Source organism: Xanthobacter dioxanivorans (genome assembly GCF_016807805.1).
GTDB lineage: Bacteria > Pseudomonadota > Alphaproteobacteria > Rhizobiales > Xanthobacteraceae > Xanthobacter > Xanthobacter dioxanivorans.
This window is the reverse complement of the sequence record NZ_CP063362.1, coordinates 786,197-895,431: the sequence shown is the minus strand read 5'-3', so window position 1 is coordinate 895,431 and position 109,235 is coordinate 786,197. Positions and strand designations below refer to the sequence as shown.

Sequence of the window (109,235 nt, the reverse complement as noted above, 5' to 3'; positions counted from 1 at the left end):
CGCACGCGCGCCGGCAACTGGCAGGCCACCATGCTGAACACGCTGAACTGCCAGCCGGGATCGGACATCTCCAACCAGGACGGCAACCTGTTCTGCCCGCGCCGGCAGGCGATGCAGCCGCCGCCCGGTTCCTACCTGCGCTCGTGCCAGAACGTGACCCTGGGCGGCGCCGGCATGCTGCGGGCCCAGTGCCAACGGCAGAACGGCTCGTGGAACGCGACGGCGATCAACGTCAATGCCTGCCGTGGCGCCCGCGACATCTCCAACCAGAACGGCAACCTGTCCTGCTTCTGAAATCCTGGGCAACCGGCGGAATGGGGCGCTTCGGCGCCCCTTTTCTTTTTCGTCACCCCGGGGAGGTGGTGTCATTGTAATGATGCCGCGATCCGGTATCTTGGTGCCGGAACTGTGGCGCGGGGCGATGATGACGGGCATTTCCTTCCGGATTTTTGGGGCGTTTGCGCTGTTCTGCTGCCTCGCCGCCCCGCCGGCCCTCGCCCAGCAGGTGCCGCAGGGCAGCTACCTGAAGAGCTGCCGCGAGGTGCAGGTCCGGTTCGGGCGCGACCTCGCCGCCTTCTGCGCCACGCGCCAGGGCACCTGGGTGGTGACGCGCCTCGACAATTTCGCCGCCTGTGCCGGCGACATCTCCAATGAGGACGGCCAGCTCTCGTGTGAGGGGGCGATCGCGCCGGGCTCGATCTATGGATCCCCGGCGCCGGCTCCGCCGCCTGCATACGGTGAGCGGCCGCCCTTCGGCTCCTACATGAACTCCTGCCGGGACATCCGCCTGGAGGCGGGCTGGCTCAAGGCCACCTGCCGGGACCAATGGGGCAACTGGCGGCCGGCCTCGACGGCGCTCAGCTGGTGCGACAGGGGCGCCGACATCGCCAACGACAACGGCAGCCTCACCTGCCGCAGGTCCGGCGGCGGGGGCTTCGCCAGCGAACGCCCGCCCTATGGCTCCTACATGGCGAGCTGCAAGGATGTCCGCGTGGTGGCCGGCTGGCTGAAGGCGAGCTGCCGGGATCGCAACGGCCGCTGGGTCGACGCCACCACCGCCACCGGCTGGTGCTCGGCCGGGCGCGACATCGCCAACGACGATGGCCGGCTCACCTGCCGCTGACGCCTGAAAACGCAAGGGCCGGCGCAGGCCGCCGGCCCCATATGGTGGCTGAGGCGAAACCTCAGCGCCTGAGGCGGCTCACGTCGCGCACCGCGCCGCGGGCGGCGGAGGTGGTGAGGGCGGCGTAGGCCTGGAGGGCCTGGGAGACCACGCGCTTGCGGCTCGAAGGCTTCCAGGCGGCGTCGCCCTTGGCGTCCATGGCGGCGCGGCGCTCGGCCAGCACCTCGTCGGACACCGCCACCCGGATCACCCGGTTGGGGATGTCGATCTCGATGGTGTCGCCTTCTTCCACGAGGCCGATGGCGCCGCCTTCCGCCGCTTCCGGCGAGCAATGGCCGATGGACAGGCCCGAGGAGCCGCCGGAGAAGCGGCCGTCGGTGACCAGCGCGCAGGCCTTCCCGAGGCCCTTCGACTTCAGGTAGGAGGTCGGATAGAGCATCTCCTGCATGCCCGGCCCGCCGCGCGGCCCCTCGTAGCGGATCAGCACCACGTCGCCGGGGGTGATGCGCCCGGTGGAGAGGATGGCCTCCACCGCCGCGTCCTGGCTCTCGAAGATGCGGGCCTTGCCGGTGAAGGTGAGGATGGAGGCGTCCACGCCCGCCGTCTTCACGATGCAGCCGTCCAGCGCGATGTTGCCGTAGAGCACGGCAAGGCCGCCATCCTTGGAATAAGCATGCGCCACGTCGCGGATGACGCCGGCCTCGCGGTCGAGGTCGAGGTCGTCCCAGCGGCGCGCCTGGCTGAACGCCACCTGGGTGGGCACGCCGCCGGGCGCGGCGCGGAAGAAGGTGGTGACGCTCTCGCTCTTGGTGCGGGCCACGTCCCAGCGCTCCAGCGCGTCGGCCATGGTGGCGGAATGCACGGTCGGCAGGTCGGTGTGGATGAGGCCGCCGCGATCCAGCTCGCCGAGGATGGCCATGATGCCGCCGGCGCGGTGCACGTCCTCCATGTGGATGTTGGCCACGGCGGGGGCGACCTTGCACAGCACCGGCACCGCGCGCGATAGGCGGTCGATGTCGGCCATGGTGAAGGGCACCTCGCCCTCGTTGGCGGCGGCGAGCAGGTGCAGCACCGTGTTGGTGGAGCCGCCCATGGAAATGTCCAGGGTCATGGCGTTCTCGAACGCCTTGAACGTGGCGATGGAGCGCGGCAGCACGCTGGCGTCGTCCTGCTCGTAATAGCGGCGGGCGAGGTCGACGATGAGGTGCCCGGCCTCGACGAATAGGCGCTCGCGGTCGGCATGGGTGGCGAGCACCGAGCCGTTGCCGGGCAGCGCCAGCCCGAGCGCCTCGGTGAGGCAGTTCATGGAATTGGCGGTGAACATGCCGGAGCACGAGCCGCAGGTGGGGCAGGCGGAGCGCTCCATCACCTGCACGTCGGCGTCGGAGACCTTCTCGTCGGCCGCCGCGATCATGGCGTCGATGAGGTCCACCTTCTTCTCGCCGGTGGAGAGCAGCACCTTGCCCGCCTCCATGGGCCCGCCGGAGACGAACACGGCCGGGATGTTGAGGCGCATGGCGGCCATCAGCATGCCGGGGGTGATCTTGTCGCAATTGGAGATGCAGACCATGGCATCGGCGCAGTGCGCGTTGACCATGTATTCCACGCTGTCGGCGATGATCTCGCGGGACGGCAGGGAATAGAGCATGCCGTCATGGCCCATGGCGATGCCGTCATCCACCGCGATGGTGTTGAATTCCTTGGCGACGCCGCCGGCCTTCTCGATCTCGCGCGCCACCAGCTGGCCGAGGTCCTTCAGGTGCACGTGCCCCGGCACGAACTGGGTGAAGGAATTGACCACCGCGATGATGGGCTTGCCGAAATCCCCGTCCTTCATGCCTGTGGCGCGCCACAGGCCGCGGGCGCCGGCCATGTTGCGGCCATGGGTGGAGGTGCGGGAGCGGTACTGGGGCATGTCCTCTCTTGCCTCTTATTCGGGGCGCCATGGCTTCGATCCGGCGCCCAAAGCTGTCGGTCGTCTTAGATCGCCGCACGCCTGGGGGAAAGGCCTTTCCCGCGCCGGAGCATCACGCCTGCCGGAGCGGCAAGGGGCGGGATACCGCCGGATGGGGCGCGGCCCCGCGATTTTCCTGCGCCGCTGAAGTCGGCTATGTCCCCCGCAGCGGCGGTCGCAGGCAAGGGGTCGAGGCATGGACGGGGAGGATTTCCGCCACTGGGCGCATGAAGCGGCGGACTTCGCCGCGCGCTATCGGGCGGGGCTGCGCGAAAAGCCGGTGCGCGCCGGCACGGCGCCGGGCGAGATCGCGGCGGCGCTGCCGGCCACGCCCCCGGAAGCGGCCGAGCCCATGGCCGACATCTTCGCCGACTTCGAGCGCATCGTCGTGCCCGGCATGACCCACTGGCAGCACCCGCGTTTCTTCGCCTATTTCCCGGCCAATGCGAGCCCGGCCAGCGTCATCGCCGAGTTCCTCACCTCGGCCATGGGCGCCCAGTGCCTGCTCTGGCAGACCTCCCCCGCCGCCACCGAGCTGGAGCAGGTGGCCCTGGACTGGCTGCGCCAGGCGGTGGGGCTGCCGGCGGACTTCACCGGGGTGATCCAGGATTCGGCGTCCTCCGCCACCTTGTGCGCCTTCCTGACCATGCGCGAGCGGGCGCTGGGCTTCACCGGCAACCAGGCCGGGCTGTCCGGCGCGCCGCGCCTGCGGGTCTACGCCTCGGGGGAGGTGCATTCCTCCATCGACCGGGCGGCGTGGTTCTCCGGCATCGGCGCCGACAATCTCATCCGCATCCCCACCGCCGGCCGCCTGCGCGGCATGGTGCCGGCGGCGCTGGAGGCGGCCATCCGCGCGGATCTCGCCGCCGGCTTCCGGCCGGCCGGCGTGGTGGCCTGCGTCGGTGGCACCAGCATCGGCGCCATGGACGACGTGGCCGCCGTGGTGGAGGTGGCGCACCGGCACGGTTTGTTCGTCCACGTGGATGCCGCTTGGGCGGGCACGGCCATGATCTGCCCCGAGTTCCGCACCCTCTGGGCGGGGGCGGAGGGGGCCGACAGCATCGTGCTCAACCCGCACAAGTGGCTCGGGGTGCAGTTCGACTGCTCGGCGCATTTCGTCCGCAGCATCGACGACCACCTGCGCACCATGGCCATCCAGCCGGAATACCTGCGCACGCACGGCCAGGACGACATCGTCAATTTCAGCGAGTGGACCATCCAGCTCGGCCGGCGCTTCCGGGCGCTGAAGCTGTGGTTCGTGCTGCGCGCGCACGGGCTCGAGGGCTTGCGCGGGATGATCCGCGACCACGTGCGCTGGTCGCAGGATCTGGCGGCGAGGCTTGCGGCGGAGCCGGGCTTCGCGCTCGCCTCCGAGCCGGTGCTCTCGCTCTTTTCCTTCCGGCATGATCCCGGCGACGGGCGCGACCTCGAGGTCCACAACCTGGCCCTGCTGCGGGTCATCAACGACGGCGGCGCCATCTACCTCACGCCGACGCGGGTGGACGGCCGCTTCGCCATCCGCTTCCAGGCCGGTTCCATGGAGACGACCGAGGCCGATGTGGCCGCGGCCTTCGACGTCATCCGCGCCGCGGCGCACGCCCTCGGTTGACCTGACGACATCAGGACGTGGCGGACGCGGTGTCGCCGCCGTCCGGCTCCGGCGCGGCGTGCCAGCTGCGCAGGGGCGCGCGGGGGCGGCCATGGGCGGCGCGGGCCAGCCCGTAATGGGTCGCCAGCCGGTCGAGGGCGAGGCCGAGCACCACCTTGGCGGTGCGTGCCGGCCACCCGTGCTCGCGCTCCACCAGCTCCAGGCCCTTCAGGAAGCAGCAGACGTCGAGGAGCACCCCGGACAGCTCCGGTCCCACCGCCGTGACCGCTCGGGAGACCCGGAGCTTGGCCGTCAGCACCATGTCGCTGAAGGTTTCAGGGGTGCCCGATCCGGCCACCTCGGTCCAGCGGCTGGTCACGCGCGGGGTGAGCTGGGCGCGGGTGAAGTCCGCCCGCAGGCGTTCGCCGGCGGTGAGCTGGGTGGCATCCACCAGGGATCGCCGCGCCAGCCAGGCGAGGGGGCTTTCCGCGAGATTGCGCGCGGGCGAGGTCTCCGCGCCGGGGCGGGAGGGGGAGGTGCGCCGGGCCATTCCTCAGCGCTCCATGACCCAGCGCAGGCATTCCTCCATCCGGGCCACCTTGCGGTCGAAGGCGGCCTGGTCGCGGAGATCCTCGATGCGGCGGCAGGCATGGGCGACGGTGGTCCGGTCGCGGCCGAAGGCGAGGGCCACTTCCGTCTGGGTGAGCCCCAGCGCCACATGGGCAAGATACATGGCGAGCTGTCGGGCGGCGGCCACCGGGGCGGTGCACCGATGCCGCGCCAGCAGCACCTCGACGCTGACGCCGGTGGCGGCGGCGACGAGGGCCGTGATCACCCGGTAGGACGTCCGCGAGCCGGTCGCGAGGTCCGCGCCGCAAGGGCCGTCGGCATCAGCGGACGCGCCGACGGAGGGAGAGGATACGAGATGATGCATGAAACCCCTCGTTGTAGGGAAATATTCCTACACGCATCATGCGAGTGTTCAAGGGGAGGGGGATAGATCCTGGCGGGCCATGCCCGGAGCCTTCAGGAAAGATATAATAATCACAACAAATTACTGGTATTCAGCCGAGCTCAGGGGTGGCGCGAAAGTAGGATTTTTATCCCCTGCACCGTGCGGCGGGCGAGCATGCCGGCCTCACGGGAGGCTCGATCATGCAACCTTTGGACATGCGCCATCCGCGCCTCCTCGCATTTCGCTGCGAGGAGGCGAAGGAGCAGGTGCTGCGGCAGCTGCCGGGGCTGGTGCTCTTCTGCGGCTGCCCGGCCGGCATCGCCCGGGCGCTGCGCCAGGCGCGCAAGGCGGCGCGGGCGGGGGATGCCGCCTACGACCCGGTGCGCCACGCGGCGCTGCTGCGCCTGGCCCGGCTGGGGACGCGGGCCGGCGTGGCCGGGCCAGGGAAGGCAAAGCCGCCGCCCGCGTGAGCCGGCGGCGGCCCGGCCTCAGAGACCCTCGAACAGGGCGGTGGAGAGGTAGCGTTCGGCGAAGGAGGGAACGATGGCCACCACGGTCTTGCCGGCCATGTCGTCGCGCACCGCGATCTCCAGCGCCGCGGCCACCGCCGCGCCGGAGGAGATGCCGCCGGGAATGCCCTCGTAGCGGGCCAGCGCCCGCGCCGTGTCGAAGGCGGTCTGGTTGCCCACCGTCACCACCTCGTCGATGATGGAACGGTCGAGCACTTCCGGAATGAAGCCGGCGCCGATGCCCTGGATCTTGTGCGGGCCGGGAGGGCCGCCGGACAGCACCGGGGAATCCTCGGGCTCCACCGCGATCATGCGCAGCGACGGCTTGCGCGGCTTCAGCACCTCGCCGATGCCGGTGATGGTGCCGCCGGTGCCGACGCCGGCCACCACCGCATCCACCTTGCCGTCGGTGTCGTTCCAGATCTCCTCCGCCGTGGTGCGGCGGTGGACCTCGGGGTTCGCCTTGTTCTTGAACTGCTGCGGCATCGCCGCCTTGGGCAAGTCGGCGATGAGCTGCTCGGCGCGCGCGACGGCGCCCTTCATGCCCAGGTTGGCCGGGGTCAGCACCAGCTCGGCGCCGAGCAGGGCCAGCATCTTGCGCCGCTCCACCGACATGCTCTCGGGCATCACCAGGATCAGCCGGTAGCCGCGCGCGGCGGCGACGAAGGCGAGGGCGATGCCGGTGTTGCCGGAGGTGGGCTCCACCAGGACGGTGTCTTGATCGATCGCCCCGGCCTTCTCCATGGCATCGATCATGGCGACGCCGATGCGGTCCTTCACGCTGGCGATGGGATTGAAGAATTCGAGCTTGGCCAGGATTTCGGCCTTGGCGCCGCGCAATTGCGGCAGGCGCTTGAGGCGGACCAGGGGCGTGTTGCCGATGGTCTCTGTGATGGAATCGTAGACGCGGCCGCGTCCCGGGCGCGGGAACGCGGCAGGCACGATCTTTGCGGCAGCTTCGGCCATGGGCGATCTCCTCTTGTGTGGCCGCCGGGTCGCGCGACGCGCGATCCGCTTGTAAATGGCGATATCGATTAAAGGCGAAAGCGATCAGATGGCGAAATCGATGCGATCGTGCTCGGAGCCATGGCCCTTTTCATCCGCCGTGCGGCAGAGATCCTCGAGGGTCACGCCGTCGAGGGCGGTGTCGAACGTGTCCTCGGCGAACGCGACCGCCGGTTGCACCACCTCGGTGACGAGGGGGGGCAGGACGATCTCCTTCTCCTCCTCGGCGCCTTCGACCACGCGGACGATCTCGGCCACCGAGACCCGCCGGCGCTCGCGCGCCAGTTCGTAGCCGCCGCGCGGCCCGCGCACGCCCTTGAGGACGCCAGCATGGACGAGCGCCTGGAGCACCGGTTCGAGCCGGCGGGGCGGCAGGCCGTGGCGGGCCGCGAGCGCCTTGGCGGCCACCGGCGCCCCTCGCGCGTGCACGGCCACGTCGACCACGGCAGCGATGGCGAGGAGGCTCTTGTCGGATAAACGCGGCATCTGAATGTAGCTATTTCTTTAATAACGGCATCCCGAGGCCTGTGGAGCCAAAACCACCGGAACCGCGTGCAGTTTCGCTCAAATTTCCGGATTCTTCCAGCATTATTTGGCAGACCGGCGCCACCACGAGCTGGGCGATGCGCATCCCGCGCGCCGCCTCGAACGCCTTCGGGCCGAAATTCACCAGCAGCACCAGCACCTCGCCGCGATAATCGCTGTCCACCGTTCCCGGCGCGTTGAGCACCGTGACGCCGTGGTTGCGGGCAAGGCCCGAGCGCGGCCGCACCTGGCCTTCGTAGCCCTCCGGCAAGGCGAGGGCGAAGCCGGTGGGAATGGCGGCGTAGCCCATGGGCGCGATGACGACCGGCGCATCCGCCGGCGCGGCGCATACGAGGTCGAGCCCCGCCGCGCCGGGCGTCGCATAGGCGGGAAGGGGAAGGTCGCCGGCGTGTGGCAGGCGCTGGATGCGGACCAGGGGCGGGTGGAGGAGGGGGTGTTCATGCGGCGCCTCCCGACAGCTCGGCGGCGATTCGCGCCACCAGGTGGCGGGCCACCTCTCCCTTCGTCGCCGAGGGCCAATCCTCCACGCCCGCCGCGGTCACCAGATGGACGGTGTTGCTGTCGCCGCCCATGATTCCCGTGGCCGGCGAGACGTCGTTGGCGACGATCCAGTCGCACCCCTTGCGCGCCCGCTTGGCCTGGGCGTGGGCCACCACCGTCTCGGTCTCGGCGGCGAAGCCCACCACCAGGCGCGGGCGCAGGGTATGGTGCCGCGACACTGTGGCGAGGATGTCTGGATTCTCCACCAGATGGAGCGCCGGCGCCCCGCCGGCGTCCTTCTTGATCTTCTGTTCCGCGGCATCGGCGACGCGCCAGTCGGCGACCGCGGCGGCGAAAACCGCGGCATCGACGGGCAGGTTCTCCTCCACCGCCGCCATCATCGCCCGCGCGCTCTCCACGCGGACCACCCTGACGCCGCGCGGATCGGCCACCTCCACCGGGCCGCTGACCAGCACCACCTCCGCCCCGGCCGCGCGGGCCGCGGCGGCGATGGCGTGCCCCTGCTTGCCGGACGAGCGGTTGGCGATGTAACGCACCGGATCGATGGGCTCATGGGTCGGCCCGGAGGTGACGAGGATGCGCCGGCCCTTGAGCAGGGGCGCGGCGGCGACGGCGAAATGGGCCTCGATGGCGGCGAGGATTTCCATCGGCTCGGCCATGCGGCCTTCGCCGAACTCGTCCCGCTCGGCCATGGCGCCGGCATTGGGTCCCACCATGACAATGCCGTCGGCGCGCAACTGCGCCACGTTGCGCCGGGTGGCGGGATGCACCCACATGCGCGGGTTCATGGCCGGAGCCATCAGCACCGGCTTGTCGGTGGCGAGAAGGGCGGTGGAGGCGAGATCGTCGGCGAAGCCGTGCGCCATCTTCGCCATGAGGTCGGCGGTGGCCGGCGCGACCACCACGAGATCCGCCTCGCGGGAGAGGCGGATGTGGCCGATGTCGTGCTCGGCGGTCAGATCGAACAGGTCGGTGAAGACCCGCTCGCCGGTGATGGCGCCCACCGACAGGGGCGTGACGAAATGCTGCGCGGCCCCGGTGAGGATGGGGCGGACGGCCGCCCCCCGCTCCTTCAGCCGGCGGATCAGCTCCAGGCACTTGTAGGCGGCGATCCCGCCGCCCATGCACAGGAGGATGCGTTTACCATCCAGCATGTGTCACCCTCCCCAGGCCACGGCGAGGCACGCCGCTCGTCCGACCGCATATAGCCTGCGCCGCGGGCCGGCGCGAGGCGACAGGTGGATGGCCGGCCGCCGGTGCGGAAGGGGGCTGCGGCAACAGTCTACCCGCGAGCGATAGATTCCTGAAATGCAACCACTTAATTCGGATCGCGGATCGCTCAGAAGGCTGGCGCGATGATCTGGCTCCTTGCTAGAATTTCCTGATGAGGGGCACATCGCATCCGGGTGCGCGTCCGGGGCAATCACCGGGCGCGGACGATCTGCGGCTTACGGCAGTCGGCGGCGAATTCGTCGACCGTGTGCGCGAAGCCCTGTTCCGCCTGGATCGGCTGGACGAAAGCCGCCGCAACGCGCGCATCCTGTTCGCCACCTCGGTCATTTTGAATTCGCTGTTTCTGCTGAGCGACTGGCGCTTCGCGGGGACCGCCCACTTCTACGTCGCGGTGCTGTCGCGATTCGCCGTGGTGGCGCTGTCGCTCGTCTGCCTGATCGCGGTGCAGTTCGCGGCGTCGGTGCGCACGACGGACGCCATCTACATCCTGTGGCAGTGGGGTACGGCCCTGGGCGTGGCGGTGCTGGTCAGCTCCCAGAGCGATCTGGCCCTGTTCGTCGTCATGCTGCTGCCCACCGTCTTCTATCTGGCGGTGCCGGTGCCGTTCGTGTGGCAGGTGGGCGGCGGCATCGGCTGTAGCCTGCTGCTGCTCTACGGCTATCTCGATTCGATGGTGGGGTGGCAGTTCGCGACCGGGCTCGGCCTCGCGGTGGCGGTGCTGAACGCGACGCTGATCCTGCTCGTGTCCCGCACGAACCGCATGGAGCGCCAGTACTGGGACGCGGTGCGGGCGGAGCGCGACGCCAACCAGCGCCTGCAGGCGAGCGAGAACGTCCTCGAGAACACCTTCCAGGCGGTGCCGGTTCCCCTCGTGGTGGCGAGGATGAAGGACGGACGCACCATCAAGGCGAACGAGGCGGCCCGCCGCTTCTTCCGCCCCGGCGGAACGCTCGATCGTCCCGCGGGGCTGTGCGAAACCTGCCTGGCCCCCGCCGTGGCCGAGGAGTTCCGGCACCGGATCGACGCCGAGGGATCGGTCACCGACTTCGAAACCTCGATCCGGCTCGCCGACGGCAGCGAGCGGCGGGTGGTGATCGCCGCGGCGCTTGCGTCCGGCGAGCCGTCACCCAGCGTCATTGCGGCGATCGTCGACGTGACCGATCGCCTGGTGGCGGAGCAGCAGGCGCGCCACGACGCCACCCACGATGCCCTCACCGGGCTGCCGAACCGGGCGGCCTTCCACGACAGCCTCAGCGCCGCGATGGCCCGCCGCAGGTCCGACGAGGGGATCTGCATCCTGCTCATCGACCTCGACGGCCTCAAGGATGTGAACGACACCCTCGGCCACGACGCGGGGGATGCCGTGCTCATGGAGACGGCGAATCGCCTGGACACGCTGCTCGACCAGCGCGGCATCCTCGCCCGCCTCGGCGGCGACGAGTTCGTGGCGGTGGTGGAGGGACCCGATCCGGTCGAGGCCGGGCGCCGGCTCGCCCACTCCATCCTGGCCGAGCTGCGCCGGCCGTTCGCCCATTCCGGCCGGCATTTCTCCACCCGCGCCAGCATCGGCCTCGCGGTCTGTCCGGACCACGACAACCAATATGGCGAGCTGATGAAGGACGCGGACCTCGCCCTTTATGCCGCCAAGCAGCAGGGGCGCAACCGCGCCGTGGTCTACACCCCCGCCATGCGGCAGGTGGTGGCGGAGCGGGTGGCGCTGAACCGCGCCATGATCGCGGCCCTCGCCGACGACGAGATCATTCCGTTCTACCAGCCCAAGGTTTCGCTCACCACCGGGCGCATCGCCGGGCTCGAGGCCCTGGTGCGCTGGCGGCGCTCGCCGCACAACGTGCTGTCGCCCTCGGCCTTCGAGGCCGCGCTTACCGACCCCGAGCTGGCGGTGATGATCGGCGAACGCATGGTTCGCCGGGTGAGCAGCGACGTGCGGGGCTGGATCGAGGCCGGCTACGATTGCGGCCGGGTGGCCATCAACCTGTCGCCGGCCCAGTTCACCCACCGCGACCTCGCCTCGACCCTGCTGCGCCAGTTCCATGCGGCGGGGGTGGAGCCGTCCCATTTCGACGTGGAGATCACCGAGACGGTCTTCCTCGGCCGCAGCTCGGACCACGTGGCGCCCATCCTCGACGACCTCTACCGGGCCGGCGTGCGCATCGCCCTCGACGATTTCGGCACCGGCTATGCCGGCCTCATCCACCTGAAGCAGCTGCCCATCGACACCATCAAGATCGACCAGAGCTTCGTGAAGGACATCGAGAGCGACGCCTTCGACACCGCCATCGTCTGCGCCGTGATCGAGCTTGGGCGCAACCTCGGCATGAAGGTGGTGGCGGAGGGACTGGAGACGGTGGGCCAGGCGCGCTTCCTGTGGGAGAAAGGCTGCGAGCTGGCGCAGGGCTTCCTCTTCTTCCGTCCGCTCGGCGACGTGGACATGACCGAGGTGCTGCGGTCGGAAGACGACGCCGCCGCGGCGGCGCGGCTCGCCATGTTCCTTCCGGACAATCGCGATCCGTCCTGAAATCCCCGAGCCGGTTTGATTCCAGACGGGGATCTCAAGAGTGTTCCGCCAGGGCCGGCACGCCCCCGGCCCCAGCTGTTCCGGCCCCGGCGGTTTCGGCCTCGGCGGTTTCGGCCTCGGCCTTGGGCCTGAGCCGCGCCGTCCCCACCGGCTCCCGGTGCGCCTTTATTTCCGCCGCATTGAGGAAAGTTACGGCAAGGCCTGCCGTGGATGATTTCGCAAAGCGAAATCTTTTTTCGACACCTGAGACATTTCGTCCCTTTCCCGACAATCCCGGCGGCGTTTCTGGCCGGATCTTGGCGGATTTCGGCGCACCGATAGACGTTTGCAACAAACTGCCTAAAGCTGCGCCAACTTTTGCCTTTACCTTGGGCACGACATCAGAATGAAACTAAATCAAAGTGTCGCTAATCATACAAAAACGGTGGGATGGAGAGCCTGGGGTGATGGAGACAGCACCATGGTCCAGCACGAAGCGTTGCAAATCGAGCGTGAGCAGCCTCGCGCGCACGTTCCCCTCGTCTCCCTGAGCGATGTCGCGCTCACGGGCATCTACGAAATCTCGAAGATCCTGACGGCGCCGAACCGCCTCGAAACCACCCTGTCGAGCGTCGTCAATCTTCTGTCGTCCTTCATGCAGATGCGCCATGGCGTGATCTCGCTGCTCGAGGACGACGGCATTCCCGACATCACCGTCGGCGCCGGCTGGAACGAGGGCACGGATGCGCGGTACCGCGCGCGCCTGCCGGAGAAGGCCATCGGCCAGGTGATCGCCACCGCGGTCCCGCTGATCGCCGAGAATGTCGCGTCCCATCCCGCCTTCAATGCGGCGGATGCCGCGGCCATGGGCGCGAGCGAGGATACGCGGGTGTCCTTCATCGGGGTGCCGATCCGGGTCGCCTCGCGTGTCATCGGCACGCTCACCATTGACCGGGTGTGGGACGGACGCTCCGTCTTCCGGCTCGATTCCGATGTGCGCTTCCTCACCATGGTGGCCAATCTCATCGGCCAGACGGTGCAGCTGCATCGGGTGGTCTCGCGCGACCGCGAGCGGCTGATGGCCGAGAGCGGACGGCTGCAGAAGGAGCTTTCCGAGCTCAAGCCGGCGGTCGGCCGCGAGCGCAAGCGCGTCTATGTGGACGGCATCATCGGCGAAAGCCGCGAGATCCGTTCCCTGCTCGACAAGATCATGATCGTCGCCAAGTCCCATTCGCCCGTCTTGCTGCGCGGCGAGAGCGGCACCGGCAAGGAGCTCATCGCCAAGGCGATCCACGAGCTCTCCCCGCGCGCCAAGGGACCGTTCATCAAGCTGAACTGCGCGGCGCTGCCGGAATCGGTACTCGAATCCGAGCTGTTCGGCCACGAGAAGGGGCCTTCACCGGCGCGGTGGGCGCGCGCAAGGGCCGCTTCGAGCTGGCCGACAAGGGCACGCTCTTCCTCGACGAGATCGGCGAGATCTCGCCGTCCTTCCAGGCCAAGCTGCTGCGCGTGCTGCAGGAGCAGGAGTTCGAGCGGGTCGGCGGCAGCCACACGCTGAAGGTGAATGTGCGCGTGGTCGCCGCCACCAACCGCAATCTTGAAGAGGCGGTGGCCAAGAACGAGTTCCGCGCCGATCTCTACTACCGCATCAGCGTCATCCCCGTGCTCGTTCCCTCGCTGCGCGACCGCCGGGGCGACATCCCGCTGCTCGCCAATGAGTTCCTCGACCGCTTCAACCGCGAGAACGGCCGCGACCTGGCCTTCAATCCGGATGCCATGGAAGTCCTCATGGGCTGCGGCTTCCCCGGCAACGTGCGCGAGCTCGAGAACTGCGTGCAGCGCACGGCGACCCTCGCCGAGGGCGGCTCCATCGTCGGCGACGACTTCGCCTGTCGCCACAACGAATGCCTCTCGGCCCTGCTGTGGCGGAGCCCGGCGGAGGCGCCGACGCGCCGTCCGGTGGATATCCCGCTGCCGGTGATCCCGTCCCATCCGCCGGTGGGCGCCGAGCCGGCCAATTCCAACGCCATCACCCGCCTGCCGGTGGCGCCCCTCGTGCCGGCGCCGCAGCCGGTGCGGGCCGCCGTGAACGACGAGGACCTGTCGGAGCGCGAGCGGCTGGTGGACGCCATGGAGCGCGCCGGATGGGTGCAGGCCAAGGCGGCGCGCCTGCTGGGCCTCACGCCGCGCCAGATCGGCTACGCCCTGAAGAAGCACGACGTTGAGATCAAGCGCTTCTGATCGCGACACGCGCGCTGTCGCACTTGCGACACGTTGTCGGGGGAGCGACAGCGCGCTGAAGGGCTGGGGCGAAAAATAATAATTCTAATTCAATGGGTTGGCGGCTGGCACAGTGCTTGAAAGGGATGGGGGCCTGCCATCATCTGCACAGCGCGGAGCTAGCCCATGGCCTACAAGATCATTACGTCCCAGTGCACCGTCTGTGGCGCCTGCGAGTTCGAATGCCCGAACGCCGCCATCAGCCTGAAGAACGACACCTACATCATCAATCCGAAGAAGTGCACGGAGTGCGAGGGTAGCTTCGAGACCCCGCAGTGCGCGGTCGTGTGCCCGGTCGAGAACACCTGCGTTCCGGCCTGACGGCCTGATGGCGGGCGGCCCCGGCCGCGCCTTTTCGCGCGGTCCCGGGCCCGCCGCCGGGCAGCGTTCGACGAACGCATCCGGTGGCCTGAAGGCGAGAGGTGGCGGATGGACCGTCTCCCCTCCCCGATCGTGTCGCGGCCGGATGCGCCCCGTTGCGGGGCGCGGGACCATCGGCTTCAGGGGGCGAGCAGCCCTCATCTGCGGAGTGCGCCGCCCGGTTCGCGGGCGCGCCGCCGCTGGCAAGTTGAACGGAGGGACATATGGCGGCCGTACAGGACACAGTCGAACAGGTTCGCTCCATCGACGTCGACCAGTACAAATACGGGTTCGAGACGCTGATCGAATCCGAGAAGGCGCCCAAGGGCCTGTCCGAGGAGGTGATCCGCTTCATCTCCGCCAAGAAGGAAGAGCCCGAATGGATGCTCCAGTGGCGGCTTGACGCCTATGCCCGCTGGCTCACCATGCAGGAGCCCGAATGGGCGCGGGTGAGCTTCCCGCAGATCGACTATCAGGACCTCTATTACTTCTCCCAGCCGAAGCAGTTCAAGGCGCCGAAGTCCCTCGACGAGGTCGACCCGGAGATCCTGAAGACCTACGAGAAGCTGGGAATTCCGCTGCGCGAGCAGGAAATCCTCGCCGGCGTGGAGATCCCCGAGGGCGAGCGGCCGAAGATCGCGGTGGACGCGGTGTTCGACAGCGTCTCGGTGGCCACCACCTTCAAGGAGGAGCTGAAGGCGGCGGGCGTGATCTTCATGCCCATCTCGGAAGCCCTGCGCGAGCATCCGGAACTGGTGAAGCAGTATCTCGGCTCCGTGGTGCCGACCACCGACAATTACTATGCGACGCTGAACTCTGCGGTCTTCTCCGACGGGTCCTTCGTCTACATCCCGCCGGGCGTGCGCTGCCCGATGGAGCTGTCGACCTATTTCCGCATCAACGAGAAGAATACCGGGCAGTTCGAGCGCACGCTGATCATCGCCGACAAGGGCTCCTACGTCTCCTATCTCGAAGGCTGCACCGCGCCCATGCGCGACGAGAACCAGCTGCACGCCGCGGTGGTGGAACTGGTGGTCCTCGACGACGCGGAGATCAAGTATTCGACGGTGCAGAACTGGTACCCCGGCGATGCCGAGGGCAAGGGCGGCATCTACAATTTCGTGACCAAGCGCGGCGACTGCCGGGGGAAGAACTCCAAGATCTCCTGGACCCAGGTGGAGACCGGATCGGCCATCACCTGGAAGTATCCGAGCTGCGTGCTGCGCGGAGACGGCTCTTCCGGCGAGTTCTACTCCATCGCCATCTCCAATGGCCGCCAGCAGGTGGACAGCGGCACCAAGATGATCCATCTCGGCAAGAACACTTCGAGCCGGATCATCTCCAAGGGCATCTCGGCGGGACGCTCCAACAACACCTATCGCGGCCTCGTGTCGGCGCATCGGAAGGCGGCAGGAGCCCGCAACTTCACAAACTGCGATTCGCTGCTCATCGGCGACCAGTGCGGCGCGCACACCGTGCCCTACATCGAGGCGAAGAACCCGACCGCCCAGTTCGAGCACGAGGCGACCACCTCGAAGATCTCCGAGGACATGCTGTTCTACTGCATGCAGCGCGGCCTCACTCAGGAAGACGCCGTCGCCCTCGTGGTCAACGGCTTCGTGCGCGACGTGCTCCAGCAGCTCCCCATGGAGTTTGCCGTGGAGGCGCAGAAGCTCATCTCCATCAGCCTGGAAGGCAGTGTCGGCTGACGCTGCCTTCTTCCTTTAATCGCCGGGCAACAAGAACCAGAGGATCTTCATCATGGCTCCCCTTCTCGAAATCAAGGACCTCCATGCCGAGATCGCTGGGGGCGCAAGATTATCAACGGGATGAACCTCACCATCAATCCGGGCGAGGTTCACGCCATCATGGGGCCGAACGGGGCGGGCAAGTCCACGCTCTCCTACGTGCTCTCCGGCAAGCCCGGCTACGAGATCACCGGCGGCGAGGTGCTCTTCCGCGGTGTCGACCTGCTGGCGCTGTCGCCCGACGAGCGGGCGGCTCAGGGCCTGTTCCTCTGCTTCCAATATCCGCTCGAAATCCCCGGCGTTTCCAACATGGCGTTCCTGCACACGGCGGTGAACAGCCAGCGCCGCAAGCGCGGCGAGGTGGAGTTCACCTCGCCGGAACTGGTGCGCAAGGTGCGCGAGCTGGGCAAGACCCTCGGCATCGACGCCGACATGCTGAAGCGCCCGGTGAACGTGGGCTTCTCCGGCGGCGAGAAGAAGCGCAACGAAACCCTGCAGATGATGCTGCTGGAGCCCTATCTGTGCGTGCTCGACGAGGCGGATTCCGGCCTCGACATCGACGCCCTGAAGGTGGTGTCCAACGGCGTGAACGCCATGCGCTCGCCCGAGCGCTCCATGCTGGTGATCACCCACTACCAGCGCCTGCTCGACTACATCGTGCCGGACGTGGTGCACGTCTTCTCCGCCGGCCGCATCGTGCATTCCGGCGGCAAGGAGCTCGCCCTCGAGCTGGAGGCCACCGGCTACGCGCAATACCAGAACGAGGCGGCGTGATCCCATGGCAGCCCAGACCTCTGCCCCGATCCGTCCCTTGAAGACCAGCGCCGAGCTGGCCCTGGCCGAAACCTTCGCGGCCGCGCGCACCGCCCTTCCGGGCGGGCGGGAGGTGGCGGCCCAGCGCGCCGCCGCCTTCGACACGTTCGCCGATGCCGGCCTGCCGCACCGCCGGGTGGAGGCCTGGCGCTATACCGACCTGCGCGCCCTCATGCGGGACGCCAAGCCGCTGGCGACGCCTCCGGATGCGCAGGCCAAGGCCCAGGCGGCGACGGCCGGCGCCATGCTCGCGGGCCTCGGGGCGCGCCGGCTGGTTCTGGTCAACGGCGCCTTCGTGCCCGAATTGTCGGATCTCGCCGCCCTGGAGCCCGGCCTGTCCATCCGCGCCATGGCGCAGGCCCTGTCGGACGGGGACGCGCTGGTCAGCGCCCATCTCGGCAAGACGGTGTCGTCCGCCGACGCGGTGCTCGCCCTCAACACCGCGCTCATGGGCGACGGCGTGGTGGTGCACGTGGCCAGGGGTGCGGTCATCGCGCGGCCCATCGAGCTGGTCTGCGTGACCACGGAGGCAACCCCTGTCGCCACCTTCACCCGGTCCCTCGTCGTGGTGGAGGACGAGGCCAGCCTCACCCTCATCGAGAGCCATGAGGGGCCAGCCGGCGTCGCCTACCAAGTGAACACGGCGCTGGAGCTGGTGGTGGGCGCCGGCGCGAGCGTCGAGCGGGTGAAGATCACCACCGAGGGGTCGGACGCGGTGCATCTCGCCACGCTGCTCGCCCGGGTCGACGCGCACGCCAGGTTTTCCAACACCTTCTTCACCACCGGCGGCGCGGTGGTGCGCAACCAGCTGCTGCTGCATCTGGCGGGGGAGGCGATCTCCGCCCACATGGGCGGCGTCAGCCTGCTGGCCGGCAAGCAGCACGCGGACACCTTGCTCTCGGTGGACCATGCGGCGCCCGCCGGCGAAAGCCGGGAATCCTTCCGTGCCGTCCTCGATGGCTCGTCCCAGGACATCTTCCAGGGCAAGATCGCGGTGCGCCAGGCGGCGCAGAAGACCGACGCCCGCATGCTGAGCCGCGCCTTGCTGCTCACCGAGACCGCCGAGGCCTGCAACAAGCCGGAGCTGGAGATCTTCGCCGACGACGTGCAGTGCGGCCATGGCTGCACCACCGGCACCCTCGACCAGCAGCTGCGCTTCTACCTCATGTCCCGCGGCATTCCCGCCAAGGAAGCGGAGGCCCTGCTGATCCAGGCCTTTGTCGGCGAGGTGGTGGACGCCATCGGCAACGAAGGCGTGCGCACGGCCCTCACGGACGCGACGCAAGCCTGGCTGCTCGGGCGGGAGTGAGTGATGCTGCCCACGCCCCCCTGCATCCCGCCGTCTCGAACGGCGGCTACGACGTGATGCGCGTGCGCGAGGATTTTCCCATCCTCGACCTCAAGGTGAACGGCAAGCCGCTGGTCTATCTGGACAACGGCGCCTCGGCTCAGAAGCCGAGGCAGATGCTCGACCGCATCCAGCAGGTCTACACCTGCGAATACGCCAACGTGCATCGCGGCCTGCACTATCTCGCCAATGCCGCGACCGAGGCCTATGAGGGCGGGCGCGCCCGGGTGCAGCGCTTCCTCAACGCGGCGCGGCCGGAGGAGATCGTCTTCACCCGCAGCGCCACCGAGGCCATCAACCTCGTCGCCGCCACCTTCGGCAAGGCCCGCATCAAGCCGGGCGACGAGATCGTCCTGTCCATCATGGAGCACCACGCCAACATCGTGCCGTGGCACTTCCTGCGCGAGAACCAGGGCGCGGTGCTGAAGTGGGCGCCGGTGGACGACGAGGGCAACTTCCTCATGGAGGCGTTCGAGGCCCTGCTCACCGAGCGCACCAAGATGGTGGCCATCACCCAGATGTCCAACGTGCTCGGCACCACCGTCCCGGTGAAGGAGGTGGTGCAGATCGCCCATGCCCGCGGCATCCCGGTTCTGGTGGACGGCTCCCAGGGCGCCGTGCACCTCGACGTGGACGTGCAGGACCTCGACTGCGACTTCTACATCATCACCGGCCACAAGCTCTACGGGCCCACCGGCATCGGCGCGCTCTACGGCAAGTACGAGCACCTGGAGGCCATGCCGCCCTTCAACGGCGGCGGCGAGATGATCCGCGAAGTCCGGCAGGACACCATCACCTACGGCGATCCGCCGCACCGCTTCGAGGCCGGCACCCCGGCCATCGTCCAGGCCGCCGGCCTCGGGGCGGCGCTGGACTATATCGAGTCCATCGGCAAGGCCCGCATCCGCGCGCACGAGGCGGAATTGACCCGCTACGCCCAGGAGCGGCTGGGCGAGCTCAATTCGGTGCGCATCATCGGCACGGCCAAGGACAAGGGCGCCATCATCTCCTTCGAGATCAAGGGCGGGCACGCGCACGACTTCGCGACGCTGATCGACAATGACGGCATCGCCGTGCGCGCGGGCACCCATTGCGCCATGCCGCTGCTGGAGCGGTTCGGTGTCTCCGCCACCTGCCGGGCCTCGTTCGGTCTCTATAATACGCGCGAGGAAGTGGACCGCTTCGTCGCGGCCCTGAGCAAGGCCCAGGAATTGATCGGCTAGAGCAGGCGTCGATGAGCCTGCCTGGCAGGCTCATCGGGTCCCGCGCCCGCCGGCGTCGGGCGAGCTGGCCATGGATCCGGGCAGCGCATCCGGCCGCCCTCGCGGGTGTCGGGCAATGCGCCGACGAGCGGCTCCCGCGAGGCTCCTGACATGCACGCCGGCCTGTTCCCTGTGTGGACCGGCCCCGGGTCTCGGCCGGATTTGCGCCCGCGCCCTGCGCCGGCACCGCCGACCCTTCTCTCTTCTCTCCCCTCTCCCCTCTCCCCTCGCGACGCCGAAGGCACGCATGGTCGGCATGTCGAACCTTCCTTCAATTGCCGGTCCCGATGCGACGGCAATTCCGTCGGCCCCAGCGGGGCGCCCCCGGCGCCGCGGGAGGGCAGGGCAGGGCGGCCCGGACCGTCGCCGGCCCGATGGAAATCCAAAGCCATTGTCATCTTCCTGCCAGCCGCGGATGCCGCCGCCGGAGTGTCCTGTTTCAAACAGCCCTAAACTGCCGTGTCGGCCACGAAAGGCCAGTGTCGGGTTTTCAACACGCCGGAATTGGCTCCGACACATCAAATAAGCCTTTGATTTATAAAGGAAAAAATGACAGCCGGTGGATGGCACAGTCGTTGCTAACTCCTATTGCAGGCGCCAGGTTGCTGGCTTGTGGGCCCTCCAGCGGCCCACGTCCGCATCCGCGCCGGAGTGCAACGTCCGCGAATGTGTCGCTACCGCGCGCCACATCCGTCCCGGACAGAACCGAAGCTCGGCTCCAGGTTCGAAGGAGAGCAAGATGTCGCTGCGACAGATCGCGTTTTACGGCAAGGGTGGCATTGGCAAGTCCACCACGTCCCAGAACACCCTGGCTGCGCTTGCGCAGATGGGCCACAAGATCCTCATCGTGGGCTGCGACCCGAAGGCGGATTCGACGCGCCTGATCCTGCACGCGAAGGCGCAGGACACCATCCTTTCGCTGGCCGCGAACGCGGGTTCGGTGGAAGACCTCGAGCTCGAGGACGTGATGAAGGTGGGCTTCCAGGACATCCGCTGCGTGGAGTCTGGTGGTCCGGAGCCGGGCGTCGGCTGCGCCGGCCGCGGCGTGATCACCTCGATCAACTTCCTTGAGGAGAACGGCGCGTACGAGGACATCGACTACGTGTCCTACGACGTTCTTGGCGACGTGGTGTGCGGCGGGTTCGCCATGCCGATCCGCGAGAACAAGGCGCAGGAAATCTACATCGTCATGTCGGGCGAGATGATGGCCATGTATGCGGCCAACAACATCTCGAAGGGGATCCTGAAGTATGCGAACTCCGGCGGCGTGCGCCTGGGCGGGCTGGTGTGCAACGAGCGCCAGACCGACAAGGAGCTGGAGCTTGCGGAAGCGCTTGCGGCCAAGCTTGGCACGCAGCTGATCTACTTCGTGCCGCGCGACAACATCGTGCAGCACGCGGAGCTGCGCCGCATGACGGTGATCGAGTATGCGCCGGACAGCGGCCAGGCGCAGCATTACCGGAACCTTGCGACCAAGGTTCACGGCAATGCCGGCAACGGCATCATCCCGACCCCCATCACCATGGACGAGCTCGAGGACATGCTGATGGAGCACGGCATCATGAAGGCCGTCGACGAGAGCCAGGTCGGAAAGACCGCATCCGAGCTCGCCGTCGGCTGACGCTGTCACACGGGCCGGCCTCCATTTCGAGGCCGGCCTACACGGCATTCCAAACGAGAGCGAGATTGCGAAATGAGCTTGGCCCAACCGCAAAGCGTTGCTGAAATCAAGGCGCGTAACAAGGAACTCATCGCGGAAGTTCTCAAGGTTTATCCCGAGAAGACCGCGAAGCGCCGCGCGAAGCACCTCAACGTCCACGAGGCCGGCAAGTCCGACTGCGGCGTGAAGTCGAACATCAAGTCCATCCCGGGCGTGATGACGATCCGCGGCTGCGCGTATGCCGGTTCCAAGGGCGTGGTGTGGGGTCCGATCAAGGACATGATCCACATCTCCCATGGCCCAGTGGGCTGCGGCCAGTACAGCTGGGCCGCCCGCCGCAACTACTACATCGGCACGACCGGTATCGACACCTTCGTGACGATGCAGTTCACCTCCGATTTCCAGGAAAAGGACATCGTCTTCGGCGGCGACAAGAAGCTCGCCAAGATCATGGACGAAATCCAGGAGCTGTTCCCGCTCAACAACGGCATCACGGTGCAGTCCGAGTGCCCGATCGGCCTCATCGGCGACGACATCGAGGCCGTGTCCAAGGCCAAGTCGAAGGAATACGACAACAAGACCATCGTGCCCGTGCGCTGCGAAGGTTTCCGTGGCGTGTCCCAGTCGCTCGGCCACCACATCGCCAACGACGCGATCCGGGACTGGGTGTTCGACAAGATGGACCCGAACGCGGCTCCCCGCTTCGACCCGTCCCCGTATGACGTGGCCATCATCGGCGACTACAACATCGGCGGTGACGCCTGGTCTTCGCGCATCCTCCTCGAGGAGATGGGCCTGCGCGTGATCGCCCAGTGGTCCGGCGACGGCTCGCTCGCCGAGCTCGAGGCGACCCCGAAGGCGAAGCTGAACGTCCTGCACTGCTACCGTTCCATGAACTACATCTCCCGCCACATGGAAGAGAAGTTCGGGATTCCGTGGTGCGAGTACAACTTCTTCGGCCCGTCCAAGATCGCCGAGTCGCTGCGCAAGATCGCCGGCTACTTCGACGACAAGATCAAGGAGGGTGCGGAGCGCGTGATCGCGAAGTACCAGCCCCTGATGGACGCGGTCATCGCCAAGTACCGCCCGCGCCTCGAGGGCAAGACCGTCATGCTGTACGTGGGCGGCCTGCGTCCCCGTCACGTGATCGGCGCCTACGAGGACCTCGGCATGGAAGTGGTCGGCACCGGCTACGAATTCGGCCACAACGACGACTATCAGCGCACCGCCCAGCACTACGTCAAGGATGGCACCATCATCTATGACGACGTGACCGGCTACGAGTTCGAGAAGTTCGTCGAGAAGATCCAGCCCGATCTCGTCGGCTCGGGCATCAAGGAAAAGTACGTGTTCCAGAAGATGGGTGTGCCGTTCCGGCAGATGCATTCCTGGGACTATTCCGGCCCGTATCACGGCTATGACGGCTTTGCCATCTTCGCCCGCGACATGGACATGGCCATCAACTCCCCCGTCTGGAAGATGACCAAGGCTCCGTGGAAGCGGGCTCCGGCACAGCCGGGCCTGCTCGCGGCCGAGTGAGCGCCTGAGCCCGACGCCCCTCCCCATGCGGGGAGGGGCACCCGGCGGGCTTGATCCGTTTGACCCACCCATAGGGGTTCGAGATGCCACAGAATGCAGATAACGTGCTCGATCACTTCGAGCTGTTCCGCGGTCCCGAGTACCAGCAGATGCTGGCCAACAAGAAGAAGCTGTTCGAGAACCCCCGCGATCCCGCCGAAGTCGAGCGCGTCCGCGAGTGGGCCAAGACGCCCGAATACAAGGAAAAAAACTTCGCCCGCGAAGCCCTCACGGTGAACCCGGCGAAGGCCTGTCAGCCGCTCGGCGCGGTGTTCGCCGCCGTGGGCTTCGAGGAGACCATTCCCTTCGTGCACGGCTCGCAGGGTTGCGTCGCCTACTACCGTTCGCACTTCTCGCGTCACTTCAAGGAGCCCAGCTCCTGCGTGTCCTCTTCCATGACGGAAGACGCGGCGGTGTTCGGCGGCCTCAACAACATGATCGACGGCCTCGCCAACACCTACAACATGTACAAGCCGAAGATGATCTCGGTCTCCACCACCTGCATGGCGGAAGTCATCGGTGACGACCTGAACGCCTTCATCAAGACCGCCAAGGAAAAGGGCTCGGTCCCGGCCGAGTACGACGTCCCGTTCGCCCATACCCCGGCGTTCGTCGGCAGCCACATCACCGGCTACGACAACGTCATGAAGGGCATCTTCGAGCACTTCTGGGACGGCAAGGCCGGCACGGCGCCCAAGCTCGATCGCGTCCCCAACGAGAAGATCAACTTCATCGGCGGCTTCGACGGCTACACCGTCGGCAACCTGCGCGAAGTCAAGCGCCTGTTCGGCCTGATGGGCGTGGAATACACCATCCTCGCCGACAATTCCGAAGTGTGGGACACCCCCACCGACGGCGAGTTCCGCATGTATGACGGCGGCACCACGCTGGAGGAGGCGGCCAACGCGCTCCATGCCAAGGCCACCATCTCCATGCAGGAATACTGCACCGAGAAGACGCTGCCGTTCATCGCCAATCATGGCCAGGAAGTCGTCGCCTTCAACCACCCCGTGGGCGTGAAGGGCACCGACGAATTCCTCATGGCGATCTCGCGCATCTCCGGCAAGGAAATCCCCGAGGAGCTCGCCCGGGAGCGCGGCCGCCTGGTGGATGCCATCGCCGATTCCAACGCGCACATCCACGGCAAGAAGTTCGCCATCTATGGCGATCCGGACCTGTGCATGGGTCTCGCGAGCTTCCTGCTCGAGCTCGGCGCCGAGCCGACCCACGTGCTTGCCACCAATGGCAACAAGAAGTGGGCCGACAAGATGCAGGAGCTGTTCGACAGCTCGCCGTTCGGCCAGAATTGCCAAGTCTATCCCGGCCGGGATCTGTGGCACATGCGTTCGCTGCTCTTCACCGAGCCGGTGGACTTCCTGATCGGCAACACCTACGGCAAGTATCTCGAGCGCGACACCGGCACTCCGTTGATCCGCATCGGCTTCCCGGTGTTCGACCGTCACCACCACCACCGTCGTCCGGTGTGGGGCTATCAGGGCGGCATGAACGTTCTGATCACCATCCTCGACAAGATCTTCGACACGATCGACCAGAACACCATCGTGCCGGCCAAGACGGACTACTCGTTCGACATCATCCGTTGATCGCAGAAGCCTGAAGATATCGATCCGGCCCGGGGCCCCACCCGGGCCGGATCGAACGGGAGCCGCCGTTTTCGAAATCCAGATCTTTACACAGCCCGCTTGTCGAAGGAGAGATCCATGAGCTCGCTTTCCGCCACGATTCAGGAAGTCTTCAACGAGCCCAGCTGTGCGAAGAACCAGAACAAATCGGAGGCGGAAAAGAAGAAGGGGTGCACCAAGCAGCTCCAGCCCGGCGGCGCCGCCGGCGGCTGCGCCTTCGACGGGGCGAAGATCGCCCTCCAGCCCCTGACCGACGTGGCCCACCTGGTGCACGGCCCCATCGCCTGCGAAGGCAATTCCTGGGACAATCGCGGCGCCAAGTCCTCCGGCTCGAATCTCTGGCGCACCGGCTTCACCACCGACATCAACGAGACCGATGTCGTGTTCGGCGGTGAAAAGCGCCTGTTCAAGTCCATCAAGGAAATCATCGAGAAGTATAACCCGCCGGCCGTCTTCGTCTACCAGACCTGCGTGCCCGCCATGATCGGCGACGACATCGACGCGGTCTGCAAGGCGGCGAAGGAGAAGTTCGGCACGCCGGTCATCCCGATCAATTCGCCGGGCTTTGCCGGCCCGAAGAATCTCGGCAACAAGCTCGCCGGAGAAGCCATCCTCCAGCATGTCATCGGCACCGAGGAGCCGGAATACACCACGCCCTACGACATCAACATCATCGGCGAATACAACCTTTCCGGCGAGCTCTGGCAGGTGAAGCCGCTGCTTGACGAGCTCGGCATCCGCATCCTCGCCTGCATCTCCGGCGACGGGCGCTACAAGGATGTCGCCTCCTCGCACCGCGCCAAGGCGGCGATGATGGTGTGCTCCAAGGCGATGATCAACGTCGCCCGCAAGATGGAGGAGCGCTACGACATTCCCTTCTTCGAGGGCTCCTTCTACGGCATCCAGGATTCGTCGGATTCGCTCCGCGAGATCGCCCGCATGCTCATCGAGCGCGGCGCCGATCCCGAGCTGATGGACCGCACCGAGGCGCTGATCGAACGCGAGGAGGCGAAGGCCTGGGCGGCCATCGCCAAGTACAAGCCCCGCTTCAAGGACAAGAAGGTGCTGCTGATCACCGGCGGCGTGAAGTCCTGGTCGGTGGTGGCGGCGCTGCAGGAGGCCGGCCTCGAGCTGGTGGGCACTTCGGTCAAGAAGTCCACCAAGGAGGACAAGGAGCGCATCAAGGAGCTCATGGGGCAGGACGCCCACATGATCGACGACATGACGCCGCGCGAAATGTACAAGATGCTCAAGGACGCGAAGGCCGACATCATGCTTTCGGGCGGCCGCTCGCAGTTCATCGCCCTCAAGGCGGCGATGCCCTGGCTCGACATCAACCAGGAGCGCCACCACGCCTACATGGGTTACGTGGGCATGGTGAAGCTGGTCGAGGAGATCGACAAGGCGCTCTACAACCCCATCTGGGAGCAGGTGCGCAAGCCCGCCCCGTGGGACAATCCGGCCAACAACTGGCAGAATCGTGCCATCGCGCAGATGGAGGCGGAAGCCGCGGCGCTGGCCGCGGATCCGGTCGCGGCCGAGAAGGCGCGGCGCGCCAAGAAGATCTGCAACTGCAAGAGCGTGGACCTCGGCACCATCGAGGATGCCATCAAGGCCCACGGTCTCACCACCGTGGAGGGCGTGAAGGCCCACACCAACGCCTCCGGCGGCTGCGGGGCGTGCTCGGGCCGCATCGAGGAGATCTTCGAGGCGCTGGGCGTCGCCGGCGCGCCGGTGCCGGCGGATCCGGTCCTGGCCGAGGCCGCGCGCCGCGCGAAGAAGGTCTGCAATTGCAAGAGCGTGGATGTGGGCGCCATCGAGGATGCGGTTCGCGCCGGCGCGTCCAACCTCGCCGAGGTCACGGCCCGCACCGCCGCCGCCTCCGGCTGCGGCAAGTGCGGCGAGCGGATCGAGGAGATGCTGGACGTGCTGGTCGCCCCGCCCGGCGCGCCGGTCACCCTCGTGGCCGCGGAATAGGAGGCGGCCATGGCCAAGTTCGTCCAGGGAAAGAAATCCTGTGCCGTCAACCCATTGAAGATGAGCCAGCCGATCGGCGGCGCGCTCGCCTTCATGGGCCTCAGGGGCGCCATGCCGCTGCTGCACGGCTCGCAGGGCTGCACCTCGTTCGGCCTGGTGCTGTTCGTGCGGCACTTCAAGGAGGCGATCCCGCTGCAGACGACGGCCATGAGCGAGGTCGCCACCGTGCTCGGCGGCTATGAGAATGTCGAGCAGGCGATCCTCAACATCTACAACCGCACCAAGCCGGAGATCATCGGCATTTGCTCCACCGGCGTCACCGAGACCAAGGGTGACGACGTGGACGGCTACATCAAGATGGTGCGCGACAAGTATCCCCAGCTGGCCGACTTTCCGATGGTCTATGTCTCCACCCCCGACTTCAAGGATGCCTTCCAGGACGGGTGGGGCAAGACCGTCGCGAAGATGATCGACGTGCTGGTGGAGAAGCCGGCGCCGGACGTGGTGCGCGACGCGAAGCGCGTCAACGTGCTGCCGGGCTCGCATCTTTCCCCCGGCGATCTCGACGAGCTGCGCACCATCTTCGAGGATTTCGGGCTAGAGGCCTCGTTCCTTCCGGACCTCGCGGGCTCCCTGGACGGGCATATTCCCGACGATTTCACCCCGACCACCATCGGGGGCATCGGCGTGGAAGAGGTGGCGACCATGGGCGAGGCAGCGTGGACCATCGCCATCGGCGCGCAGATGCGCGCGGCGGCGGAGGCCATGCAAAAGAAGGCCGGCGTACCCTATCGCCTGTTCGAGCGGCTGTGCGGCCTCGGGCCCAACGACGAATTCTTCATGTTCCTCAGCGAGATCTCGGGCCGCGAGGTGCCGCGCAAGTATCGGCGCCAGCGCGGTCAGCTGGTGGATGCCATGCTCGACGCGCACTTCCATCTTGGCGGTCGCAAGCTCGCCATCGGCGCCGAGCCGGACCTGCTCGTCGACGTGGCCACCATGCTGCACGAGATGGGGGCGCACATCACGGCGGCGGTGACCACCACCCAGTCGCCCGCGTTCGAGCACCTGCCGGCGGACGAGGTGCTCCTCGGCGACCTCGAGGATCTCGAGACGCTGGCGAAGGAGCGCGGCTGCGACCTGCTCCTGACCCATTCGCACGGACGGCAGGCGGCGGAGCGGCTCAAGATCCCGTTCCACCGCATCGGCATTCCCATGTTCGATCGCATCGGCGCGGGCCATCGCCAGATGGTGGGCTACCGGGGCACGCGGGAGCTGATCTTCAGCCTCGCGAATCTGTGCATCGCCGATCACGAGGAAAATCACGAGGTCACGCCGCAGACCTGGCAGGACCCCTGGAACAGCGACGGCCACGGGCATGCCCCTGCCGCCGCGCCCGCCGCCACTCACGCTCCCGCCGCGAGCACGGCCCACCACTAAGAAGGCGAACCTCCCATGAAAGTCGCATTCGCAACTCAGGACTTGAAACGGGTCGATGCCCATTTCGGCTGGGCCAAGAACATCGCCATCTACGAGGTCGGACCGGAGAATTCCCACTTCGTCGAGGCCATCGAATTCGACGGTGACCTCAAGGAAGACGGCAACGAGGACAAGCTCGCGCCGAAGATCGAGGCGATCAAGGATTGCGCCATCCTCTATGTCGCCGCCATCGGCGGTTCGGGCGCCGCCCGGGTGGTGGCCAACAATATCCACCCGATGAAGGTGAACCAGCCCGAGGAGATCTCCGATCTCATCGAGAAGCTGGCCACCGTGCTGCGCGGCACGCCTCCGCCCTGGCTGCGCAAGGTGATGTCGAAGGGCCAGGAACGTACTTTCGATTTTGACGAATGAGGATGGACATGTCCGAAGAAGCGCAAGTCATCGAACCGGTGTCGGCAGAAGAAATCCCGTTCATCAAGGAGCTCATCAAGGTCTGGCGCGCCCAGGACACCCACGGCGCGTGGGAAGGCAAGGCGGATCTCGACCTGATCGCGCCCTACATCGTCGACAAGGAGGCGCGTCGCGCGCTGCCCATCATCGGTGACCCCGACCCCGAGACCATCTGGCGGATGGAGCTGTTCTTCAACGCCGTGTGCCTCATGATCGAGCGTGAGACCAAGGTGATGATCACTCCCATGCTCAAGATGAGCCACGAGGGCTTCGGCCGGATGGTGCTCATCGGCGGCCGGCTGATCGTCGTCAACAAGCAGCTGCGGGACGTTCACCGCTACGGCTTCGACAATCTCGGCAAGCTCGGGGAAGAGGGAACGAAGTTCGTCGCTTCCGGCGTCGAGATGATCCGCAAGTTCCCCGAAGTGGCCAACTTCTGACAGGGTGAAACCATGAGCGACGTGGAAGAACTGAAGGCCGAGATCAAGAAGCTCAGCGCCAAGGCGACCCAGGCGAAAATGGATCTCCACGATCTGTCCGAGGAACTCCCGATCAGCTGGGAGACCATCATGGATGTCGCCAAGAGGGCGCACAGCGCCTTCGCCGAGCTGGAAAAGAAGCGCGCGGACTTGAAGGCCCTTGAGGCCGCCTGATCAAGGCCGCCTGAACCTGAGAAGGCACTTTCGACATGTCGCACGAAACCCGGGACGGTCGAGCCTGGCAGCCAGACTATTTGCTCGATATCGATGCCAATAAATGCATCGGTTGCGGGCGCTGCTTCAAAGTCTGCGGTCGGGACGTGATGACGCTGAAGGGCATCAACGAGGACGGCGAAGTCGTCTCCCTCGACGATGACGAGGACGATGAGGTCGAGAAGAAGGTGATGGTCATGGCCGACACGGGCGCCTGCATCGGCTGCGGTGCATGCGCGCGTGTCTGCCCGGCCAGCTGCCAGATTCACGGCCACGAGAAGGCCGCCGCCTGATCGCGGCGCATCGGCGAACGGAGCGCGCCCATGACTGCCGAAGAGGTCTATGACTGGCTGATCGCATCATCGACCTCTTCGGCCGGCGACGCCTTCGACGTGCATGTGGCGGCATCCATCTTCGCCGTCGCCTTCGCCGAGGCGGAGCAAGACGGCCGCGACCAGTTGGACTCGGTCGGGCTCGAGCGGCGCGCGTTCCTCGACCTGTCGGGCATCCTGTTTCCCGCCGCCGCGCCGGTTCTGGCGCAACAGGTGGACGAGCACCCCGTGGCGGTGGAGCCGGAGGAGCAGTCCGTCCGGGATATTCTCGGTATCTATTCTTCCGATGCCGGCCGGCTTCAGGCCTATTTCATCGCGATGATCGCCCGGCGCTGCCAGGCGCCGCATCATCTGTGGCAGGACCTGGGGCTGAGGAGCCGGGAGGAGCTGCGCGAACTGATGACGCGCCGCTTCGCGCCGTTGGCCATGAAGAACCGCCAGGACATGAAGTGGAAGAAGTTCCTCTACCGCATGGTGTGCGGATCCGAGGGCTTCACGCTCTGCGCCGCCCCGGTCTGCTCGGATTGCGACGAATTCCACATCTGCTTCGGCGCGGAGGATGGGGAATCGCGCCTCGCCCGCAGCCGCAACTTCGGCGCGGCCAACGCCAACGCGCCGATGGACACCGCGCTTCTGGACACCGCCCCCTTGAACAACGCCCTTCCGGAAGCCGCCGAGTAAAGCGGGGGAGGGCGACGGCCTGGCCTTTCGCCGCACCGTTCAATCCCGCGGAGAAGCTGTGCGGTCCCGATCGCCCGCTGTCGCGTCGCGCATGAAGCGCCGGCGCCGCCCCCCGCCGGCCGCATCGTCCATAATCCGCATTTTCCATCCGGCCGGCGGCAGCCCTTCGGCGCCCGCCGATCACATCCCATTGAACGAACACGGCCCGGCGCCGGCATGCGCCGGGCCGGGCCTTCATCCCGCAGGCGCTGCGCCGGCAGGCTTACTCGATGCCTTCGCTGCGCGCCCGCCACATCATGGCGATGCGGAAGCGCTCGTTGATGGCGGCGGGGCTGGCCAGGATCTCCGCCTCCGTCTCCCTGAAGGCCTTCTCCACCAGGTCCGCCTCTTCCTGGGTCAGGGTCACCCGGCCGGCGAGGTGGGTCGCCTCCGGATGCACCGACCAGATCTTGCGCTTGTTGGGATGGAGCTTGACCTCGGTGAGGTCGAAGGCCTCGAGCTGCCCGTCGAGCAGGAGGGCGAGGCCCGACACCTCGAGCTTGCGGCCGTCCGAAGTCGTCTTGATGAGCGTTGTTGTTGCCATTGTCTTCACCCGTCCTGAGCCGCGAGCCAACTGTAGCCGCCCTGGTCCCAGAGCTGCGCCAGCACCTGATCCGAACTCCAGTCCGGAAACTGGGATTTCACGGTTTCATAATCGCCGCGGAAACGCTCCGCGTCTTCTCCGGAAAGATCCGCGGCAAGGCCATCCGGCTTGAAGCGGAGCAGGAAGTGCGACTGGTCCGGCTTGGCGAGGAGAAGGAATTCCTCCCCGTCGCTGACCAGGCTGAGTTCATCGTGATCGGACATGGCGCGCTCCCCGCTGCTCCTCAGGCCGCAGCCGCTGCCGGCGTGTCGTCGGCGAGGCCCCATTCGGCCCAGGAGCCGTCATAGAGGGCGGCGCTCTTGTTGCCGAGGATGAACAGCGCCAGCAGCAGCACGCAGGAGATGGTCCCCGATGCGCAGGTGACGGTGATGGGCTTCGCGATGTCGACACCGGCGGCGGCAAAGCGCGCCGCCATTGCCTCGGGCGGGATCAGGGCTCCCGTCTCCTCGACGATGAAGTCGCCCCACGGCAGGTTGATGGAGCCGGGAATGTGGCCCTTCTTCTTCACCGGGAACACGTCATCCTGGCTGCCGGAGAACTTGGCCGGGCCGCGCGCGTCGATCACCTGCTCGGCCTTGCCGGAGAGATTGGCGATCATCTGCGGCAGGTCGCGCACCAGGGCCGGATCGAACACCGCGGTGAACGTCTTGGGATCGGGCCGCACCGGAGCCATTTCCGCCGGCCGCTTCTCCTTGGTCCACTTGCCGAACCCGCCGTCCAGCATGGCCACGTTGTCGTAGCCGAAGATGCGGAACATCCACCACACCCGCGCCGCCGCGGCGCCGCCGCACATGCGGTCATAGACGATCACCGTGTCGCCGTTGGCCACGCCCAGAAGGCCGACCTTCTTGGCGAACTCGGCCACGGGCGGCAGCATGTGCGGGAGCGGATTGCTCTTATCGGCCACGTGGTCGATGTCGAAATGCACCGACCCCGGCAGATGGCGGCCGCGATACTGGGTGCGCCCGTCCATGTTGGTGCTCTCGTGGAGCCAGGTGCAGTCGAGGATCTTGAGGCTCGGGTCAGCCAGATGCTCGGCCAGCCAATCGGTGCTCACCAGCGGTCCGGGAAGGGCAATGGACATGACGCGGGGATCTCCTTGTCGAGTTTCGACAGCCGGCAATTCTCAGGGTCCTCGGCGGCGGGCGGGCCGTGGCCGCCTGCCGCGTGAGCGTTCCGGGCTCATCCGCCGCCGCAGCGTCGCGGCGGCGGATGAGCCCCGGGCCTCAGCGCACTTTCGGCAGGGCGTAGCCGGGACGCGGATGGGCGTCGTAATAATCCGCCCGCTCCGGCCAGCCGCCTTCCGGGTTGAACTTGAAGCTGGTGACGCGAACCGGCGCGCCGTGGCTGCAGGACACTTCGGCGAGCTTGATCTCGCGGTCGCCCGGGCCGACCGAGAAATCGGCCACCACCTTGCCGTCGGCCGTGACGGCGCGCGCGAAGCCGGGGGTTCCCACGTCGGAGGCGGTCACCGGGGCGGCGAAGTTCGGCACCTCGGAGCCGTCCTCGGACGGGGTGTTGAAGGACGGCGCGCCGAAGGTGAAGGTCGCGAGCTTGCCGCTGCGGTCGACGGCGTGGTCGGCGCTCACCGGGCGGGCCACGGAATAGATGGTCAAGGTGCCGCCGGCCAGCAGCTCCTTGATCTCCTCGAGGGAGCGGTTGGCAAATTCCGACGCGACGATCATTTCAATCTCCACAAGGCAAATGTGTCCGATCAACTGTCCTTCCGACCGATCAAGTTTCGTGCCACTTCGCCCGCCCTCCCGCGCCGAGGCGCGACGCACCCGGAAAAGCCCGTGCCTGCCGGGGATTTGGCGGCCGCGTCGGGTGGAGCGTGGATACGGCTCCGGGCGTTCGTGTCGGAAATGTTTCGCGGGACGCGGGAAATCCGACGCGGCGCGGTGGGTGATGCCACAAACCAGGGCCCAATCGCGCGTGGAAAGGGGCCTGCGGGCGCTGTGCGCGAATCTTGCAAGGGCTCCAAGGAACGCGCCAGAGCCGGATCCTCCCCGCTGACTCAGCCCGGATGAGAATCCGCCTTTCAACGCGAGTATGGAGAGCGCCTTTTCCGATCGGCGCGCGGTGCAGGCCGGTCGGCGCGGGCTCTAGCGAGGGACTGATCCATGCTGGAAACGGCAATCATCGGCGGCGGGCTCTGTGGTCTCGCGCTGGCGCGGCATCTGGAGAAGCAGGGCCGCAGCTTCACTGTGTTCGAGGCGCGCGCCCGCCTCGGCGGCCGGATCCTCTCGGCCGTCTCCGCTACCACCGGCGGGGCGCTGGACCTCGGCCCGACCTGGTTCTGGCCCGACACGCAGCCGCTGATCACCGCCTTCGTGTCGGACCTCGGGCTCGTCTCCTTTCCGCAGCACGACGAAGGCGCGGTGCTGCACCTCACCGAGGCGGACAAGACGCCCCGGGGCCTCGACCAGCAGGTTCACGGCGGCGCGCAGCGCGTCGCCGGCGGCATGTCGCGGATCATCGCCGCTCTGGCCGAAGGGCTGCCGGAAGAGCGGGTCCGTCTCGGCCACGTGCTGTCCGGCGTGGAGGACAAGGGCGACCACGTGGCGCTCACCTTCCGGGTGGACGACGCCTTCCTGACCGTCGAGGCCCGGCATGTGGTGATTGCGCTGCCGCCGCGCCTCGTGGCCGAGACCGTTCGCTTCACGCCCGATTTGGACGCGGCCACCCGCGACGCCATGGGCGCCGCGCCCACCTGGATGGCGGCGCAGGCCAAGGTGATGATTGCGTTCGCCTCCGCGTTCTGGCGGGAGGCGGGCCAGTCCGGCAACGCCTTCGTGACCCACGAGCAGGCGGTGGTGGGCGAGATCTTCGACGCCTGCGACGCCAGCGGCACCAAGGCGGCGCTGGGCGGCTTCCTCAGCTTTCCGCCGGACCTGCGCGAGGCGTTCAGCGTCGGCCTGCCCCTGCTCATGGACAGCCAGATGGTGCAGGTCTTCGGCAGCGCCGCCGAAGCGGGCGAGCAGCATTGCCAGGACTGGGCGCAGGAGCCCTTCACCTGTTCCACGCGCGACCGTGCCGAGCCTCCGGGCGAGCACGTGGCCTTCTCCAATCCGCTGCTGCGCCGGCCCTTGTGGGACGGCCGCCTCCATCTCGGCGGCTCGGAGACCGCGACCCAGGGGGCCGGCTACCTGGAGGGCGCGCTGGAAGCGGCGCGGCGCATCGACCGGGCGCTGGCGCGGGAGCGCGCCGAGGACGGGGCCGAACCGGGCGTGCCGGACGGGCTGTCGGTCAATGCCGCGAGCCTCGCCCGCTTCGCCGCCTGGGTCGGCGCCCAGAACGACACGGCATTCGAGGCCTACCGGGTGCGGCTGAACCGGGCGCTCGCCACCCAGGATCGCGAGCAGCTCACCCAGCGCGCCATGCTGGGCGCCATCGAGGACCTCTACGATCGCGCCGCCGACATGCTGGATACGCTGCCGTTCGACATGCGCGGCGTGGGGGTGGAGAAGGGCCGATCGGCCCTCATGCCGGACGTGCAGCTGCCGTTCCGCGACTTCATCCAGACGCTGCTGGACGATGTGATCGCCTTCAACCGCACGTCGTGCGCCCTGTCCAATTTTCCCGGCGAGCACCACCTCTCCAAGGATTACGTGCAGACGATCCTGCGCGACGTCGCCGCCGCCTGGCGCGACTTCTGCCTGGCGGCGAACCGGCGCCTCCTGGCCAAGGCCGAGGCCGGCACCCCCTTGCCCCCGGCGTCGGTGCCGGGGGTGGCCCGATCCTGACGAGTGCATCGTGAACGAGGACAAGATGGAACCGAGCATCGCGGAAGACGAAACTGTGCCCCAGGGCGGTGTCGCCTACGTCATCTGCTCCATGAGCGACATTCCGAGCCAGCGGGCGCGGGGCTTCGAGCTCATGCAGGTGGCCGAGGACGGGACCGAGCAGCCGTTCAACCTCGTGATCGTCCGCTGGGGACGGCAGGTGTTCGGCTATGTCAACCGCTGCCCGCACGACGGGGTGAAGCTCGACTGGGAGCGCAACCAGTTCCTGGACCCCAACGGCATCCGCCTGATGTGCGGCAAGCACGGCGCCCTGTTCGAGCTCGGCACCGGCGCGTGCCTCGAAGGGCCGTGCAAGGGCAAGAACCTCGTGCCGGTGACCCTCAGCGTCATCGACAACGACATCTGCGCGCTGGGCGTGACCCTCGCCGAGGATGTGGACGACGACGATGAGGACGAGGTGACGTCCTGCTCCGACGAAGGCGGCGGCGTGTGAGCCGACAGCGTCCGGCGCATCGCCGCCGGACGTCCGGGGCCTTCTCGGTCACAGGGACCCGAGGTGACAGGGACCCGCGGTGATATGGGCCCTCGTTGACATGCGGTGAAGGCATGCGCCGAGGGCCCGCTTCGGCGGCCGGGCCCGGGATCAGACCGGGCGGTTCTCGTTGCGGTTCTTGACCGGCTCCATGATGGAGACGCCCTTCTCGTAGGTGATGACCTCGTAGTCCTCGTGCCAGTCGCGCGCCGCATCGAGCACCACGTCGGTCTTCCCGCCGGTGTCGAGCTTCTTGATGTCGTTCTTGTCGATGCTGAGAAGCTCGGTCATTTCCTTCCACACGGTGGATTCGTCGCAGGGTAGGACATAGAACGTCTTGCCGCCATGCGTGACGCGATACTTCGACAGGAGGTCGATGTTGTTGCAGAATAAGAAATACTTGCCGTCGGGCGCCAGCGCGTCGCCGAGCACGTCCACCACGTCGGCGAGGAAGGCGAAGTTCTGCAGGTAGCCGGCCAGCACCGGAATGGTGGTCTTGCCCTCCTCGGCGCAGACCAGCACCTGCTCCATGGTGTATTCCGGCGGGCGCTTCTCGTCGGCGACGGCGACCTGGAATTTCAGGGCGATGTCGCCGCGAAAATCGAAGCGGCCCGGCTTGGTCGGCTGCTTGAGCACGGCATTCAGGAGTCGCCCCTCTTTATCCAGCCGGCCCAGGGGGGTGTTCTCGATCGCAGTCATCAATGGTCTCCGGTTCAGCACACAACTTTTGGACAGGCGCGAGCAGGGCGCGCCTTCGTGGGCTCGAAGGCGCCGCTCTCCGCCGAAGGCGGTTCGGCGGCCCACCCGCGCAGGGGGCAGGCGTGCATCTCATGCAAACAGTCTGCCGGTTCGGCCGCGGGCGGCCTCCGGCGCGCGGGGGAGCGACAATCAGCCCTCCCCGCCACCCCGGCCGCGCCCTCCCGGCGCATCCACCGGCGCCGCAACGACCAGTGATCGCGGGGGCGCGGCGCCCCGGGCGGGAGGCGCGGGGCCGGCGGCTGGGCGGGGCGGCGGAGCCGGCCGGGCCGCGTGCGGTTCGGTGCCTGAACCGCGCCGCGCCGCGTGTCCGAAACCGGACACGCGTCGCAAAGGCAACAGGTCCGTTGCGGAAAAGCGAGGTAAATCAGTCCGTTGTTGTCTGGCATGCGGCTTGCTCCCGTCCTTCCCAACGAAGTCTCTCAAGCGAAGGTCGAGCGATGATCAATTTGACCGACAGCGCCTTGAATGCCGTCCGCGACGCGATCCTGGGCGCCGATCAGCCCGTCAGCGGCCTGCGCATCATGGTCGAGACCGGCGGCTGTGCCGGCTACCAGTACAAGATGGGCCTCGTCAGCGATTCCGAGCCGGACGACACGGTGGTGGAGCGCGAGGGCGTGCGGGTGTTCGTGGACAACAAGAGCCACGAGCTCCTCGCCGGCACCGTCATCGACTTCGTCGTGGCCCTTGAGGGCGCCGGCTTCACCTTCGAGAATCCCAACGCCACCTCGAGCTGCTCCTGCGGCAAGTCCTTCGGCTGAGGTCGGGATGCGCACCGGGTCGAGTGAATTCTAGAGAGGACACTGCGATGTTCGCCGAGACCGAAGAGCGTCAGCCGCTTACCCGCGAAGCCAAGCGTGAGGCGATCATCCGGGAGGTGATCGAGGAGATCCGTCCGAATCTCAAGCGGGACGGCGGCGACTGCGAGCTCGTCGAGATCGACGGCAACAAGGTCATGGTGAAGATGACCGGCGCCTGCGTGTTCTGCAAGCTGGCCAGCGAGACCATCGAGGGCATCCAGACCAAGATCGTCGAGCGCCTCGGCGAGCTCATCCGCCTCATCCCGGTGGCCGGCGCGCAGAACAAGCCGCTGGTGAGCCTGAAGGCGCTTTCGCCGGCGCCCTCCGCCGCGCCGCTGGCTCCGGCGCCCGCCGCCTCGCCGGTCCGCTGAGGCCCGGCGGGCCTCCAGGCTCAGACGATCTGAAGGGGTGCTTCCGTGCGGCCGGTCTATCTCGACAACAACGCGACGACACGGACCGATCCCCTCGTGGTCGAGGCCATGCTGCCGTTCTTCAGCGAGCATTTCGGCAATGCCTCCTCCACCCACGCCTTCGGGGCGCATGTGGGCGAGGCGGTGAAGGCCGCGCGCAAGCAGCTTCAGGCTCTGCTTGGCGCGGCGTTCGACCACGAGATCATCTTCACCTCCGGCGGGACGGAGGCCGACAGCGCGGCAATCCTTTCGGCGCTGGAGACGCAGGAGGGGCGGGACGAGATCGTCACCACCACGGTGGAGCACCCGGCGATCCTCACCCTCGTCGCCCATCTGGAAAAGACCCGCGGCACCAGGGTGCATCTCATCGGGGTGGACCGCCACGGGCGGCTCGATCTCGACGCCTATGGCAAGGCGCTGTCGCCGAGGACCGCCATCGCCTCGGTGATGTGGGCGAACAACGAAACCGGCACCCTGTTCCCCGTGGCCGAGCTGGCGGAGATGGCCCGCCAGGCCGGCGCCCTGTTCCACACCGACGCGGTGCAGGCCGTCGGCAAGGTGCCCATCGACCTGAAGTCCACCGCCATCGACATGCTGTCCTTGTCTGGCCACAAGCTGCACGGCCCGAAGGGCATCGGCGCCCTTTACGTGAAGAAGGGCGTGAAGTTCCGCCCCCTTATCCGCGGCGGCCACCAGGAGCGCGGCCGGCGCGGCGGCACCGAGAACGTGCCGGGCGTCATCGGCCTCGGCGCGGCGGCGGATCTCGCGCTGAAGCACATGGAGGCGGAGCGCACCCATGTGAAGGCGCTGCGCGACCGGCTGGAGCAGGGCATCCTGCAGCAGGTCAGCCACGCGCTCCTCAACGGCGATGGTGACAACCGCCTGCCCAACACGGCCAATATCGCCTTCGAGTATCTCGACGGCGAGGCGGTGCTGCACAATCTCAACAAGGCGGGCATCGCCGCCTCCACGGGCTCCGCCTGCACCTCCGGCTCCACCGAGCCCTCGCACGTGCTCCGGGCGATGAACCTGCCGGCCAGCGCGCTCCACGGCGCCATCCGCCTGTCGCTCTCCCGTGAGAATACGGGGGAGGACGTGGACCGCGTGCTGGATGTGCTGCCCGAGATCATCACCCGTCTGCGCGCCATGTCGCCGGCCTGGCTCGCCCATGAAGGGGCGGGGCAGCAGGGGGAAGGCGTCGCCGGTCATGTCTGAACCAGGGGACGCCCGGCGCGCCGCCGCCGCGGGCCGCGTGGACGGGCGCGCGCCGATCGCAGCCTTCGCCGCCGCGCGGCACCCGAGGAGCATCCCGAAGCCCGTCCGTGTCGGGCCGGGTGCGGGTCACAGCGGCGTGTTCGGCCCGCTCAAGGAGTCCATCGTATGAAAATCATGATTCGTCGTTCCCCGGAGATGGGCCTGTCCATCTACGTCCCCAAGAAGGACCTGGAGGAGCCGATCGTCGAGACCGAGCACGAGACCCTGTGGGGTGGTTGGATCAAGATCGCCAACGGCTGGGTCCTGGAACTGCCGGAGATGGCCGAGGGCACCACCCTCCCCATCACCGTGAACGCGCGCAAGCGCGGCGAGGAGGAGTGAGCTGACATGAATATCGCCGTCGCCAATATCGAGACGCTGAAGCTCGCCGACGCCGAGGCCGTCCTGAAGGACGTGGCGGCGGAGCTCGTCGCCGGCAAGGTCGTGCCCTATCTTGGGCCCGGCCTTCTGCCCCTGGGAACGCCGGCCATTCCGGTCACGCCGGAGGACCTCTCGGTCTTCTTCGGCACCAAGGTGGCCCTGCCGAAGCGCGCCAAGGGCAACGCCTGGGCCGCCGCCCAGCACATCGAGAGCATGAAGCACCGCAACACCGTGTCGGCCCTGATGGCCGATGCGTTCGCTCCGCCCGTGGCGCCGCTGCCGGTCCAGTCCTTCCTCGCCGGCCTGAAGCTGCCGTTGATCGTGGACACCTGGTATGACGGCGCCATGCGCACCGCGCTCGCCGGTCGCAGCGACTGGGGCGAGGTCCAGGGCATCACCCGCGCCGGCATCGGCGAGGATCGCTGGTACCGCTTCTACGACGCCGCCGGCCAGGAAACCGACCGCGCCGCCGCCGAGGGCTGGCCGACCGTGCTCTACAAGCCCCACGGCAGCGTCGCGCCGGCCAAGAACTGGCTGATTTCCGACGCCGACTATGTGGAAGTCCTGACCGAGATCGACATCCAGACCCCGATCCCGGACGTGGTGAAGAACCGTCGCACCGAGCGCAGCTTCCTGTTCCTCGGCTGCCGGTTCCACGACCAGCTCCTGCGCACCTATGCGCGGCAGGTGGCGAAGCGCTCGCGCACCCCGCACTTCGCCATCGTGGACGAGGCGCAGCTGACCCGCAACGAGCTGCGCTTCCTGCTGACCCACGCCATCACGCCCATCGCCATGCCGTTGCCCAAGGCCCTGGACATCATCATGTCGGCGCGTACCTGAGCCGGCCGCAACATCTTCGGACCGAGACATGAGAGCATGCCCGGCGACGGGCATGCTCTCATCGTTTTTGCCGGGCGCGCGGCTTTTGCCGGCCTGCATTGATTGAAATCAAATCCGCGGCGGACAACGGCCGAAATCGACGAATGAGCATGTAACTTTTCCAACATGTCAGACCTGTCGGGGTGCGTGTTGGCAAGCCTACAGCCGGATAAATGCGAATAACGATTTGAAAGGTAATGAAAATTTGCGGCGTCTGGCAGTGGCACGCCAGTTGCTCTTCTGGTCGCAGGATTTTTTTGAGGATCCTGCTGGAAGCGAGGAGCAGATAGATGCACGCGTCGACACAGCAAGAGACGAGCGAAGTCGCAGTGGCCGACAAGCTGGCCGAGGTCATGCAGGCCAAGGCGGAACACCAGGGTTGCGGAACCTCCGGCGGTTCGGGCAAGGCGAGCTGCGGCTCGTCCGCCGGCCAGGGCGACCTGCCCACCGAGATCTGGGAGAAGGTGAAGAACCATCCCTGCTACAGTGAAGAAGCCCACCACCACTATGCGCGCATGCATGTTGCCGTCGCCCCGGCGTGCAACATCCAGTGCAACTACTGCAATCGCAAGTATGACTGCGCGAACGAATCCCGCCCGGGCGTGGTCTCCGAGAAGCTGACACCCGAGCAGGCGGCGAAGAAGGTGCTCGCGGTCGCCTCCACCATCCCGCAGATGACCGTGCTCGGCATCGCCGGCCCCGGCGATCCGCTGGCCAATCCGGAGAAGACCTTCAAGACCTTCGAGCTGATCAACCGCACCGCGCCGGACATCAAGCTCTGCCTGTCCACCAACGGCCTGGCCCTGCCCGACCACGTGGACACCATCGCCGGCTTCAACGTCGACCACGTGACCATCACCATCAACATGGTGGATCCGGAAGTGGGCGCGAAGATCTATCCGTGGGTCTTCTGGAAGCACAAGCGCTACACTGGCTATGAGGCCGCCAAGCTCCTCACCGACCGGCAGATGCTGGGCCTGGAGATGCTCACCGAGCGTGGCATCCTGTGCAAGGTCAACTCGGTGATGATCCCCGGCATCAACGACAAGCACCTGGTCGAGGTGAACCGGGCGGTGAAGTCGCGCGGCGCGTTCCTCCACAACATCATGCCGCTCATCTCGGCGCCGGAGCACGGCACCGTGTTCGGCCTCAACGGCCAGCGCGGCCCCACCGCCCAGGAGCTCAAGGCGCTCCAGGATTCGTGTGAGGGCGAGATGAACATGATGCGTCACTGCCGCCAGTGCCGCGCCGACGCGGTGGGCCTGCTCGGTGAGGACCGCTCCGCCGAGTTCACCACCGACAAGATCATGGCCATGGAGGTCAATTACGACCTCGACAGCCGCAAGGCCTACCAGGCCCTGGTCGAGGAAGAGCGCGTGGCGAAGGTCGCCGCGAAGCAGGAAGAGCTCGAGAGCCTCGCCGGCGAGCAGAGCGACATCAAGCTGCTCGTCGCCGTCGCCACCAAGGGCTCGGGCCTGATCAACGAGCACTTCGGCCACGCCAAGGAGTTCCAGGTGTGGGAGCTCTCCACCGGCGGCGCCAAGTTCGTCGGCCATCGCCGCGTCGACCTGTACTGCCAGGGCGGCTACGGCGAGGAGGACAGCCTCGAGACCATCATCCGCGCCATCAACGACTGTCATGCGGTGTTCGTGGCGAAGATCGGCGGTTGCCCGAAGGCGGACCTCATCAAGGCCGGCATCGAGCCGGTGGACGGCTTCGCGCACGAGTTCATCGAGAAGTCGGCCATCACCTGGTTCAAGGAATACCTCAACAAGGTGAAGATCGGCGAGATCGAGCACACCGTGCGCGGTGACGCCGAGATCCGCCAGGGCGCACTGACCAACGCGGCCTGACCGGCCCGCACTGACTGGCAGAGCGTCCGTTTGCCGGTCGGGTTGCGACGCGACCCGACCGGCACGGCCTCTGGGCCTCAAAGGAATATCCCATGACTTTGAAAATCGTGGCGTCGCAGTGCACCAGCTGCTCGGCCTGTGAACCGGAATGCCCGAACGTGGCCATTTTCGAGAAGAACGGCACGTTCGTGATCGACCCGAAGAAGTGCACCGAGTGCATCGGCCATTTCGATGTGCCGCAGTGCGCCGCGGTGTGCCCGGTGGACGATACCTGCGTGATCGACACCTCGTATCCGCGTTACCAGCCCACCGCGTGAGGAGAGAGACGATGAACTTCACGATGACCCGTTCGGCCACGCGCTTCATCCGCATGATGATCATGGCCGACGGTGGCCCGACGGCCGGCTTCCGGATGCACGTGACGCCGGGCGGATGCTCCGGGCTCAACGCGGAGATCGCCGTTCTTAAGGAGCCCCAGCCGGGCGATGCGGTGGTGGAGAAGGATGGCGTGAAGCTGTTCCTTCCCGCCGAGAGCCGCCTCCTGCTCGACGGGGTGACCATCGACTTCACCGACACGGCCGCCAAGACCGGCCTGGTGTTCCAGGATCCCAAGGCGACCAGCTGCGGCTCGCACGCGCACTGAGCGGCGAAGGCCCCGAGGCGGTGCAGCCGCCCGGGACCGTCGCGCGCGGTCGGCTCGTGTATGGAACGGTGCGGGCGCAAAGGGAAACGAGGGGACGGGAATGCAAGGCTCGCAAGTGAATGGCGAACCGGATTTCCTCACCCCGGACGCGCTCCTTGCGAGCGCCGTGATGGGGGGAGGGCTGCCGGAGGACGCGGAGTACCATCTCTGGGAGGCCGGCCTCTCCTACCAGCAGGACGAAGTCGCGGAAGCCCATCTGCGGCAGGCGGAAGCACTGGCGCCGGGTCATGCGGCGGTGCTGATCGGTCTTTACCGCTTCTACTTCTACAAGGGCCGGCTTCGGGAATGCCTGGAGGTGGCGCGGGTGTGCCTCGCCAAGGCACAGCGGGAGACCAATCTGCCGGCCGACTGGCGCGAGGTGACGGCGGACGACGCCGAATTCTCGCGCTACGACCGGCTGATGCCGCGCTTCTTCCTGTTCACGCTGAAGGGCTACGCCTACCTCAACATGCGCCTCGGCGATCTGGAGGAGGGGCGGGCCGCGGTGATGAAGCTGCTCGAGCTCGATCCCACCGACAAGATCGGTGCGAAGCTCTTGCTCGACGTGCTGAACAGAGCGGGGCAGGACGACGATGACTGAAGACGACATCGACGAGGCCAAGACCTGGCTCGGGGAAGACGTCGATTGCTCCTCGTGCGCCCACCAGGATCTGCTGGGCGCGGGCAAGTGCCAGCTGCGTCGGGCGTGCGTGAACGACCGCTACGCCCGGCGCATCGACCGCTTCTTCAACTGGAACCCGAAGCTCGCCAATTCCTATGTGCGGCACGAGCATTTCGAGGTGCGGGCGATCGCGGCCAAGCACGCGGACGTGTTCGTGCTGCCGCAGCTCCTCAAGGATCCGGAGGAGACGGTGCGCTGGAACGCGGCCCGCCGGCTGCCGAAGAGCAAGATCCTGCCGCTGCGCACCGATCCGCACCGGGAGGTGCGCATCCGCATCGTGTCGCTGCTGGAGGATGCGGACCTCACGCCCATGATGGCGGACGAGGACTATTACGTCCGCCTGGTGGTGGCGCGCCGGCTCGCGCCGCCGCTCCTGTCGCGCATGGTGGACGATCCGGAGGCGGAGGTGCGCCGGGTGGTCGCCAAGCGTCTGCCGGGAGAATGGCTCCTGTGCATGGTGAACGACCCGAGCCCGGCGGTGCGGCTGGAGGTGGCGCAGCGCCTCGCGCCGGACCTGCTATCCGCGCTCCTCTGCGATCCCGACTGGCGCGTGCGCTACGAGGTGGCGAGCCGCATTTCGCCGGCCCAGGTGTCCCAGCTGATCGACGACGACGACGACTTCGTGCGCGAGGTCGCCCGCTCCCGCAGGGCGGGAGGGGAGCTAGCAAGGGAGATGCCGCTATGAGCAACATCGTCCGTGACAGTGATGTGGTCGAAGTCTCCGAGCCGCCATATTTCAACTTCGGCGAGAAGGTGAAGGCCAAGCGGGTCATCCGTAACGACGGAACCTATGCGGGCAAGGAAATCGGTGAAATCCTCGCCCGGAAGGGCGAGATCGGATACGTGGTGTCCATTGGCACCTTCCTGCAGCAATTCTACATCTACGGTGTCGAATTCACTGAAAGTGGAAATCGCGTGGGGATGAAGCGCAAGGAGCTGGAAAGCGCGATCCCGCGTGAGGAAGAAGACATTCCCCTGCCCGCCGTGCCTGGAGCCTGAAGAGCATGATTCTGGAGCCGCGTCTTCCCAAGTATCAATGGGGTCAGAAGGTGAAGACCCTGATCGACCTCTACAACGACGGATCCTATCCGGACGTGCCGGAGGAGGCGCTCCTGGTCGGCCTCGGCACCACCGGCGAGATCGTGCAGGTGGGAAGCCACACCGACACCAACACCCCGATCTACCTGATCGAGTTTTCCGAGCGCCTCGTGGTGGGATGCCTCGAGGAAGAAATCATTCCCCTTTGAGGCGGCCGTCATGCGGGTCGCGCTCGCCTTGAAAGAGACATCGGCGATGAGGCTGCCCGCTCATCCGAACGATCTCGACAGGAAGCGCATCGAGCGCGCGATCAAGGCGCGCAAGCGCTATCGCTATGTGACCCCGCGCGTGCTCGCCACGGACGGGGGCTATCGCATCGAGAGCGCGTGCTGCTCGCGCAACATCGATCCGGAGGGCGGCGTCGTGGACATCGCCCTGATGCTGTTCGACGGGGAGCAGGGGGAGTGGCAGCTGTTCCGCAAGAACCACGGGACGCGCGTCTGGGAGCTCGACAGCACGCACGAGCGGCTGAAGGAAGTGCTGGATCTCCTCAACGACGATAGCGAGCGCAAGTTTTGGCAATGATCCTGCATGGGGCCTGTCTTCCCCCGCCACATTGGCGGGGATGCGTCAGTCCGCCGGCAAGGGAGAGGTAAAGTCATGGGCTTGAGCGACAACGACCTCAGCGAGATCGAGAAGCTCCTCACCGTGGAGGATGCTTCGGTGCCGGTGTTCGCCGAGCTGCGGCGCCGCTTCCCCACGCTCTCGTGGACCCAGTGCGACGCCTCCGATGTGACGGAAGATCCCTTCCGCACCTACTCCCGCTTCGACATCCACCTGCTCGACACCGCCGACCACTGCGCCCACATCACCTCCGATCCGGGCCGCGCGACCGGCGTCATCCTTGCCCGGCGGAGCGCGTGATGAGCGACTTCGACCTCATCGCCGACATGGACCTTACCGACGTCGAGGGCGACGGCGGCGAGGATACGAACATCCTGTTGTCGGATCCCGACATCACCGTCGCCGAGCTGGAGGCGGTGAGCAACGCCCTGCAGGCGCCCCGGCTGTCCAGCGGCCCGACGGCGGAGGCGTTCGAGGCCGAGTTCGCGGCCTATCTCGGGCGCAAATATGCGGTGGCGGTGCCCAGCGGCACCCTGGGCCTGCTCTACACGCTGAAGGCCTATGGCATCGGGCCGGGCGACGAGGTGGTGTGCGCGCCCTACTCCTTCCGCGAGACGGTGCACGCCATCAGCCTTTCCGGCGCCCGGCCGGTGTTCGCCGACATCGACTACTGGGCCGGCACCCTCGTGCCCGAGAAGGCCGAGGCGAAGATCACCGAAAAGACCAAGGCCATCGTCGCCGGCAACACCAACGGGCACCCCGCGCCCTGGGCCGCCTTTCGCGAGCTCGCGAGCAAGCACCGGGTGGCGCTCATCGAGGATTCCACCGAGGCCATCGGCTCGCGCTACAAGGGCGCCCTCGTTGGAACGTTCGGCGACACGTCCGTGTTCGATTTCTCACAGCCGTTCCCGCTGGTGTGCGGCGAGGGCGGCATGGTGGTGACCGACGACATCGATGTCGCCGTGGCCCTCAGGCGGTTCCGCTCCCACCGGCCCGACGAGCGCTCGTCGGTGGTGGTCAGCATGACCGCGCCCTACCAGGGCGCCATGAGCGACGTGTCCGCGGCTCTCGGCCTCACCCAGCTGCGGCGGGTGGAGGAAATCCTCGAGCAGCGGCACACGGTAGAGCATCTCTACCTGAAGTACGTGCAGTCCTTCGAGGGCATCAAGGATCCCTTCATCGGGCCGGACGTCACCGAGGTGAACTGGTTCCTTTATGTGGTGCACCTCGGCACCCGCTTCTCCAAGTCGAGCCGCGACTCCATCGTCGACGACCTCAAGTTGGAGAAGGTGGAATCCGTTGCCTACAGCAATCCGCTGCACCTGCAGCGCCATTATTTCGACCTCGGCTATCGGCGGGGGGATTTCCTGGTGACCGAGAAGGTAGCGGACCGGGCGGTCGCCCTGCCGTTCCATACGCATCTCTCGGAGGATGAAATCGAGTTCATCGTCGCAACGATGAAGGATGCCTCGATCAATGTAGGGGCGGGCGCCGCCATCTACTGAAGGCAAAGAAGAGCGCACCCAATCACAAAAGCAGAAACGACAGGAGTTTTTGATGTCCACGGTTACGTTGAAGGTTATGCCCATCGGTAAGACCACCGAGGTCGCAGAGGGGACGAACCTCCTCGAGGCGCTCATCACCGTCGAGCCGGGTCTGGCGGAGAAGCAGAAGTCTGACAAGGACGGCGGTGCTTCCCACGTCTATATTCAGGAGGGCCGCAAGGGCCTGTCCAAGACCACGCGCGAGGAGAACGAGGCGCTGGACGCGATCGTGGGCGTCAGCTCGAAGTCTCGCCTGGCCAAGCACGTCACCGTGCTCGGCACCGAAAATGTGACGGTGGAGCTGCTGGGCGAGTTCTCCGGCCTCTGATCACGCGAGCGCCTTTGCCCAAGGCGGGCAGAGGCGCTTTCGGGGCCGGCGGCGGAAAGCGCCCTGGCGAGCGAGGGGTTCGGGTCAGCGCAGGGCTTGCAGGGCAGGGCTTGCAGGAAGGGCTTGCAGGAGCGTGCAGCCAAGCCGCGGCGGACAAGCGCCGGCGGAGCCGCTAGGCGCCCGGGGAAAGAAGAAGCGCCCCGCCGTCGAGACGGCAGGGCGGCAAGGAGATCGCGTTCGTTCGGCACGGACGAGCCGGGTCGCCGGACGCATATTTTTGGTTTTTCAGGTCGCCGCGAAAAGGGGATGGGGATCTGCCGGTTCGCGACGAGGGCAAACGTGGAGAAGTACGATGGACGCGGAAAAGGTCATTATTCACGCGCGGTTCGCCCCCAACGGGACGATCGTCGAGATCAGCGAACGCCCTGCGGGACTGGATCCCCAGGATTGGTTCAATTTCCTCTCCTACCGCGCTGCGGATACCTATCAGGCGCTTGCCGGTGGCCGCGGGGTTTTCCGTCTGGATCGCGCCAGCGTCGACGCGCTCAAGGTGGAATCAGCGGCGAAGGCCGCCTGATCAGTACGGGCATATTCAAGCCGGGCCGTGTGCCCGGCGCAATCCGGGCAATTACGTAATCGACGGCCTCCTGCCCCGTTTTTTGCAGGAGGCCGTTGGCATTGCCGGAATGGGCGCTCGTCCCCGGTTCGTGTCCGTGGCGGGCAAAGGCGGCTGCCCGCCGTTAATCGCGCATCTCGTGTTCTGTCATTTCGTTTCTTTCATCTCGTTTTCTTGCGGGTGAGGATTTCCTCTCACCCGGCGTGCGCCGGAAGCGCCTTGGCGCCATCCGTGAGCGGACAGGAAAAAGCCCGCCCTGCAGCAGCTGGGCGGGCTTTTTCGATCGGATCGGGGCTCATGCCATCGGCCTCGGTCCGCGATCGACGCCAAGTGGGTTTCGCTCCCAAGAAGCGGGTTTCGCTCCAGTGCCGCGCGGGCATGACCTGGGGGCGATGCTTGATGCGTCAAGCCCACCGCCCCCAGGTCTGGTATCAGGCGACGGGCGCGGCCACGCCCTTGTCGGCGATCAGGGCCGTGAGTTCTCCGGCCTGGAACATCTCGCGCACGATATCGCAACCGCCCACGAACTCGCCCTTGACGTAGAGCTGCGGAATGGTCGGCCAGTTGGAATAGGCCTTGATGGCCTCGCGGACCTCGAAGTCCTGCAGGACGTCCACGGCGCGGTAGGGCACACCCACCTGGGCGAGCACCTGGACGACCGCGGCGGAGAAGCCGCATTGCGGCGCGGCGGGCACGCCCTTCATGAAAAGCACCACGTCGCTCGACGCGATGATGTCTTCGATGCGTTCGGCTGCATTGGCCATGGCAAGAACTCCGTTTCAAAGAATATGGCGGTGAAAACGTAGATGAGTCCGTGGAATGCTCTACTTGGGAACCAGGGTTTCCAGCTTCAGGGCATGCAGCGTACCGCCCATATGCCCCTGTAGCGCGGCATAGACCATCTGGTGCTGCTGCACGCGGCTCTTGCCCTTGAAGGCGTCGGACGTGATCCGCGCCGCGTAGTGATCTCCGTCTCCGGCGAGATCGATGATCACCACCTGCGACCCCGGAAGGGCTTCCTTGACGAGGCGCTCGATCTCGGTTGCGGCCATTGCCATCGCGCTGTCTCCTTTGCTTCGCACGGCGCCATGCAAGGGAGAAACCAAGTGCGGCGGCGTGTTCCGGGGCGCGCGTTGCCCGCCCGCAGGTCGTCCCGGGCGCGGGGCGTTCCGCCTGCTTCACGCGGTGAAGCGCGGCCCGTGCCGACCTCAACCAAAGCCCGTGGGCGCCGCGAACCTGTCGCAAAACCGACAGGTGCCGTCGCGCCGCGTTCCGAACCCGCCCATCCCTGCGGCGGTGATCCCCGCTCCAGCTATTCCCAAGCGGGCTGAACGGGCGCCGGGAGAGTCCCGCGGTGCGCGGGCGGCGAAATCGGCGCCGCTGTCTGAATTTCCTCCAATCGGCCCGCCTCTTGCTTACATTTTGTCGCCCCAAGGAAGCGAGACCAGTCATGAGCGAATTGCAACAGCCGGGCCGGGGGCGGATGAATCCCGCCTTCGCGACGATACTCGGCACGAACGAGATCGCGTCGGCCGTCGCCATCGAGCTCCACCGGGCCGGTTACGGGGTCGTGCTGTCGCACGATCCGATGCCGCCGGTGATCCGTCGCAAGATGGCGTTTCACGACGCGCTGTTCGAGGACAGCGCCAGCGTCGACGGCGTGCGCGCCGAGCGCGCAGACACCGGCGTGGGGGTGCGCGCGGGCCTTGCCCGCAATGGTGTGATGGTGACCAATCTCGGCCTTCTGGACCTCATCGTGCTCGGCTCCATCGACCTGCTGGTGGATGCGCGGATGAACAAGTACCAGGTGACGCCGGACCTGCGCCGCCTCGCCCGGCTCACCATCGGCCTCGGTCCCGGCTTCAGCGGCGGCACCAATTGCGACCTGGCCATCGAGACCCGGCCGGGCAAGGAAGGCCAGATCATCCAGCACGGGCCGACCGACGCGCCCGACGGGGTCGCCCGCCCGCTCGGCGCGGTCGCGGCCGAGCGCTTCGTTCATTCCCAGGTGCCGGGGCGCTGGCATTCCGCCATCGAGATCGGGACACGGGTCTTCAAGGATTTCCACATCGGCTATCTCGGCAACGATCCCATTCGCGCGCCGTTCGATGGCGTGGTGCGTGGCGTCGTGCGCGACGGAACCGAGGTTCCGGCGGGGGTGAAGCTGCTGGAGATCGACCCCCGCGGCCGTGGCGCCGACTGGACCGGGCTCGACGCCCGCGCCCTGGTCATCGCCAAGGCGGTGAGCCGGGCGCTGACCTTCCGCGGCGCCCGGCTCGCCGAGACGCCGCCCCACCCCCATCTGGTGAAATAGGCCCCGGGCCTTTCACCAGCCATCGAAGGGCCGTTTCATGATCGATCTGCTTCCCGACGCCGATGTCATCAATTTCGGCGAGGTGTCGGACGCGGTGAACGCGCTGCTCCAGCAGGGCGTCATCGCCTATCGGCGGGATCGCAACCGGGCCGACGAGCTGTTCCGCCAGGCGCTCGCCACCACGCCGGCGGAGTTGCCGGTCTATTTCTGCCTCTACAAGATCCACACCTACCAGGGGAACCTGGACGAGGCCGAGGCCGCGGCACGCGGCGGCCTGGCGGAGGCGGCGAGCCAGGCCGGGTGGGACCCCGACTGGCGCCGCTGGGTCGCCCACGACATTTTGCCCGATGGCCCCGGCCGGTTTGCGCTCTACACTCTGAAGGCCTTGGCGTTCATCCATCTGCGCCAGAGCCGTCCGGACGAGGCGGCCGAGAAGCTCGCGGCGCTGAAGGTGCTCGACCCGACCGGCGCGGTCGGCTGGCCGGTGGTGGCGGCGCTGGCGGAAGGGCTGGACTGAACCAACACCGCCCGATTGGCACTCGGCTTGCTTCGGTACCGTATGACGAGGGGGCAGGAGGCAATGGGCAAATGACACAGCCAACTGATCACGGCATTGCTGCTCCGACGACGATGATCTTCCATGGTGAAGCGCGGAGTTTCGACGATTTTGCGGAAGATGAAGCCGCGCTCATGGAAGCCATCGTTAGCGCGTTGCGGACGGTGAATGATCCGGAAATTCCGGTGAACATTTATGACCTTGGCCTCATCTATCGAATTGAGGTGAAGGATGAGGGTGTTGTGGAAATGGATATGACGCTGACCGCGCCGGGCTGCCCGGTTGCCGGGCAGATGCTTGGCTGGGTGCAGCAGGCGGTGGGCGTCGTGCCGGGTGTTTCCGACGTGAAGATGAAGCTTGTATTTGATCCGCCATGGGACAAGTCGCGCATGAGCGACGAGGTTCAGCTGGAGCTCGGCCTCATCTGAGGTGCTGGAGTGCGATCCGATCAAATTGAATCAATCTGATCGGTGAATCGTCCTCCAGCTCCAAGATGGAGAACGTGTTTTCCGGTCAGCTTGCGATGCCAGCCGATCGGCGCGCGCTCTGGCGGGCGTAGTGGATCATCGTGATGGCCGGCCGGGTGCCGGCCATCACGATTTTTCAGGTCTTTCCTTTTCAGGCCTTCGACTTCAGCGCCTTCGACGCGCCGCCGAAGGCGCCTCAGCCCAGGAATTGCGCGGCGAAGCGGTCGCGCTTCTCGTCGCTGTCGAGGCCGGCGCGCAGCGTCCACTTGTTCTCGGCAAAGAAGGCCTTGACCGCGCGGGTGACCTCGGCGCCCCGCACGTACCACCGCTCGACGCCGTCCGGTGAGAGGAGGGCGGGGCCGTCGGCGCGGTGAACGCTGTCGTCCTCCAGCCAGAGTCGGGTTTCCGAATAGAGGAAGATCCCAGCCTTGCGGGACATGTCGTCCCGGTTTTCTTCCGTCACCACGATCATTTCGGCCATGACGCTGCTCTCCGAATCCTGCGGGGATCTTGCAAGAAGCGTGCGGCGCCATCCGGGGGAGCAGATTGCGGGCCGGATGCGTGCGGCGCGCTTCAATTGGGGCGGCTTTGCTCCACGCCGAGAAGCGCCAGATTGTAGCCTTCCTCACGCAGCACGCGCCGCACCACCGGCCGCTCGAGCATGCGCCGGTAGTGCGCCGCGAGGTTGGACGGCAGGGCGATGCCGGTCTTCTCGGCCCAGAACTCCACATAGAAGAGGATGGGATCGGCGGCCGAGAACGGGCCCGCCACATAGTCCCGGCCCTCGAGCGCCCGGTCGAGGATGGAGAACCCCTGCTGGATGATGTCGCGGCCCAGCGCCTCCACCTTTGCCCGGTCCCCCGGGCTGGCGGCGAAGGTGGGCGTGGCGAAGAGGCGCGCGAAGCCCTGGCCGTGCAGGGTGGAGACCACATAGACCATGGTTTCGAGCGCCCGTGTCTCGGCCTCCGTTTCGCCCGGCCAGAGCCGGCCGCGGCCGCGGCTGCGCGCGAGCCAGTAGGCGATGGACACCACTTCGGTCAGGGTCGTTCCGTCCGGCCGCACCAGGGCGGGGATCGTCGACTTGGGATTGATGGCCACATAATCGGGCTTGAAATGGTCTCCCGCCGGCAGGTTCACGATGTGGGCCTCGAACACCTCCTCCAGCTCCTCCAGGATGATGTGGATCCCGGTCGAGCAGGAACCGGGGGTCATGTAGAACTTCATGGCCGGCATGGCGTGTCTTTCCTGCGGGATGGACGCCGGAGGGACCGGGATCCCGGCCCGGGCGCTCGTCGGCATGCTTCATGCAAATATTGGGGCAGTCCGGGTCGTGCCGGCCGTTCCGGCGGGCGGGGCCGACAGGTCTGTACCATTTGCGACAGGTGCCGGCGCTTTTCGGGAGGGCCGCGCGAGGAGCGTGAGCGGGATGTCTGCCGACGAAATCGAAGTATATGCCATCTGCGAGACCAGCTTCATCGATCCCGGCGAGGCCAGGGCGTTCGACCTGTCCCGCATCACCGAGGACGGCGGGGCGCGGCCTTTCCGCATCGTGATCGTGCGCACCGGGGCGCGGGACTTCGTGGGCTATGTGAATGCGTGCCCCCACCAGGGCACCTGGCTCAATATCGGCGGCGGTGAATTCTTCAACAAGGATGGCACGCGCCTGCGCTGCGGCCGCCATGGCGCCCTGTTCGACATCGAGAGCGGCAGCTGCGTCGACGGCCCCTGCGAGGGCAAGACCCTGGAGCCCATCGCCCTCGCGGTGGTGGGGCGCGATGTCTGCCTGTGCGGGGTGGCCCTGGTGGAAGAGGAGGAGCGTCCCTTTCCCTATGACGATTTCGACGACACCATGGAAATCATGATCTCCCCGGATTAAGCAAAGATCTGTTCAGGACGTAATCTGTTTCCATGGCGGACGGTGCATGACAGGCAATGCGACGCGCGGCGAGGAGGCGGCCACATGCCGCTTCTTCGTCACCTACACGGGGGTGAAGATGCCGTTCCGGCTGGTGGAGGCCATTCCGGATGCGCAGCTCACCCATAGGAACACCTTCATCCGCGCCTATTTCGACGCGGCGGGGCTGCTCACCGGCTTCGACAAGATGGTCTATGGCGAGGTGGAGCTGGCGCACCGCTATGAATACCACGCCAATGGCGCGATCCGCCGGGCGGAGGTGACCATGGTGGACGAGGATACGGTGGTGGTCGCCTTCGACGAGGCGGGCCAGCCCTTGGCCGCCGCCTGAGTTCGGGGCCTGGAGCAAGGACGGAGAGGGTCATGACGGTGGCGCAGCTGATCGAGGCGCTCGGCAACATGCCGCCGGAGGCGGTGGTGCTGATGGAGAATGGCGGCGGCCTCTCCCTGGTTTCGGCCCTCGATTTCGTCGACGCCCAGGGCGCCGGCGCGCCGGCGGAAGTGATCCTGTTGCCCAACATGGAGGAATAGGCGTCGCCGCCTGTCCTCCCATCCGCGAGGTGGAAGATGTCCGATGTGGTCGAAACGGTGAGCATGTTCGAGCGCCTGGGCGGCGCGGTGGTGATCGATCGCCTGGTGGAGGCCTTCTACGCCCGCATGGATCGCCTGCCGGAGGCCGAGGGCATCCGCACCATGCATGCGGACGACCTCGCCAGCACCAAGCAGGTGCTGAAGCGCTATCTCTCCGAATGGACGGGCGGGCCCAAGCTCTATTCGCCGGAGAAGGGGCATCCGCGCCTGCGGCAGCGGCACATGGGCTTCGCCATCGGCAATGACGAGCGCGACGCCTGGCTGCTGTGCATGCGCGGCGCGCTCGACGAGACGGTGAGCGACGCCACCGCGCGCGAGGAGATCTATGCCGCCCTGGCAAAGCTCGCCGACTGGATGCGCAACACCGCCGGAAACCCGCACGACACGACGGGGCACGCCGCGCGCCCTTGAGGCGCTGTCGCGGCCGCGTGCGGCTATAGGGGAATGCCGAAGAAGTCTTCGTCGGATCCGCCCCAGGCCAGGTGCAGTTCCAGCGCGCTTCGCCACTTGGCGACCTCCGCCTCGGAGGCCGCGCGGTGGGTGATCGTGCCTGCGGGCTTGTCCGCGAGCAGGTAGGATTTCGCGTTGCGCAGGAAGCGGGTGAGGGCCTTCGTGTCGTTGGCACGAACGACGCAACGCGGGGCCTCATCGATGAGAATCGTCGTCGGGAGCATCGCCGAATCCCCTTGGTTTACTTGCTGTGTGTCGGCGTGGACGGCTGCTGGCGCAGCCGGAGGAACGGGCGCGGATTGCGCCCGCAGGCTCAGAAGCCGTCTTCCTTCGAGCCCCAGGGATGCGACCCGGGGACGAACGAGGCCTTGATGCCGGCCTTGGTGATGGCCTCCATGGTCTTGTAATAGGTGCCCTCATGCACCAGCGTACCGGTCTTGGTGGTGATGGCCACGTATTTCGCGACCATGTCGGTTTCGCACAGATAGCCGCCGCCGGGGTCGCTCACGCTTCGCGCGTTGCCATCCCAGTCGATGAAGAACCCTTCCATATCCGACATGCCTCGCTCCAGCAGATCTGCGGGGCGCGCCGCGCGGCCCCGCCTTTCGCCCGCGAGCAAGGTTCTTGCCATCGCCCGTGTCGGCGGCGAAGGCCGGGGCATCCCTGCTGCGCGCCTGCTGCGCGCGTGGCAGGCGCGCAATCGGGTGTCGGCGACGCGACAGGGCGGCGCGTCGCCGTATGCTTTGCGACACTCAAGTGATCCGCAGAAAGAGTATCACGAATATTGAAAAATTCGCCAGATCACCTAAGATCCGCAAGTTATTTTTTGGATACTCGGAGTGATGTTATGAGCGAATTGACCCGACGCATCGCGTCTCTCAGCGACGTGCAGGGCATCTGGGGGCTGCTGCGCCAGGTGTCCGCCGAGGTTCCCTTCAAGATGGACGACGAGCTGGAGCAGGAAAGCATCCTCTCCGAGCTGATGGCCTGCTGCACCTCGGGACTCTCCCCGGTGCTGGTGGACAACGAGAAGGGCATCGTCGGCGCCCTTCTGGCGCGGCGGGACGATTTCGATTGGGGCTTCCTCCACGGCGAGGCCATCCACGTGGCCTATGCGGCGGTGGCGCCGGGGGCGCGCGAGGAAAAGGTGCTGCCCGCGCTGCTCGGCGAGCTGCAGGGGCGGAAGGTCCCGTTGCTGGCCAGCGTGAAGAGCGGGGAGCAACTCGGCTTTGCGGTGGCGCTCGGCGAGCTCGGATTCACCCACGAGGTGAAGGCGGAGAGCGGCTGGGGCGACCTGTACCAGTGGTCTCCGCCCCCGTCCGTGCACAACTGACCGGCCACTTGAACCCGGCGCCGATCATCGGGCCCCAGCCGTTTCCCCTTTTCACGCAATCGGGGAAACGGCTGGCTCTTTGCGTGGTCGCGTTTTCTTCACGCGACCCGGTCGCCACTTCGCTCGAAAACCCTCTTGAGGGAGAGGGCGATTCCCCGGGCGAATGTTCGGATCGCGCTCCGTCCCGATGATCGGCGACGGCGGCGCGTCGGAGGCGTCGCCTTAGAGCGCGTCGTCCTTGTCCGCCGCGGCCTGGATCTGGGCGAGGGCGGCATCCACCAGCGCCCGGCAGGCGAGAAGACGCTGATACTCGGCCTCGCTCACCGTCACCGTCGGCCCGGACGGGTCGCCGCCTGTGGGCGCACGCGCCGCCAGGGCCGCCTCGAACAGGGTGCGTTCGAGCTGGTAGATGCGCTCGCTGGCGCGCTCGAGGTAGGGCAGGGGATTGTTGCGGACGTTCTGCTCATGAAGGGCGTCGAGGTTCAGAAGATCGCGGAACCGGCGCTCCTTGCGCCGTTTGTCCGCGCCGAAATCGTGCTCGATCACGCTCATGGCGGTCTCCCGTTCGGCAGGTTCGGGACAGGAAGTCTCGCAGATTGACCCAACGGGGCCGCCAAATCCAGCCGGAATCGTCCTGACGAACCCGTGTGGGGAGGAAGCGTGTGCCGGAGCCAGATCCGGTCCAGCCACCTCACCCCGATGGGTGCATCCGCGCTTCAGGCGCGGACATCGTTGGCGCTGGTGGATCGTTTGCGGCGATGGCCGAGCCACTTGCAGGCGGGGGAAGCCGATCCCGGCCGTGGGGCGCGGGGCGTCGGAACCCGCATGCGCGCGGGTTCCGATTGCAGGTGCTGGAATCGGCCGCAGCCGACGTCCGCGGCAAGCCCGGCCAAGATGGCACGGACGCGGTGGCACGGATGCGCCGGCGCGATCAAGCCGTGCTCCTTCAGCAAAAGCCTCGATCGACCCTCAGTCCAGGGGCGGACCCATGTCGTCGTCGGCGGTCTTCTTCTTGCCCTTCTTCTCGGTCTTGGCCTGGGCATAGGCACCGGCGTTCTTGAGCTGCACGGGTCCTTGGCCGACCACATATTGCGAGATCCAGAACAAGGTGCGCTCCAGCGCCTTCTCGGCCGCCTCGGCATTATAGGCCGCGCCGGCGGGATAGCTGAAGCCGCGGCTCGCGCCGGGATAGGAGAAGGCGGAAACGTCGGGACGCCGGGCGCGGAATTGCACCACGTCCTCTTCCGGATTCTCCGGATCCTGCTCGGCGAAATGGATGAGCGTCGGGATGCGGCGCTTTTCCATCATGGCGCCCAGCAGGCCGTCGGTGTGGTAGCCGATGGCGCAGGCCAGCCCCTTGACTTCATTGGCGGCGAGATAGGCCAGATAGCCACCCCAGGAATATCCCACCAGCGCCACCTTGCCGGCATCCTTCACCGTGTCGACCGTGGCCTGGATGGCCGCCAGCGGCCAGTCGTTCCCGATCTCGGCGGAAAGGCTGCGGCCCTCGTCCACGGCCGACGGCTCCAGCTCGATGGAGGACTTCACCTTGTCGAAAAGCGCTGGCGCCACGGCCACATAGCCCGCGGCGGCAAAGCCGTCCGCGATCTTGCGGATGTCGGCATTGACGCCGAACACGTCCTGCAGCACCACCACGGCACCCTTGGGGGTGCCATCCGGATCCGCCCGATAGGCGGAGAATTTCACGTCGCTTGCTGTGACTTCGATCATGGCATCCTCGATCTTCGAGCGTCAATTCAAAGGGGCAGTCGCGCTCGCTCTGCCATTCATCAACAGCTTTGCCATGCAGGTTGGGTGCCATTTGTTGAAGGCGTCGCGCCTTTACCGACGAATTGGTGCGTCGCACAAAATAAAAATGCCGAAATCTATTTCAAAAGGATGCGAACGACTGTCAATGGCATGGCGTGCCCGGCGGACGCTGCCGGCTCATCCGCTTTTGACCGGCTTTTGCGCCGTTCGCCGGTCGGGCCGCCGGAAGAGGCCCTCCGCCCGAAAAGCGCCGGCAAAGCACAAGGCCCGCCGATCGGCGGGCCTTGTGTCGGACGCGCGGTGGAAACCGCCATCAGTCTCCCGCCAGCCGCTGGCGTGCCACTTCGGCGATGGGCGGGACGCTGTCGCGGGTGAGCGGCGCCAGAAAGCGCGGATCGATCCGTTCGGCCACGGTGAACCGCACCCGCATGTCGGGATCGGCGGCGAGGATCTGGAGGGCGCCCGGTGCGAGATGCTCCGCCACCTCGAGCCGCACCAGCGGATCTTCATCGCGCGCCATCCGCGCCAGATGGGCCTGCGGCATGCGCCGGGCGACGGCGCGCCGGACCTCCGGTTCGCGATCGCGCATCAGCATGATCAGCGCATCGGGCGGCGCGCGCCGCGCGGCGGCGATCCGCACGTTGTAATCCGCATCGGAGAAGAAGGGCACGACGTCGCTTCCCTCCAGCCGCGCGAGGAGGGCGATGCGCACCCGCGGGTCCGGATCGAGGTGCATGTCCTTCACCCGGATCAGGGGCAGGCGGAGGGCGACAACCATCCGCACGTCCGGCTCCGGATCATCCTTGAGCGCCGGAAGGAGGAAGATGCTGGCATGCCTGGCGGCCAGGGCCCGCACCTCGAAGTAGGGATGGTCGAGATAGCGCGCGGCGAGCGTGGCGTTATTGGAAAAGAAGCGCGCGATACGCTTGCTGCGGCGGTCCGCCACGCAAACCTTGCCGAGGTCGCAGCGCCCTTCGGCGCGAATGTCCTCGTGCGGGCAGTCCTGGCAGCGCAGGGGGCGTCCCTGCCAATCCAGCGCTTCCACCGTGGGCGCTTCAACGGCGCTCGCTTCGGTGTTTCCGGCTTCGGCCGCGGTCCCGGATCCTGAGGCCAATGGTGCAGACATATGCCCACCTCCTGTCCCCAATCTAGGGGCGAAGGCGTCGTCGTGCCAGACCTCAAGTGCGTGGCGGCGGTGTGCCGCCGCGTCTTCTGCGCCGTCGATGGCCCCGGCGGCCGCCGCGCGGGTGCGGCGGTCGCCACGGCGGGACGTCAGCCGAACTTGAACAGGACGCCGTAGCCGCCGCGCGGATAGTTCCACTCGATGTCGCCGGTGGGCTCGCCGATGATGCGGCAGGTACCGCATTCCACGCAACCGTCCGCGGTGATCTCAACCTGCCCCTTGTCGTTCAGCTCGTAGCAACGGGCGGGGCAGGCGGTGAGCAGCGACGTGAGGGCGGGGGTGGGGGTGGAATGGGCGCGCACCTTGATGTGGGCGCGGCCGGAATCCACCAGATAGCGGTTCTGAAAGAGCTTGTCCTCGACGCGGACGGCGGTCTCGGTGCTGGCCATGGGACTCTCCCAAAGGGTGGGGCGGCGGAAGCGTCCGCCGCGGGTTCCGGTAGGTTGTGCGGGCTGATCGAACGACGGTCAGCGCCAGGCGCGGGCGAGGCGGAAGGCGTCGCCGAACAGGCCCGCCCACGACCGCGCTGAGGTGAAGGACTTCACCGTCAGCTTTTCCTTGTCCTTCTTCGGCGTGCCGTCGACGCGCACGAAGTTCTCCATGGCCTTGTTGACCAGCTGGGGATAGGTGAGGAAGAAGTTCTGCGACTGGATGTGCAGAAGCTGCGGCATATCCTTGTATTTCTTGAGATCTTTTATCACGAAGCTGTCGTCGAGCATCTTCTTGTAAAGCGACAGGTTGGCCGTGGTCATGGGATCCTTGCGGGACTTGACCTGGAAGATCGCCTCGCCGGCGATGCGGCCCGACGTCATGGCGAGGTTCGAGCCCTCACGGTGGATGGCGTTGTTGAGCTGCGCCGCATCGCCCACCACCACCCAGCCTTCGCCGAAGAGCTGCGGGATCGCCCGGTAGCCACCCTCGGGAATGAGATGGGCGGCATATTCCTTCACTTCCGAGCCCTCGATGAGGGGCGCGATGGACGGATGGCGCTTGAACTTCTCGAGCAGCTGGTAGGGGGATTCCCCGCTCTTCTGGAAGTCCGACACCAGGCAGCCGATGCCGAGCGAGACGCACTCGCGATTGGTATAGAGGAAGCCCATGCCGGTCATCCCCTCGGAGATGGTGCCGGCGGCCTCGATCACCGCGCCTTCATTGCCCTTGAGGTTGAAGCGCTGCTCGATCACCTCCTGCGGCATGAAGTGCATTTCCTTCACCGCCAGGGCCACCTCGGTGGGCTTGGGGATCTTGCGCAGCCCGGCGCGGGTGCCGAGCAGGCCGCTGACGCCCTCGGCCAGCACCACCACGTCGGCATGGATCTGGCCGCCGCCGCGATCGGTCTTCACGCCGATCACCTTGCCGTAGGCGTCCTGCACCAGCTCGGTCACCGTGGTCTCGCACACCACCAGGGCGCCGGCCTCGCGCACCTTGCTGGAGAACCACTTGTCGAACTGGGCGCGGATGATGGTGTAGCGGTTCGGCTTTTCTTCGTTGAAGTCGTCGGAGCGGTAGTGGAGGCCCGTATGGGAGCTCTCGCCCATCATCCAGAAGCGCTGCTCGATGAGATGGCGCTCAAGCGGAGCGTCTTCCCGGAAGTCGGGAATGATCTTTTCCATCATGTCGGCGTAGAGAATGGCGCCCTGCACGTTCTTCGAGCCGGAATACTCGCCGCGCTCCAGCTGGAGCACCTTCAGGCCACGCTTCGCCATGGTGTAGGCGGCGGCGTTGCCGGCCATGCCGGCGCCGACGACGATGGCGTCGAATTTTTCGTCGATCATCGTGAGATCCTCTAGCTGGCGAGCTTGTCGCTGGAGTGGGCCGACAGGCGCTTGGCGAAGGCTTCCGTCAGGAGCGGCAGGAAGCGGATGGCGTCGGTGACGATGCCCACATGGGCGAAGTCGAAGATGGGCGCGTTCTTGTCGGTGTTGATGGCGACGATGAGGTCCGCCCCCTCCACGCCGACGCGGTGCTGGATCGCGCCCGAAATGCCGGCGGCGATATAGAGCCGCGGGCGGATGGTCTTGCCGGTCTGGCCGATCTGCCGGTCGGAGGACACCCAGCCCTTCTGCACCAGCGGGCGCGAGCAGCCGAACTCGGCGCCCATGGCCTGGGCCAGCTGGCGCACCAGCTGGAAGTTCTCCGGCGAGCCGAGGCCCATGCCGCCGGCGACCACCACGTCCGCATAGGCGAGGTTCGCCTTGTTGGAATCGCGGTCGGGAATGAAGTTCAGGATCTTGGTGACGATGTCGGCTTCCACCACGGAGAGCTTGTGCTCGATGACGCGGCCGATGGGCTTTTCCACCCGGATCGGCATGGGCATCACGCGCGGGCGGACGGTGGCCATCTGCGGACGGTAGTTGAGGGTGTAGATGGTGCAGAGCAGGGAGCCGCCGAAGGTCGGGCGGGTCGCCGCCAGCGAGCCGTCGGCATCCACGTCGAGCTCGGTGGAGTCGGCGGTGAGGCCGGTGAGAAGGGTGGTCGCCACCGCGCCGGCGAGGTCGCGGCCGAGCGTGGTGGCGCCGAGCAGCAGGATTTCCGGCTGGTAGGTGTTCACGAGGTCCGTCATCGCCGCCGTGTAGGCCTCGTTGCGATAGTCGGTGAGCACCGGGTCGGACACCACATAAGCGAGGTCGGCGCCATAGCAGAAGGATTCGGCCACCGCGCCGCGCACCGTCTCGCCCTCGGCGCCGAGCACCACGGCGGCGAGTTCCACGCCGAGCTTGTCGGCGAGCTGGCGCCCCGCGCCCATCAGTTCCCACGAGACCGGGTGGACCTGGCCGCGTTCCTGCTCGATGAACACCCAGACGTGCTTGTACGCCTTGAAGTGGTCCGGCAGTTCCTTCTTGGTCGAAGCGCGTCCGCCGGCGGCGGGGGCTTTGGGAGTCTTCGGCTCGCTCATGATGGTCGGCTCTCTGTTCTCGGCGGCTCGTGAGAGGCCCGTCAGAAACCGCGCGCCAGCGCGGTCAGGTCGGCTTCGAGATTGGGCTGGCGGCTGAACACCTCGGCGATCAGCGCCTCGGCGAGGTTGCCGCCCTCGGGCGCCTCGATGAACTTCGCCTTCTCCGCGCGGGCGCCCGGCGCGAACACGCGCTTCACGATGGTGGGCGAGCCCTTGAGGCCGCACTTGTTCATGTCTTCGACGCCCGCGTCCTTGGCGTTCCATTTCACGATCTCGGCGCGGGCGGCGCGCAGGGCGTCGTTCATGGTGCCGCGGCGGATCTCGTTGGTGGCTTCCAGCATGGCGATGAGGCAGGGCAGCTTGCTTTTCAGCACCTGCGTGCCGCCCTCGGCGCGGCGCTCCAGGGTGATGGTGCGCTCGGCGGGATCGAATTCCGCGACCTTCGCCACGTAGGTGATCTGCATGAGGCCGAGGCGCTTGGCGATGCCGGGACCCACCTGGGCGGTGTCGCCGTCGATGGTCTGCTTGCCGGTGAACACCACGTCCGGGGCGCCCCAGGTCTGGCTGATCTTGGTGATGGCGGTGGCGAGGGCGAAGCTGGTGGCGAGCGTGTCGGACCCGGCGAAGAAGCGGTCGGTCAGCAGCACCGCGCGGTCGGCGCCGAAGGTGAGCGCCTTGCGCAGGGAGTCCTCGGCCGAGGGCGGGCCCATGGTGAGCACCGTGACCTCGCCACCGAAGGTGTCGCGCAGGCGCATCGCCTCTTCCAGGGCGAACAGATCGTAAGGATTGATGATCGTCGGCACGCCCTGCCGCATGATCGTGTTCGTGACGGGATGGACGCGGATCTGCGCTGAATCCGGGACCTGTTTGATGCAGACGACGATGTGCATAGATTTGCTCCGAGCCCTCACCACGGCTCCTGCACAGTGACTAGCAAGCGGCGTACCAAGCTGTTTCTTGGATTAAAACATAAGTGATATCAGCCTTTTATCCGGTGATTGTCGGATCTGCGCCGATCCCGCCGGACGTGACCCCCGCGCAATCGGCAGCGTCTTGTCAGGAAGATGACAGCCGATTGCTGCGACCGCGTCGCATTCGAGATCCTGCCGGCGAACACGTCGCAAATCGGGCCCACCGGACGCCGTCCCCCGGGGCGCGCCTGCATCGCGGGGCGGGCCAGGCGGGGGCTGCGTCGGGTGCGCGACATCGGCGCCGGCCGGCGGTGCGCCACTCGCGTCCCGGCGCGGCGGGATCTGTCGTCAGGGCCGGAGATGTCGGGTTCGTATCGCGCGCATCGGCGGCGAAAGTGGGGATGCGAAGGGGGATGTCGCAAACGTGCCGCGGCGCCTGAAGCGTGCGGTCTTCCCGCGGCAATGGTCCCCCGCCTTGCGGCGAGGGACCGGTAAAGCCTGAGAAGTCTCGACGGTACGTCGAATGAAAAGGCGTATCGAAAAGGTCACGCGCAGCCGACTGAAATATTCGCGGAAATCCCGCGTGGCCGGGCGTCAGGGGCGGCGGGCCGGATCGTTGGATCCGGCCCGCCGAACTTCAGCGTCAGCCGACGGCGAGCTCGGATGCGGTCTTGCCGACCTGGCTCTCGTCGACGGCCTTCATGATGCCGTGCTCCATCAGCATGTCCTCGAGCTCGTCCATGGTGATGGGGGTCGGGATGATGCCGTTGCCGGCATTGCCGTGAACCTTGGTCGCAAGGTTCCGGTAATGCTGCGCCTGGCCGCTGTCCGGCGCATACTCGATCACCGTCATGCGGCGCAGCTCCGCGTGCTGCACGATGTTGTCGCGCGGCACGAAGTAGATCAGCTGCGTGCCAAGCTTGGCCGCAAGCGCTTCCGCAAGCTCCAGCTCCTTGTCGGTCTGGCGCTCGTTGCACACCAGCCCGCCCAGGCGCACGCCGCCGGAGTTCGCATACTTCAGGATCCCCTTCGAGATGTTGTTGGCCGCATACATGGCCATCATCTCGCCCGACATGACGATGTAGATTTCCTGAGCCTTGTTCTCGCGGATCGGCATGGCGAACCCGCCGCACACCACGTCGCCAAGAACGTCGTAGGACACGTAGTCGATGTCCTCGTACGCGCCGTTCTCCTCAAGGAAGTTGATCGAGGTGATCACGCCGCGGCCGGCGCAGCCGACGCCCGGCTCCGGACCACCAGACTCCACGCAGCGGATGTCCTGGAAGCCCACCTTCATCACGTCCTCGAGCTCGAGGTCTTCCACCGAACCCGCGTTCGCGGCCAGCGAAAGGATGGTGTCCTGCGCCTTCGCGTGCAGGATCAGGCGCGTCGAATCCGCCTTCGGGTCGCAGCCCACGATGAGGATCTTGTGGCCCATCTGCGCAAGCGCAGCCAGGGTGTTCTGGGACGTGGTGGACTTGCCAATGCCACCCTTGCCGTAAAACGCGATCTGTCGCAGCGACATCTTGCTCTCCTTCGAACCTATTTCAGAAGACCACCGCGCAATTGGCGCGAGGCCGTTTCTCTCGTCAGCAATATCGGTCGGAAACGCCCCGCGGGTTACGGGAAGGAGCGCGACGCTGGCGGTGGCCTAGGCGTGCACTCAGCCCTCACTCGCTGTTGCGCCGCAGGAGGAGCAACCAGCGTGCCACTTGCCGCCACCCGGCCCAAGGCTTTGATTTGCATCAAAACAGGCGCCTCGAAATGGTGCGGCATGGCGGCTTTGCTGGTGTGTCGAACCCGACAGCGGGTGGGCCACTGTCGCAATTGAAACAAGACGGCGGCCCGCTTTGCCCGCTGCCGGCGCAGCCGTTGGAACAGCCGCCGCCGGATTTCCCGACAGGAACGGAACTTGCACGAGGGGATTTCGGCGCGCCCGGCCCGCCTTCGCGCGGGCGAGCGAACGGGTGCCCGCGACGAGCGAGCGAGGGCAAAGATGCAGATCGGCGTTGAGACTTCAAAAGCGGTGGACCAGCGGCGCGTCTTCGTCGTGGACGAGGACGAGATCACGCGCGCGGCGCTCCAGTTCATGCTGCACGACGAGATCGAGACCCACGAGCTCGCGACCCCCGAGGAGGCCTACGAGAAGGGCACCGGCTGGCTGCAGCCGCACGTGGTGCTGCTCGGCGTCTCCCTTCTCAAGCGGCATGGCGACGGGCTGATCGCCGAGATGAAGAGCAGGTTTCCGGATGTGCGCATCCTCATCGTCACCGACAAGGCGGAAGAGGCGGTGGCGGTGGCCGGCCTGAAGGCCGGCGCCCACGGCGCGGTGGTGAAGCCGCTGACCCTCGAGGCGGTACGCAAGAAGGTCGATACGGTGCTCGGCCGCGGCGGCGCGGCGCCCCTGGTCCAGCTTTCCGTGCTGAAGTAGGCGCGTTCCGTGGCGACCGTCACCTTCTATGAGAAGCCCGGCTGCGGCACCAATGCCCGGCAGAAGCAGGCGCTCGCCGCGGCCGGCCATACGCTGGTGGTGAAGAGCCTGCTGGCCGAGCCGTGGACCGCGGCGCGGCTGCGCGGCTTCTTCGGCGATGCACCGGTCGCCGCCTGGTTCAATCCGGCCGCGCCGCACGTGAAGTCGGGCGCGGTGGATCCGGCCGCCGTCGGCGCGGACGCGGCCATCGCCATGATGCTCGCCGAGCCGCTGCTGATCCGGCGTCCGCTGGTGGAGGCGGACGGTCTCCGCTGCGCCGGCTTCGACCGGGAGCCGGTGCTCTCGCTGCTCGGGCTGCCGGAGCCCGGAGCGCTGGAGGGCTGCTCGCGGCCGCATGCGCACACGCCGTGCCCGGAGCCGGCGGCGGCTTCCGCCGGGGCGGAAACGGTCCGGCCATGAACGTCGCCGTCCCTCCCGCCGCGCGGCCCGCCGATGTGGCGCTCGCCTACCATGCGCGGACCAAGCACAGCCTGAAGGCCTATGCGGCGGGGCCGGAGACCCTCGACTGGGACATGCAGCCCAACCCGTTCCGGGAGTTCGAGGGCGCGCCGCGCCTGGCCCTGCCGCTGGCGGCGGAAGGGCTCGGCGTCACCTTCGCCGGAATGGTCACGCCCGGCGCCGTTCCGGCGGCGGTGCTCGACCTTGCGGGGGTGGCGCTGCTGCTGGAAGTGTCCTTCGGGCTCGCCGCCTGGAAGCAATACGGGCCGGACCGCTGGGCGGTGCGCTGCAATCCCTCCAGCGGCAACCTGCACCCCACCGAAGCCTACGTGATCGCCGAGCGGGTGCCGGGCCTGCCGGACGGCGTGCATCATTATGTGAGCCGGGACCATGTGCTGGAGCAGCGGCGGGTCGCGGCGGCGGGGAGCGGCGGGGGCCGCCTGTGGCTGGCGCTGTCCTCGGTCCATTGGCGCGAGGCCTGGAAATATGGCGAGCGGGCCTTCCGCTACTGCCAGCTCGATCTCGGGCACGCCCTCGGGGCGGTGCGCTACGCCGCCGGATGCCTCGGCTGGTCGGCGCGCATGGTGGAGGGGATCGGCAGGGCCGAGATCGCGCGGCTGACCGGGCTCGACCGGGCGCAGGACTTTCCCGGCGCCGAGCGGGAGGATCCCGACATCCTCATCGCCATCGACACCGACCCGACACCGGGGAGCGTCGCCCCTGTCGTCCGACCGTCGGTGTCGGATGACGCGGGCTGGTCGGGCGCGGCCAATGTGCTGGACCGCCACCCCCTCTATCGCTGGCCGGTGATCGACCAGGTCAGCGCCGCGACCCATGGAGGCGGGGAGCCGGTGCCCGAGACCACGCCCATGTCCCCATCCCCGCCCCCGCCGCGCGCCGCGATGGCGCAGGCGCGGGCCGCCGGCGTCATCCTCGCCCGCCGCAGCGCGCAGCAGTTTTCGGCGAAAGGAAGCACCATGCCGCGGGAGGCCTTCTTCGGCCTCCTCGACGCGCTGCTGGTGCGGGCGGCGGCGCCGTTCGATGCCTGGACCTACGCGCCGCGCATCCACCCGCTCATCTTCGTGCATCGGGTGGAGGGGCTTGCGCCGGGGCTCTATGCGCTGCCGCGGCGGGACGGCGTGGTGGACGGGTTGAAGGCCGCGCTCCGCGCCGATTTCCAGTGGGCGGTGCCGGACGATTGCCCGCCGCACCTGCCGCTCTTCCGGCTGGTGGAGACGGACTGCCGCGCCATCGCCCGCACCATCAGCTGCCACCAGGCCATCGCCAGCGACAGCAGCTTCGCCCTGGCCATGCTCAGCGAGTTCGAGCCGACGGTGACCGGGGATCCGTGGCGCTACCGCCAGCTCCACTGGGAGGCGGGCCTGCTCGGGCAGGCGCTGTATCTGGAGGCGGAGGCGGCGGGCTTCCGCGGCACCGGCATCGGCTGTTTCTTCGACGACGACCTGCACCGGCTGCTCGGCATCGAGGGCATGGCCTTCCAGTCGCTCTATCATTTCACCGTGGGCGGTCCGGCCGCGGACACCCGCATCACCACCGAGCCGGCCTATCCCGGCCGCTCGGCCTGAGCCCGCCGGGACCGGCGCCGCCGTCCGCGGCATCGGAAGACGGAACGGGTCATCCGGTCGGCCGCGATGCGACCCGCCCGGCGCGTTCCCCCAATGGAGATCGGCATGAGACAGCGCATTCCCTTCCGTTGCATCGGCGTCGAGGCGGCCGCATCCATCGTGGGCGGCGGCACGGCGCTGCTGCTCGACGTGCGCGACGCCGCCTCCTATGCCGCGGGCCATGTGGAGGGGGCGAGGAACATCACCTTCTCCGGCCTGTCCGATATCATCGGCGGCACGCCGAAGACACAGACGGTGCTGATCTATTGCTATCACGGCCATGCCAGCCGGGAATATGCGCAGACCCTGTCCGATTTCGGCTTCGCCGAGGTGTTCAGCCTGGACGGCGGCTTTGAGGCCTGGCGCAGCTTGGAGAGCGCCCGCGCCGCCGCCGCCACGCCCGATGCGGCGCTCGCCCATTGGCTGGCGAGCCTCGGCTTTCCCCCGGACGGGGTGAATGCCACGGTGGAGAACGCCATGACGCCGCTGATGAAGGCGTGTCGCGAAGGGCTGGGCGAGGTGGTGGACGCCCTGATCGCCGCCGGCGCCGCCCTCGACGCCCGCAACATGGATGGCAATACGGCCCTGTGGCTCGCCTGCGTGGGCGGCCATCTGGACATTATCGACCGGCTGGCGGATGCGGGCATCACCATCGACAACCGCAACGACAACGGTGCCACGTCGCTGATGTATGCCTCTTCCGCCGGCAAGGCGGAGGTGGTGGAAAAGCTGCTGGCTCGCGGCGCGGATCCCGAGCCCGAGACGCCCGAGGGCTTCTCCGCCCTGGATCTCGCCGCGACGATCGAATGCCTGAAGCTGCTGCGCCACGCCAAGAAGCGCGAGGCCGCGCCGGCCTGAGGACGGGGCAGAAACAGAACAGGCCGGAAGCGCTGCTTCCGGCCTGTTCCCGTTACGCCAGGTGAAGGGCGTCTACTCGGCCGCGACCGCCAGGCTCTGCCCGGCGGCCTCCAGGGCCACCGCCACCGAGGCGATGATGGCGGCGATGCGCACCGCCACCTGGATCTGGTCCTCGCGGATGCCCGCTTCGCGCAGCACCTTTTCATGGGAATCGATGCAGCGCCCGCAGCCGTTCATGGCCGAGACCGCCAGCGACCACAGCTCGAAATCCGCCTTGTCCACCCCCGGATTGCCGATCACGCTCATGCGCAGCTTGGCGGGGAGGGTTTCGTAGGCCTTGTTCGAGGCGAGGTGGGTGAAGCGGTAGTAGACGTTGTTCATGGCCATGATGGAGGCGGCGGCTTTCGCCGCGTCCATCGCCGCCGGGGTCAGATGCGCCGCCGCCTCGGCCTCGAGGGCGCGGGCGACGTCGGGATTGCGGGTGGTGATCCCGCACGCCACCAGCAGCCCGTAGAGCTGCTGGGGCGTGAGGGAATCCTCACGGGTGAGGGCCGAGAGGTTCAGCTTCACGTCCTTGGCGAAGGCCGGGATCTGGTCCTTCAGGGTCTCGATGGACATTCGTCCTCCTTCCGGCTCAGGCGACCTTGAGCACGTCGCCGCCGACCTCGCGGTTGCACGGGCACAACTCGTCCGTCTGCAGCGCATCGAGGACGCGCAGGGTGTCCTTCGGGTTGCGGCCCACGTTCAGGTTGGTGGCGTAGACGTGCTGGATGACGTTGTCGGGATCGACCACGAAGGTGTAGCGGAACGCCACGCCCGCGGGCGAGCGCACGCCCAGGCCGTCGGTGAGCGAGCCGTTGGTGTCGGCAAACGACCAGATGGGGAGCCGGTTCAGGTCCTTGTGGTCACGCCGCCAGGCGAGCTTGACGAACTCGTTGTCGGTGGAGCCGCCGAGCACGACCGCGTCGCGATCCTCGAAGTCCTTGGCGAGGCGGGCGAATTCCGCGATCTCGGTGGGGCAGACGAAGGTGAAGTCCTTCGGGTAGAAGAAGATGATCTTCCACTTGCCGGCGAAGCTGGCTTCCGTGATCTCCTCGAAGGCGGACACGCCGTTCTCTTCGTGGCTGTTGAAGCCGGGCTTCACCCCGGTGACGGTGAAGGCCGGGAGGGTGCTGCCGATGCCGAGCATGAATTGAAGTCTCCGAAATGGAATGTGGGATGCTTGGAACGTGCGGTCCCCGCACCGGAAGCAAGTCGCGCGCCAGAGGCTGCTCCCCGCTGAAAATGCGAGCCATTCCAGGACGGGCCGCGGCACTCCCGGCATCCTGTCGCCTTTGCGACGCGATCGCCCGGTGGGGCCGTACCCCTCCCTGTCGCAAACTAATCGCAAATTGTTGCAGCGCGAGGTGTCGCCGTGTGCGGCGCAATGCCGCTTCCGCCCGGTTGCCCGGACGGGCGGGCCCGCGATAAGCCTTCAAGCTGTATCGCTTCCGCCATAGGGCGGCGGGCGCGGGGCAGCAGGGGGCGGGCATGACCTATACATGGTGGACGCAGGCGACGCTGGACGCGCTGCTCGCCGAGGATGTCCCCTACGGGGACCTCACCACCGAGGCCCTGGCCCTTTCGCAGGCTCCGGCGCGGCTCACCATGGCCATGCGCTCCGAATCGACCCTGTGCGGGGTGGAGGTGGCGCAGGCCCTGTTCCGCACCGCGGGCGGCACGGCGGACATCCTTCGTGCCACGGGTGCGCGCGTCCCCGCCGGTGAAACCATCCTGATGGCCCAGGGCGAGGCCGGCGCCATCTTCAAGGCGTGGAAGGTGGCGCAGACCCTGGTGGAATATCTCTCCGGCATCGCCACCCTCACCGCCGACATCATCGCCGCCGCGCGCAAGGTGGCGCCGGACGTGGCGGTGGTGACCACCCGCAAGACCCTGCCCGGCGCCAAGGCGCAGATGATCGCCGCCATCCGCGCCGGCGGCGCCTTTCCCCATCGCCTCGGCCTGTCGGAGACGCTGCTGCTGTTTCCCGAGCACCAGGCGTTCCTCACCGATGCGGCCGCGGGTGTCGCGCTCCTGCGGCGGGCGGCGCCGGAGAAGAAGGTGGTGGTGGAGGTGAAGACGCCGGAAGAGGTGGAGAAGGTGCTTCCCGCCCATCCCGACGTGCTCCAGTGCGAGAAGATGACGCCGGACGAGATCCGTGTCGTGGCGGCGCTGGTGGCGGCGCGGGCGCCGGCCACGAAGGTCGCGGCGGCGGGCGGGGTGAACCTGCAGAATGCCGCCGCCTATGCCGCCGCCGGCGCCCACGTGCTGGTGACCTCCGCGCCCTATTGGGCCAAGCCCGCCGACGTGAAGGTGGTGATCACCCCCGCCTGACGGGCGCCGTTGCAGTCGTCGCCCCGCCGCGGTGGCCGGGCCCGTGGTGAAACTGTATTCGCGCGGAAAAAGCTGCCGCCGCCCGCCCGCCGGAGCGCCTTACGTAGTATTACGGAGGCAGCCGGTGCGTAAATGCGGGCCTCGTCTGTCATCACCCTGTCGAACACCGCACAAGGCGGACAGCTGTCGCGTTTGCGACACGTCGGGCATGACGGAAATAATAAATTAAATCAGTGATTTGGCTGTCTGGCACAGGCCTTGCCAGTGCTGTAGCCGGGCGCTTCCGGCGCAGGTGGATTTCAGCATGATCACGCTTACGACCAGCGCGGTGGCGGCAGTGAAGGTGGCCCTTTCGCGCGCCGCCGATGCCGAGGGGGTGCGGGTGGTGGCGGCGGCGGGCGCGCACCAGGGGGTGCGCTACCTGATGCACCTGGAGAACGCGGCGCGGGACGGCGACACGGTCATCGAGCTCGCCGGCGTGAAAGTGTTCATCGACGGGCCGTCGCGGGCGGCGACCCAGGGCATTCGCATCGATTTCGCCGCTTCCGGCGGCTTTGTCGTCGAGGATCATCCGGCGCCGGTGGCGCCAGCGGGCTCGGGCCTGCGGCATTGACGCGATCCGGGCGCGGCCCGGGTGGGAGTTCATCAGGTCCGCCCGCATAGCGGGTGGGGCAGACGGGAAGGGACCCATGCTCGCGAAGTCACCATCTGCCGCCACGGGCCGGGCCGGTCGGGCATCCGCGGACACCTGCGGGGCCACCGCAAGGCTGCAGCCGGCGCGCACCGTCTTCCTCAACGACACCACGCTCCGCGACGGCGAGCAGGCGCCGGGCGTCGCCTTCTCCCGCAAGGAGAAGATCGAGATCGCCGAGGCGCTGGCGGCGGCCGGCGTCCCGGAGATCGAGGCGGGCACCCCCGCCATGGGCGACGAGGAGATCGAGACGCTGCGCTCCATCGTCTCGCTCAAGCTGCCGATCCGGGTCGCCGCCTGGTGCCGGATGAGCGAGGAGGACCTGTTCGCCGCGGTCTCCGCCGGGGTGAGCTATGTGAACCTCTCCATCCCCACCTCCGACCGCCAGCTGCGCGGCAAGCTCAACCGCGACCGCGAATGGGCGCTGGGCGCCCTGCGGCACGTGGTGACGCTGGCCACCAAGCTCGGCTTCACGGTCGCGGTGGGCTGCGAGGATGCCTCGCGGGCCGATCCCGACTTCCTCTGCCGGGTGGCCGAGGCGGCGAAGGAATCCGGGGCGTTCCGCCTGCGCCTCGCCGACACGCTGGGCGTGCTCGACCCGTTCTCCACCTACGCGCTGGTGCGCCGGGTGGCCAATGCCACGGACCTCGAGATCGAGTTCCACGCCCATGACGATCTCGGCCTCGCCACGGCGAACACGCTGGCGGCGGCGACCGGCGGCGCGCGCCATGCCAGCGTGACGGTGGCGGGCATCGGCGAGCGGGCGGGCAACGCGGCGCTGGAGGAGGTGGCCATCGCCCTGCGCCAGACCTCCCGCGCCGAGACCGGCATCGACCCGTGCGCCCTCCGGCCCCTCGCCCAGAGGGTGATGGAGGCGGCGGGGCGCCCCATGCCGCGTACCAAGGCCATCGTCGGCGAGGACATCTTCACCCACGAGAGCGGCATCCACGTCTCCGGCCTGCTCAAGGACCGCGGCACCTACGAGGCGCTGAACCCGGAACTGCTGGGGCGCGCGCATCGCGTGGTGCTGGGCAAGCATTCGGGCCTTGCCGCCATCTCCAAGGCGCTGGCCGACGAGGGGCTCGCGGTGGACGAGGCGCGCGGCCGCGCCATTCTCGCCCGGGTGCGCGACTTCGCCACCCGCACCAAGCAGTCGGTCTCCGCCGAGGTGCTCAAGCGCTTCTACGAGGACAGCTTCACCGAAGGGGCGCTCAAGCGCCGCCACGCCGCAGTGATGGGAGCCTGACCCATGATCATGGGAAGCCCGAAATGGCAAGGAACCGAGGTGCCCCTCGCCACCGCCCCGGCGAAGGCGGATGCGCGCTCGCTCTCGGTCTGGCGGCTCATCCGCGAGGACGTGAACTGCGTGAAGTCCCGTGATCCGGCGGCGCGCAACACGGTGGAGATCGTCCTCACCTATCCCGGCGTGCATGCGGTCATCTGGCACCGGCTCGCCAGCCGGCTGTGGCGGCGGGGCATCAAGTTCCCGGCGCGCTTCCTGTCCTGGCTCGGGCGGTTCCTGACCAACGTGGACATCCATCCCGGCGCCACCATCGGCCGGGGCTTCTTCATCGATCACGGCGCCTGCGTGGTGATCGGCGAGACCGCCGAGGTCGGCGACGACGTGACCCTCTATCACGGGGTGACCCTGGGCGGCACCTCCTGGACCCCTGGCAAGCGCCACCCCACGTTGCGCGACGGCGTGCTGGTGGGCGCCGGCGCCAAGATCCTCGGGCCGATCACGGTGGGGGCGGGCTGCCGCATCGGCGCCAATTCGGTGGTGATCGAGGACGTGCCCCCGGCATGACGGTGGTGGGCATTCCGGGCCGGGTGGTGAAGGCCATGGCCGACCGCCGCCGGGTCGGCGACGGCCGCATCGACCTTGAGCATCACCTGATGCCGGACCCGGTGGGCGAGGCCATCGTCTCGCTCCTCGACCGGATCGAGTTCCTGGAAGCGCGCCTGGCGCATCTGCAGAGCGAGCGGCCGCGCGGGCGCGGGGCCACTGCGGACGAGGCGGCGTGACGGCCCCCGGGGCGTTGCCGCGGGTGCTCGGGCCCGTCCGGAAAAATGACAAAGAGGAGGTCGCGATGTCGGTAGTCGACAAGCTGAAGTCCCTGCACAGCGCGGAAGAGTTCTTCGAGCTCCTGCAGGTGGAGTACCAGCCGGAAGTGCTCCAGGTGCTTCGCCTGCATATCCTGCGGCGCATGGGCCAGTACCTCGTGTCCGCCGAGTTCGAGGGCATGAGCGAGGACGAGATCTTCACGGCGGCGCAGTCCATGCTGTCGCAGGCCTATGAGGATTTCATCAAGTCCAATCCCATGGCGGAGCGCGTGTTCAAGGTGCTGAAAGAGCACGATCCGAGCCGTCCCGCCGCGCCCGGCCCCAAGCCCAGCTTCGTGTCCCTGACCACGCTGAAGACCGGAAGCTGAGGCTGGTCCGCCGCCTTTCATGCCGCGGGCAGCGTCCCGGCCGTCCGGCCGGGGCCGCCCGGCTCCACCCCTTCCGCCGGAGGCCGCTGCCCCCGGTCGGCTGCCCTCTCCCCGCTGATTGTTTGTTGTATTTTCTCGATTTGTTCATGTTTTTTCATCCGGCTGGTCGCTCGGCCGTATGCGGGGAGAGGGCAGATTTTCTCCAGGGCGTTTTCGAGCGAAGTGGAGACCGGTTCGCGCGAAGAAAACGCGATCGTGCAGAGACAGCGGTCGTTTCCCCGATTCCGTGAAACGGGGAAACGACCTGGGACCGATCGACCTTCAGTGTCCGCGTTTTCTTCGGCCGCCGTCATGGCCGGGACAAGCCCGGCCATGACGGCGGTGTCGGGAGGGCGCCGGTCGATCTGAATGTCGATCCGCGCCGGGGCGCCGACCGGCTTCCGGCGGCGGTGATGCCGCTCCGCTCGATGACGGGTGTCGTCGACCGGCGGCTCGGATTTGGCGGTTCGCGATAAACCCGCCGGCCGCTGCCCGCCACGCTTCCTGTCCCGCCGCTTCCTGTCCCGCCGCCTTCGGCCTCCTGCGGCCCCGGCGTTCACAGCCTGCGGCCACGCAACCCAATCCTGCAACCCGGTCCTGCGCCCCCCGCACCATCCCCGCCCAGCCTCCGCCGTCCGGCGCAACGCGGATGCGCCCGCCGCCGGGGCGCGCCCATGGTCTCATGGACCCGTGTGGTCGATCCCGCGCGGCGGTGCCCGTCTGCGGATGGCGGGAGCGGGGTGCGCGCGGCGCCGGGGGCGGGTGGGGCTGCACCACCATGCGGGATTGTTTCCCGCATGGTGCGAATTGGGAGGTAAAGCCCCGGACAACGGCCTGTTTTCCGGCCAAATATCGGCCATCTCCCACTATTTGTGCAGTGCGGCCGGCTTGAACCCCTTGTCGGATGGGAGTAGTCAAGCGCCGCTCGCTTCCTGCGGCGGCTCGCCTCATGTGTCCGCCTGCAGCAGCTCGGTTCGGGGACTCGGGATGGCCCGCAACAAGATCGCCCTCATCGGGGCTGGCCAGATCGGCGGCACGCTCGCCCTTCTCGCCGGCATGAAGGAGTTGGGCGACGTCGTTCTGTTCGACGTGGCGGAGGGCGTTCCGGAGGGCAAGGCCCTCGATCTTGCGGAGCTTTCGCCGGTGGAGGGCTTCGATGTCGCCTTCGCCGGCGCGTCGAGCTACGACGCCATCGCCGGCGCCGACGTGGTGATCGTCACCGCCGGCGTGCCGCGCAAGCCCGGCATGAGCCGCGACGACCTGCTCTCCATCAACCTGCGGGTGATGGAGCAGGTGGGCGCGGGCCTGCGCAAATATGCCCCGGACGCCTTCGTCATCTGCATCACCAATCCGCTGGATGCCATGGTGTGGGCGCTGCAGCGCACCTCCGGCCTGCCGCCGGCGAAGGTGGTGGGCATGGCTGGCGTGCTCGATTCCGCGCGCATGCGCTATTTCCTCGCCGAGGAGTTCGGCGTCTCGGTGGAGGACGTCACCGCCTTCGTCATGGGCGGGCACGGCGACACCATGGTGCCGCTGGTGCGCTATTCCACCGTCGGCGGCATTCCCGTTCCCGATCTCATCCGCATGGGCTGGACCAGCGAGGAGCGCATCGCCGCCATCGTGCAGCGCACCCGCGACGGCGGGGCGGAGATCGTCAACCTGCTGAAGACCGGCTCGGCCTTCTATGCGCCGGCGGCCGCCGCCATCGCCATGGCGGAGAGCTACCTGAAGGACAAGAAGCGCGTGCTTCACGTGGCCGCCAAGCTCGATGGGGAGTACGGCCTCAGGGATATTTACGTGGGCGTGCCGGCGGTGATCGGCGCGCGCGGGGTGGAGCGCATCGTGGAGGTCGATCTCGACCGGTCCGAGCGTGCCATGTTCGAACGATCGGTCGACGCCGTCGAAGGACTGGTGGAGGCCTGCGTGAAGATCGCACCCGGCCTCGGGAAGTGATCTCGACCATGACGGCGCGCCGCAGGGTGCGCCGTTTTCGTGCCGGCTGAACGACCGGCGAGGTGAAGGAGACGAATGCTCCCCTCCCGGGGGCCCGAGATCTCGCGGTGGCCCTTTAGGGGTCGCCCGGCGCCGGGCCCCACTCTGCGGTGGAGGCGGCCCGGACCGGTCGACCACGTGTTGGGGCGTGGCGCCGACGGGCCGGGGCAGGGGAGGGGCATTTCGCAACCCTGAGGGACGCAGAGATGAATATTCACGAGTACCAGGCGAAGGCGCTCCTGAAGAAGTACGGTGCGCCGGTCTCGCGCGGCGTGCCGGTGCTGAAGGTGGAGGACGCGGAGGCGGCGGCCAAGGAACTCGGCGGCCCGCTCTGGGTGGTCAAGTCGCAGATCCACGCCGGCGGGCGCGGCAAGGGCAAGTTCAAGGAGCCCGAGGCCGGCGACAAGGGCGGCGTGCGCCTCGCCAAGTCCATCGACGAGGTGAAGACCTTCGTCGGCCAGATGCTCGGCAACACCCTCGTCACCATCCAGACCGGCCCGGCCGGCAAGCAGGTGAACCGCCTGTACCTGGAAGACGGCTCCGACATCGAGAAGGAGTTCTACATCTCCCTCCTGGTGGACCGCGCCACGTCCCACGTGGCCTTCGTGGTCTCCACCGAGGGCGGCATGGACATCGAGGAAGTGGCCCATTCCTCCCCTGAGAAGATCGTCACCTTCTCGGTGGACCCGGTCACCGGCGTGCAGGGCTTCCACGGCCGCAAGATCGCCCAGGCCCTCGGCCTCTCCGGCGACCTCGCCAAGCAGGCGGGCAAGCTGGCGCAGGTGCTCTACACCGCGTTCGTCGACACCGACATGGCGATGCTCGAGATCAATCCGCTGATCATCACCAAGGACGCCCAGCTGCGCGTGCTCGACGCCAAGGTGACCTTCGATTCCAACGCCCTGTTCCGTCATCCCGAGCTCGCCGAGCTGCGCGACCTGACGGAAGAGGACGAGAAGGAGATCGAGGCCTCCAAGTACGACCTCGCTTATATCGCCCTCGACGGCACCATCGGCTGCATGGTCAACGGCGCCGGCCTCGCCATGGCGACGCTCGACATCATCAAGCTCTACGGCGAGAGCCCGGCCAACTTCCTCGACGTGGGCGGCGGCGCCACCGAGGAGAAGGTGACGGCGGCTTTCAAGATCATCACCGCGGATCCCAACGTGAAGGGCATCCTGGTCAACATCTTCGGCGGCATCATGAAGTGCGATGTCATCGCCCGCGGCGTGCTGGCGGCGGTGAAGGCGGTGGGACTGCAGGTCCCGCTGGTGGTGCGCCTTGAAGGCACCAATGTCGAGGAAGGCAAGAAGATCATCCGTGAGTCGGGGCTGAACGTGATCCCGGCGGACGATCTGGATGATGCGGCGCAGAAGATCGTGACCGCGGTGAAGAAGGAAGCTGCGTGATGTCCGTGCTCATCGACGCCAATACCAAGGTCATCACCCAGGGCTTCACCGGCAAGAACGGCACGTTCCATGCGGAACAGGCCATCATCTACGGGACGAAGATGGTCGGCGGCACCTCGCCGGGCAAGGGCGGCTCCACCCATCTGGGCCTGCCGGTGTTCGACACGGTGATCGAGGCGAAGGAGAAGACCGGGGCCGACGCCTCGGTGATCTACGTGCCGCCTCCGGGCGCCGCCGACGCGATCCTGGAAGCCATCGACGCCGAGATCCCGCTCATCGTGTGCATCACGGAAGGCATTCCGGTGCTGGACATGGTGAAGGTGAAGCGGGCGCTTTCGGGCTCCAAGAGCCGCCTCATCGGGCCGAACTGCCCGGGCATCGTGACGGCGGGCGAATCGAAGATCGGCATCATGCCGGCCAACATCTTCAAGAAGGGCTCGGTGGGCATCGTCTCGCGCTCGGGGACGCTGACCTACGAGGCGGTGTTCCAGACCTCGCAGGAGGGGCTGGGGCAGACCTCGGCGGTGGGCATCGGCGGCGACCCGGTGAAGGGGACCGAGTTCATCGACGTGCTGGAGATGTTCCTGGCCGACCCGAAGACCCAGTCGATCGTGATGATCGGCGAGATCGGCGGCTCGGCGGAGGAAGAGGCGGCGCAGTTCATCGCCGACGAGGCGAAGAAGGGGCGCAAGAAGCCGATGGTGGGCTTCATCGCCGGCCGCACGGCGCCTCCCGGCCGCCGCATGGGTCATGCGGGGGCCATCATCTCCGGCGGCAAGGGCGGCGCCGAGGACAAGATCGCGGCCATGGAGGCGGCGGGCATTCGCGTGTCCCCGTCCCCGGCCCGCCTCGGCAAGACCCTCGTCGAGGTGCTCAAGGGCTGAGGGCGGGAGCCGTCCCCTCCTTTCCCGATGCCCGGGGTTTCCGGGTTCGGGAAGGGGATCCGGCGGTATCACCTTCTTCCGGCGCGGAAGAAGGCGCCGCCGGGGGAGGGGGAGGGCTTCGGGCGAAGCCACTGCGCATTTTCGCCACGAAGTTCGGCGACTGGCGAGTGCGGTTCGGGATTGGCGCCGCGGTGACCTTTCGGTCGCCTGCGGCGCATCCCATCTAAAGGTTGTCGAGCACCGCTGCCGAAGGCCGCCACGAGCCTCGCAGGGGTGAAAGGGCGCCCGGTCACACGCCGGACGCCGGATTTGTGGCAGAGAGCGGTCTTTGGGGCTTCATTTCCTGAGCGAAATGCGCTGAAGGAAAGAAAGGCGCCACCGACCATCCGGGAAGAAGCCCATGTCGCGCGCGGAACAGAACGACGTTTTCCTCTCCACCTCCTTCCTCTATGGCGCCAACGCCGCCTGGATCGAGGATCTCTACGCCCGCTACGAAGCCGATCCGAATGCGGTGAGCCCGGAGTGGCAGAGCTTCTTCGCGGCGCTCAAGGATGATCCCAACCAGGTGATCCAGAACGCCCGCGGCGCCTCCTGGAAGAATCCGAACTGGCCGGTGCACGCCAATGGCGAGCTGGTCTCGGCCATGGACGGCCAGTGGATCGAGGTGGAAAAGGCCATCTCCGAGAAGGTGAAGGCGAAGGCGCAGAAGTCCGGCGCCGAGTTCTCCGCCGCCGAGGTGCAGCAGGCCAGCCGCGATTCCGTCAAGGCGCTGATGATGATCCGCGCCTATCGCATGCGCGGCCACCTGCACGCCAACCTCGACCCGCTGAACCTGACCCCGCCGCGCGAGGCGCCCGAGCTCGACCCCGCCTCCTACGGCTTCTACGAGGCCGACCTCGACCGCAAGATCTTCATCGACCACGTGCTCGGCATGGAATTCGCCACCGTGCGCGAGATGGTGTCGATCCTGCGCCGCACCTATTGCGCGAACATCGGCGTCGAGTTCATGCACATCTCCTCGCCCGAGGAGAAGGCCTGGATCCAGGAGCGCATCGAGGGCCCGGACAAGGAAGTCACCTTCACCCGCGAGGGCAAGCGCGCCATCCTCAACAAGCTGGTGGAGGCCGAGGGCTTCGAGAAGTTCCTCGACGTGAAGTACACCGGCACCAAGCGTTTCGGCCTCGACGGCGGCGAGAGCCTGATCCCGGCCCTTGAGCAGATCATCAAGCGCGGCGGCAACCTGGGCGTGAAGGACATCGTGTTCGGCATGGCCCATCGCGGCCGCCTGAACGTGCTGACCCAGGTGATGGGCAAGCCCCACCGCGCCCTGTTCCACGAGTTCAAGGGCGGCTCCTGGGCCCCCGACGAGGTCGAGGGCTCCGGCGACGTGAAGTACCACCTCGGCGCCTCGTCCGACCGCGAGTTCGACAACAACAAGGTCCACCTCTCGCTCACCGCGAACCCTTCGCACCTCGAGATCGTCGACCCGGTGGTGCTGGGCAAGGCCCGCGCCAAGCAGGACCAGATGCAGGACGCGGAGCGGGTGAAGGTGCTGCCGCTGCTGCTGCACGGCGACGCCGCCTTCGCCGGCCAGGGCGTGGTGGCCGAGTGCCTCGGCCTCTCCGGCCTGAAGGGCCACCGCACCGGCGGGTCGATCCACGTCATCATCAACAACCAGATCGGCTTCACCACCAATCCGCGCTATTCGCGCTCCTCGCCCTATCCGTCCGACGTGGCGAAGATGATCGAGGCGCCGATCTTCCACTGCAACGGCGATGACCCGGAATCGGTGGTGTTCTGCGCCAAGGTGGCGACCGAGTTCCGCCAGCGCTTCCACAAGCCGGTGGTCATCGACATGTTCTGCTACCGGCGCTTCGGCCACAACGAGGGCGACGAGCCGTCCTTCACCCAGCCGAAGATGTACAAGGTGATCCGCCAGCACCCGAGCGTGCTGGAGCTGTACGGCCGGAAGCTGGAAGCCGAGGGCGTCGTCACCGCCGGCGAGCTGGAGACCATGCGCGGCGCCTGGCGCGACCGCCTGGAGGCCGAGCACGAGGCCGGCCAGGCCTACAAGCCCAACAAGGCGGACTGGCTCGACGGCCGCTGGGCCGGCTTCAAGCCCACCCACGAGGACGACGATCCGCGCCGCGGCAATACCGGCGTCGCCATCGACACGCTGAAGGCCATCGGCGAGAAGATCACCCGCGTGCCGGAGGGCTTCCAGGTCCACCGCACCATCCAGCGCTTCCTCGACAACCGGAAGAAGTCCATCGAGGACGGCGTCGGCATCGACTGGGCGACGGGCGAGGCGCTGGCCTTCTCCACCCTGCTGCTGGAAGGCAGCCCGGTGCGCCTTTCCGGCCAGGATGTCGAGCGCGGCACCTTCTCCCAGCGCCATTCGGTGCTGACCGACCAGGAGAGCGAGGCACGCTACAAGCCCTTCAACCACCTCTCCGAGGGCCAGGCCAAGTACGAGGTCATCAATTCGATGCTCTCGGAGGAGGCGGTGCTCGGCTTCGAGTACGGCTACACCCTGTCCGAGCCCAACACCCTGGTGCTCTGGGAGGCGCAGTTCGGCGACTTCGCCAACGGCGCGCAGGTGGTGTTCGACCAGTTCATCTCCTCCGGCGAGCGCAAGTGGCTGCGCATGTCCGGCCTCGTCTGCCTGCTGCCGCACGGCTATGAGGGCCAGGGGCCGGAGCATTCCTCCGCCCGCCTCGAGCGCTACCTGCAGATGTGCGCCGAGGACAACATGCAGGTGGCGAACTGCTCGACGCCGGCCAACTACTTCCACATCCTGCGCCGGCAGATGAAGCGGGAATTCCGCAAGCCGCTGATCCTGATGACGCCGAAGTCCCTGCTGCGCCACAAGCGGGCGGTTTCCAGCCTCAGCGAGATGGCGGCCGGCACCTCGTTCCACCGGGTGCTGTGGGACGACGCCCAGTCGCACCCCACCGCCGACGGCATCAAGCTCGTCGCCGACGACAAGATCCGCCGCGTCGTGCTGTGCACCGGCAAGGTCTATTACGACCTGCTCGAGGAGCGCGAGAAGCGGGGCGTCAGCGACGTCTACCTGCTGCGGGTGGAGCAGCTCTACCCGTTCCCGCTCAAGACGCTGGTGCAGGAGCTCTCGCGCTTCAAGGGCGCCGAGGTGGTCTGGTGCCAGGAGGAGCCGAAGAACCAGGGGTCCTGGGCCTTCGTGCAGCCGTATCTCGACTGGGTGCTGGAGCAGGTGGGCGGGGCCGCGAAGCGCCCGCGCTATGCCGGCCGTCCGGCCTCCGCCGCGACCGCGACGGGCCTCATGTCCAAGCACATGGCCCAGCTCAAGGCGTTCCTCGAAGAAGCCCTGGGCTGAGGCCGCGCCGTGGCACATTTCATCCTGCGCCTGACCCCGCCGCGCCCGAGCTTCCCCCAGGATGCCAGCGCGGCGGAGATGGATGCCATGGCCGCCCACAGCGCCTTCTGGCAGAGCGAGGCCGATCGCGGCGTCGCCCTTGCCGTCGGGCCGGTGGTCGACCCTTCCGGCATCTGGGGCATGGCGCTTGTTGAAGTGGCGGACGAGGCCGCAGCGACCGGCCTCGCCGCAGACGATCCCGTCATCCGGGCGGACCTGGGCTTCTCCTATGCGGTGATGCCCATTCTGTCGCTCATCCAGGGCCGGGCGTCCCGCCTGTCCCGCGCCGATAGTTGAGGGAGGCCCCCGGAGGGGGCGAACGCAATGACCACCGAGATCCGCGTGCCCACCCTGGGCGAGTCCGTTACCGAGGCGACCATCGGCAAGTGGTTCAAGAAGCCGGGCGATGCCGTCAAGGCCGATGAGCCGCTGGTGGAGCTCGAGACCGACAAGGTGACCGTCGAGGTGCCCGCCCCGACCTCCGGCGTTCTCTCCGAGATCATCGCCAAGGACGGCGACACCGTGGGCGTCGGCGCCCTTCTGGGCTCCATCGGCGCCGGCTCCGGCGCGGCCGCCGCGGCTCCCGCCGCCGCTCCGGCTCCGGCCCCGGCGGCGCCTGCGCCCGCTCCGGCCCCCGCCGCGGCGCCCGCCGCTGCCGTTGCCACCGGCGCCAACGGCCCGGCCGTGGGCCGCATCGCCGCCGAGAGCGGCGTCAGCCCGGCGGATGTCGCCGGCTCCGGCAAGGACGGCCGCGTCACCAAGGGCGACATGCTGGCCGCCATCGCCGCCGGCGTGCCGTCCGCGCCGGCCCCCGCGCCGGTGGCGGTCCGCGCCCCTTCGGCGCCGACCGATGCCGCCCGCGAGGAGCGGGTGAAGATGACCAAGCTGCGCCAGACCATCGCGCGGCGCCTGAAGGATGCGCAGAACACCGCCGCCATGCTCACCACGTTCAACGACGTGGACATGAGCGCGGTGATGGCTCTGCGCAGCCAGTTCAAGGATGCGTTCGAGAAGAAGCACGGCACCAAGCTCGGCTTCATGGGCTTCTTCACCAAGGCGGTGATCGCGGCGCTGAAGGACATTCCGGCGGTGAACGCCGAGATCGACGGCACCGACCTCGTCTACAAGAACTACTACAACATCGGCATCGCGGTGGGCACCGAGAAGGGCCTGGTGGTGCCGGTGGTGCGCGACGCGGACCTGCTCTCGGTCGCGGAGATCGAGAAGGCCATCGCCGGCTTCGGCCGCAAGGCCCGCGACGGCAAGCTCGGCATCGAGGACATGCAGGGCGGCACCTTCACCATCACCAACGGCGGCATCTACGGCTCGCTGATGTCCACCCCGATCCTGAATGCGCCGCAGTCGGGCATCCTCGGCATGCACCGCATCGAGGAGCGGCCGATCGTGGTCAAGGGCCAGATCGTGGTGCGTCCCATGATGTATCTGGCGCTGTCCTACGACCACCGCATCGTCGACGGCCGCGAGGCCGTGACCTTCCTGGTGCGGGTGAAGGAGACCCTGGAGGATCCGGCGCGGCTCGTGCTGGATCTGTGAGGCTAGAATGACTCGGCTCAACTCCCGCCTGGAGGCAGAGGGGGCCGAATTTCTGGTGTTGGGGGCGTTACTGATTGAAGGCATCGCAGCCTACAAGACGTACGCCCGCATGCCAGGATATGACTTGGTGGCCGTCAATCCTGAGAAGGGGCTTTCTGTTCGTGTACAAGTAAAGAGCAGATGGGCATCCGACTTTGATGGCGGCTTCCTCGTGGGCAATTTCGACTGTGACTTCGTCGTATTTGTAGCTCTCAACAGAGGCTATCGTTACGGGAAGGCAAAGGGCGCATCGACTCCGGGCCACGGTAAGAAGCCTCCGGAATATTTTGTCTTTCCAGTCAATGTCGTAAGAGCTGCGATCTACGAAAAATCAAAGTGGGGAAAGGCGTTGCTGCGGTCCATTCCCGAGCTTGAAAGCTTTAGGGACAACTGGGGCCTGATCAAAGACCATCTCGCTTTTTCTCTCGCTGAACCATTGGAGAGCGCTTCGTGAGTACCTCTTACGATCTCACCATCATCGGCACCGGCCCCGGCGGCTATGTGTGTGCCATCCGCGCGGCGCAGCTGGGCCTGAAGGTGGCTGTTGTCGAGAAGCGCGCCACCCATGGCGGCACCTGCCTCAACGTGGGCTGCATCCCCTCCAAGGCGCTGCTCTATGCCTCCGAGCTGTTCGAGGAGGCGGGCCACAAGTTCGGCGAGATGGGCATCGGCGTCTCCAAGCCGACCCTCGACCTTCCGGCCATGCTCGGCTTCAAGGACCGCGGCGTGGACGGCAACGTCAAGGGCGTCGAGTTCCTGCTGAAGAAGAACAAGGTCGACGTGTATTTCGGCACGGCCAAGATCCTCGGCGCCGGCAAGGTGGAGGTCACCCTCAACGCCGACGGCAAGGTCGAGACGCTTGAGACGAAGAACATCGTCATCGCCACCGGCTCGGACGTGGCGCCGCTGCCGGGCGTCGCCATCGACGAGCAGCGCATCGTCTCGTCCACCGGCGCGCTGTCGCTGCCGAAGGTGCCGGGCAAGCTGGTGGTGGTGGGCGCGGGCGTCATCGGCCTTGAGCTCGGGTCCGTCTGGCGCCGCCTCGGCGCGCAGGTGACGGTGGTGGAGTTCCTCGACCGCATCCTGCCCGGCATGGATTCGGAGGTGGCCAAGAGCTTCCAGCGCATCCTCGACAAGCAGGGCTTCACCTTCAAGCTGGGCACCAAGGTCACCGGCGTCGACACCACGGGCAAGACCCTGAAGGTGTCGGTGGAGCCCGCCGCGGGCGGGGCCGCCGAGGTGCTGGAGGCGGACGTGGTGCTGGTCGCCATCGGCCGCATCCCCTACACCGCCGGCCTCGGGCTGGAGGAGGCGGGGGTGGCCAAGGATGCGCGCGGCCGCGTGGTCACCGACCACCACTTCGCCACCAACGTGCCGGGCATCTATGCCATCGGCGACGTGATCGTCGGCCCCATGCTGGCCCACAAGGCCGAGGACGAGGGCGTGGCGCTGGCCGAATTGCTGGCGGGCAAGGCCGGGCACGTCAATTACGACGTGATCCCCGGCGTGGTCTACACCTTCCCCGAGGTCGCCTCGGTGGGCAAGACCGAGGACGAGCTGAAGGCGGCGGGCGTCGCCTACAAGGTGGGCAAGTTCCCGTTCACCGCCAACGGCCGCACCAAGGTGAACAACACCACCGACGGCTTCGTGAAGATCATCGCCGACGCCGCCACCGACAAGGTGCTGGGCGCCCACATCATCGGCCCCGAGGCCGGCGAGATGATCCACGAATGCGCGGTGCTGATGGAGTTCGGCGGCTCGTCCGAGGACCTCGCCCGCACCTGCCACGCCCATCCCACCCGCTCGGAAGCGGTGAAGGAAGCGGCCATGGCGGTGGAGAAGCGCGCCATCCACATGTGATCGGGACATAAAGGATCGGGACATAAAAAAACCCTCCGGCTACAGGAGCCGGAGGGGGATGGAGGTCCCTTGAAGAACAGTCGAAGCGTCAGCCGTCCTTCTGGCTGACGGGCGTGCTCGCGGTCGTGGTCGAGGACCCGGTCGCGGCATTGGTCATGCCAGGGCATCCGCTGCCGCCGGCGAAAGCGGGCGCGGTCCCGGCAAGGACGGTCAGGGCGCACAAGGTGAAAGCGAAGCGCTTCATCTTTCTCTCCTGCCTTCGTTTGGGTGTCACAGATCAATTAAGACACGGGATGGTGGTGCTGCGAACCCTGCCTGCGTCGGGGGGCGATCACGATTTCTTGCACCCTTGAGCGTTGCCGCAGCCGGGGCCGGTCCCGCCGATGTCCATGACGCAGCGTCATTGCGCCCCGTGGGCCGGGCCCGGCGGCGGGGGTGCTCCGGCCTGAAGATAGGTCACCGCCTCGATCCGCCAGCCGTCCGGATCCATGAGGAAGGCGGCATAATAGCCCGGCCCGTACTGGGGCCGCAGGCCCGGCGCCCCATGGTCGGTGCCGCCGGTGGCCAGCCCCGCCGCGTGGAACGCCGCCACGGCCGGCACGTCCGGCGCGCAGAAGCAGACGTGGGTGCCGGGCGGCGGCGCCAGGGGCCCCTCCCTCAGCTGCACCCAGAACGGGGCGGCGCCGATGGCGCCTTCCGGCGCCGGCAGGGTGCCCGGCGGGCCCCAGCAGGCGGAAGCCCCTTCCGGCTCGTCATAGTCCGCCACCCGTACCAGGCCGAGGGGCGCCAGCGCCGCATCGTAGAAGCGGACGGCACGCGCGAGGTCCACCGTGGTCAGCGAAAGATGCTCGATGACGGGACGCACCGGCGGCGGGAACACCATGGCCTCTCCTCTCCTTGTCCGGCGGTTTCATTTTCCGGGCGTCGCGGTGGCGGCGCGCGGATGGGCGGCGCGATAGGCGGCCATGAGGGCGGTGGCATCCACCTGCGTGTAGATCTGCGTGGTGGACAGCGAGGCGTGGCCGAGCAGTTCCTGGATCGCCCTGATCTCCCCGCCGCGCGACAGCAGGTGCGTGGCGAAGGAATGGCGCAGGGCGTGGGGCGTCGCGCTCTCCGGCAGGCCGAGGGCGCCGCGCATGCGCTCCACCGCCAGCTGCACGATGCGCGGCGACAGGGGCCCGCCCCTGGTGCCGCGGAACAGCGGACCGTCCGGTCCGAGGGCGTGCGGGCACAGGGCCTCGTATGCGGCGATGGCGGCCCGCACCGGGGCGATCAGCGGCACCATGCGGGTCTTGCGGCCCTTGCCGGTGACGGTGATCTGCCCGGCCCCGGCGGGCACCTGGCGGGGGGTGAGGCCGAGGGCCTCGGAAATGCGCAGCCCGGCCCCATAGAGCAAGGCGATGACGGCGGCATCGCGCGCCAGCACCCAGGGCTCGCGCGGGTCCCCGGCGCGGGTGGCAGGATCGGCGAGGGCGCGGGCGGCGGCGACGGAGACGGGCTTGGGCAGGCTGGCGGGCACCTTGGGGGCGCGTACGGCGGCGAGCGCCCCCACCTTGCCCAGCCCCTCGCGCTCCAGGTGCCGGCCGAAGGAGCGCGCGGCGGCCAGCAGCCGCACCAGGGTGCGCGGCGCCACCCCGTCGGCGCGGCGGGCGGCGAGCACGGCCCGCACGTCGGCCGGGGTGAGGGCGGCAAGGTCGAGAAGGCCCGGCCGGGCGCCGAGATGGCCGGTGAGGCGCTGGAGCACCACGCCGAGGTCGCGGGCGTAGGCCTCCAGCGTCTTGGCGGAGAGCCGCCGCTCGTGGGCGAGGCGGGCGAGCCAGGCCTGCGCCGCCTGCGCCACATCCGGGCTCGCCGCGGACAGGAGGCCATGGGTGGCGCGCGCGGCCTTCTGGTCGTCGGTCATGGCCATGCGCGGTGCTCCCGGTTCGGTCTTTCGACTATGCGCCGCGCCCCTTCAGAAACCCTGAATCGGGATCCGGCGCGAAGGGGCTTGCGTTTTAGATATATCGAACGATATAAAGACTGCAGTTGTATCTTACGACATATCTGAGGAAACGAAATCATGTTTGGATGCAGGCATCACCGGAACGAGATGTATGACCCCCGCGACATGCGCGGGGACATGCGCGACGAGATGCGCCACGCCGGCGGCCCGGGCCGCGGCGATTTCGGCGGGCATCGCGGCGGCGGGCGCGGCGGGCGGGGCGGGGGCGGCGACATGTTCCGCATCGGCCGCATGCTGGCGCAGGGCGACCTGAAGCTCTTGGCCCTGTCGCTCATCAACGAGCAGCCGCGGCACGGCTACGAGATCATCAAGCTGATCGAGGACAAGACCGCCGGCTGGTATTCCCCCAGCCCCGGCGTGGTCTATCCCACCCTCACCTTCCTCGAGGAGGCCGGCTACGTGACCTCGGAGACGGACGGCGCCAAGAAGCGCTACGCCATCACCGAGGAAGGCCGGGCCTATCTCGGGCAGAACCGGGACTTCGCCGATGCCATCATCGGCCGCCTCTCGGAGATCGGCCTGAAGATGGGCCGGGTGAAGAAGTGGATGGGCTGGAGCGAGAACGGCCCCAGCCACGGCGCGGACCTGCCCCGGCTGGTGGAGGCGGCGCTGGAGAACCTGCGCGATGTCTCCCAGCAGAAGCTGGAGGCGAACCGCGGCGCCGAGACCCGCATCGTGGAGATCCTCGCCCGCGCGGCGAACGACATCCGCGAGGCGTGAGAGGGGGCGTGGGCCGGCCCCGGCCGCCCACGCCTCACCCTCGCCGTCGCGCGCCAGGAGACGGCAGGTTGCCGGAGGACGCCCTTTCATGGCGGGCTTGTCCCTGAAGTCGGCTGTTGCCGACTTCAGCCCTTGCAGGCGCAACCGGCAAACATGCAGGTTTCGCAGTTCCATCCCCCGCCCGTCCGTTTTCGTTTCCCGGCTCGCACTCCGCTGCGCTGCATGCGTCCGGGGCACGCGGGCGGCCGGGAGCCCGCCTCGAACGCCGGTGATTGTGACGTGGCGTGGATGCCCGGCACATGGCTGGGCATGACGGCTGGCGAGAGCAGGGCCGGAGCGCTGTCGCCGGTTTCGGTTTGTCCGCCGTGACACCTGTCCGCAACACCCGTCCCATTTGCCCCGCGCCCTCCGGCGCTCTATTCAGCGGCAGCTCCCTTTTCCCAAAGCCCGAGTTGCCATGTACCCGCCAGAACAGCGCGCTCCTGAAAACGGCACGGCCCTCACCGGCCAGCCGTTCGACGACATCCGCCGCCTCGTCGCCACCATGCCCGGCCCCAGCGAGGGCGCGCGGGAGGCGGCGCTGGCGCGTCAGGAGCAGTTGGTGAAGCCGCTCGGCGCGCTCGGCCGGCTGGAGGCCATCGCGGTCCATCTCGCCGCCTGGCAGGGCAATTCCCTGCCCACGGTCAACCGGCCCATGGTGGCGGTGTTCGCCGCCACCCACGGCATCGCCGACCGGGGGGTCTCGCCTTATCCCGGCGCGGTGACCAAGCAGATGATGGCCACCTTCACCGCCGGCAAGGCGGCGGTGAACCAGATCTGCGCCACCTTCGACGCCGGGCTGCGGGTGTTCGACCTCGCCCTCGACTATCCCACCCCCGACATCACCCAGGCCGCCGCCCTCGACGAGAAGGCCTGCGCCGCCACCATGGCCTTCGGCATGGAGGCCATCGCCGGCGGATCGGACCTGCTGTGCCTCGGCGAGATGGGCATCGGCAACACCACCATCGCCGCCGCGCTCTGCCACGGCCTCTATGGCGGGGCGGCCGAGGACTGGGTGGGCGCCGGCACCGGTTCCACCGGCGAGGTGCTCGCCCGCAAGGTCGCGGCGGTACGCGCGGCGGTGGCCTTCCACCAGGACCACCTCGCCGACCCGCTGGAGGTGCTGCGCCGGCTCGGCGGACGCGAGGTGGCGGCCATTGCCGGCGCCATCATCGCCGCCCGGCACGAGAAGGTGCCGGTGGTGCTCGACGGGTTCGTGGTCACCGCCGCCGCCGCCGTGCTCCACGCCATGGACCCCTCGGCCCTCGACCATTGCCTCGCCGGCCACGTCTCGGCCGAGAAGGCGCATGCCGCGCTGCTGCGGCGGCTCGGCCTCACCCCCATGCTCGATCTCGGCATGCGGCTCGGCGAGGGCTCCGGCGCGGCGCTGGCCATCGGGGTGGTGAAGGCGGCGGTGGCCTGCCATCGCGGCATGGCGACCTTTGCCGAGGCCGGCGTCTCGCAGGACTGAGCGTCGGGGGCGGCCTTCAGCTGCCGTGCATGGCGCGCGCCGCCGGGAAGGCGACGCGGGCCGATGTGCCCCCGCCCGCCCGGCGCACCAGGGTGAGGCTGCCCCCGTGCAGCGATGCCAGCCCGCGCACGATGGCGAGCCCGAGGCCGGCGCCGCGTCCGGTGGCGAGGTCCAGCCGGCTTTCGCGCGGATGCGCGCCGTCCAGCGGCAGCTCGCGGTCGGCGATGCCGGGGCCGGTATCCTCCACCGACAGGTAGGGCGCGCCGTCCCCGCCGATGCCGGCCCGCAGCCGCACGGTGCCACCGGCGGGCGTGAACTTCACCGCATTGGCGAGGAGGTTGAGGGCGATCTGGCGCAACGCGCGCTCGTCGCCCCACAGGCGCGGCGCCGGCCCGGAAATCTCCAGGCCGAGGGCCAGCGGCCGCGCCGCGGCGAGGGGGCCCATCATGCCGACGCAGTCCTCCGCCAGCAGGTCGAGCCGCACCGGCGTTTCCATCAGGCTGCGGTGGCCGATCTCGATGCGCGCGAGGTCGAGGAGGTCGTCGGCGAGGGACAGCAGGTGCCGGCCGGCCACATGGATGTCCCGCGCATAGCCGGCATAAGCGGGCACGCGGTGCGGGCCCAGCACCTCCTCCGCCATCATCTCGGAAAAGCCCATCACCGTGTTGAGCGGGGTCCGCAGCTCGTGGCTCATCTCGGCCAGGAACAGGGACTTCGCCCGGCTCTCGGCCTCGGCGCGGGCGCAGGCGGCTTCCGCCGCCCTGGCGCGCGCCTCGAAGGCGCGGCGGGCCGTCTCCTGCCGGGCGGCGTGCCGCAGCAGCAGCGCCGCGGCGACCGCGGCGGCCAGTCCTCCGGCGAGGGCGCCGGCGATCCCGGACAAGGTGGCCCCCGCCAAAGCGAACCCGCTGATGCCGAGGATGGCCGCCAGCACGGGGACGACGGGCGCGCGGGCCGGCGGCGCGAATCCCTGCGCCGCCGCCGCGGGCTCGGATGGGGAGCCGGCGGCGTCGCAGAGCGGGGGGCAGAACAGGCCGGACATGCGGCGGAGCCCTTCGCGCCCGGCGCGGCGCGGGAACGCGCGGCGGGCCTTGCGGTGACGATGTCGACTCCTGGGGCAAGTGGGGTTAACGAGCGGTTAACGGAACCAGCCCATGCTGCCGGTCATCCCCGGCCGGAGACGTGCATGCGCCTGTTCGACCTTCTGATTGGCGCGCTCGTGCTGCTCGGGCTCGCGGCGATCTCGGTGTTCATCCAGCAGCGGGAGGAGACGGACGGCGCCGCCTACGCCGTCGACGGGGACACGCTCGACGTGGCCGGCGCGCGGGTGCGCCTGGCCGGCATCGATGCGCCCGAGCTGAAGCAGGAATGCGTCCGCGACCGGCGCTCCTGGCCCTGCGGGGAGGTGGCGCGGCGGGTGCTGGAGGAGAGCCTGAAGGGCGCCGTGTCCTGCGCCGGCAACGGGCGGGACCCCTACGGGCGGATCGTCGCGCGCTGCACGGTCGGCGGGCAGGACCTGGCCGACCACATGGTGCGGGAGGGCCTGGCGGTGGCCTATCGCGGCCGGGACTATGCCGGATCGGAGGCGCAGGCGCAGGCGGCGCGGCGCGGCATCTGGGCCGGCTCCTTCCAGCCGCCGGCGGAGTATCGCTCCGATCATCCGCGCACGCCGTGACGGTGGAAGCCCCAAGCCCGCCGCGGCCCAGGCCGCGCGCTCCGACCCTTGCGCGGCGCGTTCCGGCGTGATCTTTCGCACGCCGAACGCGACGCATCGGGAGGCAGGGCAGGGCGATGAAGCTATATGACGCGGGACGGGCCCCCAACCCCCGGCGGGTGCGCATCTTTCTGGCGGAAAAGGGAATTTCGGTTCCGTTGGAGCCGGTGGACCTGGCCAGGATGGAGCATAAGTCGGACGCCTTCACCGGCATCAATCCGCGCCAGCGCGTGCCGGTCCTGGTCCTCGACGACGGCACCGCCATCGCCGAGACCATGGCCATCTGCCGCTATTTCGAGGCGCTCCAGCCCGAGCCCAACCTGTTCGGCCGGACCCCGGTGGAACAGGCGCTGGTGGAGATGTGGCAGCGGCGGGTGGAGCTGGACCTGTTCTTCCCGGTCATGACGGTGCTGCGCCACCTGAATCCGGGCATGGCCGGGATGGAGGTGCCGCAGGTGCCGGACTGGGGCGAGGCCAACAAGCCCAAGGTTCTCGCCGCGCTGGCGTTCTTCAACGACGCCCTGGCCGACCGGGCCTATGCGGCGGGCGAGCGGTTCAGCGTGGCGGACATCACGCTGCTGGTGGCCGTCGACTTCATGCGGGTGATCCGCACCGAGGTGCCCGCCTCCCACACCCACCTCCTGCGCTGGCACGACGTGGTGTCCCAGCGGCCGAGTGCAAAGGCTTGATATGATGCAGGTCAAGGTCGTCGGCTGCGGCGATGCTTTCGGGTCCGGCGGGCGCGGCAGCAGCTGCTACCTCGTGCGCGCCGCCGGACGGACGGTGACGCTGGACTTCGGTGCCAGCGCGCTGGTGAATTTCAACCGGTTCGCCCTGCCGTCCGCCGACATCGACACGATCTTCCTCAGCCACCTCCACGGGGATCATTTCGCCGGCATCCCGTTCCTGCTGCTCGACGGCCAGTTCGTCCGCCGGCGGGAGAAGCCGCTGGTGGTGGTGGGCCCCCCGGCACCCGTGCGCGCCTCGATGTGGCGATGGAGGTGCTGTTCCCCGGCATGGGCCAGAACCGGTGGCGGTTCGAATGGCGGGTGGAGGAGGTGGAGCCCGGCTCCACCACGCGCCACGGCCCCCTCACCCTGACCACGGCGGCGGTGATCCATCCCTCGGGCGCCCCCTCCACCGCGCTGCGCCTCACCGACGGCGCGCGCACCCTGGCCTTTTCCGGCGACACCGAGTGGACCGAGGCGCTGCTGCCCATCGCCGGCGGCGCCGACCTCTTCATCTGCGAGAGCTTCATGTTCGACGGCGCGCCGGTGGGCCATCTGGCCTACCGCACCCTTCTGGAGCGGCGGGCGGAGCTTGCCGCCCGCCGCATCCTCCTCACCCACATGGGCGACGAGATGTGGGCGCGGCGGGGCGAGGTGGATGCGCGCCACTTCGCCGTGGCCGAGGACGGGCTGGAGCTCGAGGTCTGATCCCGTGGACCCCGCCGCGCTCGACACCCTCCTCGCGCGCATCCGCGCCTGTCGGATCTGCGTCGAGGCGCCGCTCGGGCCGCCGCTGCCGCACGCGCCGCGCCCGGTGCTGCGGGTGTCGGCCACCGCCTCCATCCTGGTGGCGAGCCAGGCTCCCGGCACGCGGGTGCATGCCAGCGGCCTGCCCTTCACCGATGCCTCGGGCGACCGGCTGCGCGACTGGATGGGGGTGAGCAAGGAGGCGTTCTACGACGTGGCGCGCATCGCCATCGCGCCCATGGGCTTCTGCTTTCCCGGGCAGGATGCCAAGGGCGCCGACCTGCCGCCCCGGCGCGAATGTGCCGCCGCCTGGCACGACGCGCTGTTCTGCGCCCTGCCGCCGTTCCGGCTGATCCTCGCCGTGGGACGGCCGGCGCAGGCCTATCATCTCGCCCGGCTCGGCCTCGGCGCGCATCTCGGCCGCAGCCTGACGCAGACCGTGGCGAACTGGCGGAGCGTGCGGGCGGCCGGCGCGGCGCTCGCCGACCCGGTGGCGGTCTACACGCTGCCGCACCCGTCCTGGCGCAACACCGGATGGCTGAAGCGCAATCCCTTCTTCGAGGCGGAGCTGCTGCCGCAGCTCAAGGCCGACATTGCCCGTGCCCTGGGACCGCCCCGGGATGCACCGGAGCCGGAGCGATGACGACCGCGGCAGGGGGTGACACCGGGCGCTCCGGCTTGCCCAAGGTTTAATCAGCGCCCATATGTCAGGCTTTGCAGTTGGGGCCGGGCATGCGAATCAAATGACAATTTCGAGCTATTCCAGCCCGGCCCACGCCAGCCCCGAACCAGCGTGCGGACCACCGGCAGCGGAGTGAGAGACATGAGCAACGTCACAGCCGAACTGACCGAAGACCTGATCCGCTCCGCCCTCGCCAAGGTGCGCACGCCGGAGGGCGTCGCCCTTGCGGTCTCCCCGGCCCTGTCGGGAGTCGTCGTGACCGCGGGCAAGGTCTACCTCTCGATCAACGTGGACCCGGCCCAGGCGCGCGCCTGGGAGGACGTGCGCGGCGCGGCCGAGGCGGCGGTGAAGGCGCTGCCCGGCGTCGCCTCGGCCCTGGTCACCCTCACCTCCGAGCGCAAGATGGCGCCGCCTGCCCCCGCGCCCCACGGCCACGGCCATGGCCATGGCACGCCCGCGCCGTCGCGGGCGATCTCGGTGCCGGGGGTCGCGTCCATCATCGCCGTCGCATCCGGCAAGGGGGCGTGGGCAAGTCCACCACCTCCATCAACCTCGCTCTCGGCCTGCGCGACCTCGGCCTCAAGGTGGGGCTGCTCGATGCCGACATCTACGGCCCGTCCGTGCCGCGCCTGTCCGGGGTCGCCCAGAAGCCCGAGACCGTCGACGGCAAGGTCATGATCCCGCTGGAGAATTTCGGGCTCCAGCTGATGTCCATCGGCTTCCTCGTGGAGGAGGACACGCCGATGATCTGGCGCGGGCCCATGGTCATGTCCGCCATCTCCCAGATGCTGAAGGAAGTGAAGTGGGGCCCGCTCGACGTCCTGGTGGTGGACATGCCCCCCGGCACCGGCGACGCCCAGCTCACCATGGCCCAGCAGGTGAACCTCGCCGGCGCGGTCATCGTCTCCACGCCGCAGGACCTCGCCCTCATCGACGCGCGGCGCGGGGTGGCCATGTTCGAGCGGGTCAACGTGCCCATCCTCGGCGTGGTGGAGAACATGTCCCACTTCATCTGCCCGCATTGCGGCGGCCGCTCGGACATCTTCGGCCATGGCGGCGCCCACGCGGAAGCCGACAAGATGGGCGTGCCCTTCCTCGGCGAGATCCCGCTCCACATGCGCATCCGCGAGATGTCGGACGCCGGGCTTCCCATCGTCGTCTCCGACCCCGACAGCCCGCAGGCCGCCGCCTATCGCCATGTGGCGCAGGGGGTGAAGGCCGCGCTGGAGCGGGTGACCGCCTCCAGCCGGCAGGCTCCCCGGATTGTGATCGAGTGACCGGCGCAACCGGGGCGCGGCGCAAGGAAATTTCGTTTGCCGCCGCGCCCGGGAACTTTAAGGGTTCCGCCGCATCATTTTTGCGATGCAAACACGCTTCCATACCGCTACGGCGCCCTCTAGAAGAAGACCAACGATGGCCCGCCGCCAGCAGCAGGGCCGCGTTCGAAGTCGTCCTAGGGAGCCTCTTCCATGAAACGCCGTGATTTCCTGACCGCCGCCGGCGCGGGTGTCGCCGCTTCCGCCGCCGTCGCCATGCCGGCCATCGCCCAGTCGTCACCGGAAGTGAAGTGGCGCTGCACCTCGTCCTTCCCGAAGTCCCTCGACACCATCTTCGGCGCCGGCGAGCTCATGGCCCGCTCCGTGGCCGAGATCACCGACGGCAAGTTCCAGATCCAGATGTTCGCGGCGGGCGAGATCGTCCCCGGCCTGCAGGCGCTCGACGCCACGCAGAACAAGACGGTGGAGATGTGCCACTCCGCCTCCTATTACTATGTGGGCAAGGACCCCACCTTCGCCCTCGGCACCGCTGTGCCGTTCGGGCTCAACACCCGCATGATGAATGCCTGGTTCCAGTTCGGGAGCGGCCTTACCCTGCTCAACGAATTCTACAAGAAATACGGCGTGGTGATGCTGCCCGGCGGCAATACCGGCGGCCAGATGGGCGGCTGGTTCCGCAAGGAGATCAAGTCGGTCGCCGACCTCAAGGGCCTGAAGATGCGCATCGCCGGCATGGGCGGCCAGGTGCTGGCGCGGCTCGGCGTGGTGCCGCAGCAGCTCGCCGGCGGCGACATCTACCCGGCCCTGGAAAAGGGCACCATCGACGCCGCCGAATGGGTCGGCCCCTATGACGACGAGAAGCTCGGCCTCTACAAGGTGGCCCAGTATTATTACTTCCCCGGCTGGTGGGAGGGCTGCGCCGCCCTCAACTTCTTCGTCAATGACGAGAAGCTGGCCGAGCTGCCCAAGGCCTACCGCGCGGCGCTCGTCACCGCCGCGGCGCGGGCCAACGAGAGCATGCTGGCGAGCTACGACTACAAGAATCCGCCGGCCATCGAGAACCTGGTGAAGGCCGGCACACAGCTGCGCCGCTATCCCGACGACGTGATGGACGCCGCCTACAAGGAATCCTCCGCCCTCTACGAGGAAATCGGCGCCAAGAACCCCGATTTCAAGAAGATCTACGAGGACATGAAGGCGTATCGCGGCCCCGCTTACCAGTGGTGGCAGATCGCGGAATACACCTACGACAACTTCATGATCCGCGCCCGCAGCCGCGGCTGACGCCGGCTGGCCGCCCATGACGCAAGGCCCCGGAGCGCTGCTCCGGGGCCTTTTTCTTGAAGCGATCGGTCAGCGGCTCGGGCCGGGGGTTGCCTGGGTGCGACCGCCCTCCTGGGCCGGCCCCTGGTGGGTGTTCGGTCCGGCCTGGATGCCCGAGCGCGGCGTGATCGAGCCGGTGGTGTCCATCGTGGGGGTATCGCCGCTGCTGCTGTAGCCGGGGCTCGCCTGGGTGCGGCCGCCCTCCTGGGCCGGGCCGGCCTGGGTGTTGGGGCCGGCGGCGGTGCCCGGCCCCACGTTCGGTCGCGTGCCGGTGGTGTCCACGGCGTTGCCGCCATTGTAGCCCGGCGTCGCCTGGGTGCGGCCACCCTCCTGGGCGGGACCGCTGTGGGTGTTGGGCGCCGGCGCCGTGCCGCTCTGGGCCGACACCGCGCCGCCGGAGAGCGCGAACATGGCCGCGGCAAGGGCCGGGGCAGCAAATTTCAGAGCCTTCATCGTGGGTCTCCTCGTATGTGGCTGGGATGCAGAGACAACGACGCCCGGACGTTCTGGTTCATTTCGACCGGGGCGGATGGGGGCTGCGCTCGCGGCTGGCCTGCCGCGTCGCCGCCCGCATTCCGGGCGCCTGCGCGGGGGGGCAACCGCTGCCGGACGGCGTTTCACCGGTGGCCGGCCGGCGATGGCGCTTCCCTCCAAACCGATCGCGCACTAGTGTCCGCCCGCCGTGGCCGGGCCGGTCGCGCCGTTCCGTCTGCGCCGTGGCGCGCGGGGCATGCCGGCCTGTCCGCGCGGTACCAGTTCCAGCGAGCTTTCGATGATCGACACTTCCCTGCCGGCGCACATGCGGCCCGACCGCTCCTTCCAGGCCCTGCTGCTGACCCTCCAGCGCTTCTGGGCGGACCAGGGCTGCGTCATCCTCCAGCCCTACGACATGGAGGTGGGCGCCGGCACCTTCCATCCCGCCACCACCCTGCGGGCGCTGGGGCCGAAGCCGTGGAAGGCCGCCTACGTGCAGCCCTCGCGCCGCCCCAAGGACGGGCGCTACGGCGAGAACCCCAACCGGCTGCAGCACTATTACCAGTTCCAGGTGATCCTGAAGCCCTCGCCGGACAACCTGCAGGAGCTCTACCTGAAGTCGCTGGAGGCCATCGGCATCGACCTCAAGCTCCACGACGTGCGCTTCGTGGAGGACGACTGGGAGAGCCCGACGCTGGGCGCCTGGGGCCTCGGCTGGGAATGCTGGTGCGACGGCATGGAGGTGTCGCAGTTCACCTACTTCCAGCAGGTGGCCGGCGTCGAGTGCGTCCCCGTCTCCGGCGAGCTCACCTACGGGCTGGAGCGGCTCGCCATGTATGTGCAGGGGGTCGAGAACGTCTACGACCTCAACTTCAACGGCCGCGAGGGGGCGCAGAAGACCAGCTACGGCGACGTCTTCCTGCAGGCCGAGCAGGAATATTCCCGGCACAATTTCGAGGCGGCGGACACCCAGATGCTGCTCGAACAGTTCCGCATGGCCGAGGCCGCCTGCCACAAATACCTCGCCTTCGGCGACAAGGGCGAAAAGCACGAGATGGTGCTGCCGGCCTACGACCAGTGCATCAAGGCGTCCCACGTCTTCAACCTCTTGGACGCGCGCGGGGTGATCTCGGTCACCGAGCGGCAGAGCTACATCCTGCGCGTGCGCGAGCTGGCCAAGGCCTGCGGCGCCGCCTGGCTGAAGACGGCGGCGGGCGGGGCGGCCGCTGTGCCGATCGGCTGAAGGGCTGTTTATACCCTATGTGAATTTGGGCCGAACGGTTTATACCAAATCGCCGGTTTGGTATAAACCTCGTCCACCGGATTAAACGAATGAAGAAAGCGGACTTCGAGGATTCGCCGAGCGGAACCCTCGTTCTTACGGAGCGCGGGCAATACGCTTTCGTACCCAACCCGCTGCCGCCCGCGCTCGCCCCCGGACTTCTAGCGGACCTGAACACTCCGCTTGCGGAAGCCGCCGCGGCGGTGGGAGAGCTGAACGGCCTGGGCCGCCTCATGCGCAATCCCTATCTTCTCATCCGTCCGCTGCAAGCCCAGGAGGCTCTCACCTCGTCCAGCATGGAGGGCACCTACACCACGCTGGACGACCTTCTTCTGGTGGAAGCCGGTGCCGACGCTCCGGTCCGCGCGGCCGACACGCAGGAAGTGCTGAACTACCGTCTGGCGCTGAGCGAGGCCATTGCGAGCCTCGCCGAAATTCCGCTTTCGCTCCGCACCCTACGGCAGGCCCACGCCCAGCTTCTCAGCGGGGTGGCCCGGCACCGGGGGACTGCCGCGCGCGCCGGCGAGTTCAAGCAGCACCAGAACTTCATCGGCGCCTACGAGATCGAGAAGGCCCGCTTCATCCCGCCGCCACGCGCGCAAGCCCTCGCGTGCCTGGACGATCTGGAGTGCTTCCTGCATCGAGAAGACAGGCAAGGCCTCCATCCGCTCATCGACGCTGCGCTGATCCACTACCAGTTCGAGACCATCCATCCCTTCTCCGACGGCAACGGCCGCGTCGGGCGGATGCTCATCACGCTCCACCTCGTCAGCTCCGGGGTGATGCGACACCCCATCTTGTATCTCAGCCCGGTGCTGGAAGGTCGGAAGGACGAATATATCGACCGCATGTATGCCGTCTCGAAAGCTGGCGATTGGGCCGGGTGGATCAGCTTCTTCCTCGAGATGGTGGCGCAAGCCGCGCGCTCGGCCTGCACCACCGCAGACCGCCTGCTGGCGGTCGAGCAGGATTACCGCTCCCGTCTCCAGCAAGCCGGCCGCTCGGCAAACCTTCTCGGCATCGTGGACCTCCTGTTCCAGACCCCCATCCTGAGCATTCCCCAGATCGCCGAGCATCTGGGCGTGACCTATCCCGCTGCCCAGAAGAACGTTCGGCATCTAGTCGATGCCGGCGTCTTGCAAGAGATGAGCGGCACCAGCAATCCACGGTATTTCGTCGCCCGCGACATCCTCAACGTCATCTCCGGTATTGATCACGCCCATGCCCGACCTTCTCATTGAACTGTTCTCCGAGGAAATCCCCGCCCGCATGCAGGCCCAGGCGGCCGACGCGCTGAAGAAGCTCGTCACCGACGCCTTGGTGGAGCGCGGCCTGCTCTATGAGGGCGCCAAGGCCTTCGTGACGCCGCGCCGGCTGGCGCTGGCGGTGCACGGCCTGCCCGGCCGGCAGGCGGACCAGCGGGAGGAGAAGAAGGGCCCCCGCGTGGGCGCCCCCGAGGCCGCCGTGGCCGGCTTCCTGAAAAGCGCCGGCCTCGCCTCGCTGGACCAGGCCACCATCCAGTCGGATCCCAAGAAGGGCGACTTCTACGTGGCCGTGGTGGAAAAGCCCGGCCGCTCCACCCCCGAGGTGATCGCTGAGATCGTGCCGGCCATCATCCGCGGCTTCCCCTGGCCGAAATCCATGCGCTGGGGTTCGGGCAGCCTCAGGTGGGTGCGCCCGCTGCATTCCATCCTCTGCACCTTCGGGGCGGAGGGGGACGAGCCGGAGGTGGTGCCGTTCGAGGTGGACGGCATCACGGCCTCCAACGTCACCCGCGGCCACCGCTTCATGGCGCCCGAGCCGTTCACGGTGAAGCGGCTCGACGACTGGATGGCGAAGCTCGACGCCGCCAAGGTGGTGGCCGACCGCGACCGCCGCAAGGACATCATCCTCGCCGACGCCCGCGACCTCGCGCTCGCCGCCGGCCTGGAGCTGGTGGAGGACGAGGGGCTCTTGGACGAGGTGGCGGGCCTGGTGGAATGGCCGGTGGTGCTCATGGGATCGTTCGAGGAACGCTTCCTCGACATTCCCGACGAGGTCATCCGCGCCACCATCCGAGCCAACCAGAAGTGCTTCGTGCTGAAGGACCCATCGAGCGGGCGCCTCGCCAACCGCTTCCTGCTCGTCTCCAACCTTCTGGCGTCCGACGGCGGGGCGGCCATCGTCGCCGGCAACGGCCGGGTCATCCGCGCCCGCCTGTCGGATGCGAAATTCTTCTGGGACACGGACCGGGTGAACGGCCTGGAAAGCCGCATGCCCAAGTTCCAAAGCATCACCTTCCACGAGAAGCTGGGCTCCCAGGCCGAGCGCATCGAGCGGATTCGCCGCCTCGCCGTGGAACTGGCGCCCAAGGTCGGCGCCGCGCCGGCTCTGGCCGAGGAGGCGGCGCTGATCTGCAAGGCGGACCTGCTCACCGAGGTGGTGGGCGAGTTCCCCGAGCTTCAGGGCCTCATGGGCCGCTATTACGCGCAGGGCGAAGGCATGGCCGGCGAGGTCGCCGCCGCCTGCGAGGAGCATTACAAGCCGCAGGGCCCCGGCGACCGCGTCCCCACCGCGCCGGTGTCCGTGGCGGTGGCGCTGGCGGACAAGATCGACACGCTGGTGGGCTTCTGGGCGATCGATGAGAAGCCCACGGGGTCGAAGGACCCCTATGCGCTGCGGCGGGCGGCGCTGGGGGTGATCAGGATCGTGCTGGAGAATGAGATCAGGCTGCGGTTGCACGAAGTACTACGAGCCCGGTTTTTCGACGGAATGACGGCTGACGTCAGCGTTGGCGGCCAGACCGTCCTTAACATCAAGTTCGGGGCCCGAATCCTGGTAACTTCAGTTTCCGACTATCCGATGAGTAATGTGGATGCTCAGCCGCTGGTGGAAGAGCATAAGCGTTTCCGCGCGAATGAACTTGCCGACGACCTCCTCTCCTTCTTCGCCGACCGCCTGAAGGTCCACCTGCGCGAGCGCGGCGCGCGGCATGACCTCGTGGATGCCGTCTTCGCCCTCGAAGGCCAGGACGACCTTCTCCTCGTGGTCCGCCGGGTGGAGGCGCTGGGCCGCTTCCTCGATACCGAGGACGGGCGCACCCTGCTCGCCGGCTATCGCCGCGCGGTGAACATCCTGCGCATCGAGGAGAAAAAGGACGGCAAGGCCTATGCCGGCCCCACCAGCGCCGCCTTGCTGAAGGAGCCGGCCGAGGAGCGCCTCGCCGACGCCATCGACACGGTGAAGCACCGGGTGGCCGCCGCCGTGCAGGCGGAGGACTTCGCGGCTGCCATGACCGCCCTGTCCGACCTGCGCGGGCCGGTGGATGCCTTCTTCGAGGCGGTGACGGTGAACGATCCCGATCCGGCCCTGCGCGAGAACCGGCTGAAGCTGCTGGACGAGATCCGCGCCGCCACCCGCGGCATCGCCGATTTCGACCGCATCGCCGGGTAGGCCGACCGGGTGGCCGGCGGTCTTTTTGGGCCGTCGCCGTGCGGCCGCTCCGGTCCTGACGGTTGAGAGGCCCCTCGCCACCCGCGTGCCCCGGACGCATGTAGCGCAGCGGAATGCGAGCCGGGGCCCAGCGCGAGAGGCCGCCGCAGGCGCCGCCTTGAACCTGCCACCGCCGGATATTGCCCGCTGCGCGAGGCTCCTTGCGCTGGATCCCGGCTCTCCTTCCGCTGCGCCGCAGTCGGCCGGGACACGAGAGGGGCCTCGCCCTCAGGGTCTTCGCCGTCCCTTCCCCAATTCCTCCTCAAATCTTACCGCATTCGCATTTTGCGAAAAATAGTCGCTGTCATTTACTTTTCAAAAACGTGCTGTTCACGTCGCGTTAATACAAGTAAATATCCTGTTTTTCTGGTACTTTAGCGAAATATTCATCGCCATCCGCCACCTTGTCTTGCATTGGTGTGAGTAACGGGTGCGTAGCGATGACCGATGCCTATCGGCCGAGGGTGAAATATGTGATCGGCCCTGACGGGGGACCCCTCACCATTGCCGACCTCCCGCCGCCGGATACGCGGCGCTGGGTGATCCGCCGCAAGGCGGAGGTGGTGGCGGCGGTGCGCGGCGGGCTGCTCTCCCTGGAGGAGGCGTGCAAGCGCTACACCCTCACGGTGGACGAATTCCTCTCCTGGCAGTCGTCCATCGACCGCCACGGACTGCCGGGCCTGCGCACCACGCGCATCCAGCATTACCGGCAATAGCGGCGCGTCCCGCCGGCCTTCGCCATTCCAATACCTGCGCGTGACGCTGTCGCCGTCCCGGCGTGACCGGCGGACTGCTTGAGGTTCCGGGCACCGCGCGGGGCCGTGGCGTGAACCCTGAGGCCACGCCGGAGGGTGACGGCGAGCGTCACCCCCTCATCCCACCATCGCCAGCTCTTCCGCGATGAAGCCGCCCAGCTGCGCGCCGCCCTCGGCGGGCGATCCCACATTCTCGATCACGAGGTCCGGCGCCACGTCCACCTCGGGGCTGCGCAGCAGGCGTTCCTTGATGTCGGCCGCGCTTTCGCGACCGCGCGCGGCGAGGCGGGCGGCGCGCACCGCCACCGGGACCGTCACCTCCACCACCCGCACCCGGGTGAAGCGCGCCCGCGCCTCCGGCAGGGTGGCGCGCGAGCCGTTGGCCACCACCACGCCCCCCGCGGCGATCACCTCCGCCACCTCCGGTCCCAGCGCGTAGCTGAGTCCGTGGGCGCGCCAATGGAGCGGGAAGCGCCCCTGGGCGCGCAAGGTCTCGAACGCCGCATCCGAAAGCGTGCCGTGGGCCTCCCCCGCGCCCGGCGGTCGGGTGACGAGGCGGCGGGCGAACAGCACCCGGCCGTCGCCGGCGAAGCGGGCGCGGGCGAGGTCGATCAGCGTGTCCTTGCCGGCGCCGGAGGGGCCCACCACCAGCAGCAGGGTTCCCGGCCCGAGCGGCGCCGGCTTCATGCGACCCGCAGCCCCTGCCGCCAGACCGCCCGCGCCACCGGCATGTCGCCGGCCAGCGTCACGCGCACCAGATCGGCGCGCCGGCCTTCGGCGATCTCGCCGCGGTCGAAAAGTCCCGCCACCTCGGCCGGCGTCTTGGTGACCATGCGCACCGCCCGCGGAAGGCCGATGGGCGGCACGCGGCGGGCGAGGTCGAAGGCCGCCCACAGCAGGCTGGAGGGCACGTAGTCGGAGGAGAGGATGTCGAGCAGCCCGGCTCGCGCCAGCGCCTCGGCGGAGACGTTGCCGGTGTGGGAGCCGCCGCGCACCAGGTTCGGCGCGCCCATGAGCACGCGGATGCCGGCCTCGTGGGAGAGCCGGGCGGCTTCCTGGGTGGTGGGGAATTCGGCGATGGCGACCCCGTCGCCGATGGCTTCCGCCACGTGCTCGGGGGTGGCGTCGTCGTGGCTCGCCACCACGCAGCCATGGGCGTGGGCCAGCGCCACCAGCCCGGCGCGGTTCTCGCGGGCGAAGCGGTCGTGGAAATCGAGCCGGGCGGCGACGATCACGTCCATTTCCTCGGCGCTGATGGCGCTCTTCTTCATGTAATAGGAGCGGAACTGCTCCACGCTGGCAAACTGCCGCTGGCCGGGCGTGTGGTCCATGAGGGAGATCAGCTGCACGCCGGTGGTCGCCAGGATCGCCTCGGCATCCTCCACTACCGTGTCGGTGGGCACCTCGCAGCGCAGGTGCAGCAGGTGGTCGGCGCGCAGCGTGCCCGCCGCGCGAGCCTCCTTCAGGGCGCCGATGAGCACGGGGGCGTCGCCGTCCATGCCCACGGCCTTCCTGTCGGGCCACACCCGCAAGGAATCGAACACGGTGGTGATGCCCGAGGCGGCGATCTGCGCGTCGTGGGCGAGGACGGCGGCGAGCGGGTTCCAGCGCACCTTGGGCCGGGGGTGGAGGTGGCCCTCCACATGGTCGGTGTGCAGCTCCACCAGGCCGGGCAGGAGATAGTCGCCCCCCATATCCTCCGCGCCGGCGGGCACGGCCCCGGTGCCGATGGCGGCGATGCGGCCATCCCTGACGCTCACGTGGCCGGTGACCACCTCCTCGGCGAGGACGAGGCGGGCATTGGCGAAGTGCTGTTCGGTCATGTCCTGTCCTTCTGCGCCTCAGGCGGCAAAGCGGGTGACGTCCACCACCCGGTCGGCCACGGCCTCGCGCATCTCGGCGTCGTGGAAGATGCCGAGCAGGCCGCAGCCCTGCGCCTTCTTGCGGGCGATGAGATCGATGACCACCGCCCGGTTGGCGGCGTCGAGGGATGCGGTGGGCTCGTCCAGCAGCAGGAGCGGCTGGCTGCCGATGAAGCCGCGGGCCACGTTCACCCGCTGCTGCTCACCGCCGGAGAAGGTGGCCGGGGGCAGCGACCACAGCCGCTCCGGCAGGTTCAGCCGGGCGAGCAGCGCGCCGGCGCGGGCCTTGGCCTGGTCGGTGTCCATCCCCTCGGCGCGCAGGGGCGCGGCCACCACGTCGAGGGCCGACACGCGCGGGATGACGCGCAGGAACTGGCTCACATAGCCGATGCGCGTGCGCCGCAGGCGCAGCATCAGCCGCGGGTCGGCGCCGGCGATCTCCTCGAGGCCGTCGGCGTCGGCGACCCGCACGGAGCCGGCGTCGATGCGGTAATTGCCGAACACCATCTTGAGGATGGAGCTTTTCCCCGCCCCCGACGGCCCGCCCAGGGCGACGCATTCGCCGGCCCGCACCTCGAACGACACGGACGCGACCACCGGCAGGCGCACCCCGCCCTGCAGGTGCAGGGTGAAGCTCTTGGCGAGGTCCTCGACGACGAGGAGGGGGGGTAGGGGGCGCTCTCACCGTTCGTGTCCCGGCCCAGCGACGGCGCGGCCGGAGCGCCGAGCCGGGATCCGGCGCAAGACTCCTGCGCAGCAGGCAGAAGCGCTGCGCGCTTCTGGATGGAAGCGCCTGCGGCGGCCTGTGGCGCTGGGTCCCGGCTCGCGTTCCGCGCCAGCGGGGCTGGCGCTGCACTTGGCGGGGACACGGGAGGAGGATCGGTCATCATGCGGCGAGCACCGAGGAGACGAGGAGCTGGGTGTAGGGCTCGCGCGGGTCGTCGAGCACCTGGTCGGTGAGGCCCTCCTCGATCACGCGGCCGGCCTTCATCACCATCATGCGGTGGGACAGAAGCCGCGCCACCGCGAGGTCGTGGGTGACGATGACCACGGCGAGGCCGAATTCCTCCACCAGCTGGCGGATGAGGTCGAGCAGGCGCGCCTGCACCGACACGTCGAGGCCGGAGGTCGGCTCGTCCATGAAGACGAGGCGCGGCCGGGTGACGAGGTTGCGGGCGATCTGCAGGCGCTGGCGCATGCCGCCGGAGAAGGTGCGCGGGTCGTCGTCCATGCGCTCGGTGGCGATCTCGACGCGGGCGAGCCAGTCGGCCGCCTCCTGCCGGATGCCGCCGTAGTGGCGCCAGCCGACCGCCATGAGGCGCTCGCCCACGTTGCCGCCGGCCGAGACCGCCATGCGCAGGCCCTGCTCCGCATGCTGGCGCACGAAGCCCCAGTCGGTGCGCAGCAGCAGCCGCCGCTCGGCCTCGGTGAGGTCGGCGAGGTCGCGCATTTCGCCGTCCCGCATGCGGTAGGCGACGCGCCCGGCGCTGGGGGCAAGCTCGGTGGACAAGAGGCCCAGAAGCGTGGACTTGCCGGAGCCGCTCTCGCCGACGATGGCGAGCACCTCGCCCGCGTGGAGGGTGAGGTCCACGTCCCGGCAGCCGAGCCGCGTGCCGTAATATTTGCCGAGGCCCTCGGCGACGAGGAGAGGGGCGTCGCTCATGGCGCGTCTCCGGGAGACAGCGGCCTCCCCTCTCCCGAGGGGCCGGGGGTGAGGGGGGCGGCGGTGCCGGCGCGGCCGGCGGTTCCCGGCTGGTCCGAACACCCCCTCACCCCATCCCTCTCCCGCGAGGGGAGAGGGGGCGCGGCGGTGCTGGTCGAGGGGGCCGCCCCGGCATAGGGCGCGCTCATGGTGCCGGTGTGCCCGTCCGCCTGCCGGGTGGCGCAATGGTCGGTGTCGGAGCACACGAACATTCGCGAGCCGCGATCGTCGAGGATCACCTCGTCGAGATAGACCCCACTCGCGCCGCACAGGGCGCAGGGGGCCTTGAACGCCTGCACCTCGAAGGGATGGTCCTCGAAGTCCAGCGAGACGACGCGGGTGAAGGGCGGGATGGCATAGATGCGCTTCTCGCGCCCCGCCCCGAACAATTGCAGCGCCGGGCTGTCGTTCATCTTCGGGTTGTCGAACTTGGGGATCGGCGAGGGGTCCATCACGTAGCGGCCCTCCACCTTCACCGGATAGGCGTAGGTTGTGGCGATGTGGCCGTGGCGGGCGATGTCCTCGTAGAGCTTCACCTGCATCAGGCCGTAGTCGGCCAGGGCATGCAGGCGCCGGGTCTCGGTCTCGCGCGGCTCCAGGTAGCGCAGCGGCTCGGGGATGGGGACCTGGTAGACGATGACCTGGCCTTCGGCGAGAGGCGTCTCGGGGATGCGGTGGCGGGTCTGGATGATGGTGGCGTCCTGCGTGCGCGTGGTGGTGGCGACCCCGCCGTGGTCTCGAAGAAGCTGCGGATGGCCACCGCGTTGGTGGTGTCGTCCGAGCCCTGGTCGATCACCTTGAGCACGTCGTCGGCGCCGAGGATGGAGGCGGTCACCTGCACGCCCCCGTGCCCCAGCCGTAGGGCATGGGCATCTCGCGGCTGGCGAAGGGCACCTGGTAGCCGGGGATGGCGATGGCCTTTAGGATGGCCCGGCGGATCATCCGCTTCGTCTGCTCGTCGAGATAGGCGAAATTGTAGGTGATGGCGGGCATGCCGGATGAGGAGGCGCGGGCGGTCGCGGTCATTCGGCGGCCTCCTTGCGGGCGTCGGGCGCGTCGTCCTCGCGCGTGTCCGCCGGCTCTGCCTGGTCCGCGTGCTCCGCGCGCATGCGGCGGATGAGATCCAGCTCGGCCTGGAAGTCCACGTAATGGGGCAGCTTCAGGTGCTCGACGAAGCCGGTGGCCTGCACGTTGTCGCAATGGGAGAGGACGAATTCCTCGTCCTGCGCCGGCGCGGTCTTCTCCTCGCCCAGCTCCTTGAAGCGCAGCGCCCGGTCCACCAGCGCCATGGACATGGCCTTGCGCTCGCACTGGCCGAAGACGAGGCCGTAGCCACGGGTGAACTGCGGCGGCTGGGTGGCCGAGCCCTTGAACTGGTTCACGCTCTGGCACTCGGTGACGGCGATCTCGCCCAGCGGCACGGCAAAGCCCAGCTCTTCCACGAACAGGCTCACCTGCACCTCGCCGAATCGGATCTCGCCGACGAAGGGGTGGGTGCGGGCATAGCCGCGCTGGGTGGAATAGCCCAGCGACAAGAGGAAGCCCTCGTCGCCCCGCGCCAGCGCCTGCAGCCGCAGGGGCCGGTCGGCGGGAAAGGCGAGGGGCTCGCGGGTGAGATCGCGCGGCGGCTCGCCGTCATCGGCGGGCGAGGCCTCGATGAGGCCCTCATCCCCGAGCAGGTCGGTGACGCGGGGCATGGGGCTGGCGGGGGAGGCACAGTCCACGGAGCCTCCCCCCTCTCCCCTCGCGGGAGAGGGGCTGGGGGTGAGCGGAGGCACCGGCGGATTGGACCGGAGACCATCCGGGCAAATGGCGCCAGCCCCCTCACCCGCCTCGCTCCGCTCGGCACCCTCTCCCGCAAGGGGAGAGGGGAGAGCGCCCGATCCTCGAAGCGGGTGCGCGGCGGAATGGCGAGATGCATCGCCCGCCTGCGTGGCCAGCCGCTCGTCCAGCAGGCGGTGGGTATAGTCGAAGGTGGGCCCGAGCACCTGCCCGCCGGGCAGGTCCTTGAAGGTGGCGGAGATGCGCCGGTGGATGCGCATGGCCCCGGTATCCACCGGCACCGAGGCGCCGAAGCGGGGCAAGGTGGTGCGGAAGGCGCGGGCGAGGAAGACGGCCTCGATGAGGTCGCCCCGCGCCTGCTTGATGGCCAGCGCCGCCAGCTCCCGGTCATAGAGCGAGCCCTCGGCCATCACCCGGTCCACGGCAAGGCCGAGCTGCCCGGCGATCTGGTCGAGCCCGATCTCCGGCACCGCGGGGTCGCCGCGCCGGCGCCGCGCCATCAGCGCGTGGGCGTTGCGGATGGCTGTCTCGCCGCCTTTTACCGCCACATACATGGATCAGTCCTCCGAGGCCGACAGACGGGGCGAAACGGTGCGTGGCAGGCCGGCGACGGCGCCGGGCGCGCACAGGACGAGATCGACGCCGAGCGGATAGAGCGCCCGGTTGGCGGCGAGGCGCGCGGCGAAATCCGCCGGCAGCGGCGTCGCCGAGAAGCCGCGCCGGCCGTTGATGCCGGGGCCTTCCAGCAGCGGCGGTCCCGGCCCCATCGCCGCCACCTGGACCACGAGGGTGGCCGAGCGGTCGGGATAATCGGGCTCGCCCCGGGCAAAGCCGGCGAAGTCCGGCAGCGCCGCGGCGTCGGCCAGGAGGGCGAAGCGCGCGCCGGCGGGATCGGACACCACCGGCGCGCCGGTGTGGAAGCGCAGGAACGGCGCCACCCCCGGGGCGGCGGCGAGCGCCGGGTCGAGGAAGACCGGCGTCTCGTAATCCAGCAAGGCGAGGGCCACGGCCGCCATCTCCGGGGAGAGCGGCGCGGGCGGCTCGAGATCGCTTGCGAGCGGCACGGCAAGGCCCGGCTCGGCCATGGCCCGCATGAGGGCGGCGAAGGTGCGCTGGGCGTCGTGCACCGGATCGGCGAAGCCGACGGCGAGGGCGGGGGCGGCCATCAGTCTTCGCCCCGCGTCATGGTGAAGAAGTCGACCTTCGTCGCCTCGGTGTCCGCGGCGGCCTGGGCCGCCTCGGCGGCGAGGCGGCGGCGCACCGGGGCGAGCGCGTCCTCCACCGCGATGCGCAGGGCCGGGTCCTGCCACAGGGCATCGAGGATGGCGGCGGCCTCCGCCTTTTCCGGCGCGCGGCCGAGCAGGTAGGCGGTGCCGGTGGCTCCCCCCTCCACCCGCACGGCGGCCCGCGTCACCGTGGTCTCGCCCAGGTTGAAGGGGGCGCCGTCGCCGCCGGTGCGTCCCTCCACCATCACCAGCCCGACCTCGGAGGGACGCAGCTTGCGCAGGCGCGGCAGCGGCGAGAAGCGCTCCAGCGCGCCCTCCAGCTCCTTGCGGGTGGCGCGGGCGAAGAGGGCCATCATGGCCTGCCGCGCCGCCACGTCGCCCTCCGCCTGGGGCACGGCGGGCACATCGGGAGCTGGGAACGGGGGGTCAGGCAGCATGCATGCCTCGAAAGCTCTGGCCCGCCGAGGCGGACGCTCAAAAGGCGCTCCCGGAGGCCGAGGCACCTTGCTGGACATAGTTTGTATAATAATCTATACAAATAGGCAAGGCGGTCAGGCCGCCAGGGAGGCAGAAATGTCGGGAGCGCGGCGCAGTCTGACCGAAGACGGTCACAAGCCGATGACGCCGGCCACGGACCCGTCCACCGCCGGCCGCGAGCCGGTGGCGCGGGGCAGCGGGGTGACCCTGTGGCGGCAGATCGCCCAGAAGCTTGAGGACGACATCCTGTCCGGGCGCCTCAAGCCCGGCGCCCGCCTGCCGGTGGAGGCGGAGCTCGCCGAGACCTTCGGGGTGAACCGCCACACCCTGCGCCGGGCGCTCGGCCACATCGCCGAGCAGGGCCTCATCGAGGCCACCGCCGGCCGCGGCACCTTCGTGAAGGAGCCGCCGCTGCGCTATCCCATCGGCGCGCGGACCCGCTTCTCCGAGATCGTCTCCGCCGGCGGGCGCGAGCCGTTCGGCCGCTTCCTCGGCTCCTCGGTGGAAGCCGCCTGCCCCGACGTGGCGCGCGAGCTGGCCATCCCCGAAGGCACGCCCGTCCTGCGCATCGAGACCGCCCACGACGCGGACGGCGTGCCCATCTCCTTCGGCAGCGCCTGGTTTCCGCACGCGCGCTTCCGCGACCTCGACCTCGTCTATGCCGCCACCGGCTCGCTGACCCGGGCGCTCGCCACCCTGGGGATCGACGACTATCGCCGCCGCGAGACGCGCGTCACCGCCCGCCCCGCCGACGCGCGGGAGATGGAGATCCTGTCGCTCGCCCCCGGCCGGGCGGTGCTGGTGCTGGAGCGGCTCGACGTGGAGCCTTCCGGCACGCCGCTGCAATGGGGGCGCTCCGCCTTCGCCGCGGACCGGGTGCAGCTGGTGTTCCAGCCGTAGCCGGCGCCGGCAGGTCACGGTATCTAACGACAGAAGCAGACCGGAGGATCGCCCCATGGCCCGCATCGCCGACCCGGACGCCCTGCGCCGCCTCTATGGCCAGCCCTCGGGGCGCAGCGTCGACAAGGAGCTCGGCTGGCTGGACCCGCACTGCCGGCATTTCATCTCGCTCAGCCCCTTCGTGCTGATCGCCACCGCCGACGCCGCCGGCGCGACCGACGTGTCCCCGCGCGGCGACACGCCGGGCTTCGTGGCGGCGACCCGGGCCGAGCTCCTGATCCCCGACCGGCCCGGCAACAACCGGCTGGATTCCCTCACCAACATCCTCGCCACCGGTCGGGTCGGCCTGCTCTTCCTCATCCCCGGCGTGGACGAGACCCTGCGCGTCAACGGCCGCGCCGCGATCCACGACGATGCCGACCTCCTCGCCCGCTTCGCGGTGGGTGGGAAGGCGCCGCGCACGGTGCTGCGGGTGGAGGTGGAGGCGGCCTATCTCCACTGCGCCAAGGCCTTCATGCGCTCGCGCCTGTGGGATGCGCGGGCGCAGGTGGAACGCTCGGCGCTGCCCACCATGGGCGAGATGCTGCGCGACCAGATCGCCTCCAAGCCGGACGCCGGCGCCACCATCGAGGCGGAGAGCCAGGAGGCGATGGTGGAGCGCTATCGCGCGCTTCTTTACTAAGGGCGCGCCGTCCTCACGGCTCCAGCCGCGCGCGGCCGATGATGGCGAAGCGCAGGCGGGAGGAGATGAAGTCGATCACCGCCACCATCAGCAGCATCATCAGGATGAGGAACGACACCTTCTGCCATTCCAGCACGCGGATCTGCTCGGCCAGGTGGAGGCCCAGCCCGCCGGCGCCGACGATGCCGACGATGGTGGACTGGCGGGCGTTGGACTCGAAATAGTAGAGCAGCTGGCTCGCCAGGACGGGCAGCACCTGCGGCAGCATGCCGAAGCGCACCGCCTCGGCCGGCGACCCGCCGGAGGCGGTGACGCCTTCCACCGGCTTGCGGTCGAGGGCCTCCACCGCCTCGGAGAACAGCTTGCCGAGCTCGCCGGCGCTCGCCGTGGCGATGGCGAGAATGCCGGCGAAGGGGCCGAGCCCCACCACGGTCACATAAATCAGGGCCCAGATGAGCTTGTCGATGCCGCGCACCACGTCGAGGAAGCGGCGCAC

General features: G+C 68.1%; 117 protein-coding genes and 6 pseudogenes (2 of these 123 running past the window's edge). 81 read left to right on the top strand and 42 right to left on the bottom strand.

Annotation, left to right across the window (positions count from 1 at the left end):
* Together EZH22_RS04325 and EZH22_RS04320 are read left to right on the top strand one after the other, a co-directional pair.
* Positions 1-294, top strand: the 3' end of a protein-coding gene (locus tag EZH22_RS04325; RefSeq protein WP_203194538.1) for a CVNH domain-containing protein. It extends 372 nt beyond the left edge of the window; the window shows 294 of its 666 coding nt (coding positions 373-666); its start codon lies beyond the left edge, outside the window; the stop codon is at positions 292-294.
* 127 nt (positions 295-421) lie between these two features.
* A complete protein-coding gene (locus EZH22_RS04320) occupies positions 422-1,123 on the top strand; it encodes a CVNH domain-containing protein (protein ID WP_203194537.1) in 702 nt (233 codons plus the stop codon).
* A 61-nt stretch (positions 1,124-1,184) separates the two neighbouring features.
* Here EZH22_RS04320 and ilvD read toward each other — a convergent pair whose 3' ends face one another.
* Entirely contained in the window at positions 1,185-3,038 is a 1,854-nt protein-coding gene (gene ilvD, locus EZH22_RS04315) for a dihydroxy-acid dehydratase (protein ID WP_203194536.1), read from the bottom strand.
* Positions 3,039-3,273: 235 nt separating this feature from the next.
* On the opposite strand from ilvD, the gene EZH22_RS04310 reads away from it, so the two are divergent.
* Entirely contained in the window at positions 3,274-4,686 is a 1,413-nt protein-coding gene (locus tag EZH22_RS04310; protein ID WP_203194535.1) for a pyridoxal phosphate-dependent decarboxylase family protein, read from the top strand.
* 10 nt (positions 4,687-4,696) lie between these two features.
* On the opposite strand, the gene EZH22_RS04305 is transcribed toward EZH22_RS04310, so the two are convergent.
* On the bottom strand, positions 4,697-5,215 hold the full coding sequence (locus tag EZH22_RS04305; protein ID WP_203194534.1) for a DUF6456 domain-containing protein: 519 nt from the start codon (positions 5,213-5,215) through the stop codon (positions 4,697-4,699).
* Between the two features lie 3 nt (positions 5,216-5,218).
* Positions 5,219-5,599 carry a helix-turn-helix domain-containing protein gene (locus EZH22_RS04300; RefSeq protein ID WP_203194533.1) on the bottom strand — a complete coding sequence of 127 codons (381 nt, stop codon included), beginning with the start codon at positions 5,597-5,599 and terminating at the stop codon, positions 5,219-5,221.
* A gap of 221 nt (positions 5,600-5,820) precedes the next feature.
* Between EZH22_RS04300 and EZH22_RS04295 the strand changes: the two genes are divergently transcribed.
* Entirely contained in the window at positions 5,821-6,090 is a 270-nt protein-coding gene (locus EZH22_RS04295; RefSeq protein ID WP_203194532.1) for a hypothetical protein, read from the top strand.
* Positions 6,091-6,108: 18 nt separating this feature from the next.
* On the opposite strand, the gene cysK is transcribed toward EZH22_RS04295, so the two are convergent.
* The 4 genes from cysK to coaBC form a co-directional block, all read right to left on the bottom strand.
* Positions 6,109-7,095: a cysteine synthase A gene (gene cysK, locus EZH22_RS04290; protein ID WP_203194531.1), complete on the bottom strand. Its 987-nt coding sequence runs from the start codon at positions 7,093-7,095 to the stop codon at positions 6,109-6,111.
* Positions 7,096-7,179: 84 nt separating this feature from the next.
* On the bottom strand, positions 7,180-7,620 hold the full coding sequence (locus EZH22_RS04285; RefSeq protein WP_203194530.1) for an RrF2 family transcriptional regulator: 441 nt from the start codon (positions 7,618-7,620) through the stop codon (positions 7,180-7,182).
* A 10-nt stretch (positions 7,621-7,630) separates the two neighbouring features.
* The gene (dut, locus tag EZH22_RS04280) at positions 7,631-8,095 is read right to left on the bottom strand and encodes a dUTP diphosphatase (RefSeq protein ID WP_203196375.1); all 465 of its coding nucleotides are present in this window, start codon (positions 8,093-8,095) and stop codon (positions 7,631-7,633) included.
* 22 nt (positions 8,096-8,117) lie between these two features.
* On the bottom strand, positions 8,118-9,335 hold the full coding sequence (gene coaBC / locus EZH22_RS04275) for a bifunctional phosphopantothenoylcysteine decarboxylase/phosphopantothenate--cysteine ligase CoaBC (RefSeq protein WP_203194529.1): 1,218 nt from the start codon (positions 9,333-9,335) through the stop codon (positions 8,118-8,120).
* Positions 9,336-9,565: 230 nt separating this feature from the next.
* On the opposite strand from coaBC, the gene EZH22_RS04270 reads away from it, so the two are divergent.
* From EZH22_RS04270 to EZH22_RS04185, 18 genes and pseudogenes are all read left to right on the top strand, one after another.
* A complete protein-coding gene (locus EZH22_RS04270; protein WP_203194528.1) occupies positions 9,566-11,950 on the top strand; it encodes a putative bifunctional diguanylate cyclase/phosphodiesterase in 2,385 nt (794 codons plus the stop codon).
* Between the two features lie 206 nt (positions 11,951-12,156).
* Positions 12,157-12,339 carry a hypothetical protein gene (locus EZH22_RS04265; protein ID WP_203194527.1) on the top strand — a complete coding sequence of 61 codons (183 nt, stop codon included), beginning with the start codon at positions 12,157-12,159 and terminating at the stop codon, positions 12,337-12,339.
* Between the two features lie 71 nt (positions 12,340-12,410).
* Positions 12,411-14,170 (top strand): annotated as a pseudogene (gene nifA / locus EZH22_RS04260) (nif-specific transcriptional activator NifA).
* Between the two features lie 165 nt (positions 14,171-14,335).
* Positions 14,336-14,530, top strand: a complete 195-nt coding sequence (locus EZH22_RS04255) for a 4Fe-4S binding protein (RefSeq protein ID WP_138400548.1) — start codon at positions 14,336-14,338, stop codon at positions 14,528-14,530.
* Positions 14,531-14,793: 263 nt separating this feature from the next.
* Positions 14,794-16,278, top strand: coding sequence for a Fe-S cluster assembly protein SufB (gene sufB, locus EZH22_RS04250; protein ID WP_203194526.1), 1,485 nt, complete (start codon positions 14,794-14,796; stop codon positions 16,276-16,278).
* 123 nt (positions 16,279-16,401) lie between these two features.
* Positions 16,402-17,091, top strand: a pseudogene (sufC, locus tag EZH22_RS04245) (Fe-S cluster assembly ATPase SufC); the annotation flags it as partial.
* A gap of 4 nt (positions 17,092-17,095) precedes the next feature.
* Entirely contained in the window at positions 17,096-18,439 is a 1,344-nt protein-coding gene (sufD, locus tag EZH22_RS04240) for a Fe-S cluster assembly protein SufD (RefSeq protein WP_203194524.1), read from the top strand.
* A 20-nt stretch (positions 18,440-18,459) separates the two neighbouring features.
* Complete coding sequence (locus EZH22_RS04235) at positions 18,460-19,701, top strand: cysteine desulfurase (protein ID WP_269902914.1); 1,242 nt, start codon at positions 18,460-18,462, stop codon at positions 19,699-19,701.
* A gap of 778 nt (positions 19,702-20,479) precedes the next feature.
* Positions 20,480-21,361 (top strand): nitrogenase iron protein, encoded by an 882-nt coding sequence (gene nifH / locus EZH22_RS04230; RefSeq protein WP_203194474.1) that lies wholly within the window; start codon positions 20,480-20,482, stop codon positions 21,359-21,361.
* Between the two features lie 72 nt (positions 21,362-21,433).
* Positions 21,434-22,939 (top strand): nitrogenase molybdenum-iron protein alpha chain, encoded by a 1,506-nt coding sequence (nifD, locus tag EZH22_RS04225; protein ID WP_203194523.1) that lies wholly within the window; start codon positions 21,434-21,436, stop codon positions 22,937-22,939.
* A gap of 83 nt (positions 22,940-23,022) precedes the next feature.
* Positions 23,023-24,582, top strand: coding sequence for a nitrogenase molybdenum-iron protein subunit beta (gene nifK / locus EZH22_RS04220; RefSeq protein ID WP_203194522.1), 1,560 nt, complete (start codon positions 23,023-23,025; stop codon positions 24,580-24,582).
* Between the two features lie 117 nt (positions 24,583-24,699).
* A complete protein-coding gene (gene nifE, locus EZH22_RS04215; protein ID WP_203194521.1) occupies positions 24,700-26,598 on the top strand; it encodes a nitrogenase iron-molybdenum cofactor biosynthesis protein NifE in 1,899 nt (632 codons plus the stop codon).
* Positions 26,599-26,607: 9 nt separating this feature from the next.
* The gene (gene nifN / locus EZH22_RS04210) at positions 26,608-28,035 is read left to right on the top strand and encodes a nitrogenase iron-molybdenum cofactor biosynthesis protein NifN (RefSeq protein WP_203194520.1); all 1,428 of its coding nucleotides are present in this window, start codon (positions 26,608-26,610) and stop codon (positions 28,033-28,035) included.
* A gap of 15 nt (positions 28,036-28,050) precedes the next feature.
* Complete coding sequence (nifX, locus tag EZH22_RS04205; RefSeq protein WP_203194519.1) at positions 28,051-28,446, top strand: nitrogen fixation protein NifX; 396 nt, start codon at positions 28,051-28,053, stop codon at positions 28,444-28,446.
* Positions 28,447-28,454: 8 nt separating this feature from the next.
* A complete protein-coding gene (locus tag EZH22_RS04200; RefSeq protein ID WP_203194518.1) occupies positions 28,455-28,925 on the top strand; it encodes a NifX-associated nitrogen fixation protein in 471 nt (156 codons plus the stop codon).
* Between the two features lie 12 nt (positions 28,926-28,937).
* Complete coding sequence (locus tag EZH22_RS04195) at positions 28,938-29,138, top strand: CCE_0567 family metalloprotein (RefSeq protein ID WP_011995773.1); 201 nt, start codon at positions 28,938-28,940, stop codon at positions 29,136-29,138.
* 35 nt (positions 29,139-29,173) lie between these two features.
* Entirely contained in the window at positions 29,174-29,470 is a 297-nt protein-coding gene (gene fdxB, locus EZH22_RS04190) for a ferredoxin III, nif-specific (protein WP_203194517.1), read from the top strand.
* A gap of 30 nt (positions 29,471-29,500) precedes the next feature.
* Positions 29,501-30,190 (top strand): nitrogen fixation protein NifQ, encoded by a 690-nt coding sequence (locus EZH22_RS04185; protein ID WP_203194516.1) that lies wholly within the window; start codon positions 29,501-29,503, stop codon positions 30,188-30,190.
* A 262-nt stretch (positions 30,191-30,452) separates the two neighbouring features.
* Here the strand turns inward: EZH22_RS04185 and EZH22_RS04180 are convergent, their stop codons facing one another.
* From EZH22_RS04180 to EZH22_RS04165, 4 genes are all read right to left on the bottom strand, one after another.
* A complete protein-coding gene (locus EZH22_RS04180) occupies positions 30,453-30,773 on the bottom strand; it encodes a hypothetical protein (RefSeq protein WP_203194515.1) in 321 nt (106 codons plus the stop codon).
* Between the two features lie 5 nt (positions 30,774-30,778).
* Entirely contained in the window at positions 30,779-31,036 is a 258-nt protein-coding gene (locus EZH22_RS04175) for a hypothetical protein (protein WP_203194514.1), read from the bottom strand.
* A 20-nt stretch (positions 31,037-31,056) separates the two neighbouring features.
* Positions 31,057-31,917 (bottom strand): sulfurtransferase, encoded by an 861-nt coding sequence (locus EZH22_RS04170; protein WP_203194513.1) that lies wholly within the window; start codon positions 31,915-31,917, stop codon positions 31,057-31,059.
* Between the two features lie 142 nt (positions 31,918-32,059).
* Positions 32,060-32,518 (bottom strand): hypothetical protein, encoded by a 459-nt coding sequence (locus EZH22_RS04165; protein ID WP_203194512.1) that lies wholly within the window; start codon positions 32,516-32,518, stop codon positions 32,060-32,062.
* A gap of 438 nt (positions 32,519-32,956) precedes the next feature.
* Between EZH22_RS04165 and EZH22_RS04160 the strand changes: the two genes are divergently transcribed.
* Both EZH22_RS04160 and EZH22_RS04155 read left to right on the top strand, forming a co-directional pair.
* Positions 32,957-34,579 carry a flavin monoamine oxidase family protein gene (locus tag EZH22_RS04160; RefSeq protein ID WP_203194511.1) on the top strand — a complete coding sequence of 541 codons (1,623 nt, stop codon included), beginning with the start codon at positions 32,957-32,959 and terminating at the stop codon, positions 34,577-34,579.
* A gap of 25 nt (positions 34,580-34,604) precedes the next feature.
* Positions 34,605-35,072, top strand: a complete 468-nt coding sequence (locus EZH22_RS04155) for a Rieske (2Fe-2S) protein (protein WP_203194510.1) — start codon at positions 34,605-34,607, stop codon at positions 35,070-35,072.
* A 150-nt stretch (positions 35,073-35,222) separates the two neighbouring features.
* Here the strand turns inward: EZH22_RS04155 and EZH22_RS04150 are convergent, their stop codons facing one another.
* Positions 35,223-35,810: a hypothetical protein gene (locus EZH22_RS04150; protein ID WP_203194509.1), complete on the bottom strand. Its 588-nt coding sequence runs from the start codon at positions 35,808-35,810 to the stop codon at positions 35,223-35,225.
* Positions 35,811-36,307: 497 nt separating this feature from the next.
* Here EZH22_RS04150 and EZH22_RS04145 point away from each other — a divergent pair, with 497 nt between their 5' ends.
* The 17 genes and pseudogenes from EZH22_RS04145 to EZH22_RS04065 all read left to right on the top strand — a co-directional run bounded on the left by EZH22_RS04145 (position 36,308) and on the right by EZH22_RS04065 (position 46,919).
* Positions 36,308-36,628 carry a HesB/IscA family protein gene (locus EZH22_RS04145; protein WP_203194508.1) on the top strand — a complete coding sequence of 107 codons (321 nt, stop codon included), beginning with the start codon at positions 36,308-36,310 and terminating at the stop codon, positions 36,626-36,628.
* A 47-nt stretch (positions 36,629-36,675) separates the two neighbouring features.
* Positions 36,676-36,942, top strand: a pseudogene (locus EZH22_RS04140) (NifU family protein); the annotation flags it as partial.
* 141 nt (positions 36,943-37,083) lie between these two features.
* Entirely contained in the window at positions 37,084-38,292 is a 1,209-nt protein-coding gene (nifS, locus tag EZH22_RS04135; protein WP_203194506.1) for a cysteine desulfurase NifS, read from the top strand.
* A 165-nt stretch (positions 38,293-38,457) separates the two neighbouring features.
* The gene (gene nifT / locus EZH22_RS04130) at positions 38,458-38,673 is read left to right on the top strand and encodes a putative nitrogen fixation protein NifT (protein WP_203194505.1); all 216 of its coding nucleotides are present in this window, start codon (positions 38,458-38,460) and stop codon (positions 38,671-38,673) included.
* 6 nt (positions 38,674-38,679) lie between these two features.
* Complete coding sequence (locus EZH22_RS04125; protein WP_203194504.1) at positions 38,680-39,552, top strand: SIR2 family NAD-dependent protein deacylase; 873 nt, start codon at positions 38,680-38,682, stop codon at positions 39,550-39,552.
* Between the two features lie 329 nt (positions 39,553-39,881).
* Complete coding sequence (gene nifB / locus EZH22_RS04120; protein WP_203194503.1) at positions 39,882-41,444, top strand: nitrogenase cofactor biosynthesis protein NifB; 1,563 nt, start codon at positions 39,882-39,884, stop codon at positions 41,442-41,444.
* Positions 41,445-41,536: 92 nt separating this feature from the next.
* On the top strand, positions 41,537-41,761 hold the full coding sequence (locus EZH22_RS04115) for a 4Fe-4S binding protein (RefSeq protein WP_203194502.1): 225 nt from the start codon (positions 41,537-41,539) through the stop codon (positions 41,759-41,761).
* Positions 41,762-41,772: 11 nt separating this feature from the next.
* Positions 41,773-42,087 (top strand): HesB/IscA family protein, encoded by a 315-nt coding sequence (locus tag EZH22_RS04110; RefSeq protein ID WP_203194501.1) that lies wholly within the window; start codon positions 41,773-41,775, stop codon positions 42,085-42,087.
* 100 nt (positions 42,088-42,187) lie between these two features.
* Positions 42,188-42,727, top strand: a complete 540-nt coding sequence (locus EZH22_RS04105) for a hypothetical protein (protein WP_203194500.1) — start codon at positions 42,188-42,190, stop codon at positions 42,725-42,727.
* Positions 42,720-43,493 (top strand): 4Fe4S-binding leucine-rich repeat protein, encoded by a 774-nt coding sequence (locus EZH22_RS04100; protein ID WP_203194499.1) that lies wholly within the window; start codon positions 42,720-42,722, stop codon positions 43,491-43,493. Before EZH22_RS04105 ends, EZH22_RS04100 begins: the two co-directional genes overlap by 8 nt.
* Positions 43,490-43,807 (top strand): nitrogen fixation protein NifZ, encoded by a 318-nt coding sequence (locus EZH22_RS04095; protein WP_203194498.1) that lies wholly within the window; start codon positions 43,490-43,492, stop codon positions 43,805-43,807. The genes EZH22_RS04100 and EZH22_RS04095 overlap by 4 nt, the downstream gene beginning before the upstream one ends.
* 8 nt (positions 43,808-43,815) lie before the next feature.
* Positions 43,816-44,055, top strand: coding sequence for a nitrogen fixation protein NifZ (locus EZH22_RS04090; RefSeq protein WP_203196373.1), 240 nt, complete (start codon positions 43,816-43,818; stop codon positions 44,053-44,055).
* A 10-nt stretch (positions 44,056-44,065) separates the two neighbouring features.
* Positions 44,066-44,431: a DUF3024 domain-containing protein gene (locus EZH22_RS04085; protein WP_231711290.1), complete on the top strand. Its 366-nt coding sequence runs from the start codon at positions 44,066-44,068 to the stop codon at positions 44,429-44,431.
* 75 nt (positions 44,432-44,506) lie between these two features.
* Entirely contained in the window at positions 44,507-44,770 is a 264-nt protein-coding gene (locus EZH22_RS04080; RefSeq protein ID WP_203194497.1) for a hypothetical protein, read from the top strand.
* 26 nt (positions 44,771-44,796) lie between these two features.
* Entirely contained in the window at positions 44,797-45,975 is a 1,179-nt protein-coding gene (locus tag EZH22_RS04075) for a DegT/DnrJ/EryC1/StrS family aminotransferase (protein ID WP_231711488.1), read from the top strand.
* 52 nt (positions 45,976-46,027) lie between these two features.
* Positions 46,028-46,342: a ferredoxin gene (locus tag EZH22_RS04070; RefSeq protein ID WP_203194495.1), complete on the top strand. Its 315-nt coding sequence runs from the start codon at positions 46,028-46,030 to the stop codon at positions 46,340-46,342.
* Positions 46,343-46,694: 352 nt separating this feature from the next.
* The gene (locus tag EZH22_RS04065; protein ID WP_203194494.1) at positions 46,695-46,919 is read left to right on the top strand and encodes a hypothetical protein; all 225 of its coding nucleotides are present in this window, start codon (positions 46,695-46,697) and stop codon (positions 46,917-46,919) included.
* Between the two features lie 470 nt (positions 46,920-47,389).
* On the opposite strand, the gene grxD is transcribed toward EZH22_RS04065, so the two are convergent.
* A complete protein-coding gene (gene grxD / locus EZH22_RS04060; RefSeq protein ID WP_203194493.1) occupies positions 47,390-47,722 on the bottom strand; it encodes a Grx4 family monothiol glutaredoxin in 333 nt (110 codons plus the stop codon).
* A gap of 60 nt (positions 47,723-47,782) precedes the next feature.
* Entirely contained in the window at positions 47,783-48,016 is a 234-nt protein-coding gene (locus EZH22_RS04055; protein WP_203194492.1) for a BolA family protein, read from the bottom strand.
* Positions 48,017-48,408: 392 nt separating this feature from the next.
* On the opposite strand from EZH22_RS04055, the gene EZH22_RS04050 reads away from it, so the two are divergent.
* From EZH22_RS04050 to EZH22_RS04040, 3 genes are all read left to right on the top strand, one after another.
* Positions 48,409-49,272, top strand: coding sequence for a xanthine dehydrogenase (locus EZH22_RS04050; RefSeq protein ID WP_203194491.1), 864 nt, complete (start codon positions 48,409-48,411; stop codon positions 49,270-49,272).
* Between the two features lie 37 nt (positions 49,273-49,309).
* A complete protein-coding gene (locus EZH22_RS04045) occupies positions 49,310-49,789 on the top strand; it encodes a tetratricopeptide repeat protein (RefSeq protein WP_203194490.1) in 480 nt (159 codons plus the stop codon).
* A 71-nt stretch (positions 49,790-49,860) separates the two neighbouring features.
* Positions 49,861-50,256 (top strand): DUF59 domain-containing protein, encoded by a 396-nt coding sequence (locus tag EZH22_RS04040; RefSeq protein ID WP_203194489.1) that lies wholly within the window; start codon positions 49,861-49,863, stop codon positions 50,254-50,256.
* 235 nt (positions 50,257-50,491) lie between these two features.
* Here EZH22_RS04040 and EZH22_RS04035 read toward each other — a convergent pair whose 3' ends face one another.
* Entirely contained in the window at positions 50,492-50,776 is a 285-nt protein-coding gene (locus EZH22_RS04035) for an aldehyde dehydrogenase (protein WP_203194488.1), read from the bottom strand.
* A 92-nt stretch (positions 50,777-50,868) separates the two neighbouring features.
* Positions 50,869-51,519: a glutathione S-transferase family protein gene (locus tag EZH22_RS04030; RefSeq protein ID WP_203196371.1), complete on the bottom strand. Its 651-nt coding sequence runs from the start codon at positions 51,517-51,519 to the stop codon at positions 50,869-50,871.
* Between the two features lie 202 nt (positions 51,520-51,721).
* On the opposite strand from EZH22_RS04030, the gene EZH22_RS04025 reads away from it, so the two are divergent.
* Genes EZH22_RS04025 through EZH22_RS04010 form a run of 4 tightly spaced genes read left to right on the top strand, consistent with a single transcriptional unit; the run spans position 51,722 to position 53,212 of the window.
* Positions 51,722-52,171: a Rieske (2Fe-2S) protein gene (locus EZH22_RS04025; protein ID WP_203194487.1), complete on the top strand. Its 450-nt coding sequence runs from the start codon at positions 51,722-51,724 to the stop codon at positions 52,169-52,171.
* Between the two features lie 46 nt (positions 52,172-52,217).
* On the top strand, positions 52,218-52,541 hold the full coding sequence (locus EZH22_RS04020) for a DUF6156 family protein (RefSeq protein WP_203194486.1): 324 nt from the start codon (positions 52,218-52,220) through the stop codon (positions 52,539-52,541).
* Between the two features lie 32 nt (positions 52,542-52,573).
* Positions 52,574-52,741 carry a hypothetical protein gene (locus EZH22_RS04015; protein ID WP_203194485.1) on the top strand — a complete coding sequence of 56 codons (168 nt, stop codon included), beginning with the start codon at positions 52,574-52,576 and terminating at the stop codon, positions 52,739-52,741.
* A 36-nt stretch (positions 52,742-52,777) separates the two neighbouring features.
* Positions 52,778-53,212, top strand: a complete 435-nt coding sequence (locus tag EZH22_RS04010) for a group II truncated hemoglobin (protein ID WP_203194484.1) — start codon at positions 52,778-52,780, stop codon at positions 53,210-53,212.
* A gap of 23 nt (positions 53,213-53,235) precedes the next feature.
* Here the strand turns inward: EZH22_RS04010 and EZH22_RS04005 are convergent, their stop codons facing one another.
* Together EZH22_RS04005 and EZH22_RS04000 are read right to left on the bottom strand one after the other, a co-directional pair.
* On the bottom strand, positions 53,236-53,475 hold the full coding sequence (locus EZH22_RS04005) for a hypothetical protein (RefSeq protein WP_203194483.1): 240 nt from the start codon (positions 53,473-53,475) through the stop codon (positions 53,236-53,238).
* An 89-nt stretch (positions 53,476-53,564) separates the two neighbouring features.
* Positions 53,565-53,810: a hypothetical protein gene (locus EZH22_RS04000; RefSeq protein ID WP_203194482.1), complete on the bottom strand. Its 246-nt coding sequence runs from the start codon at positions 53,808-53,810 to the stop codon at positions 53,565-53,567.
* Positions 53,811-54,098: 288 nt separating this feature from the next.
* On the opposite strand from EZH22_RS04000, the gene EZH22_RS03995 reads away from it, so the two are divergent.
* Entirely contained in the window at positions 54,099-54,584 is a 486-nt protein-coding gene (locus tag EZH22_RS03995; RefSeq protein ID WP_203194481.1) for a hypothetical protein, read from the top strand.
* A 222-nt stretch (positions 54,585-54,806) separates the two neighbouring features.
* On the opposite strand, the gene EZH22_RS03990 is transcribed toward EZH22_RS03995, so the two are convergent.
* The 8 genes from EZH22_RS03990 to nifH (EZH22_RS03955) all read right to left on the bottom strand — a co-directional run bounded on the left by EZH22_RS03990 (position 54,807) and on the right by nifH (EZH22_RS03955) (position 62,869).
* Positions 54,807-55,136, bottom strand: a complete 330-nt coding sequence (locus EZH22_RS03990) for a hypothetical protein (protein ID WP_203194480.1) — start codon at positions 55,134-55,136, stop codon at positions 54,807-54,809.
* 417 nt (positions 55,137-55,553) lie between these two features.
* Positions 55,554-56,315, bottom strand: coding sequence for a dienelactone hydrolase family protein (locus tag EZH22_RS03985; RefSeq protein ID WP_203194479.1), 762 nt, complete (start codon positions 56,313-56,315; stop codon positions 55,554-55,556).
* A 352-nt stretch (positions 56,316-56,667) separates the two neighbouring features.
* Positions 56,668-57,675, bottom strand: coding sequence for a 4Fe4S-binding leucine-rich repeat protein (locus tag EZH22_RS03980; protein WP_231711289.1), 1,008 nt, complete (start codon positions 57,673-57,675; stop codon positions 56,668-56,670).
* Positions 57,627-57,926, bottom strand: a complete 300-nt coding sequence (locus EZH22_RS03975) for a ferredoxin family protein (RefSeq protein ID WP_203194478.1) — start codon at positions 57,924-57,926, stop codon at positions 57,627-57,629. The genes EZH22_RS03980 and EZH22_RS03975 overlap by 49 nt, the downstream gene beginning before the upstream one ends.
* 78 nt (positions 57,927-58,004) lie before the next feature.
* On the bottom strand, positions 58,005-59,312 hold the full coding sequence (locus EZH22_RS03970; protein WP_203194477.1) for an FAD-dependent oxidoreductase: 1,308 nt from the start codon (positions 59,310-59,312) through the stop codon (positions 58,005-58,007).
* Between the two features lie 11 nt (positions 59,313-59,323).
* Complete coding sequence (locus tag EZH22_RS03965) at positions 59,324-60,433, bottom strand: electron transfer flavoprotein subunit alpha/FixB family protein (RefSeq protein WP_203194476.1); 1,110 nt, start codon at positions 60,431-60,433, stop codon at positions 59,324-59,326.
* Between the two features lie 41 nt (positions 60,434-60,474).
* Complete coding sequence (locus EZH22_RS03960) at positions 60,475-61,323, bottom strand: electron transfer flavoprotein subunit beta/FixA family protein (protein ID WP_203194475.1); 849 nt, start codon at positions 61,321-61,323, stop codon at positions 60,475-60,477.
* Positions 61,324-61,987: 664 nt separating this feature from the next.
* Positions 61,988-62,869, bottom strand: a complete 882-nt coding sequence (nifH, locus tag EZH22_RS03955) for a nitrogenase iron protein (RefSeq protein WP_203194474.1) — start codon at positions 62,867-62,869, stop codon at positions 61,988-61,990.
* 471 nt (positions 62,870-63,340) lie between these two features.
* Here nifH (EZH22_RS03955) and EZH22_RS03950 point away from each other — a divergent pair, with 471 nt between their 5' ends.
* From EZH22_RS03950 to EZH22_RS03935, 4 genes are all read left to right on the top strand, one after another.
* The gene (locus EZH22_RS03950) at positions 63,341-63,775 is read left to right on the top strand and encodes a response regulator transcription factor (protein ID WP_203194473.1); all 435 of its coding nucleotides are present in this window, start codon (positions 63,341-63,343) and stop codon (positions 63,773-63,775) included.
* Positions 63,776-63,784: 9 nt separating this feature from the next.
* Positions 63,785-64,234, top strand: a complete 450-nt coding sequence (locus EZH22_RS03945; RefSeq protein WP_203194472.1) for an ArsC/Spx/MgsR family protein — start codon at positions 63,785-63,787, stop codon at positions 64,232-64,234.
* Positions 64,231-65,859: a SagB/ThcOx family dehydrogenase gene (locus EZH22_RS03940; RefSeq protein WP_203194471.1), complete on the top strand. Its 1,629-nt coding sequence runs from the start codon at positions 64,231-64,233 to the stop codon at positions 65,857-65,859. Before EZH22_RS03945 ends, EZH22_RS03940 begins: the two co-directional genes overlap by 4 nt.
* 105 nt (positions 65,860-65,964) lie before the next feature.
* Positions 65,965-66,756 carry an ankyrin repeat domain-containing protein gene (locus EZH22_RS03935; RefSeq protein WP_203194470.1) on the top strand — a complete coding sequence of 264 codons (792 nt, stop codon included), beginning with the start codon at positions 65,965-65,967 and terminating at the stop codon, positions 66,754-66,756.
* A 72-nt stretch (positions 66,757-66,828) separates the two neighbouring features.
* Here the strand turns inward: EZH22_RS03935 and EZH22_RS03930 are convergent, their stop codons facing one another.
* Entirely contained in the window at positions 66,829-67,374 is a 546-nt protein-coding gene (locus EZH22_RS03930; RefSeq protein WP_203194469.1) for a carboxymuconolactone decarboxylase family protein, read from the bottom strand.
* A 16-nt stretch (positions 67,375-67,390) separates the two neighbouring features.
* Complete coding sequence (locus EZH22_RS03925; RefSeq protein WP_203194468.1) at positions 67,391-67,945, bottom strand: peroxiredoxin; 555 nt, start codon at positions 67,943-67,945, stop codon at positions 67,391-67,393.
* Between the two features lie 341 nt (positions 67,946-68,286).
* On the opposite strand from EZH22_RS03925, the gene modD reads away from it, so the two are divergent.
* From modD to lpdA, 13 genes and pseudogenes are all read left to right on the top strand, one after another.
* Positions 68,287-69,129, top strand: a complete 843-nt coding sequence (modD, locus tag EZH22_RS03920) for a ModD protein (RefSeq protein ID WP_203194467.1) — start codon at positions 68,287-68,289, stop codon at positions 69,127-69,129.
* 304 nt (positions 69,130-69,433) lie between these two features.
* The gene (locus EZH22_RS03915) at positions 69,434-69,742 is read left to right on the top strand and encodes a HesB/IscA family protein (protein WP_203194466.1); all 309 of its coding nucleotides are present in this window, start codon (positions 69,434-69,436) and stop codon (positions 69,740-69,742) included.
* Positions 69,743-69,818: 76 nt separating this feature from the next.
* Positions 69,819-71,066, top strand: a complete 1,248-nt coding sequence (gene nifV / locus EZH22_RS03910) for a homocitrate synthase (RefSeq protein WP_203194465.1) — start codon at positions 69,819-69,821, stop codon at positions 71,064-71,066.
* A gap of 9 nt (positions 71,067-71,075) precedes the next feature.
* A pseudogene (gene cysE / locus EZH22_RS03905) lies at positions 71,076-71,845 on the top strand (serine O-acetyltransferase).
* A 65-nt stretch (positions 71,846-71,910) separates the two neighbouring features.
* Positions 71,911-72,252, top strand: coding sequence for a nitrogenase stabilizing/protective protein NifW (gene nifW, locus EZH22_RS03900; protein ID WP_203194464.1), 342 nt, complete (start codon positions 71,911-71,913; stop codon positions 72,250-72,252).
* A 1,026-nt stretch (positions 72,253-73,278) separates the two neighbouring features.
* A complete protein-coding gene (mdh, locus tag EZH22_RS03895; protein ID WP_203194463.1) occupies positions 73,279-74,244 on the top strand; it encodes a malate dehydrogenase in 966 nt (321 codons plus the stop codon).
* A gap of 245 nt (positions 74,245-74,489) precedes the next feature.
* Positions 74,490-75,692, top strand: coding sequence for an ADP-forming succinate--CoA ligase subunit beta (sucC, locus tag EZH22_RS03890; RefSeq protein ID WP_203194462.1), 1,203 nt, complete (start codon positions 74,490-74,492; stop codon positions 75,690-75,692).
* Positions 75,692-76,576 carry a succinate--CoA ligase subunit alpha gene (gene sucD, locus EZH22_RS03885; protein ID WP_203194461.1) on the top strand — a complete coding sequence of 295 codons (885 nt, stop codon included), beginning with the start codon at positions 75,692-75,694 and terminating at the stop codon, positions 76,574-76,576. Before sucC ends, sucD begins: the two co-directional genes overlap by 1 nt.
* A gap of 400 nt (positions 76,577-76,976) precedes the next feature.
* Complete coding sequence (locus tag EZH22_RS03880; protein ID WP_203194460.1) at positions 76,977-79,931, top strand: 2-oxoglutarate dehydrogenase E1 component; 2,955 nt, start codon at positions 76,977-76,979, stop codon at positions 79,929-79,931.
* Between the two features lie 9 nt (positions 79,932-79,940).
* Entirely contained in the window at positions 79,941-80,267 is a 327-nt protein-coding gene (locus EZH22_RS03875; protein WP_203194459.1) for a YciI family protein, read from the top strand.
* A 27-nt stretch (positions 80,268-80,294) separates the two neighbouring features.
* Positions 80,295-81,524 carry a 2-oxoglutarate dehydrogenase complex dihydrolipoyllysine-residue succinyltransferase gene (gene odhB, locus EZH22_RS03870; protein ID WP_203194458.1) on the top strand — a complete coding sequence of 410 codons (1,230 nt, stop codon included), beginning with the start codon at positions 80,295-80,297 and terminating at the stop codon, positions 81,522-81,524.
* Positions 81,525-81,531: 7 nt separating this feature from the next.
* Entirely contained in the window at positions 81,532-82,017 is a 486-nt protein-coding gene (locus tag EZH22_RS03865; protein WP_203194457.1) for a hypothetical protein, read from the top strand.
* Positions 82,014-83,423: a dihydrolipoyl dehydrogenase gene (gene lpdA / locus EZH22_RS03860; protein WP_203194456.1), complete on the top strand. Its 1,410-nt coding sequence runs from the start codon at positions 82,014-82,016 to the stop codon at positions 83,421-83,423. The genes EZH22_RS03865 and lpdA overlap by 4 nt, the downstream gene beginning before the upstream one ends.
* A gap of 88 nt (positions 83,424-83,511) precedes the next feature.
* Here the strand turns inward: lpdA and EZH22_RS03855 are convergent, their stop codons facing one another.
* From EZH22_RS03855 to EZH22_RS03845, 3 genes are all read right to left on the bottom strand, one after another.
* Positions 83,512-83,667 (bottom strand): hypothetical protein, encoded by a 156-nt coding sequence (locus tag EZH22_RS03855; RefSeq protein ID WP_203194455.1) that lies wholly within the window; start codon positions 83,665-83,667, stop codon positions 83,512-83,514.
* Positions 83,668-83,823: 156 nt separating this feature from the next.
* Positions 83,824-84,306, bottom strand: coding sequence for a VOC family protein (locus EZH22_RS03850; protein ID WP_203194454.1), 483 nt, complete (start codon positions 84,304-84,306; stop codon positions 83,824-83,826).
* Positions 84,307-84,333: 27 nt separating this feature from the next.
* Positions 84,334-85,332, bottom strand: coding sequence for a tyrosine recombinase XerC (locus EZH22_RS03845; protein WP_203194453.1), 999 nt, complete (start codon positions 85,330-85,332; stop codon positions 84,334-84,336).
* Between the two features lie 153 nt (positions 85,333-85,485).
* Here EZH22_RS03845 and EZH22_RS03840 point away from each other — a divergent pair, with 153 nt between their 5' ends.
* Both EZH22_RS03840 and cobT read left to right on the top strand, forming a co-directional pair.
* Positions 85,486-86,148, top strand: coding sequence for a PadR family transcriptional regulator (locus EZH22_RS03840; RefSeq protein ID WP_231711288.1), 663 nt, complete (start codon positions 85,486-85,488; stop codon positions 86,146-86,148).
* Between the two features lie 457 nt (positions 86,149-86,605).
* A complete protein-coding gene (gene cobT, locus EZH22_RS03835) occupies positions 86,606-87,658 on the top strand; it encodes a nicotinate-nucleotide--dimethylbenzimidazole phosphoribosyltransferase (protein WP_203194452.1) in 1,053 nt (350 codons plus the stop codon).
* A 16-nt stretch (positions 87,659-87,674) separates the two neighbouring features.
* Here the strand turns inward: cobT and EZH22_RS03830 are convergent, their stop codons facing one another.
* Entirely contained in the window at positions 87,675-88,697 is a 1,023-nt protein-coding gene (locus tag EZH22_RS03830; protein WP_203194451.1) for a sensor histidine kinase, read from the bottom strand.
* A 144-nt stretch (positions 88,698-88,841) separates the two neighbouring features.
* Between EZH22_RS03830 and EZH22_RS03825 the strand changes: the two genes are divergently transcribed.
* The 7 genes and pseudogenes from EZH22_RS03825 to EZH22_RS03795 all read left to right on the top strand — a co-directional run bounded on the left by EZH22_RS03825 (position 88,842) and on the right by EZH22_RS03795 (position 94,087).
* Positions 88,842-89,330, top strand: coding sequence for a thermonuclease family protein (locus tag EZH22_RS03825; protein ID WP_203194450.1), 489 nt, complete (start codon positions 88,842-88,844; stop codon positions 89,328-89,330).
* A gap of 116 nt (positions 89,331-89,446) precedes the next feature.
* Positions 89,447-90,058 (top strand): glutathione S-transferase family protein, encoded by a 612-nt coding sequence (locus tag EZH22_RS03820; protein ID WP_203194449.1) that lies wholly within the window; start codon positions 89,447-89,449, stop codon positions 90,056-90,058.
* Between the two features lies 1 nt (position 90,059).
* Positions 90,060-90,470 (top strand): MBL fold metallo-hydrolase, encoded by a 411-nt coding sequence (locus tag EZH22_RS03815; RefSeq protein WP_203194448.1) that lies wholly within the window; start codon positions 90,060-90,062, stop codon positions 90,468-90,470.
* A complete protein-coding gene (locus EZH22_RS03810) occupies positions 90,365-90,805 on the top strand; it encodes an MBL fold metallo-hydrolase (RefSeq protein ID WP_203194447.1) in 441 nt (146 codons plus the stop codon). The genes EZH22_RS03815 and EZH22_RS03810 overlap by 106 nt, the downstream gene beginning before the upstream one ends.
* A 4-nt stretch (positions 90,806-90,809) precedes the next feature.
* A complete protein-coding gene (locus EZH22_RS03805) occupies positions 90,810-91,487 on the top strand; it encodes a uracil-DNA glycosylase family protein (protein ID WP_231711287.1) in 678 nt (225 codons plus the stop codon).
* A 180-nt stretch (positions 91,488-91,667) separates the two neighbouring features.
* Positions 91,668-92,803: pseudogene (locus EZH22_RS03800) on the top strand (Mrp/NBP35 family ATP-binding protein).
* Positions 92,804-92,995: 192 nt separating this feature from the next.
* A complete protein-coding gene (locus tag EZH22_RS03795) occupies positions 92,996-94,087 on the top strand; it encodes a TRAP transporter substrate-binding protein (RefSeq protein WP_203194445.1) in 1,092 nt (363 codons plus the stop codon).
* Positions 94,088-94,156: 69 nt separating this feature from the next.
* Here EZH22_RS03795 and EZH22_RS03790 read toward each other — a convergent pair whose 3' ends face one another.
* Positions 94,157-94,579, bottom strand: a complete 423-nt coding sequence (locus EZH22_RS03790) for a hypothetical protein (protein WP_203194444.1) — start codon at positions 94,577-94,579, stop codon at positions 94,157-94,159.
* 322 nt (positions 94,580-94,901) lie between these two features.
* Here EZH22_RS03790 and EZH22_RS03785 point away from each other — a divergent pair, with 322 nt between their 5' ends.
* The 4 genes from EZH22_RS03785 to sciP all read left to right on the top strand — a co-directional run bounded on the left by EZH22_RS03785 (position 94,902) and on the right by sciP (position 100,069).
* Positions 94,902-95,843 (top strand): glycine--tRNA ligase subunit alpha, encoded by a 942-nt coding sequence (locus tag EZH22_RS03785; RefSeq protein WP_203196368.1) that lies wholly within the window; start codon positions 94,902-94,904, stop codon positions 95,841-95,843.
* 89 nt (positions 95,844-95,932) lie between these two features.
* Entirely contained in the window at positions 95,933-97,123 is a 1,191-nt protein-coding gene (locus EZH22_RS03780) for a Fic family protein (protein ID WP_203194443.1), read from the top strand.
* Entirely contained in the window at positions 97,104-99,314 is a 2,211-nt protein-coding gene (gene glyS, locus EZH22_RS03775; protein WP_203194442.1) for a glycine--tRNA ligase subunit beta, read from the top strand. The genes EZH22_RS03780 and glyS overlap by 20 nt, the downstream gene beginning before the upstream one ends.
* Before the next feature lie 479 nt (positions 99,315-99,793).
* The gene (sciP, locus tag EZH22_RS03770; RefSeq protein ID WP_203194441.1) at positions 99,794-100,069 is read left to right on the top strand and encodes a CtrA inhibitor SciP; all 276 of its coding nucleotides are present in this window, start codon (positions 99,794-99,796) and stop codon (positions 100,067-100,069) included.
* Between the two features lie 156 nt (positions 100,070-100,225).
* Here sciP and phnN read toward each other — a convergent pair whose 3' ends face one another.
* The 8 genes and pseudogenes from phnN to phnG form a co-directional block, all read right to left on the bottom strand.
* Positions 100,226-100,795, bottom strand: coding sequence for a phosphonate metabolism protein/1,5-bisphosphokinase (PRPP-forming) PhnN (phnN, locus tag EZH22_RS03765; RefSeq protein WP_203194440.1), 570 nt, complete (start codon positions 100,793-100,795; stop codon positions 100,226-100,228).
* Entirely contained in the window at positions 100,792-101,931 is a 1,140-nt protein-coding gene (locus EZH22_RS03760) for an alpha-D-ribose 1-methylphosphonate 5-triphosphate diphosphatase (protein WP_203194439.1), read from the bottom strand. Before EZH22_RS03760 ends, phnN begins: the two co-directional genes overlap by 4 nt.
* 18 nt (positions 101,932-101,949) lie before the next feature.
* Positions 101,950-102,597: a phosphonate C-P lyase system protein PhnL gene (gene phnL, locus EZH22_RS03755; protein WP_203196367.1), complete on the bottom strand. Its 648-nt coding sequence runs from the start codon at positions 102,595-102,597 to the stop codon at positions 101,950-101,952.
* A gap of 259 nt (positions 102,598-102,856) precedes the next feature.
* Positions 102,857-103,633 (bottom strand): phosphonate C-P lyase system protein PhnK, encoded by a 777-nt coding sequence (phnK, locus tag EZH22_RS03750; protein WP_203194438.1) that lies wholly within the window; start codon positions 103,631-103,633, stop codon positions 102,857-102,859.
* A gap of 164 nt (positions 103,634-103,797) precedes the next feature.
* A pseudogene (locus EZH22_RS03745) lies at positions 103,798-104,665 on the bottom strand (alpha-D-ribose 1-methylphosphonate 5-phosphate C-P-lyase PhnJ); the annotation flags it as partial.
* Between the two features lie 29 nt (positions 104,666-104,694).
* The gene (locus EZH22_RS03740) at positions 104,695-106,008 is read right to left on the bottom strand and encodes a carbon-phosphorus lyase complex subunit PhnI (protein ID WP_203194437.1); all 1,314 of its coding nucleotides are present in this window, start codon (positions 106,006-106,008) and stop codon (positions 104,695-104,697) included.
* Positions 106,009-106,011: 3 nt separating this feature from the next.
* Complete coding sequence (phnH, locus tag EZH22_RS03735) at positions 106,012-106,620, bottom strand: phosphonate C-P lyase system protein PhnH (protein WP_203194436.1); 609 nt, start codon at positions 106,618-106,620, stop codon at positions 106,012-106,014.
* Positions 106,620-107,117 (bottom strand): phosphonate C-P lyase system protein PhnG, encoded by a 498-nt coding sequence (gene phnG / locus EZH22_RS03730; RefSeq protein ID WP_203194435.1) that lies wholly within the window; start codon positions 107,115-107,117, stop codon positions 106,620-106,622. The genes phnH and phnG overlap by 1 nt, the downstream gene beginning before the upstream one ends.
* Positions 107,118-107,253: 136 nt before the next feature.
* Here phnG and phnF point away from each other — a divergent pair, with 136 nt between their 5' ends.
* Positions 107,254-108,057, top strand: coding sequence for a phosphonate metabolism transcriptional regulator PhnF (phnF, locus tag EZH22_RS03725; protein ID WP_203194434.1), 804 nt, complete (start codon positions 107,254-107,256; stop codon positions 108,055-108,057).
* A gap of 55 nt (positions 108,058-108,112) precedes the next feature.
* On the top strand, positions 108,113-108,739 hold the full coding sequence (locus EZH22_RS03720) for a pyridoxamine 5'-phosphate oxidase family protein (RefSeq protein ID WP_203194433.1): 627 nt from the start codon (positions 108,113-108,115) through the stop codon (positions 108,737-108,739).
* Between the two features lie 13 nt (positions 108,740-108,752).
* Here EZH22_RS03720 and phnE read toward each other — a convergent pair whose 3' ends face one another.
* A protein-coding gene (gene phnE / locus EZH22_RS03715; RefSeq protein ID WP_203194432.1) for a phosphonate ABC transporter, permease protein PhnE crosses the window boundary here: on the bottom strand, positions 108,753-109,235 show its 3' portion. It continues 375 nt past the right edge of the window; the window shows 483 of its 858 coding nt (coding positions 376-858); its start codon lies off the right edge, out of view — the gene reads right to left on this strand; it ends in the stop codon at positions 108,753-108,755.

Coding starts and splice junctions, on each gene's coding strand:
- EZH22_RS04320 (WP_203194537.1), top strand. CDS start 422: ATGATGACGGGCATTTCCTTCCGGATTTTTGGGGCGTTTGCGCTGTTC.
- ilvD (WP_203194536.1), bottom strand. CDS start 3,038: ATGCCCCAGTACCGCTCCCGCACCTCCACCCATGGCCGCAACATGGCC.
- EZH22_RS04310 (WP_203194535.1), top strand. CDS start 3,274: ATGGACGGGGAGGATTTCCGCCACTGGGCGCATGAAGCGGCGGACTTC.
- EZH22_RS04305 (WP_203194534.1), bottom strand. CDS start 5,215: ATGGCCCGGCGCACCTCCCCCTCCCGCCCCGGCGCGGAGACCTCGCCC.
- EZH22_RS04300 (WP_203194533.1), bottom strand. CDS start 5,599: ATGCATCATCTCGTATCCTCTCCCTCCGTCGGCGCGTCCGCTGATGCC.
- EZH22_RS04295 (WP_203194532.1), top strand. CDS start 5,821: ATGCAACCTTTGGACATGCGCCATCCGCGCCTCCTCGCATTTCGCTGC.
- cysK (WP_203194531.1), bottom strand. CDS start 7,095: ATGGCCGAAGCTGCCGCAAAGATCGTGCCTGCCGCGTTCCCGCGCCCG.
- EZH22_RS04285 (WP_203194530.1), bottom strand. CDS start 7,620: ATGCCGCGTTTATCCGACAAGAGCCTCCTCGCCATCGCTGCCGTGGTC.
- coaBC (WP_203194529.1), bottom strand. CDS start 9,335: ATGCTGGATGGTAAACGCATCCTCCTGTGCATGGGCGGCGGGATCGCC.
- EZH22_RS04270 (WP_203194528.1), top strand. CDS start 9,566: ATGAGGGGCACATCGCATCCGGGTGCGCGTCCGGGGCAATCACCGGGC.
- EZH22_RS04255 (WP_138400548.1), top strand. CDS start 14,336: ATGGCCTACAAGATCATTACGTCCCAGTGCACCGTCTGTGGCGCCTGC.
- sufB (WP_203194526.1), top strand. CDS start 14,794: ATGGCGGCCGTACAGGACACAGTCGAACAGGTTCGCTCCATCGACGTC.
- sufD (WP_203194524.1), top strand. CDS start 17,096: ATGGCAGCCCAGACCTCTGCCCCGATCCGTCCCTTGAAGACCAGCGCC.
- nifH (WP_203194474.1), top strand. CDS start 20,480: ATGTCGCTGCGACAGATCGCGTTTTACGGCAAGGGTGGCATTGGCAAG.
- nifD (WP_203194523.1), top strand. CDS start 21,434: ATGAGCTTGGCCCAACCGCAAAGCGTTGCTGAAATCAAGGCGCGTAAC.
- nifK (WP_203194522.1), top strand. CDS start 23,023: ATGCCACAGAATGCAGATAACGTGCTCGATCACTTCGAGCTGTTCCGC.
- nifE (WP_203194521.1), top strand. CDS start 24,700: ATGAGCTCGCTTTCCGCCACGATTCAGGAAGTCTTCAACGAGCCCAGC.
- nifN (WP_203194520.1), top strand. CDS start 26,608: ATGGCCAAGTTCGTCCAGGGAAAGAAATCCTGTGCCGTCAACCCATTG.
- nifX (WP_203194519.1), top strand. CDS start 28,051: ATGAAAGTCGCATTCGCAACTCAGGACTTGAAACGGGTCGATGCCCAT.
- EZH22_RS04200 (WP_203194518.1), top strand. CDS start 28,455: ATGTCCGAAGAAGCGCAAGTCATCGAACCGGTGTCGGCAGAAGAAATC.
- EZH22_RS04195 (WP_011995773.1), top strand. CDS start 28,938: ATGAGCGACGTGGAAGAACTGAAGGCCGAGATCAAGAAGCTCAGCGCC.
- fdxB (WP_203194517.1), top strand. CDS start 29,174: ATGTCGCACGAAACCCGGGACGGTCGAGCCTGGCAGCCAGACTATTTG.
- EZH22_RS04185 (WP_203194516.1), top strand. CDS start 29,501: ATGACTGCCGAAGAGGTCTATGACTGGCTGATCGCATCATCGACCTCT.
- EZH22_RS04180 (WP_203194515.1), bottom strand. CDS start 30,773: ATGGCAACAACAACGCTCATCAAGACGACTTCGGACGGCCGCAAGCTC.
- EZH22_RS04175 (WP_203194514.1), bottom strand. CDS start 31,036: ATGTCCGATCACGATGAACTCAGCCTGGTCAGCGACGGGGAGGAATTC.
- EZH22_RS04170 (WP_203194513.1), bottom strand. CDS start 31,917: ATGTCCATTGCCCTTCCCGGACCGCTGGTGAGCACCGATTGGCTGGCC.
- EZH22_RS04165 (WP_203194512.1), bottom strand. CDS start 32,518: ATGATCGTCGCGTCGGAATTTGCCAACCGCTCCCTCGAGGAGATCAAG.
- EZH22_RS04160 (WP_203194511.1), top strand. CDS start 32,957: ATGCTGGAAACGGCAATCATCGGCGGCGGGCTCTGTGGTCTCGCGCTG.
- EZH22_RS04155 (WP_203194510.1), top strand. CDS start 34,605: ATGGAACCGAGCATCGCGGAAGACGAAACTGTGCCCCAGGGCGGTGTC.
- EZH22_RS04150 (WP_203194509.1), bottom strand. CDS start 35,810: ATGACTGCGATCGAGAACACCCCCCTGGGCCGGCTGGATAAAGAGGGG.
- EZH22_RS04145 (WP_203194508.1), top strand. CDS start 36,308: ATGATCAATTTGACCGACAGCGCCTTGAATGCCGTCCGCGACGCGATC.
- nifT (WP_203194505.1), top strand. CDS start 38,458: ATGAAAATCATGATTCGTCGTTCCCCGGAGATGGGCCTGTCCATCTAC.
- EZH22_RS04125 (WP_203194504.1), top strand. CDS start 38,680: ATGAATATCGCCGTCGCCAATATCGAGACGCTGAAGCTCGCCGACGCC.
- nifB (WP_203194503.1), top strand. CDS start 39,882: ATGCACGCGTCGACACAGCAAGAGACGAGCGAAGTCGCAGTGGCCGAC.
- EZH22_RS04115 (WP_203194502.1), top strand. CDS start 41,537: ATGACTTTGAAAATCGTGGCGTCGCAGTGCACCAGCTGCTCGGCCTGT.
- EZH22_RS04110 (WP_203194501.1), top strand. CDS start 41,773: ATGAACTTCACGATGACCCGTTCGGCCACGCGCTTCATCCGCATGATG.
- EZH22_RS04105 (WP_203194500.1), top strand. CDS start 42,188: ATGCAAGGCTCGCAAGTGAATGGCGAACCGGATTTCCTCACCCCGGAC.
- EZH22_RS04100 (WP_203194499.1), top strand. CDS start 42,720: ATGACTGAAGACGACATCGACGAGGCCAAGACCTGGCTCGGGGAAGAC.
- EZH22_RS04095 (WP_203194498.1), top strand. CDS start 43,490: ATGAGCAACATCGTCCGTGACAGTGATGTGGTCGAAGTCTCCGAGCCG.
- EZH22_RS04085 (WP_231711290.1), top strand. CDS start 44,066: ATGCGGGTCGCGCTCGCCTTGAAAGAGACATCGGCGATGAGGCTGCCC.
- EZH22_RS04080 (WP_203194497.1), top strand. CDS start 44,507: ATGGGCTTGAGCGACAACGACCTCAGCGAGATCGAGAAGCTCCTCACC.
- EZH22_RS04075 (WP_231711488.1), top strand. CDS start 44,797: ATGGACCTTACCGACGTCGAGGGCGACGGCGGCGAGGATACGAACATC.
- EZH22_RS04070 (WP_203194495.1), top strand. CDS start 46,028: ATGTCCACGGTTACGTTGAAGGTTATGCCCATCGGTAAGACCACCGAG.
- EZH22_RS04065 (WP_203194494.1), top strand. CDS start 46,695: ATGGACGCGGAAAAGGTCATTATTCACGCGCGGTTCGCCCCCAACGGG.
- grxD (WP_203194493.1), bottom strand. CDS start 47,722: ATGGCCAATGCAGCCGAACGCATCGAAGACATCATCGCGTCGAGCGAC.
- EZH22_RS04055 (WP_203194492.1), bottom strand. CDS start 48,016: ATGGCAATGGCCGCAACCGAGATCGAGCGCCTCGTCAAGGAAGCCCTT.
- EZH22_RS04050 (WP_203194491.1), top strand. CDS start 48,409: ATGAGCGAATTGCAACAGCCGGGCCGGGGGCGGATGAATCCCGCCTTC.
- EZH22_RS04045 (WP_203194490.1), top strand. CDS start 49,310: ATGATCGATCTGCTTCCCGACGCCGATGTCATCAATTTCGGCGAGGTG.
- EZH22_RS04040 (WP_203194489.1), top strand. CDS start 49,861: ATGACACAGCCAACTGATCACGGCATTGCTGCTCCGACGACGATGATC.
- EZH22_RS04035 (WP_203194488.1), bottom strand. CDS start 50,776: ATGGCCGAAATGATCGTGGTGACGGAAGAAAACCGGGACGACATGTCC.
- EZH22_RS04030 (WP_203196371.1), bottom strand. CDS start 51,519: ATGAAGTTCTACATGACCCCCGGTTCCTGCTCGACCGGGATCCACATC.
- EZH22_RS04025 (WP_203194487.1), top strand. CDS start 51,722: ATGTCTGCCGACGAAATCGAAGTATATGCCATCTGCGAGACCAGCTTC.
- EZH22_RS04020 (WP_203194486.1), top strand. CDS start 52,218: ATGACAGGCAATGCGACGCGCGGCGAGGAGGCGGCCACATGCCGCTTC.
- EZH22_RS04015 (WP_203194485.1), top strand. CDS start 52,574: ATGACGGTGGCGCAGCTGATCGAGGCGCTCGGCAACATGCCGCCGGAG.
- EZH22_RS04010 (WP_203194484.1), top strand. CDS start 52,778: ATGTCCGATGTGGTCGAAACGGTGAGCATGTTCGAGCGCCTGGGCGGC.
- EZH22_RS04005 (WP_203194483.1), bottom strand. CDS start 53,475: ATGCTCCCGACGACGATTCTCATCGATGAGGCCCCGCGTTGCGTCGTT.
- EZH22_RS04000 (WP_203194482.1), bottom strand. CDS start 53,810: ATGTCGGATATGGAAGGGTTCTTCATCGACTGGGATGGCAACGCGCGA.
- EZH22_RS03995 (WP_203194481.1), top strand. CDS start 54,099: ATGAGCGAATTGACCCGACGCATCGCGTCTCTCAGCGACGTGCAGGGC.
- EZH22_RS03990 (WP_203194480.1), bottom strand. CDS start 55,136: ATGAGCGTGATCGAGCACGATTTCGGCGCGGACAAACGGCGCAAGGAG.
- EZH22_RS03985 (WP_203194479.1), bottom strand. CDS start 56,315: ATGATCGAAGTCACAGCAAGCGACGTGAAATTCTCCGCCTATCGGGCG.
- EZH22_RS03975 (WP_203194478.1), bottom strand. CDS start 57,926: ATGGCCAGCACCGAGACCGCCGTCCGCGTCGAGGACAAGCTCTTTCAG.
- EZH22_RS03970 (WP_203194477.1), bottom strand. CDS start 59,312: ATGATCGACGAAAAATTCGACGCCATCGTCGTCGGCGCCGGCATGGCC.
- EZH22_RS03965 (WP_203194476.1), bottom strand. CDS start 60,433: ATGAGCGAGCCGAAGACTCCCAAAGCCCCCGCCGCCGGCGGACGCGCT.
- EZH22_RS03960 (WP_203194475.1), bottom strand. CDS start 61,323: ATGCACATCGTCGTCTGCATCAAACAGGTCCCGGATTCAGCGCAGATC.
- nifH (WP_203194474.1), bottom strand. CDS start 62,869: ATGTCGCTGCGACAGATCGCGTTTTACGGCAAGGGTGGCATTGGCAAG.
- EZH22_RS03950 (WP_203194473.1), top strand. CDS start 63,341: ATGCAGATCGGCGTTGAGACTTCAAAAGCGGTGGACCAGCGGCGCGTC.
- EZH22_RS03940 (WP_203194471.1), top strand. CDS start 64,231: ATGAACGTCGCCGTCCCTCCCGCCGCGCGGCCCGCCGATGTGGCGCTC.
- EZH22_RS03935 (WP_203194470.1), top strand. CDS start 65,965: ATGAGACAGCGCATTCCCTTCCGTTGCATCGGCGTCGAGGCGGCCGCA.
- EZH22_RS03930 (WP_203194469.1), bottom strand. CDS start 67,374: ATGTCCATCGAGACCCTGAAGGACCAGATCCCGGCCTTCGCCAAGGAC.
- EZH22_RS03925 (WP_203194468.1), bottom strand. CDS start 67,945: ATGCTCGGCATCGGCAGCACCCTCCCGGCCTTCACCGTCACCGGGGTG.
- modD (WP_203194467.1), top strand. CDS start 68,287: ATGACCTATACATGGTGGACGCAGGCGACGCTGGACGCGCTGCTCGCC.
- EZH22_RS03915 (WP_203194466.1), top strand. CDS start 69,434: ATGATCACGCTTACGACCAGCGCGGTGGCGGCAGTGAAGGTGGCCCTT.
- nifV (WP_203194465.1), top strand. CDS start 69,819: ATGCTCGCGAAGTCACCATCTGCCGCCACGGGCCGGGCCGGTCGGGCA.
- nifW (WP_203194464.1), top strand. CDS start 71,911: ATGTCGGTAGTCGACAAGCTGAAGTCCCTGCACAGCGCGGAAGAGTTC.
- mdh (WP_203194463.1), top strand. CDS start 73,279: ATGGCCCGCAACAAGATCGCCCTCATCGGGGCTGGCCAGATCGGCGGC.
- sucC (WP_203194462.1), top strand. CDS start 74,490: ATGAATATTCACGAGTACCAGGCGAAGGCGCTCCTGAAGAAGTACGGT.
- sucD (WP_203194461.1), top strand. CDS start 75,692: ATGTCCGTGCTCATCGACGCCAATACCAAGGTCATCACCCAGGGCTTC.
- EZH22_RS03880 (WP_203194460.1), top strand. CDS start 76,977: ATGTCGCGCGCGGAACAGAACGACGTTTTCCTCTCCACCTCCTTCCTC.
- odhB (WP_203194458.1), top strand. CDS start 80,295: ATGACCACCGAGATCCGCGTGCCCACCCTGGGCGAGTCCGTTACCGAG.
- EZH22_RS03865 (WP_203194457.1), top strand. CDS start 81,532: ATGACTCGGCTCAACTCCCGCCTGGAGGCAGAGGGGGCCGAATTTCTG.
- EZH22_RS03855 (WP_203194455.1), bottom strand. CDS start 83,667: ATGAAGCGCTTCGCTTTCACCTTGTGCGCCCTGACCGTCCTTGCCGGG.
- EZH22_RS03850 (WP_203194454.1), bottom strand. CDS start 84,306: ATGGTGTTCCCGCCGCCGGTGCGTCCCGTCATCGAGCATCTTTCGCTG.
- EZH22_RS03845 (WP_203194453.1), bottom strand. CDS start 85,332: ATGGCCATGACCGACGACCAGAAGGCCGCGCGCGCCACCCATGGCCTC.
- EZH22_RS03840 (WP_231711288.1), top strand. CDS start 85,486: ATGTTTGGATGCAGGCATCACCGGAACGAGATGTATGACCCCCGCGAC.
- cobT (WP_203194452.1), top strand. CDS start 86,606: ATGTACCCGCCAGAACAGCGCGCTCCTGAAAACGGCACGGCCCTCACC.
- EZH22_RS03830 (WP_203194451.1), bottom strand. CDS start 88,697: ATGTCCGGCCTGTTCTGCCCCCCGCTCTGCGACGCCGCCGGCTCCCCA.
- EZH22_RS03825 (WP_203194450.1), top strand. CDS start 88,842: ATGCGCCTGTTCGACCTTCTGATTGGCGCGCTCGTGCTGCTCGGGCTC.
- EZH22_RS03820 (WP_203194449.1), top strand. CDS start 89,447: ATGAAGCTATATGACGCGGGACGGGCCCCCAACCCCCGGCGGGTGCGC.
- EZH22_RS03815 (WP_203194448.1), top strand. CDS start 90,060: ATGATGCAGGTCAAGGTCGTCGGCTGCGGCGATGCTTTCGGGTCCGGC.
- EZH22_RS03810 (WP_203194447.1), top strand. CDS start 90,365: ATGGAGGTGCTGTTCCCCGGCATGGGCCAGAACCGGTGGCGGTTCGAA.
- EZH22_RS03795 (WP_203194445.1), top strand. CDS start 92,996: ATGAAACGCCGTGATTTCCTGACCGCCGCCGGCGCGGGTGTCGCCGCT.
- EZH22_RS03790 (WP_203194444.1), bottom strand. CDS start 94,579: ATGAAGGCTCTGAAATTTGCTGCCCCGGCCCTTGCCGCGGCCATGTTC.
- EZH22_RS03780 (WP_203194443.1), top strand. CDS start 95,933: ATGAAGAAAGCGGACTTCGAGGATTCGCCGAGCGGAACCCTCGTTCTT.
- glyS (WP_203194442.1), top strand. CDS start 97,104: ATGCCCGACCTTCTCATTGAACTGTTCTCCGAGGAAATCCCCGCCCGC.
- sciP (WP_203194441.1), top strand. CDS start 99,794: ATGACCGATGCCTATCGGCCGAGGGTGAAATATGTGATCGGCCCTGAC.
- phnN (WP_203194440.1), bottom strand. CDS start 100,795: ATGAAGCCGGCGCCGCTCGGGCCGGGAACCCTGCTGCTGGTGGTGGGC.
- EZH22_RS03760 (WP_203194439.1), bottom strand. CDS start 101,931: ATGACCGAACAGCACTTCGCCAATGCCCGCCTCGTCCTCGCCGAGGAG.
- phnK (WP_203194438.1), bottom strand. CDS start 103,633: ATGAGCGACGCCCCTCTCCTCGTCGCCGAGGGCCTCGGCAAATATTAC.
- EZH22_RS03740 (WP_203194437.1), bottom strand. CDS start 106,008: ATGTATGTGGCGGTAAAAGGCGGCGAGACAGCCATCCGCAACGCCCAC.
- phnH (WP_203194436.1), bottom strand. CDS start 106,620: ATGGCCGCCCCCGCCCTCGCCGTCGGCTTCGCCGATCCGGTGCACGAC.
- phnG (WP_203194435.1), bottom strand. CDS start 107,117: ATGCTGCCTGACCCCCCGTTCCCAGCTCCCGATGTGCCCGCCGTGCCC.
- phnF (WP_203194434.1), top strand. CDS start 107,254: ATGTCGGGAGCGCGGCGCAGTCTGACCGAAGACGGTCACAAGCCGATG.
- EZH22_RS03720 (WP_203194433.1), top strand. CDS start 108,113: ATGGCCCGCATCGCCGACCCGGACGCCCTGCGCCGCCTCTATGGCCAG.